At 58.0% G+C, this 115,343-nt stretch carries 106 protein-coding genes, 2 tRNA genes, 6 pseudogenes and 1 riboswitch (2 of these 115 only partly in view); of the genes and pseudogenes, 59 read left to right on the forward strand and 55 right to left on the reverse strand.

Annotated elements, in window-relative coordinates; translation table 11 throughout:
- The 3 genes from Pan189_RS13170 to Pan189_RS13180 form a co-directional block, all read left to right on the forward strand.
- Positions 1–7 carry the 3' end of a hypothetical protein gene (locus tag Pan189_RS13170; protein WP_145364446.1) on the forward strand. Its footprint begins 788 nt before the window's first position, so the window shows 7 of its 795 coding nt (coding positions 789–795); its start codon lies beyond the left edge, outside the window; the stop codon is at positions 5–7.
- Positions 8–854: 847 nt separating this feature from the next.
- Positions 855–1,646: a hypothetical protein gene (locus Pan189_RS21405; RefSeq protein WP_310820447.1), complete on the forward strand. Its 792-nt coding sequence runs from the start codon at positions 855–857 to the stop codon at positions 1,644–1,646.
- A 332-nt stretch (positions 1,647–1,978) separates the two neighbouring features.
- Complete coding sequence (locus Pan189_RS13180; RefSeq protein WP_145364448.1) at positions 1,979–2,326, forward strand: hypothetical protein; 348 nt, start codon at positions 1,979–1,981, stop codon at positions 2,324–2,326.
- 78 nt (positions 2,327–2,404) lie between these two features.
- Here the strand turns inward: Pan189_RS13180 and Pan189_RS13185 are convergent, their stop codons facing one another.
- Positions 2,405–3,262, reverse strand: coding sequence for a leucine-rich repeat domain-containing protein (locus Pan189_RS13185; protein ID WP_145364449.1), 858 nt, complete (start codon positions 3,260–3,262; stop codon positions 2,405–2,407).
- Positions 3,263–3,469: 207 nt separating this feature from the next.
- Between Pan189_RS13185 and Pan189_RS13190 the strand changes: the two genes are divergently transcribed.
- Positions 3,470–4,327, forward strand: a complete 858-nt coding sequence (locus tag Pan189_RS13190) for a hypothetical protein (RefSeq protein ID WP_145364450.1) — start codon at positions 3,470–3,472, stop codon at positions 4,325–4,327.
- A 193-nt stretch (positions 4,328–4,520) separates the two neighbouring features.
- Entirely contained in the window at positions 4,521–6,035 is a 1,515-nt protein-coding gene (locus Pan189_RS13195) for a hypothetical protein (RefSeq protein WP_145364451.1), read from the forward strand.
- Between the two features lie 116 nt (positions 6,036–6,151).
- On the opposite strand, the gene Pan189_RS13200 is transcribed toward Pan189_RS13195, so the two are convergent.
- Together Pan189_RS13200 and Pan189_RS13205 are read right to left on the reverse strand one after the other, a co-directional pair.
- Positions 6,152–7,834, reverse strand: coding sequence for a SpoIIE family protein phosphatase (locus tag Pan189_RS13200; RefSeq protein ID WP_145364452.1), 1,683 nt, complete (start codon positions 7,832–7,834; stop codon positions 6,152–6,154).
- A gap of 90 nt (positions 7,835–7,924) precedes the next feature.
- Positions 7,925–9,205, reverse strand: coding sequence for a glucuronate isomerase (locus Pan189_RS13205; protein WP_145364453.1), 1,281 nt, complete (start codon positions 9,203–9,205; stop codon positions 7,925–7,927).
- 218 nt (positions 9,206–9,423) lie between these two features.
- On the opposite strand from Pan189_RS13205, the gene ribA reads away from it, so the two are divergent.
- On the forward strand, positions 9,424–10,668 hold the full coding sequence (gene ribA, locus Pan189_RS13210; protein ID WP_310820448.1) for a GTP cyclohydrolase II: 1,245 nt from the start codon (positions 9,424–9,426) through the stop codon (positions 10,666–10,668).
- Positions 10,669–10,817: 149 nt separating this feature from the next.
- On the opposite strand, the gene Pan189_RS13215 is transcribed toward ribA, so the two are convergent.
- Complete coding sequence (locus tag Pan189_RS13215; RefSeq protein WP_145364455.1) at positions 10,818–11,747, reverse strand: LpxI family protein; 930 nt, start codon at positions 11,745–11,747, stop codon at positions 10,818–10,820.
- 102 nt (positions 11,748–11,849) lie between these two features.
- Positions 11,850–12,932, reverse strand: a complete 1,083-nt coding sequence (gene lpxD / locus Pan189_RS13220; protein ID WP_145364456.1) for a UDP-3-O-(3-hydroxymyristoyl)glucosamine N-acyltransferase — start codon at positions 12,930–12,932, stop codon at positions 11,850–11,852.
- A gap of 277 nt (positions 12,933–13,209) precedes the next feature.
- Between lpxD and aroH the strand changes: the two genes are divergently transcribed.
- Positions 13,210–13,584 carry a chorismate mutase gene (gene aroH, locus Pan189_RS13225; protein ID WP_145364457.1) on the forward strand — a complete coding sequence of 125 codons (375 nt, stop codon included), beginning with the start codon at positions 13,210–13,212 and terminating at the stop codon, positions 13,582–13,584.
- Positions 13,585–13,639: 55 nt separating this feature from the next.
- Here aroH and Pan189_RS13230 read toward each other — a convergent pair whose 3' ends face one another.
- The gene (locus tag Pan189_RS13230) at positions 13,640–14,569 is read right to left on the reverse strand and encodes a hypothetical protein (RefSeq protein ID WP_145364458.1); all 930 of its coding nucleotides are present in this window, start codon (positions 14,567–14,569) and stop codon (positions 13,640–13,642) included.
- A 310-nt stretch (positions 14,570–14,879) separates the two neighbouring features.
- Between Pan189_RS13230 and Pan189_RS13235 the strand changes: the two genes are divergently transcribed.
- Positions 14,880–15,218: a rhodanese-like domain-containing protein gene (locus tag Pan189_RS13235; RefSeq protein ID WP_145364459.1), complete on the forward strand. Its 339-nt coding sequence runs from the start codon at positions 14,880–14,882 to the stop codon at positions 15,216–15,218.
- A 100-nt stretch (positions 15,219–15,318) separates the two neighbouring features.
- Here the strand turns inward: Pan189_RS13235 and Pan189_RS13240 are convergent, their stop codons facing one another.
- Together Pan189_RS13240 and Pan189_RS21410 are read right to left on the reverse strand one after the other, a co-directional pair.
- Positions 15,319–15,621: a ferredoxin family protein gene (locus Pan189_RS13240; protein ID WP_145366189.1), complete on the reverse strand. Its 303-nt coding sequence runs from the start codon at positions 15,619–15,621 to the stop codon at positions 15,319–15,321.
- 246 nt (positions 15,622–15,867) lie between these two features.
- A complete protein-coding gene (locus tag Pan189_RS21410; RefSeq protein WP_310821350.1) occupies positions 15,868–16,110 on the reverse strand; it encodes a hypothetical protein in 243 nt (80 codons plus the stop codon).
- Here Pan189_RS21410 and Pan189_RS13245 point away from each other — a divergent pair.
- The 9 genes from Pan189_RS13245 (at position 16,093) to Pan189_RS13285 (ending at position 25,904) form a co-directional block, all read left to right on the forward strand.
- Positions 16,093–16,572 (forward strand): RNA polymerase sigma factor, encoded by a 480-nt coding sequence (locus Pan189_RS13245; protein ID WP_310821343.1) that lies wholly within the window; start codon positions 16,093–16,095, stop codon positions 16,570–16,572. The two genes, Pan189_RS21410 and Pan189_RS13245, sit on opposite strands and share 18 nt — an antisense overlap.
- Positions 16,573–16,771: 199 nt before the next feature.
- Positions 16,772–18,352 (forward strand): Hsp70 family protein, encoded by a 1,581-nt coding sequence (locus tag Pan189_RS13250; protein ID WP_145364461.1) that lies wholly within the window; start codon positions 16,772–16,774, stop codon positions 18,350–18,352.
- 132 nt (positions 18,353–18,484) lie between these two features.
- Positions 18,485–19,492 carry a GspE/PulE/PilB domain-containing protein gene (locus Pan189_RS13255; protein WP_145364462.1) on the forward strand — a complete coding sequence of 336 codons (1,008 nt, stop codon included), beginning with the start codon at positions 18,485–18,487 and terminating at the stop codon, positions 19,490–19,492.
- Between the two features lie 139 nt (positions 19,493–19,631).
- A complete protein-coding gene (locus Pan189_RS13260) occupies positions 19,632–21,134 on the forward strand; it encodes a P-loop NTPase family protein (protein WP_145364463.1) in 1,503 nt (500 codons plus the stop codon).
- A 51-nt stretch (positions 21,135–21,185) separates the two neighbouring features.
- Positions 21,186–22,115, forward strand: coding sequence for a sugar phosphate isomerase/epimerase family protein (locus Pan189_RS13265; RefSeq protein ID WP_145364464.1), 930 nt, complete (start codon positions 21,186–21,188; stop codon positions 22,113–22,115).
- 95 nt (positions 22,116–22,210) lie between these two features.
- Entirely contained in the window at positions 22,211–22,762 is a 552-nt protein-coding gene (locus tag Pan189_RS13270) for an REP-associated tyrosine transposase (RefSeq protein WP_145364465.1), read from the forward strand.
- Between the two features lie 967 nt (positions 22,763–23,729).
- Positions 23,730–24,239, forward strand: a complete 510-nt coding sequence (locus tag Pan189_RS13275) for a hypothetical protein (RefSeq protein ID WP_145364466.1) — start codon at positions 23,730–23,732, stop codon at positions 24,237–24,239.
- A gap of 62 nt (positions 24,240–24,301) precedes the next feature.
- Positions 24,302–24,520, forward strand: coding sequence for a bacteriocin immunity protein (locus tag Pan189_RS13280; RefSeq protein WP_145364467.1), 219 nt, complete (start codon positions 24,302–24,304; stop codon positions 24,518–24,520).
- A gap of 145 nt (positions 24,521–24,665) precedes the next feature.
- Positions 24,666–25,904, forward strand: a complete 1,239-nt coding sequence (locus tag Pan189_RS13285) for an FG-GAP repeat domain-containing protein (RefSeq protein WP_310820451.1) — start codon at positions 24,666–24,668, stop codon at positions 25,902–25,904.
- A 46-nt stretch (positions 25,905–25,950) separates the two neighbouring features.
- Here the strand turns inward: Pan189_RS13285 and Pan189_RS13290 are convergent, their stop codons facing one another.
- The 3 genes from Pan189_RS13290 to Pan189_RS13300 form a co-directional block, all read right to left on the reverse strand.
- Entirely contained in the window at positions 25,951–27,420 is a 1,470-nt protein-coding gene (locus tag Pan189_RS13290; protein ID WP_310820452.1) for an FG-GAP-like repeat-containing protein, read from the reverse strand.
- 259 nt (positions 27,421–27,679) lie between these two features.
- Positions 27,680–27,964, reverse strand: a complete 285-nt coding sequence (locus tag Pan189_RS13295; RefSeq protein WP_145364470.1) for a hypothetical protein — start codon at positions 27,962–27,964, stop codon at positions 27,680–27,682.
- Between the two features lie 152 nt (positions 27,965–28,116).
- On the reverse strand, positions 28,117–29,157 hold the full coding sequence (locus Pan189_RS13300) for an SMP-30/gluconolactonase/LRE family protein (RefSeq protein WP_310820453.1): 1,041 nt from the start codon (positions 29,155–29,157) through the stop codon (positions 28,117–28,119).
- Between the two features lie 246 nt (positions 29,158–29,403).
- On the opposite strand from Pan189_RS13300, the gene Pan189_RS13305 reads away from it, so the two are divergent.
- A complete protein-coding gene (locus Pan189_RS13305; RefSeq protein ID WP_145364471.1) occupies positions 29,404–33,303 on the forward strand; it encodes a mechanosensitive ion channel domain-containing protein in 3,900 nt (1,299 codons plus the stop codon).
- Here the strand turns inward: Pan189_RS13305 and Pan189_RS21685 are convergent.
- Positions 33,295–33,474 carry a carbon storage regulator gene (locus Pan189_RS21685; RefSeq protein ID WP_145364472.1) on the reverse strand — a complete coding sequence of 60 codons (180 nt, stop codon included), beginning with the start codon at positions 33,472–33,474 and terminating at the stop codon, positions 33,295–33,297. The genes Pan189_RS13305 and Pan189_RS21685 overlap by 9 nt on opposite strands.
- Before the next feature lie 361 nt (positions 33,475–33,835).
- On the opposite strand from Pan189_RS21685, the gene Pan189_RS13315 reads away from it, so the two are divergent.
- Positions 33,836–33,909: transfer RNA gene (locus Pan189_RS13315), tRNA-His, on the forward strand.
- A gap of 7 nt (positions 33,910–33,916) precedes the next feature.
- Here the strand turns inward: Pan189_RS13315 and Pan189_RS13320 are convergent.
- The 4 genes from Pan189_RS13320 to Pan189_RS13335 form a co-directional block, all read right to left on the reverse strand.
- On the reverse strand, positions 33,917–35,851 hold the full coding sequence (locus Pan189_RS13320) for a sulfatase family protein (RefSeq protein WP_310820454.1): 1,935 nt from the start codon (positions 35,849–35,851) through the stop codon (positions 33,917–33,919).
- A gap of 759 nt (positions 35,852–36,610) precedes the next feature.
- A complete protein-coding gene (locus Pan189_RS13325) occupies positions 36,611–38,416 on the reverse strand; it encodes an AAA family ATPase (protein WP_145364474.1) in 1,806 nt (601 codons plus the stop codon).
- A gap of 110 nt (positions 38,417–38,526) precedes the next feature.
- Complete coding sequence (locus Pan189_RS13330) at positions 38,527–39,006, reverse strand: hypothetical protein (RefSeq protein ID WP_145364475.1); 480 nt, start codon at positions 39,004–39,006, stop codon at positions 38,527–38,529.
- Entirely contained in the window at positions 39,003–39,251 is a 249-nt protein-coding gene (locus tag Pan189_RS13335; RefSeq protein ID WP_145364476.1) for a hypothetical protein, read from the reverse strand. Before Pan189_RS13335 ends, Pan189_RS13330 begins: the two co-directional genes overlap by 4 nt.
- 169 nt (positions 39,252–39,420) lie before the next feature.
- Here Pan189_RS13335 and Pan189_RS21690 point away from each other — a divergent pair, with 169 nt between their 5' ends.
- Both Pan189_RS21690 and Pan189_RS21695 read left to right on the forward strand, forming a co-directional pair.
- Complete coding sequence (locus tag Pan189_RS21690; RefSeq protein ID WP_145364477.1) at positions 39,421–39,636, forward strand: helix-turn-helix domain-containing protein; 216 nt, start codon at positions 39,421–39,423, stop codon at positions 39,634–39,636.
- A 52-nt stretch (positions 39,637–39,688) separates the two neighbouring features.
- A pseudogene (locus tag Pan189_RS21695) lies at positions 39,689–39,802 on the forward strand (type I restriction-modification system subunit M N-terminal domain-containing protein); the annotation flags it as partial.
- A 69-nt stretch (positions 39,803–39,871) separates the two neighbouring features.
- Here Pan189_RS21695 and Pan189_RS13350 read toward each other — a convergent pair.
- Positions 39,872–40,213: pseudogene (locus Pan189_RS13350) on the reverse strand (integrase core domain-containing protein); the annotation flags it as partial.
- 18 nt (positions 40,214–40,231) lie between these two features.
- The gene (locus Pan189_RS21700; protein WP_375154876.1) at positions 40,232–40,357 is read right to left on the reverse strand and encodes a hypothetical protein; all 126 of its coding nucleotides are present in this window, start codon (positions 40,355–40,357) and stop codon (positions 40,232–40,234) included.
- 937 nt (positions 40,358–41,294) lie between these two features.
- On the opposite strand from Pan189_RS21700, the gene Pan189_RS13355 reads away from it, so the two are divergent.
- Positions 41,295–42,584: an efflux RND transporter periplasmic adaptor subunit gene (locus tag Pan189_RS13355; protein ID WP_145364479.1), complete on the forward strand. Its 1,290-nt coding sequence runs from the start codon at positions 41,295–41,297 to the stop codon at positions 42,582–42,584.
- A 9-nt stretch (positions 42,585–42,593) separates the two neighbouring features.
- Here Pan189_RS13355 and Pan189_RS13360 read toward each other — a convergent pair.
- Positions 42,594–43,780, reverse strand: a protein-coding gene (locus Pan189_RS13360; RefSeq protein WP_145364480.1) for an IS3 family transposase whose coding sequence is annotated in 2 segments (ribosomal slippage) — positions 42,594–43,513 and positions 43,513–43,780 — 1,188 coding nt in all. Because the reading frame shifts where the segments join, the coding sequence is not laid out codon by codon here.
- A gap of 79 nt (positions 43,781–43,859) precedes the next feature.
- On the opposite strand from Pan189_RS13360, the pseudogene Pan189_RS13365 reads away from it, so the two are divergent.
- A pseudogene (locus tag Pan189_RS13365) lies at positions 43,860–44,603 on the forward strand (efflux RND transporter permease subunit); the annotation flags it as partial.
- Between the two features lie 52 nt (positions 44,604–44,655).
- Here the strand turns inward: Pan189_RS13365 and Pan189_RS13370 are convergent.
- From Pan189_RS13370 to Pan189_RS13400, 7 genes are read right to left on the reverse strand one after another with little or no spacing between them, the layout of a single operon-like run.
- A complete protein-coding gene (locus Pan189_RS13370) occupies positions 44,656–45,456 on the reverse strand; it encodes a leucine-rich repeat domain-containing protein (protein WP_145364482.1) in 801 nt (266 codons plus the stop codon).
- Positions 45,453–46,073: a carbonic anhydrase gene (locus Pan189_RS13375; protein WP_145364483.1), complete on the reverse strand. Its 621-nt coding sequence runs from the start codon at positions 46,071–46,073 to the stop codon at positions 45,453–45,455. Before Pan189_RS13375 ends, Pan189_RS13370 begins: the two co-directional genes overlap by 4 nt.
- 20 nt (positions 46,074–46,093) lie before the next feature.
- Complete coding sequence (locus tag Pan189_RS13380; RefSeq protein WP_145364484.1) at positions 46,094–46,723, reverse strand: carbonic anhydrase; 630 nt, start codon at positions 46,721–46,723, stop codon at positions 46,094–46,096.
- Positions 46,720–48,705 (reverse strand): SulP family inorganic anion transporter, encoded by a 1,986-nt coding sequence (locus tag Pan189_RS13385; RefSeq protein ID WP_145364485.1) that lies wholly within the window; start codon positions 48,703–48,705, stop codon positions 46,720–46,722. The genes Pan189_RS13380 and Pan189_RS13385 overlap by 4 nt, the downstream gene beginning before the upstream one ends.
- Positions 48,706–48,709: 4 nt before the next feature.
- Positions 48,710–50,176 (reverse strand): proton-conducting transporter transmembrane domain-containing protein, encoded by a 1,467-nt coding sequence (locus Pan189_RS13390; protein WP_310820457.1) that lies wholly within the window; start codon positions 50,174–50,176, stop codon positions 48,710–48,712.
- Positions 50,176–51,564 (reverse strand): proton-conducting transporter transmembrane domain-containing protein, encoded by a 1,389-nt coding sequence (locus Pan189_RS13395; RefSeq protein WP_145364487.1) that lies wholly within the window; start codon positions 51,562–51,564, stop codon positions 50,176–50,178. The genes Pan189_RS13390 and Pan189_RS13395 overlap by 1 nt, the downstream gene beginning before the upstream one ends.
- Positions 51,561–54,737 (reverse strand): DUF2309 domain-containing protein, encoded by a 3,177-nt coding sequence (locus Pan189_RS13400; protein ID WP_310820458.1) that lies wholly within the window; start codon positions 54,735–54,737, stop codon positions 51,561–51,563. The genes Pan189_RS13395 and Pan189_RS13400 overlap by 4 nt, the downstream gene beginning before the upstream one ends.
- Positions 54,738–54,979: 242 nt before the next feature.
- Here Pan189_RS13400 and Pan189_RS13405 point away from each other — a divergent pair, with 242 nt between their 5' ends.
- Both Pan189_RS13405 and Pan189_RS13410 read left to right on the forward strand, forming a co-directional pair.
- A complete protein-coding gene (locus Pan189_RS13405) occupies positions 54,980–55,642 on the forward strand; it encodes a carbonic anhydrase (RefSeq protein ID WP_145364488.1) in 663 nt (220 codons plus the stop codon).
- Positions 55,643–55,644: 2 nt separating this feature from the next.
- A pseudogene (locus Pan189_RS13410) lies at positions 55,645–55,917 on the forward strand (DUF167 domain-containing protein); the annotation flags it as partial.
- 111 nt (positions 55,918–56,028) lie between these two features.
- Here the strand turns inward: Pan189_RS13410 and Pan189_RS13415 are convergent.
- From Pan189_RS13415 to Pan189_RS21705, 3 genes are all read right to left on the reverse strand, one after another.
- Positions 56,029–56,412: a VOC family protein gene (locus Pan189_RS13415; protein ID WP_145364490.1), complete on the reverse strand. Its 384-nt coding sequence runs from the start codon at positions 56,410–56,412 to the stop codon at positions 56,029–56,031.
- Positions 56,413–56,584: 172 nt separating this feature from the next.
- The gene (locus Pan189_RS13420; RefSeq protein ID WP_310820459.1) at positions 56,585–57,982 is read right to left on the reverse strand and encodes an OprO/OprP family phosphate-selective porin; all 1,398 of its coding nucleotides are present in this window, start codon (positions 57,980–57,982) and stop codon (positions 56,585–56,587) included.
- Positions 57,983–58,218: 236 nt separating this feature from the next.
- A complete protein-coding gene (locus Pan189_RS21705) occupies positions 58,219–58,383 on the reverse strand; it encodes a CorA family divalent cation transporter (RefSeq protein WP_145366192.1) in 165 nt (54 codons plus the stop codon).
- Between the two features lie 186 nt (positions 58,384–58,569).
- Between Pan189_RS21705 and Pan189_RS13430 the strand changes: the two genes are divergently transcribed.
- The gene (locus Pan189_RS13430) at positions 58,570–59,940 is read left to right on the forward strand and encodes a two-component system sensor histidine kinase NtrB (RefSeq protein WP_145364492.1); all 1,371 of its coding nucleotides are present in this window, start codon (positions 58,570–58,572) and stop codon (positions 59,938–59,940) included.
- A gap of 5 nt (positions 59,941–59,945) precedes the next feature.
- The gene (locus Pan189_RS13435; RefSeq protein WP_145364493.1) at positions 59,946–61,304 is read left to right on the forward strand and encodes a sigma-54-dependent transcriptional regulator; all 1,359 of its coding nucleotides are present in this window, start codon (positions 59,946–59,948) and stop codon (positions 61,302–61,304) included.
- Between the two features lie 228 nt (positions 61,305–61,532).
- On the opposite strand, the pseudogene Pan189_RS13440 reads toward Pan189_RS13435, so the two are convergent.
- A pseudogene (locus Pan189_RS13440) lies at positions 61,533–62,669 on the reverse strand (IS3 family transposase).
- Between the two features lie 108 nt (positions 62,670–62,777).
- Here Pan189_RS13440 and Pan189_RS13445 point away from each other — a divergent pair.
- From Pan189_RS13445 to Pan189_RS13460, 3 genes and pseudogenes are all read left to right on the forward strand, one after another.
- Positions 62,778–63,093 (forward strand): annotated as a pseudogene (locus Pan189_RS13445) (transposase); the annotation flags it as partial.
- Between the two features lie 585 nt (positions 63,094–63,678).
- Positions 63,679–64,122 (forward strand): hypothetical protein, encoded by a 444-nt coding sequence (locus Pan189_RS13455; protein WP_145364495.1) that lies wholly within the window; start codon positions 63,679–63,681, stop codon positions 64,120–64,122.
- A gap of 17 nt (positions 64,123–64,139) precedes the next feature.
- On the forward strand, positions 64,140–65,582 hold the full coding sequence (locus Pan189_RS13460; protein ID WP_145364496.1) for a hypothetical protein: 1,443 nt from the start codon (positions 64,140–64,142) through the stop codon (positions 65,580–65,582).
- Between the two features lie 583 nt (positions 65,583–66,165).
- Here the strand turns inward: Pan189_RS13460 and Pan189_RS13465 are convergent.
- A complete protein-coding gene (locus Pan189_RS13465; RefSeq protein ID WP_310820461.1) occupies positions 66,166–67,386 on the reverse strand; it encodes a toprim domain-containing protein in 1,221 nt (406 codons plus the stop codon).
- A 45-nt stretch (positions 67,387–67,431) separates the two neighbouring features.
- Here Pan189_RS13465 and Pan189_RS13470 point away from each other — a divergent pair, with 45 nt between their 5' ends.
- From Pan189_RS13470 to Pan189_RS13480, 3 genes are all read left to right on the forward strand, one after another.
- The gene (locus Pan189_RS13470) at positions 67,432–68,310 is read left to right on the forward strand and encodes a replication-relaxation family protein (RefSeq protein WP_310820462.1); all 879 of its coding nucleotides are present in this window, start codon (positions 67,432–67,434) and stop codon (positions 68,308–68,310) included.
- A gap of 425 nt (positions 68,311–68,735) precedes the next feature.
- Positions 68,736–70,925, forward strand: coding sequence for a type IV secretory system conjugative DNA transfer family protein (locus Pan189_RS13475; protein ID WP_310820463.1), 2,190 nt, complete (start codon positions 68,736–68,738; stop codon positions 70,923–70,925).
- 484 nt (positions 70,926–71,409) lie between these two features.
- Positions 71,410–71,649: a helix-turn-helix domain-containing protein gene (locus Pan189_RS13480; RefSeq protein ID WP_145364498.1), complete on the forward strand. Its 240-nt coding sequence runs from the start codon at positions 71,410–71,412 to the stop codon at positions 71,647–71,649.
- Positions 71,650–71,658: 9 nt separating this feature from the next.
- Here Pan189_RS13480 and Pan189_RS13485 read toward each other — a convergent pair whose 3' ends face one another.
- Positions 71,659–72,189, reverse strand: coding sequence for a hypothetical protein (locus tag Pan189_RS13485; protein WP_145364499.1), 531 nt, complete (start codon positions 72,187–72,189; stop codon positions 71,659–71,661).
- A gap of 110 nt (positions 72,190–72,299) precedes the next feature.
- Between Pan189_RS13485 and Pan189_RS13490 the strand changes: the two genes are divergently transcribed.
- The 3 genes from Pan189_RS13490 (at position 72,300) to Pan189_RS13500 (ending at position 74,085) form a co-directional block, all read left to right on the forward strand.
- Positions 72,300–72,764 carry a hypothetical protein gene (locus tag Pan189_RS13490; protein ID WP_145364500.1) on the forward strand — a complete coding sequence of 155 codons (465 nt, stop codon included), beginning with the start codon at positions 72,300–72,302 and terminating at the stop codon, positions 72,762–72,764.
- 73 nt (positions 72,765–72,837) lie between these two features.
- Entirely contained in the window at positions 72,838–73,563 is a 726-nt protein-coding gene (locus Pan189_RS13495; RefSeq protein ID WP_310820464.1) for an N-6 DNA methylase, read from the forward strand.
- 141 nt (positions 73,564–73,704) lie between these two features.
- A complete protein-coding gene (locus Pan189_RS13500; RefSeq protein WP_145364502.1) occupies positions 73,705–74,085 on the forward strand; it encodes a hypothetical protein in 381 nt (126 codons plus the stop codon).
- 118 nt (positions 74,086–74,203) lie between these two features.
- On the opposite strand, the gene Pan189_RS13505 is transcribed toward Pan189_RS13500, so the two are convergent.
- The gene (locus Pan189_RS13505; RefSeq protein WP_145364503.1) at positions 74,204–74,605 is read right to left on the reverse strand and encodes a hypothetical protein; all 402 of its coding nucleotides are present in this window, start codon (positions 74,603–74,605) and stop codon (positions 74,204–74,206) included.
- 225 nt (positions 74,606–74,830) lie between these two features.
- Between Pan189_RS13505 and Pan189_RS13510 the strand changes: the two genes are divergently transcribed.
- From Pan189_RS13510 to Pan189_RS13535, 6 genes are all read left to right on the forward strand, one after another.
- Positions 74,831–75,247 carry a hypothetical protein gene (locus tag Pan189_RS13510; protein ID WP_310820465.1) on the forward strand — a complete coding sequence of 139 codons (417 nt, stop codon included), beginning with the start codon at positions 74,831–74,833 and terminating at the stop codon, positions 75,245–75,247.
- A gap of 27 nt (positions 75,248–75,274) precedes the next feature.
- A complete protein-coding gene (locus tag Pan189_RS13515) occupies positions 75,275–75,586 on the forward strand; it encodes a hypothetical protein (RefSeq protein ID WP_310820466.1) in 312 nt (103 codons plus the stop codon).
- 3 nt (positions 75,587–75,589) lie between these two features.
- Positions 75,590–76,000 (forward strand): type II toxin-antitoxin system VapC family toxin, encoded by a 411-nt coding sequence (locus tag Pan189_RS13520; RefSeq protein ID WP_145364506.1) that lies wholly within the window; start codon positions 75,590–75,592, stop codon positions 75,998–76,000.
- 163 nt (positions 76,001–76,163) lie between these two features.
- Positions 76,164–77,084, forward strand: a complete 921-nt coding sequence (locus Pan189_RS13525; protein WP_145364507.1) for a hypothetical protein — start codon at positions 76,164–76,166, stop codon at positions 77,082–77,084.
- A gap of 194 nt (positions 77,085–77,278) precedes the next feature.
- On the forward strand, positions 77,279–78,253 hold the full coding sequence (locus Pan189_RS13530; RefSeq protein ID WP_145364508.1) for a hypothetical protein: 975 nt from the start codon (positions 77,279–77,281) through the stop codon (positions 78,251–78,253).
- 156 nt (positions 78,254–78,409) lie between these two features.
- Positions 78,410–80,203: a type IV secretory system conjugative DNA transfer family protein gene (locus Pan189_RS13535; protein WP_145364509.1), complete on the forward strand. Its 1,794-nt coding sequence runs from the start codon at positions 78,410–78,412 to the stop codon at positions 80,201–80,203.
- Here the strand turns inward: Pan189_RS13535 and Pan189_RS13540 are convergent.
- Positions 80,131–80,562: a hypothetical protein gene (locus Pan189_RS13540; protein WP_145364510.1), complete on the reverse strand. Its 432-nt coding sequence runs from the start codon at positions 80,560–80,562 to the stop codon at positions 80,131–80,133. The genes Pan189_RS13535 and Pan189_RS13540 overlap by 73 nt on opposite strands.
- Positions 80,563–81,132: 570 nt before the next feature.
- On the opposite strand from Pan189_RS13540, the gene Pan189_RS21415 reads away from it, so the two are divergent.
- From Pan189_RS21415 to Pan189_RS13575, 8 genes are all read left to right on the forward strand, one after another.
- Entirely contained in the window at positions 81,133–81,297 is a 165-nt protein-coding gene (locus tag Pan189_RS21415; RefSeq protein ID WP_310820467.1) for a hypothetical protein, read from the forward strand.
- Positions 81,298–81,531: 234 nt separating this feature from the next.
- Positions 81,532–82,422, forward strand: coding sequence for a replication-relaxation family protein (locus Pan189_RS13545; protein WP_310820469.1), 891 nt, complete (start codon positions 81,532–81,534; stop codon positions 82,420–82,422).
- Positions 82,423–82,599: 177 nt separating this feature from the next.
- On the forward strand, positions 82,600–83,055 hold the full coding sequence (locus Pan189_RS13550) for a hypothetical protein (RefSeq protein ID WP_145364512.1): 456 nt from the start codon (positions 82,600–82,602) through the stop codon (positions 83,053–83,055).
- 133 nt (positions 83,056–83,188) lie between these two features.
- Entirely contained in the window at positions 83,189–83,464 is a 276-nt protein-coding gene (locus Pan189_RS13555) for a hypothetical protein (RefSeq protein ID WP_145364513.1), read from the forward strand.
- 225 nt (positions 83,465–83,689) lie between these two features.
- Positions 83,690–83,878 (forward strand): hypothetical protein, encoded by a 189-nt coding sequence (locus Pan189_RS13560; RefSeq protein ID WP_145364514.1) that lies wholly within the window; start codon positions 83,690–83,692, stop codon positions 83,876–83,878.
- Positions 83,879–83,981: 103 nt separating this feature from the next.
- Entirely contained in the window at positions 83,982–84,260 is a 279-nt protein-coding gene (locus tag Pan189_RS13565; RefSeq protein ID WP_145364515.1) for a hypothetical protein, read from the forward strand.
- 92 nt (positions 84,261–84,352) lie between these two features.
- A complete protein-coding gene (locus tag Pan189_RS13570; RefSeq protein ID WP_145364516.1) occupies positions 84,353–84,640 on the forward strand; it encodes a helix-turn-helix domain-containing protein in 288 nt (95 codons plus the stop codon).
- 122 nt (positions 84,641–84,762) lie between these two features.
- Entirely contained in the window at positions 84,763–86,016 is a 1,254-nt protein-coding gene (locus tag Pan189_RS13575) for a tyrosine-type recombinase/integrase (protein WP_145364517.1), read from the forward strand.
- Positions 86,017–86,030: 14 nt separating this feature from the next.
- Here Pan189_RS13575 and Pan189_RS13580 read toward each other — a convergent pair whose 3' ends face one another.
- The 8 genes from Pan189_RS13580 to Pan189_RS13610 all read right to left on the reverse strand — a co-directional run bounded on the left by Pan189_RS13580 (position 86,031) and on the right by Pan189_RS13610 (position 92,476).
- Entirely contained in the window at positions 86,031–86,405 is a 375-nt protein-coding gene (locus Pan189_RS13580; protein WP_145364518.1) for a hypothetical protein, read from the reverse strand.
- Entirely contained in the window at positions 86,406–86,558 is a 153-nt protein-coding gene (locus Pan189_RS21420) for a hypothetical protein (RefSeq protein WP_310820471.1), read from the reverse strand.
- Between the two features lie 248 nt (positions 86,559–86,806).
- A tRNA-Leu gene (locus Pan189_RS13585) sits at positions 86,807–86,892 on the reverse strand.
- A 61-nt stretch (positions 86,893–86,953) separates the two neighbouring features.
- Complete coding sequence (locus Pan189_RS13590; RefSeq protein WP_310820472.1) at positions 86,954–87,982, reverse strand: NHL domain-containing protein; 1,029 nt, start codon at positions 87,980–87,982, stop codon at positions 86,954–86,956.
- Between the two features lie 260 nt (positions 87,983–88,242).
- Positions 88,243–89,166 (reverse strand): ABC transporter substrate-binding protein, encoded by a 924-nt coding sequence (locus Pan189_RS13595; protein ID WP_145364520.1) that lies wholly within the window; start codon positions 89,164–89,166, stop codon positions 88,243–88,245.
- A complete protein-coding gene (locus tag Pan189_RS13600; protein WP_145364521.1) occupies positions 89,159–89,791 on the reverse strand; it encodes a DUF6580 family putative transport protein in 633 nt (210 codons plus the stop codon). Before Pan189_RS13600 ends, Pan189_RS13595 begins: the two co-directional genes overlap by 8 nt.
- A gap of 100 nt (positions 89,792–89,891) precedes the next feature.
- Positions 89,892–90,908: a DUF1559 family PulG-like putative transporter gene (locus Pan189_RS13605; RefSeq protein WP_145364522.1), complete on the reverse strand. Its 1,017-nt coding sequence runs from the start codon at positions 90,906–90,908 to the stop codon at positions 89,892–89,894.
- Positions 90,909–91,202: 294 nt separating this feature from the next.
- Positions 91,203–91,434, reverse strand: a riboswitch (cobalamin riboswitch).
- 64 nt (positions 91,435–91,498) lie between these two features.
- Complete coding sequence (locus tag Pan189_RS13610; RefSeq protein ID WP_145364523.1) at positions 91,499–92,476, reverse strand: L-threonylcarbamoyladenylate synthase; 978 nt, start codon at positions 92,474–92,476, stop codon at positions 91,499–91,501.
- A gap of 182 nt (positions 92,477–92,658) precedes the next feature.
- On the opposite strand from Pan189_RS13610, the gene Pan189_RS13615 reads away from it, so the two are divergent.
- Entirely contained in the window at positions 92,659–93,312 is a 654-nt protein-coding gene (locus Pan189_RS13615; protein ID WP_145364524.1) for a hypothetical protein, read from the forward strand.
- A 14-nt stretch (positions 93,313–93,326) separates the two neighbouring features.
- The gene (locus tag Pan189_RS13620) at positions 93,327–94,028 is read left to right on the forward strand and encodes a PIN domain-containing protein (protein ID WP_145364525.1); all 702 of its coding nucleotides are present in this window, start codon (positions 93,327–93,329) and stop codon (positions 94,026–94,028) included.
- Between the two features lie 44 nt (positions 94,029–94,072).
- On the opposite strand, the gene Pan189_RS13625 is transcribed toward Pan189_RS13620, so the two are convergent.
- The 4 genes from Pan189_RS13625 to Pan189_RS13640 form a co-directional block, all read right to left on the reverse strand.
- Complete coding sequence (locus Pan189_RS13625) at positions 94,073–95,083, reverse strand: tetratricopeptide repeat protein (RefSeq protein WP_310820473.1); 1,011 nt, start codon at positions 95,081–95,083, stop codon at positions 94,073–94,075.
- A 110-nt stretch (positions 95,084–95,193) separates the two neighbouring features.
- The gene (locus tag Pan189_RS13630) at positions 95,194–96,789 is read right to left on the reverse strand and encodes a DUF8689 domain-containing protein (protein WP_310820474.1); all 1,596 of its coding nucleotides are present in this window, start codon (positions 96,787–96,789) and stop codon (positions 95,194–95,196) included.
- 42 nt (positions 96,790–96,831) lie between these two features.
- Positions 96,832–97,614, reverse strand: a complete 783-nt coding sequence (locus tag Pan189_RS13635) for a hypothetical protein (protein WP_145364527.1) — start codon at positions 97,612–97,614, stop codon at positions 96,832–96,834.
- Positions 97,615–98,135: 521 nt separating this feature from the next.
- A complete protein-coding gene (locus tag Pan189_RS13640) occupies positions 98,136–98,444 on the reverse strand; it encodes a Rieske (2Fe-2S) protein (RefSeq protein WP_145364528.1) in 309 nt (102 codons plus the stop codon).
- 291 nt (positions 98,445–98,735) lie between these two features.
- Between Pan189_RS13640 and Pan189_RS13645 the strand changes: the two genes are divergently transcribed.
- Positions 98,736–99,383 (forward strand): ankyrin repeat domain-containing protein, encoded by a 648-nt coding sequence (locus tag Pan189_RS13645; RefSeq protein WP_145364529.1) that lies wholly within the window; start codon positions 98,736–98,738, stop codon positions 99,381–99,383.
- A 592-nt stretch (positions 99,384–99,975) separates the two neighbouring features.
- Here the strand turns inward: Pan189_RS13645 and Pan189_RS13650 are convergent.
- From Pan189_RS13650 to Pan189_RS13670, 5 genes are all read right to left on the reverse strand, one after another.
- Positions 99,976–100,950 (reverse strand): lysophospholipid acyltransferase family protein, encoded by a 975-nt coding sequence (locus Pan189_RS13650; RefSeq protein WP_145364530.1) that lies wholly within the window; start codon positions 100,948–100,950, stop codon positions 99,976–99,978.
- Between the two features lie 394 nt (positions 100,951–101,344).
- Positions 101,345–102,415: a Gfo/Idh/MocA family protein gene (locus tag Pan189_RS13655; RefSeq protein ID WP_145364531.1), complete on the reverse strand. Its 1,071-nt coding sequence runs from the start codon at positions 102,413–102,415 to the stop codon at positions 101,345–101,347.
- Positions 102,416–102,476: 61 nt separating this feature from the next.
- Positions 102,477–104,588, reverse strand: a complete 2,112-nt coding sequence (locus Pan189_RS13660) for a tetratricopeptide repeat protein (protein WP_145364532.1) — start codon at positions 104,586–104,588, stop codon at positions 102,477–102,479.
- Positions 104,585–105,805 carry a tyrosine--tRNA ligase gene (gene tyrS / locus Pan189_RS13665; protein ID WP_145364533.1) on the reverse strand — a complete coding sequence of 407 codons (1,221 nt, stop codon included), beginning with the start codon at positions 105,803–105,805 and terminating at the stop codon, positions 104,585–104,587. The genes Pan189_RS13660 and tyrS overlap by 4 nt, the downstream gene beginning before the upstream one ends.
- Positions 105,806–105,946: 141 nt before the next feature.
- On the reverse strand, positions 105,947–106,795 hold the full coding sequence (locus tag Pan189_RS13670; protein ID WP_145364534.1) for a CPBP family intramembrane glutamic endopeptidase: 849 nt from the start codon (positions 106,793–106,795) through the stop codon (positions 105,947–105,949).
- A 156-nt stretch (positions 106,796–106,951) separates the two neighbouring features.
- Here Pan189_RS13670 and trpC point away from each other — a divergent pair, with 156 nt between their 5' ends.
- The 3 genes from trpC to Pan189_RS13685 are packed head-to-tail and all read left to right on the forward strand — an operon-like array spanning position 106,952 to position 109,074.
- Entirely contained in the window at positions 106,952–107,737 is a 786-nt protein-coding gene (gene trpC / locus Pan189_RS13675) for an indole-3-glycerol phosphate synthase TrpC (protein WP_310820476.1), read from the forward strand.
- A 58-nt stretch (positions 107,738–107,795) separates the two neighbouring features.
- Entirely contained in the window at positions 107,796–108,410 is a 615-nt protein-coding gene (locus Pan189_RS13680; protein WP_145364536.1) for a phosphoesterase, read from the forward strand.
- Between the two features lie 55 nt (positions 108,411–108,465).
- The gene (locus tag Pan189_RS13685) at positions 108,466–109,074 is read left to right on the forward strand and encodes a hypothetical protein (protein ID WP_145364537.1); all 609 of its coding nucleotides are present in this window, start codon (positions 108,466–108,468) and stop codon (positions 109,072–109,074) included.
- Positions 109,075–109,281: 207 nt separating this feature from the next.
- Here the strand turns inward: Pan189_RS13685 and Pan189_RS13690 are convergent, their stop codons facing one another.
- Positions 109,282–109,467 (reverse strand): hypothetical protein, encoded by a 186-nt coding sequence (locus Pan189_RS13690; protein ID WP_145364538.1) that lies wholly within the window; start codon positions 109,465–109,467, stop codon positions 109,282–109,284.
- Between the two features lie 219 nt (positions 109,468–109,686).
- Here Pan189_RS13690 and Pan189_RS13695 point away from each other — a divergent pair, with 219 nt between their 5' ends.
- Entirely contained in the window at positions 109,687–110,145 is a 459-nt protein-coding gene (locus Pan189_RS13695; protein WP_145364539.1) for a hypothetical protein, read from the forward strand.
- Between the two features lie 55 nt (positions 110,146–110,200).
- On the opposite strand, the gene der is transcribed toward Pan189_RS13695, so the two are convergent.
- Together der and Pan189_RS13705 are read right to left on the reverse strand one after the other, a co-directional pair.
- A complete protein-coding gene (gene der, locus Pan189_RS13700) occupies positions 110,201–111,637 on the reverse strand; it encodes a ribosome biogenesis GTPase Der (RefSeq protein ID WP_145364540.1) in 1,437 nt (478 codons plus the stop codon).
- Positions 111,638–111,688: 51 nt separating this feature from the next.
- Positions 111,689–111,955 carry a hypothetical protein gene (locus Pan189_RS13705; RefSeq protein ID WP_145364541.1) on the reverse strand — a complete coding sequence of 89 codons (267 nt, stop codon included), beginning with the start codon at positions 111,953–111,955 and terminating at the stop codon, positions 111,689–111,691.
- A gap of 615 nt (positions 111,956–112,570) precedes the next feature.
- Between Pan189_RS13705 and hpnC the strand changes: the two genes are divergently transcribed.
- Together hpnC and Pan189_RS13715 are read left to right on the forward strand one after the other, a co-directional pair.
- Positions 112,571–113,557 (forward strand): squalene synthase HpnC, encoded by a 987-nt coding sequence (gene hpnC / locus Pan189_RS13710; RefSeq protein ID WP_145364542.1) that lies wholly within the window; start codon positions 112,571–112,573, stop codon positions 113,555–113,557.
- On the forward strand, positions 113,554–114,441 hold the full coding sequence (locus Pan189_RS13715) for a phytoene/squalene synthase family protein (RefSeq protein ID WP_310820477.1): 888 nt from the start codon (positions 113,554–113,556) through the stop codon (positions 114,439–114,441). Before hpnC ends, Pan189_RS13715 begins: the two co-directional genes overlap by 4 nt.
- A gap of 65 nt (positions 114,442–114,506) precedes the next feature.
- Here Pan189_RS13715 and Pan189_RS13720 read toward each other — a convergent pair whose 3' ends face one another.
- Positions 114,507–115,343: the 3' portion of a ribonuclease E domain-containing protein gene (locus Pan189_RS13720; protein ID WP_145364543.1), read on the reverse strand. 1,116 nt of this gene lie beyond the right edge of the window; 837 of the gene's 1,953 nt are visible here — the last part of the coding sequence; its start codon lies beyond the right edge, outside the window; the stop codon is at positions 114,507–114,509.

The raw sequence follows: 115,343 nt of genomic DNA on the forward strand, positions 1-115,343 counted from the left end.
TCTATAATGCAATGCGTACTCATTGCCTGATCCTCATCCCAGTCATTGCGCTCCTGCTGAGTTCTCCCGTCTTCAGCCGCGCAGACGACTCGTTGGCCAGCTACGTTCCAAGTGAGGCGACCTGCGTTATCGGGTGGCTTGAGCCGGGTGAGTCCGCACAAAAATTTCGCGCGACGATCTGGCCACGGCTTCGTAACTCGCCTGCACTGCGCGATTGGTGGACTTCAGATCGCTCGAGCGACTTGCGGGAGGCCATTCAATCGATCCGAAGTCTAAAGTCATCAATTCGGGGACCGGCATGGAATGCCATCTCTCGTAGCGAGGGAATTGTCGCCGTCGATCCGCAAGTCCCATCCGACTTCCTAGTGATTGTCCGATTTCCTGACGAGCAACTTTGTCGCAACGCGATGCTGGCTCTCGCCGCCCTCGATCCGCGACCCGTCGTCGATTCTTCGATCGCTTCGGTTTCAGCACGGCAGAAGGGGAGCGCAGAAGATGATGACCACTATTTCTTCGCAACTCGAGGACCGCTATTCGTCGCGGCACGTCGAAGCGAAACCATAGCGAAGTGCCTCGAACTGGTGAGTCAGTCACCAACGGAACCCGATCCGGCGATTAACTCGCTTGAAGCGAACCACAGCTTTCGCCGATCGCGAATGGAGCATTCGGAGGCGGATCTCTGGGTTTGGTTCGATACAACACGCGACGCTTCCAGCAACGATAGGAGTGATCGACTCTTTAGTTCCGTTAATGCCTCTATGTCGGTGACGAACAACGGCCTTTCCATTAGCGCGACTGCGTTTCCGAGTAACGATCGCGGTCGGCGTCTGATGAGGGTGTTTGAGTCCGGCGAAATGACCCGATCGAGCGTCGACACCGTCGAGCGAGTCACTGCGCACTTGCAGATTTACTGGAACCCGGAAGAGGCGGCTCGATTCATCATCGCCGGTGATTCGACGGAGCGTCGCACTGATGTCGAACTCGCCGTCCGTCTCATGCAGGGGGCGGTCGGCCCGTCCGCTGAGCTGTTCGATCTATTGAGAAGATTTACGAGCAAGTGGGATCTCTACGTCGTCCAGTCCGAACGCGACGAGAGCCATTCGACGGAGGTTGCCGTTTTGACCTCAACGATCCGATGTAACGAGGAACACTTGGCCGCGGCGGCCGACTCTTTATACCTGACAACGTGCGTACTGCTGTCGGAGTGGAACAAAACCCGACAGAGCAACCTGAAGTTTACGTCAATTGTCACTGAAAACGCCGGGGCAGCGGGTGTCTTGCACAATGGCGACGGCCGGCGCCCCGCTTACTTATTGAATTCGAGGCATTTGGTTCTCGTCTCAAATTTCACGCTGCTGCGCGACTTTGTCGAAACTATCCCCGCCGTCTCAGCATCTGCCGCATCTCAAGCAGAATCCGGATCGCTGCGATTAGATGTTGATATTTCGGCAATGCGGGCGGCGTTCGGAGTGGCCGATCTGAAGAACGGCCCGACATCGCCGCCACTAACCTCGTCAGCCCCAAGAGTCATCTTGGAAAATCTGACGTGGATCGACCGGATTCGCTGCGCAGCTCACGTCACCGACGATTCCGTTCAATTAAAACTCGACCTGTTGGTCGCCGATCCTCGCGCGAACCCGAAATGATGCCCTATTAATCATTTCAAGCGGACAACTTCTCAAGATTGATACGATCGTCACCACCGGCCCTTTCCGCGCTTCGGTTTTAATTCAATATCTTAACAGGGCTGTTCAGTCTTCCTAACTTCGCGTCGATGATAATAATCAGCGCACGAAGTATCTGCCGGCAGGAGCCGGCGAAGGCCGCGACGGAGTGTCTTCCCGAAACGATATTTGATTCCTCCGTTCGGCCCGCGACTGCAATCGCATTAACGTTCCTCCCCTTAGTATCGGGACGAATCGATGGTCGCCCGGTCGGAAACAGGTGTCGGATCGGACACCTCTTTCCCCGAGAGATCATGGTGAGTGATACACAGGCAGTGGCAGAACTCCGCGTCGACCGCAGATCGACGGCCCGACGAGCAATGTCGGAACGTCGAACTGAATCGAGCGAAGAACAGCAGAACGACGAAGGACGCCGCGATAGCGGACGGAGAACCAAAGTGGAACGCCGGCGACAAATTGACCCGACGACCTGCGAACGCGACTACGGTGGCGAAGAAATCGATTTCATGCGGGCCATGGATGAGTACAAGCGAAAGGCGGGACGACAATTCCCGACCTGGAGCGAAGTTCTCGAGGTCCTCAAGGGCATGGGCTACCGCAAGGTCGCCGAACCGACCGATATCTTCGCCGACATGAAGTAGTTTCGTCGCGGCACAAGAACAAAACGGGGGGCGAGAGCCCCTCGTTTTTTATTGCGCGATTGAAAATCTGAACTCCGCCTACAGCGGCTTGACAGGATAGCTCTTCGTGTGACCGCCGTCATCTTTCCGCATGTCGATTTCCAGTTTCGGCAGAGCTCGCTTCAACCTGGCATATTGGGCTTTCGTGAAGCCGACATTGACCGCGCGAATATGTTCCAGATTTGGCTTGGCTGCCAATGCGGCGACCAACCGGTCATCAATCGGTGCCATTTTATCGCGGAGTAGTTCAACCTTCTTCAAACTCGGCAGGGTCGCAACGAAGCGGACAATTCCGTCGAAATCTTTATTGGCATAGGTCACCTCTTCCAAAGTCGGATGACCTTCGAGCGGACCGAGATCATTTAAGTCGGTTCGAACAGCCGTTAAATGAAGTGATTTCAAATTCGGCAGCTTCGCCAGATGCGCGATCGCTTTGCCCTTGAACGGCTTGACGTTGTGAATCGTGATGTGCTCCAAATTTTTGCAGCCGCTCAATTGTCGAAAGCCGTCACCGCTTAATCCGCGATTGTGATGGATATGCAGCCGGTGGAGATTTTTGAGATTCGACCATGACTTGAGGTCACCATCGTCGTAATTCCCGCCGCCGAGTGTCAGACGCGTCAAAGACTTCAGACCGCCGATACGGCGGATGTCAGGACCTGAAAATCGCGTACCGGTGAACGCTGTCAATTTTGGCTCTTTCGCCAGCGCGTCCCAAACCTCGGCATCGATCGGCTTCGACGGCTTGAGGCTCACCGCCACGATCGCATCACCATCGGTCTTCACACGGGCATCAAGCGCGTCAAGCCGCTGCATTAACTGCGTGTGCGAAATCTCGCCGGCCGCTGCCATCGCTCCCACGCAGAGGGTTATGAAGCCGATAAAGAGGCGTGTCATCGTCTGTTCTCGCGACTATTCGTCCAAAAATTCGTCCACAAATGTGTTCCCGGACTATCTGCCGGTAAACCGACGGATTTGCCCGTAATTCTGAATTTTTGCAAGGAATTGCCCCCGGGGACATTCTCCAATCCTCAATAGGTCATTGAAAGAATGATCAGCAGTTGCCAGTGTAGACGAGCCAATCAGTGTATTTGGAGTACCCACATGCAACCTTTGCTGATCGCTGTCTTCACGGTTTCTGTCATCAGCCTCCCCCAGATCGGCTCTGCCGCGGAATCAGATGCGACCGCCGAACCTCACTCTGTCAGCGGCGCAACCGCAGGCACCACACAGGGGCGTGAGCGGACAATCGAGCGAATACGAGAACTGGAGCGGAAGCTCGACGAGACTATCGTTATCTCATTTAAAGAAGCCCCGCTCGCGAATGTGCTGGGGGAGATATCCAAGCGGACCGGCATTACTTTTCACATCAATGAGGCTGCCCTGATGGACGATGGGATGGATTCGTTGCAGGAGGTCTCTTTTTCGACGGGCGAAACTGCAATCAGTGTTCGCGACGTCGTTCGGCTGGCGTCACAAAACCTCCACCTCGCTCTCATTAATGACAGCGGAATTGCCGTACTTACGACGCAGACTGCCGCAGACGACGCGCTGGAAACCCGGGTGTATAACGTCAGGGACCTGCTCGAAGACGCCGCCGTTCACCGGGGCCCACTGGCACCGTTGTGGATTGGAGGAAGCGTCTCGGCCGCACCCGGGTCCGTTCCGAATAAGTCGATTGAAATGCCGCCAGCTAACGAACTCCTTATTGTGATCAAGAGCGCGACCGCAGGCCCGTGGATGAACATTGATGGCCTCGGCGGCAGTATCAAGCACTTCGATGGACTGCTGGTCGTCAGTCAAACTCAGGGCGTTCACCGAGAGCTCGCCGACCTGTTTCGGCAACTTCGAGAGGCCGACAAGTTGCAGAGCTGGAGCGAGGGCTTCCCCAAAAACACCACAGAAGCCGAGCGAGAAGCTCATCAGCAGCATAATGAAGATTTGTTCAATTCACCGGAGTAACGAAGTGTCGTCTGTCGCCAAGAAACCTCATGTCCCTGCACGTTCCTATTCTTCGGCCAACGCGATGATTGAATACGATAATAGAACACTCATGCTGTTAAGTCGATCGGCGAGACCAATGATTCGATTCCTCACTCGCTGCACGCCAGCCTATTGTCATGCAGGTCACCTACGGTTTTACGCTTGCTTGCGAATGACACTGCCGGCCGCTCTGGCGATGGTGCTCATCAGCACTACCGCACAGGCCCAGGACACCGAATCACCGCCCACCCATACTTACAGCGCACCACTCGCTGCCACCGTCGAGGGCCGACAGCGGACGATTGAACGCTTCAAGAAGCTCGAAGCCCAACTCGACGCTCCGCTCAGCAACATCATTTTTGAGAATTTGCCGCTCCAGGATGCCGTTGACGCGTTGGAGCGTCAGACCGACATCCGATTTGTAATCGATGAGAAAGCACTTGCAATAGCGGGAGTGAGTCCGCGAACCGACGTGTCTTTAATTACTGGAAAGACCGAAATCTCCGTCCGCGATGTTTTTCGCTTGATGACGCAGCATCTCGACGTGGCTCTGATCAATGACAACGGGTTCGCGGTGATTACTTCAGATGAGGCTGCCGCGAATACATTTGTGGTCAGAGTTTACAACGTGCGTGACTTCGTCGACGACGGTAGCCTGCAGCAGCGGCTCGGATTTCCGGACTATGTAGAATTCCCGTTCTACCGGGATATTGAGAATTCAATCCAGCAATTGACGCCGGGCCCATGGATGAATATTGACGGGCGTGGCGGATCGTTGGCTCATTTCGATGGATTGCTGATCATCAATCACAATATGGAAATTCATCGAGAAATCTCCTCGGTATTACATGATTTACGTGCTCTGCGTTCAACGTCCGATACGGCAGAGGAGGAGTCGCACCGCTCATCACCGGTATCTGAGTCACTACCGCGGCGCGAGCTGACAAATGTTGAACGAAAGTTGGATATGCCGGTAACGCCATTGGCGTTTGACGACGTAACTTTGAGCGAAATGCTCCAACTCATCGGCGGCAAAGTCGGTTTGACTTTCCGGATTGATCCGCTCGCGATCAAGAAGAACGAGATCGATCCCACGCAGCGATTCTCACTTCGCAATCGAACGGAAGCGATTTCAGCCAGAGACATTTTTAGGCTTGTCACCCGCGAATATGCTTTGGAATTAATCGACGATGGCGGGATTGTGACAGTGACGACTGAGGAACGGGCAAAGACTTACCTGAAAAACAGGGTTTACAATATCGACAAACTGGTCGCGGACGCGGCGACTTCGCGTGGCGTGCCCCCACGATTCGGCGGGATCGGCGGATTCATTGGGCCGTATTATTTCGCTTGGCGTGAAGTTTACCCCGATACCGAATTTAGGAACGCGCTCCAACTCTCGATCGATGCCCCATGGATGGCCGTAGTCGGTGTCGGAGGTGATGTGGTTCCGGTCGGCGACATGCTCGTGATTCGCCATACCGAGGCCGTTCATCGACGGGTCGAAGACCTCATCCGTCAAATTGACGAGGCAGACCGTGCTCGCGGTTGGAGCAAAGACTTCCCCAAAAAGCCGACCGCAGCAGAGCGTGCCGCGGCCGAAAAATATAATGCCGAGATTATCGCCAAAGCAAAGTGCAACGACCGCAAATCTGATGCTGACAATGGCGCGGCTACCAGCCGCTAACTTCTATTTCGCTGGGCGACCGAATCGGTGACGTCTTCCGGCTACGGAGTTTTTCCCCTTTCCGGCGAGAGCCCTACCACGCTATTTGGGCAAACCAATGCCAGCGTTGACAGCTCCTAACCATTCCGGCCGAACGCCATGATCGTGATGTCGTCGTTTTGGTCACGGCCGGCGGCGTGTTTGCGGACGTCGGCGAGCAGGGCGATGCCGAGTTGTTCGGCGTCCGGGAAGTCCTGCTTTAAGAATTCGACGACGCGCTCCTTGGTATAGAGGTCGCCCTGCGGGTTCATCGCCTCGTCGACGCCGTCGGTGATGATGACCACTGTTTCGCCCGGCTCGAGCGTGCGGCTGATCGCTTCGTACGGGTAGTCCTCCATCACGCCGATGGGCAAGCCGATTGCCTCTTCACCGAACTCTTCGATCGTGCCGTCGGCCTTGCGAATCAGCGGCGTCATGTGGCCGCCGTTGCACAGAGAGATTTGGTGCGTCTTCGGATCCAAGAAGGTCAGCACATAGGTCACGAAGCGACCTTCGACCATCTTCGCACACATGTGATTGTTGATTGCAACAAAGGCCGGTTCAACATCTTGCACGTATTGCGTCACGTTCTGCACGCAACTGGCGATCCGGGACATAATTAGCGCACCGGGCACACCTTTGCCGGCAACATCTCCGAATGAGAGGCAGACTTTACCGTCGGACATTTCGAAGGCGTCGTAGTAGTCGCCGCCGACCGCTTGGGCCGAATCGTAAGACGCATAAAATTCATAGCCGTCGACCTCCGGAAAACAGTCGGGCAGCAGGGCCCGCTGCACGGCCCGGGCGATCTCCATCTCGCTGTCCTGCTTCATCTTGTCGAGGTGCGACGTAAGATAGCGTGCCGACTCGTATGAGAGGGCCGCTTGCCCGGCGACCGCGGTCAGCAGGTCGAGGTCTTCCCCCCGAAACCGTGAGATCGGATTCTGCGTGTCGATGTGAATGACGCCCACGACTTCGCTATCGAGGTCGAGCATCGGGACCGCCATCATCGAGCGGATCGAGAGGCTTGAGATCGACTCGCTGGCGCTAAATTCGGCATCGCTGGCGGCATCGGCGGAGAGCTTACCGGTTTTCGTTTCCAAGACCTTATTGAGCACCGTGCGACTGAGTTTGACCGAATCGTCTTCCGTTTGATCGCGATGCTTCTGGGCAACGGGAACGAGCTTGCCGCGACGGTCATTGAGCAGAATGCAGCCGCGGTCGGCGCCGGGGAAGATGTCGAACAGCGTGTCGAGAATCGCAGGCAGCAGAGTATTTAATTCCTGCGCGCGAGCCAGACGCCGACTGATTTCGAGGACCGCCTGCAGCTTGGCCTCCGGCTGCACATCGAGTCGCCCGAATCCGGTCGAATCCTCGACCGATTCCATGATGGTCGCCTGATCGGTGCCGCCGGAGGTGACGTCGATGCCGTCTCCGCTGCCGAACGATAAGGTCGATCCGATCGCATCGAGTGGCGAGACCGATGCCAACGAGTCGTCTTCGAACCTCATCAGAATCGGGCCGAGCTTCACGCGGTCGCCATTACCGAGTTGCGTCGGTTCTTCAATGCGGCGCCCATTGACGTAGGTGCCGTTGCCGCTGCCGAGGTCTTCGATGACGACCGATTCGGTCCCCGGCAAGACGCGGGCGTGCTTGCGTGAGACCATATTCGAATTGAGATGAATCTCACATTCGGGATGCCGACCTATGTAGGTTTCAGTGGCGGTCAACTCGTAGGGGATGGCCGAGCCGCCCTGCTGGAGCAAAATCAGTTTCGCCATCGCATCGATCCTCATCGCTGCCACTTAACCAGCGGCAAAACGTGATCACTTCACACGTCTTCGATCACCCACGCCGATCACCCATCATGATCAATCGGCGAAGAAAATCGATTCCACATTGCTTCGTAGGACGGTTTGGCCCAAATCGACGGCACGCTCCTCGCTCCAGCCATGGCCGATCACGAAGTCTTCGAGCAGAACTTTCGCGAGCACGCGCCGATACATCGCGAACTTGGGCAGGCCGAATTCCAACTTGTACATGTCACTGTAATAACCGATTTGCTTCGTTCGCGGCACTGCCTGCAAGCGAGCCCGGCAATCGGGCTCGATATGGGCTGGAATATTGGAATACCACCAATGCCCGCTGGTCACCACATTGGGGAAAATCCATGCGTATGACACGAGTTCCTGGTTCATCGTCGGTGCGAGGACCGACACCGGGAACGTGACCTGCGGGAAGAAATTGAACAATTCGGCATACTGGCTCAGGGAGCACCGCGAATCGTACAGATCCCGCCCCTGATGGACCCCCGCCGGGTAGACGGAACGATTCACGCCGATCATCAAATCGAACGGCAAGCGGTGTTCGGCGCACATCTCCGCCAAAGACCAGAAGACGAACCGGCTGACCACCTGACGGTCCTCAATGGACGGACGCCCGTCGGTCAGTCGCATAAACGCTTCTTCGGCATCCTCATCGGTGACGTGCGTGGGGACGAAATCGGGCGGCAACGAAATCGCGCACGCCTTCGCATTCTTCGACTTAAAGTGAGAAAACAGCTTGCCCAGCGCTTCCCAAACCGACTTGGCATCGGTCACCTCGACGCCGGTCGCGTTGGCGACCCGCTCGCGGACCGACGGTTGATGCAAATGGAAGACGAGGTCATCGGTCCGCAGGCACGGGATGTAGCGGTCCGTGTCAAAGCCTTCGAGCGGATCGTCGAAATCGTTCGTGAGAAAAACCTGCTTTAGCTTGCTGCGTTTGAGAACCTCGGATTCCCAGTCGGGTGCGGACATTTTTTGCTCTGCGGCGTCGTAGAGCTGCTCCCAATTGTCGCTCGTCACCCGATCAATATCGACATCGAGCAATTCCCGCGCGATCTCGACCAGCCAACTGAGTTGGATCGTATTGTCGAGAGAGTCGAGCTTCGGAACGAGTCGAGAGACCAGTTCCTTCGGCGAGATATCGGACTCTTCGATGCGATCGGCCGGCAGCCCGGCCGAGTGGGCCAGTTCGGTGTAGTAGTGGTAACCGAGGATGTCGGCCAGATTGTGAGACGCCGGATCGTGCGGGTTGATATGCGAATGGGGATCGATCAGTTCGATGTCACTCAGGGCGGCGACGATTCGATCAAGCGCTTGTTGAGACATAAGTCGAGGTTGTGCGGGCTGGCGACGATGAATGTTCTCACGCGAGCGCGTGAGAGACTGAGATTGAAGTTCACAGTCTCGCGCTTCGGTCGCTTCGCTTCAAGCGGCGGGTGATCAGCGATTTTGCCCGAAGTCCGAAATCGCAGTCAGGCTACGATTTTTCCGTCGAGGCGCTAGAATCTGTTCAGACGATGTCCACACTCGAAGAGAACCGGCCAATGAGTCGCCCAGACCGCGAATCTGCCATTGAAGAAGCCATCGAAGCGATTCGAGCCGGAAGTCTCGTCATCGTTGTCGATTCGCACGAGCGTGAGAACGAAGGCGATTTCATCTGCGCGGCTGAGTCGATGACGCCCGAACTCGTCGATTTCATGCTGAAATTTGGTCGAGGACTGCTCTGCACCCCACTGACCGCCGAGACGGCTGATCGGCTGCATCTGGCACCGATGGTTCAGGAAGAGCAAAACACGGCTCCGCATCGAACGCCGTTTCTCGTGCCAGTCGATCACGAATCGGCGGGGACGGGCGTCAGCCCCGATGCTCGGGCGGCCACTGTGCGGGCACTGGCAGACCCGAAAAGTTCGCCGGGTGAATTTGTTCGCCCCGGGCACATCAGCCCTCTGCTGGCAAAAGACGGGGGCGTGTTGCGACGGGCCGGTCACACCGAAGCGACGGTCGATCTGTGCCGCCTCGCGGGGAAAAATCCGGTTGGCGTGCTGATCGAAATCTGCAGCCGCGACGGTCGCGGCATGGCCGGTTACGACGAGCTCTGCGAGATCGCGGATGAGTACAACATCCCGATCGTGTCGATCGAAAATCTGATTCGCTATCGACGACAGCGCGAGCAACTCGTGCATCGGGTCGCGGAGGTGGAAATCCCGACGAAGGACTACGGAACGCCGACTGTCGTCGGTTACAAGGTCGACCACGAGGTTCAAGAACCCTTAGCGCTGGTTTGGGGCAACCTGACTGGATCGGGAAAACCGCCGCTTGTGCGGATGCACTCATCTTGTTTTACCGGAGATTTACTCGCATCACTGCGTTGCGACTGCGGCGATCAACTTCACATGGCGATGCGGATGATTGCCGACGACGGCTGCGGCGCGGTCGTCTATCTGCCACAGGAGGGGCGGGGCATCGGACTGATGCCCAAACTGAAGGCCTACGTGCTGCAAGACCAGGGCATGGACACCGTCGAAGCCAATACGCACTTGGGCTTTAAGGCCGACCAGCGGGATTACATGGTCGGACTGCAAATTCTCAAAGACCTCGGCTTGAGGGAGATCCGCCTCTTAACGAACAACCCGAAGAAGACCGACTCGTTCGTGAAGTCAGCAATGGACCTCGACGTCGTTGAGCAAGTGCCGATCATCGCCCCGCCTGAGAAAACGCGGGAACGCTACATGCAGACAAAACGCGATCGCATGGGGCACTTGCTGCCGGGCGATGAAGCAACGTCTTGATGGCGCAAAAACAAGCCCGACGCGCGAGCGAGGGACCTGATCTTGTGGTAGCCCGTTGAGCGAAATCCCTCGCTGGCGCGTCGGGCTATTACCGTTCAAATCCCTCGCTGGCGCGTCGGGCTATCGGCGTCTTTTGCTGATCGGCGAGATCATGCCGCCGCGCTAAGTGACAATTCGTCCGCGTTGAGCGACACAATTGCGATGCCGAGTTTGTTGGCGAGCGAAATCACTTCCGGCTCGTCGAGCAGGATCGTCTTGTCGCACTCGATCGCGAGGACGCGACCGCCGACTTCGTGCATCGTGCGGAGCGTGTCGAGCCCGATTGTCGGGACGTCGAATCGCATATCCTGCTGGGGCTTGGCGACCTTAACGACGGTAAACCCTCCGCGTCGACACAGTTCGCCGGCGCGACGAATCGCTCGGTCGGTCCCTTCGATCGCTTCAACGGCGATCACCGCTTTATTGCGAACAATAATCGTTTGCCCGATATCAAGTCGGCCCATTTCCTTGGCGATATCCCAGCCGAAACGAATGTCTTCCCATTGGGAACAGCTCGGCCGACGTCGTGTGAGAAAGCCGTGTTTCACGAGTAACTCCGGTGCGTAGTCGAGAGCCGATTCGAATTTAAAGTTGTCCCGCTCGAATTCGCGGATGACCGCGGTGAGCAGTGTGTCGTCCTTCTTGTCTTTGCGGCAATACGTGTAGATCAGATGGAGCATTCGCAAATCGGGCATATTGCGGATGAGGGCCCCGGGTCGAAACAACTCTTTCTTTTCGACCTTCCCCGCCATCACGATCGATTGCACCTTATTGCGTTTAAACAGCCGGACGGCTCTTCCGACCTTTCCGATACTTTCTTCGCGAAAATGATCGCAGGCCGATTCCAATTCCGGCCAGACCATCCCGCGAATTCCCATGCCCACAACGACATGACCTTCCCGGCGCGCGGCCTCCGCGAAGACGATCGGGAAGCGACCGGCGCCGGCCAGCAGCCCGATCCGCCGAGAGGCGGGCTTGGGCGCAGCTTGCCCGTCGGCTTCGCTCGCGGTGTCGGCGGATTCGTCGGAGACGACTCTCACGGTCGCTGCTCCTAAGGTAACGGTGGGGTTGGGGAAGTAATCGGTTCAGACATCGGTGGGAAGCAGTGGCCGCACGCCAAGCGATATTTGGATTTACGCTGGCTACGCTGCGGCGCTGCCGTCGTCTTGTCGAAGGGCGGCTTGCAGTTGAGCCACTTGTGCTTGCAATTCTTTGATTTGATCCCGCATTTCGGGAACCCGCTTTTGCGCCATGACCTGTCGCTTGGCGTCGTCGACAGGTTGGGCCGGGTAGCCACCCCACGTTTCTCCAGCCGGAACATTCTTATGCACCGCAGATCGTGAGGCGATGATTGCTCTGTCGCCGACCGTCGTGTGATCTGAAATCCCGGCGCCGCCGGCACACACGACGTAGTCCCCTGTCGTGACGGTCCCGGCAATCCCGGTCTGCCCGGCGAGAAGGTTGTGTCGGCCGATTCGGCAGTTATGGGCCACTTGCACGAGATTGTCGATTTTGGTCCCGGCACCGATGATGGTTTCGCCGATCATGGCCCGGTCGATCGCGGTACAGGCACCGATTTCGACATCCTCTTCAACGCGAAGGGAGCCGCCGTGCGGCAATCGTTGATGGCCGCCGTTTTTGAATTCGTAGCCGAATCCGTCCGCCCCGAGAACGGCGTTGGCGTGGACAATCACGCGCTCACCCAGCGAAACATCGCCGTATAGGACCGCATTGGGATGCACGCAGGTGTTCGCCCCGATTCGGCAATTCGGGCCGATCCGGACGCCGGGGTGGATGTCGCATCCCGGGCCGATCACCACGTGTTCGGCAACGCTGGCTCCCGGATAGATATTCGTGCCCTCGCCGATTTCGACCGAGGGGTGAATCCAAGCGGCTTTCGAAATACCGATCTCGGCCCTCGGGCGAGGAGGGCACAGACGGCTGAGTATTTCGAAGAATTTCTCTCGCGGCTGATCCGCGATCAGGATGACGCCCGCGTATTCGGCTGTCTCAAGTTTATTCGCAATTTCACGTGTCGTCACGATCGCGCCCGCCTTGCTCGGCGAATCGGCGTCAATCAAACGATGGTTGGTCAGAAACGACAATGACTCGGGACCGGCCGATTCGAACGGAGCCGCATCGGACAGCGACCGTCCGACATCACCGAGAGGATCGACCTCGATATTTCGGATCAGGTCCTCGATCGGTTGTTCTGTTCCCTGCATGATTATTTTCGTCAACTTCCGTGACAACGGAGGACGGTGTGCGACTATTCGCCGAACCGCTTCCCGGGTCCTTCCGGGCGACCGCGGCTTGTAATTACTACGCGCTGTTGCGGCAAGACCGATCCGAGGCCGGTCCGCCCGGCTGAACAAATCGGTGTCGGGAAGTTCAACCGGAAGCGTCGCCCGGCTACACTCACATACGCAACGATCGCTCGGGCAGAACCGGCCGGAAACATCGATTCAAACAGCTCCGACCACCGGAAGTGAGTTTACGGCAATGTCAGCCATGCGAGGAATCCGAGGGGCCACGACCGTTGAGCGCGATGACGCCGGAGAAATTCTGGAAGCGACGACCGAATTGCTGACCGAGATTCTCGAAAAAAACGGAATCAGCCAGTTCGATGCGATCGTCTCGGCAATTTTTACAACGACGACCGACCTCACAGCGACTTTCCCGGCCGAAGCAGCACGAGCCATGGGCATGAATCAGGTGCCCCTGCTGTGTGCTGCCGAAATCGCCGTTCCGAACGCAATGCCCCGCTGCATTCGCGTTCTGTTGCACGTCGAGACTGACCGCCAACAGGCAGAGATTGTGCACGTCTACCTTGGCGAAGCGAAACGCCTTCGCCCCGACATGAACAGCGCTCAGTAAACGATCGGCCTTGGAAAACGGAGATCGAGCGTCAAACGAAGCTTGATCGCCGAATTCACCGTCGTCCGTTCTCGCGATTGGTGGCGATCGGTGCTGAGGAACTCGCTTCGATTTCGGCGTCATCGGAATTTTTCTCCGAAGCCGGAACCTCGGTCGCCGCGTTTGAGTTCAAACTTGCTGACTGAGCATTCGTGACGACATCGGACGAATTCCAAGTCAGGTCCGCGTCGGAGCGATCGGGGTCGTCTTCTTCGAACGGCACACCGTAAACCGCCAATCTCGGCAGTATGGGGGAGAGCGGATCGGCGAAGAAGCGGCCGGGCAAGACCTTTCGCAATTCGTCTTCGAACTCGGTCACAGTCTCCACGTTTTGTTCGGCGACCACCATCAACTGCTCAACCCGATCGGCAACCGAAATCCACCCGGCTCGTTCCAACACCCGGTACCGGGCCTCGGGAGAAAGCGAGGCGAAGGGTCGCTCATCATTGCGGAGCTCCCACATTTCGTCTTCGGCCCTTTGCATCAGTCTGTCGAGCGGCTTGACGGCTCCCCAATATTTTCGGCTAAGGGCGTAGCCGGCCGAAGCGTAGAGGGCCGCAACCTGTTCCCGGGTGCGGTGAGTGCGCTCGACCTGCCGTTCAAATGACGGCGACTTGGGAAACGCTTCCGCCAAACGTTCCAGTGAGTGAACCGCGACGAGTTCGGTCAATTCTTCCTCGTAGAGCTCTTTGACCGGCAATGTCCTGTCGGCTGACCAGTCCGCCCGTGGGGCAAGGATTTCGGGCAGAGCCGCCCGCTCCTCATCGGTGAGCCCCCCGAATACCGCCTGGAGGATTTTGATGTCCGTATTCGTCAAGCCTTCATCGAGGCGCTTCGTTTCCACAAATTCGATCTCGGCCGACCCGCCGCATCCGCTGACGAAGACCAACGTCGGCAGAACAAGAGCATAGAGCCAGAATCGAATAGCGCGCGAATCAAACGGCATGGCAGAACCGGCAGTCGGAATCGTGAAGAATCACTATTCTCATCGGCCAGATGCCAAGCGTCACTATGCTTTTCGTCGGGAGCCGAGTGAAAACGAGGCACGCGATGCGTCAAATGCAACGTTCAGCAAATGTGTTTCAGCGGAGTCACGGCGGTCGAGAAGGACCATTGACGTTACAATCGCTGCTATTATCGGCACACGACGGCGGAGGCTCATATCCGCGACATCGTCACGCCGAGCCTGAACCAAAAAGAAGCCGAAACTGTTTCGAGATTGAAATCGGGATTCGAAGACAAACCGGAGTTCTGCCATGCCGACGGAAATACCGCTCGAGATTGACTGCCAAACGCTCCACCAACGGCTCGAAGCCGGAGAGAAAGTGACATTGATCGACTGTCGGGAGCAGGAGGAATACGAGACAGTCTGCCTGAAACAGGCAACACTGATCCCGATGAGCGAGATGGAACAACGAGTTTCTGAATTGAACGGACAAGAGGATGACGAATTGATCATCCACTGCCATCACGGCGGTCGAAGCCTGCGTGTCGCGATGTGGCTGCGTTCTCAGGGTTTCTCTAAGGCGAAAAGCCTCTCCGGCGGGATCGATGAATGGGCGACGGCCATCGATCCGTCGTTGCCGCGGTACTGATCGAGCCAAATCGTTCGGGCGAGAAAAAAGCCCATTGGTCGCAGCCAATGGGCTTCAAAATATTCGCCGACTCACTCTTAAGAAAAAGTGAGCACCGCGGTCATTTTTGAGCACAGCCGTCGGAGTTGTCGTCGGCCATCGGAGCTTTCTGCTCCGTGATGTTCGGCGTTTGCTCCGACATGTCCGAGTTCAACTTTGTGAACTCGGTCCATTCTTTGGGAAGGTTGTCCTCGTGAAAGATCGCTTCGACCGGGCACTCCGGAACGCACGCCTCGCAGTCGATGCACTCTTCCGGATGGATGTACAGCATTGATTGCCCCTCGTAGAAACATTCGACGGGGCAGACGACGACGCAATCGGTGTATTTGCAGTTGAAGCAGGGCTCGGCAACGACGTGTGTCATGAACTCTTCCGCATTGGTAGGCAGCCGCATCCGGTGCGGCAGTAAGTCGGCGATCACCGCAGCGAGCCGCCGCAGTCTCGAATTTCCGCAAGTTTAGTCGGTTTCCGGTCGTCCGCCAACGGCGTTGGACCCGGCAGCAGCGAGAAATTTCTCCAATTTCTGCACAAATCTTGCCTCGATCGCGAAGGTGCCACGTCTTGCAACGCCGGCTTCCCACTTGTCGGCAACCCCTCGTCATGATTAGAGTTATTTTGATGGACCGCTCATAATTTGCATGGTGCCGGGCCGGAAACGTTCGGAACGCAAGGAGCTGTTGCGGTACCGAGACGATGCATCGGAGCGTTCGGCGAACGATGCAATTGAGGGGTTTTTGTGGCGCTCACCGAGATTGATCGAAATCTGCTGGACCGATGCCTCGCTGAAGAACCGGATGCGTGGCGAAGCTTTGTTGATCGGTTCATTGGCCTGTTCGTGCATGTTGTCGAGCACAACTCGCATTTGAGAAGCCAAGCAGTTCGCGCAGATCAATTGGACGATATCTGTGCCGAAGTCTTTCTCGAGATTTTGCGAGATGACTACGCCGTGCTGCGGCGATTTCGAAGGCAATCTTCGCTCGCCTCGTATCTCGCGGTCATTGCTCGTCGGGTCGCGATTCGAGAAATGTCGAACCGCCGCAAAGCTGAAGAACTGGGGCACGTCAAATCCTCGAAGGCGACCAGTGGTCGACGCCCCGAGCCGCCGGAATCTCGAATTGCAGATCGGGATGAAGTCGAAAATCTGCTGTCCGGGCTGTCGGGCGAAGAAGCCGAAATCATTCGGCGATACCACCTCGGTGGTCAGTCCTACCGCGAAATCAGCCGCGAACTGGGCGTCCCGGAAAATTCCATCGGACCGCTGCTCAGTCGGGCCCGAGATCAATTGCGCCGCAAACGGGGCGTCGTCGGCACTTAGCGTTCCTACGGGACGCTGCGGCTCGCACTTGCCGAACGAGCGATCCTGCAACCGACGCCCGGCTTCCGGACCATAGCAAGCCGGTTGCAACCGTCGAAGTTGACGGACAGAATAGTTCGGACGGATGGCTCGCACATCCGATCTGACATTTCTCGGCATTTTGCCACCTGCTCTCCATCGATGATGCCGGTTCAGTCGCATGAAATTTCTCGAAGGTAACACGGTCGGAATCGACCTCGGCACGACTTATTCAGCCGTGTCCCAGCTCTCCAGCGACGGCGACCCTCAAGTCCTGCCGAACGCGGATGACCGCACGATTACGCCCTCCGTCATTTTACTCGGCGATGAAGGTCGAGTGCTCGTCGGCCCTTCACGCGAACGGATTTCGATCGAGGATCCGAAGAACGTTGTCGAAGCCGTCAAACGGCAGATGGGCAACAAAAACTATTTCGTCGTCTACCAAGGCAAAAAGCTGACGCCTGAGTTTCTGGCGGCGCTCATTTTGAAGAAGCTGAAACAGGATGCCGAGCAGCAAATCGGTCCGATCGCCAACGCCGTCGTCACCGTGCCCTATTACTTCAACGACGTTCGCCGCAAAGCGACGCAGGACGCCGGTCGTGTCGCGGGGATGAATGTCATCGACATCATCAACGAACCGACTGCCGCCACCCTCGCCTACGCGTGGAGCAAAGGCGAATTGGGGCGCATCGAAGCCGCTGACGCGAAACCGAAAACGATCCTCGTCTACGACCTCGGGGGAGGAACGTTTGACGTGACGGTCGTTTCCTACACGTCGACGCACTTCCGGGTCCTCGCGACCGACGGCGACGTCATGTTGGGCGGGCTCGACTGGAGTAACCGACTCGTCGATCACCTCGCCGAACAATTCACGAGAAAGCACGGCGAAGACCCGCGATCCAGCCCCGAAAGTATTCGGTCATTTTTCCAAGAATGCGAAGACGCCAAACGTGAACTCAGTAACAAAGCGCAGACACCCGTCACCGTTTACCACAAAGGAAAAACATTGACGGTCGCGCTGACCCGCAACGATTTCGAGCGGATGACCGGCGACCTGTTGCAACGCACCAAGGATACGACCGAGCTTGTTTTGCAGCAGTCCGAGGTCGACCCTCGCACGCTCGACGAGGTCGTGCTCATCGGCGGCTCGACCTACATGCCGATCGTCGAGAACATGCTCCGAGAGATCTGCGGTCGGGTGCCATCGCGGGCCCTCATGCCGGAGGAAGCCGTTGCACAGGGGGCCGCCATTCACGCGGCGATTCTCGAGGCACGCCACCGCGGCGAGGCCAGCGGCATGTCAGACGCGATTCTCAAGCGTTTGCGATCGGTCAATACCGCCGACGTCAACTCGCATTCGCTCGGGGTGAAGGCGAGCCCGCCGAAAGATCCGTCGCGGAAAATTAACCACATCATGATCCCGCGCAACACGACGATCCCTTTTAGCAAGCGTCAGAAGTTCGTCACGAATTCAGACAATCAGCGGTCCGTTCATATTTACGTGCTCGAGGGCGAAGCTGAAGATCCGGACGCCTGCACGATGGTGGGAGACTTCCAACTCGTCGATCTTCCGGAAGGATTGCCGAAAGGCACTCCGGTCGAAGTCACCTACCGCTATGACAATAACGGCCGAATTCATGCCGAGGCAAAGGAACTTAAAGGTAACCGAGAGGCGAAAACGGTCATTACACGTGATTCCGGATTGGACGATGACGGCGTAGCCGCCTTCACCAAGCTCGCTTCCGAATACAAGGTCGATTAAGCACGGTTTTGACTGGTCGTTTTTAGCGGACGAGCATCACCACGATTCTTCAGCGGCTTGCGGTGCAAAATTCTGTCGCGGCATTTTTAGAACTGAGCGCCATCCCGGGTTGCCCGTTTCGGATTTCAGGTCATGAGCACCACATCCAGTGAGCCGAATGTTTATCGCGATTGGCTGGGAATTCCCGAAGCCGATCTTCCGCCCAATTACTATGCGTTGCTCCGCCTCGTTAAGTTCGAAGATGACGAGCAGAAGATCCGCGGGAACTACCGCAAGCTAAACGAACACGTGCGGGGCTACGCCACGGGGAAATACGCGCAAAAGTCTCAAGACCTGCTCAATGAGCTCGCCAAGGCAATGCTCTGCCTGACCGACGAAGCCCGAAAACGTGAGTACGACGAAAGCCTCGGTCGCGAGTTCGATGATGCCGACATCCTCGGACGCAAGCCGATGGGGCGCTGGCTCGTCGAACGAAAGGTCATCACTAAAGAAAAATTAAAGGAAGCCGAACACTACGCCGAGCAGCGGGGACTGACGCTGCGAGACGCGATGGTTCAGATGAAACTCGTTAAGCCGGCGATCGCGACGCGAGCCCTCGCCCAGGAGTTGGGCATGTCGTTCGTTGATCTTGCTGAGGCTTTGCCCGAAGCGGACATCCTCGACAAATTGCCGCGTAAGACCGTTCGTCGGCACTCGACGATGCCTCTCTTCGAAGACGAAGGCGTGCTCCTCGTCGCCTGCCTCGATCAATTGCCCACGCAGCTCGAAGAAGAGTTGCAACTGATTTACGGCCTGCCGATTCGTCCCGTGCTGACGACGCCTTCGGCCATGAATAAGGCCATCAGCAAGTATTACCCCCCGGGGACCCGCGAAGGGGAGGGCGGCGACGGTCAGTCTGGTTCCAACCGCAATCAAGCGGGCGTTCGTTGGAAAGACCTCACTGATGAAGAACGCGGTGAGCGGCGGATGACCGGGATCATCGCGCTTTGTTGGGGAATCGTGGGGTCGGTGCTGCTCGACACGTTTGTTGTCGCCAAATTTTTTCCCGAGTGGGACGCCAGCTCGATTCCCGTATTTTTACTGACCTTCCTCGTTCCGCCCGGCATCTTCCTTTGGCTGCGAACCTCCTACTGGAAGTAACCCGTTATTGGACAGACGGGGTATTTCCCCTGTTTTACGCGCGCCCCTTGGCTTCCGGCAGCCCCGTCGACAGAATGCGTCGACCCTTCGACGGTATCGCCGCCGTGCCGTCGCAGCTCCCTGATCGAGAATCGCTTGCATGAAGGTTCAGAAATTCCTCGAACATCACGGCATCGCCGAGAATCCATTCGGTGAAGAGGACGCCCAAGCCGACCACGTGTTTCGCGATCACTGCATCGCGGGCACTCACCATCCCGCGTGGGATAAAATCGTCGGCAGGCCGGGCACGCCCTCCACGTCGGTCGTCTTCGGCGAGAAAGGATCGGGAAAGACGGCGCTCAGGCTGCAACTCGTCGATAGTGTCGAGCGATATAACGCTGAGAACCCTGACAAGCGGGTCTATGTCGTTGAATACGATGATTTTAATACATTTCTCGACAGCTTCCGCGAACGCCTCTCTGGCCGCCGGAAACGTCCCGACCGGGCTCTGCGCTATTGGCGGATGTGGGATCACATGGATGCCATTCTTAATCTCGGCGTGCGTAAGCTCGTCCGCGGCATCCTCGACATCGGCAAGCCGGAGGACGACCACCGCGCGGTCGTGCGGCCCGAAGATCTCAGCCTGCTCGAGCACTCTCAAAAGCGCGATCTGCTCATGCTCGCGGCTCTGTACGATCACTCGTACGAAAACACCCCGCTGACCCGCTGGGGCCGACTCCGCAAGCAGCTCGGCTATAACGTCGCACTCAATAGCTGGGACTTCTGGCTCGCCATCGCCGTCACGGTTGTGACGACCGCCATCGTCCTCTGGATGGGCGTGGGGAATATCCGCTGGTGGGGCTGGATGATTGTCGGCATCGTACTGCTCGCCGGGTGGTTTCAATGGGGCATTCGGCAACTGCAACTTTCCTGGAAGGCTTGGCGAGTCAAACGTCAGATCCGAGTGTTCGACGTCCTCGCAGGCACATTGCGGCGCATCCTCGGCAAATTCTCTCGACAGGATTTAGCGGGGCAGCCGTTCCCGACAAAAGATCGTAGCGACGACCGCTATGAGCTGCTCCAAAAATTTCAATCCGTCCTGTCCAAACTAGGATTTAATTCGATTCTCGTTCTCGTCGACCGCGTTGACGAGCCGCATCTGATTAACGGCTCCCCCGAGCGAATGCGCGATCTGCTCTGGCCGATCTTCGACAATAAGTTCTTAAAGCATCCGGGAATTGCATTCAAACTGCTTCTTCCCGCAGAGGTCACCTACTACTTGAACCGCGAAGAGAAGGAATTCTACGAACGAAGTCGGCTCGACAAGCAAAACTTAATCCCGTCGCTCGAATGGACGGGGGAGTCTCTTTACGATGTCGCCGCCGACCGCCTTAAGGCCTGCAGTTCCAACGAAGGTCAGGCCCCATCCATTAATAAGCTTTTTGACGACCAAGTGACCCGTGACGATTTAATTCGCAGCTTCTCCAAGCTCCGAGTTCCGCGGCACCTGTTTAAGTTTCTTTACCGGCTGCTTGTCGAGCACTGCAATCGTTACACCGAAGATGAGCCCAAGTGGGAGATCAGCCGCGAGACGTTCGAGTCACAGCTCTCCCTCTACCTTCGCGACCTTGACGCATATGATCGCGGCATGGGCACAGGTTAACCACCACACAAACCCGCAGCGCAAGCAAGGGATCCGATCATCGACCCGCCCATGAAAACGAACCGCCGCGACTTCTTAACCACCGCCACCGCGATCGGCCTCGGCTCCGGGCTCTCATTAAACGCCGCCGACCCGCCGCCACGGACGAACATCCGGTATTGCCTTAACACCAGCACTATCCGCGGCCAGAAGCTCGGAATCGAGAAGGAAGTCCAAGTCGCCGCCGCGGCTGGCTACAACGGCATCGAACCGTGGATTCGCGACATAGAAGTCTACCGTGACGCGGGTGGCTCCCTCACGGACCTCAAACAGAAGATCGCCGATGCCGGTCTTAAGGTCGAAAGCGCCATCGGATTCGCCAATTGGATCGTCGACGATCCGAAAGCCCGGGCCGCGGGGCTGGAACAGGCCAAACGTGAAATGGACCTGCTCAAACAGATCGGCGGAACCCGCATCGCGGCCCCACCCGCGGGAGCACACCGCTCACCGATCCAGGCCGATTTGGACGGCACGGCCGAACGCTTTGCCGCCCTGTGCCAAGCCGGTGAATCGATCGACATCACCCCGCAGCTCGAAGTCTGGGGGTTCTCGCAGACGCTTTCCAAATTAAGCGAAGTCCTCTACGTCGCCGCGGCCTGCGGCCATTCCAATTCGCTCGTCCTGCCCGATGTTTACCACCTCTATAAAGGCGGCTCCCCCTTCGAAGGCTTAAGGTTCCTCTCCCCGGAAACCTGCCGCGTCTTCCACCTCAACGACTACCCCGACATCCCCCGCGACAAAATTAACGACGGCGACCGCGTCTTCCCCACCGACGGCATCGCCCCGTTCAATGAAGTCCTTAAACACTCCGGCATCCTCAAAATCGAAAACCCACCCACCCTCTCACTCGAAGTCTTCAACAAGAGCTACTGGAGGCGCGACCCGTTAGAAGTCGCGAGGGAAGGGCTAAGAAAGATGAAACAGACGATTGCTTCAAGTTAGCTTAAAAGAGTGTGCCGGGGGCGGCTCGCCCCCGCAGTGAGCGGCCTGTCCCCTTCTTGCATAGTGTCCACTCCCGACAACTAAGTGGAACCCCGATGCCCCGCCGCCGCACATTTAACGAGCCTGGGCACGCTCACGAACTCACGTTCTCCTGCTTCCGCCGGCTCCCCCTACTGAGTCGAGACCGAACCCGCCTGTGGCTGGCTGAATCCATCGACGCCGCCCGCAACCGACTCAAGTTTCATTTGTGGGCCTACGTGTTTATGCCTGAACACGTCCACCTGATCGTGAAGCCGTTGGAACTCGATTACGACATGGGTTCAATCCGAACCGCCATCAAATCACCGATCTCGAAGAGAGCCATTGACTGGCTCGAAGAGCACCGGCCGGACTGGCTGTCAAAACTGACAGTAACCAAGGGCGGCCGGATCGAGCGTCGTTTCTGGCAGAAAGGTCCGGGCTACGACCGCAACATCACGGAGTCGACGACGTTGCTGAAGATGATCGAATACATTCACGCCAATCCAGTTCGCCGCGGGCTCGTGGAACGGCCTGCCGATTGGAAGTGGTCGAGTGCTTCTGAGCTGATCGAGGACCAATCGGGACCACTCCGGGTGGATCGGGTACCGCCGGACTGGCTCGATTAACGCCGGGGGCGAGTGGATATTATGCAAGAAGAGAGTCAGCAACCAGATGCGGGGGCGGCTCGCCCCCGGCACCCAGCGCAGCCACCTCGCTGTCGTATAGCAATACTGTCGATATCGGTCTTGGTATCATGCTACTGTTTTCGCCAGCATTCCAAGCTCTTGTGATGACAGTGGTATTTTTTGCCTTTACAGTGAACAACGCTTACGTCTAGACAGTCCTAATCGACAATTCGGTCGCCGTTGGCACGGTTGAGATGAAGTTCTGCTACCGCAACGCTCAAGACTTAAACGTCGTCCTCAGTGATACATCCGGCAGCCGTGCTGAAACGGGCTTGATTCGCCCGCACCAACAAAGTTCCCGCTTTGGAAGTGGCAAGTAACTTCCGCTTCTGCATCACGATCTCTGCCTAGATACTCTATACATTGGTCTTACACGATGCCAGAAAAGCCGGATGAATCGCTAACCCTTGACGCGGTCGGAATGTGCTTTACATTAATAAATGCCACTTCGGCAGTTCTATTATGGTTTGCCGGGGTTGGAGGGCTTCTGCCGTTTGCATCGCTGGGAAGTTTCTATCTTATCTTAGCAATGTGCGTAGCTTGCACTATAATATTGATCTCTGGCGTCATCATCAGAAGAATTAAACCAGCTCGAGCATTTGTTCTAATTCTGGAAAATACGGCAGCTGGATTTGGAATGGTATTTGCGGCTCACTCTGCGTCGGCTGCTGTTTAGGATGCATCTCGACGAAAACCCAGGCGGCACGTTAAGGGTGACGGTCTTTGACCGTAACAACCGGCTGATCGACAAGAGCGGCACCGGCGGCAACAGTCAAGACTAGAACATTACTCTCGTCGGCGATTGTGACATCACGACTATCAAGGGCGTTCGGAAGGAACTGCCTGAACAACATCGTTTCGCTATGAGGTCCGGCCGGAACGCCTTTTAATTATATACAGTCAAGCAATGAACGAACGCCAAGAGAATGAGCAATACTTTTTCGATGCCGCGACGCTTGATCGGCTTGGGGCCTTCGTAGCATCGTTTCCAAACCCATGTTGCGTGTGCTGTCCGCTCCTCGGAAAATGGCTCGTCGAGCATGGCCATGATGTCACGACTCTCGATGTCGACGACCTTTTCAGCGAATTGCCGGGCTTTCGGCATTTCGATTTGAATCGTCCCGACTGGCAAGGAGACGACTTCGGGATCATCATCTGTGACCCTCCATTCTATAACGTTTCTCTTCGGCAACTATTCGCCGCGCTGCGATTGCTCAGCCGGAATAACTTCGGCCAGCCCCTCATGATTTCGTATTTGAAGCGTCGCGATCAGGCGATTTTGAATTCTCTTGCTGAGTTCACGCTCTCCCCGTCTGGCTTCCGGCCCGGTTACCAAACCGTGCAGAAGATCAAACGGAATGAGATCGAGTTCTTTTCCAACTTGGATTCCGAATCGTTGGCACCATTACAAAGCTAAACAGGCGAAACAAGGATACGCTGCGTGCCACGGGCGGCGTACAAACCTGGAGTTTTAGTCACATGTCGCGAAAACTCGACCGTCGACAGCTTATCGAACTTGTAACTCGACTCATGAGATCTTATGGCACGGAAGACGATATTGATGTAATGATCGATCAATTTGAGCAAAACGTCCCTCATCCTGAACCATCGGACCTGATTTTTTATCCCCAAAGGGAAATGAGTGCTGAGGAAATCGTTGACATGGCAATAAATTATAAGCCGATTGTCCTCGATTGAACACATGCGGAGCCGAAGAAGGTGCATTATTGATCTATGGCATCATGGCTGAGAGCATTTAACGACGTTTGCCTGACTTGCGTCCTGGTTCCTTCCTGAGTCTCATCAACGCTTCGTCGACTTCCCCCCAATCAGGATTCGAATGATGACGCACCGCATATATCTCAGGTCCGCAGCAGCACTCCTCATTGCTTTTTCGTTAGGACGTTTCGCCGGGGCGGTTGAGTTTAAAGACGCGGGGGACATTTCGGCGGGAAGCGTCCGCGGCCTGACCAGCATGGACGTTGGCGACTTCAATGGCGACGGACGCGCTGATGTATTTGCGGCCGAAGGCGGGAAACATGCGAGTGGCCGTCGCACGCTGGCATGGTTTGAGTCGCCTGCGAACAGTTCAAAATCAACGTGGCAGCGTCATGACATCAACGTCGACGCCGACCTCGCGGAATTTCTCGGGGCGGCAAAGCTCGCCGATATCGACAGTGACGGCGACATCGATGTCGTAATTTCGTCGGACAAGCATTCGGGTAATAAGAAGAGTGCGAATGTGTTCGTCCTCCTAAATCCCGGATCATCCTCCGCGGACGATTCCGTGTGGGGCGTTCAAAGAGTCACTCCGGTCGCAATGCCATGGCATCATATTAATGACATGGAGTTGGCGGATATCGACTCCAATGGTCGGATTGACATCGTCGTCCGCAGCCTCGACCCGAACGAGATTCATATCTTATTTCAAGCGGAGAGTGGCCAATATGCTCTTCGGTCATTGCCAACTGGAATCGAAAAGTCAGAGGGCCTTGCCGTTGGCGATTTGAACAATGATGGCCGCCCCGACGTCACCTTTACCGGTTACTGGTTGGAGACGCCTGTCGATCCGCAGGAGGGACATTTTTTATTAAGAGCGATAGATGCCGACTTTAAAGCCGTCAACCAGAATACGAAGGAAGCAATTGGAGACATTGACGGAGACGGGCACCCGGATGTGTTAATCGGACCGGCCGAACGGTATCGGGGAGGCGGCAATCATCATCTGGTCTGGTACCAGAATCCCGGAAACGAAACTGCAGAAACTTGGAAGAAGACGGTTGTGATTAAGAAAATCAATAACTGCCACACGATCAAATTAGTCGACGTCGATCGCGATTCCGATCTCGATATTATACTCGGAATTCCGTGGGGAAAGAGCCGGGTTGACCTGTTGCTCAACGACGGGCGGGGAAATTTCAGCAAGCCGCAAACGCTGGTCGAGGGCAAGGGGCTTTATTCCGGTGCAATCGGCGATGTCGATGGCGACGGTGATCTCGACATCGTCGGACAGGACACCTATTCGCGTAACTCCCGACCCTTTCTCTATCGCAATATGCTGCCTTCAGCCGGTTCAGACTAATTATCTCCGGCCAACGAACTCGATGATTCGTTCTTCACATTTTTTTTTAATTCGTGTTCATTTCTGCAGATTTTAGCTGATTCCACCAGACCGTGAGCATCCCTCTGTTGAGGACTCGCTCCGGCAGCGCGGATGGTTCCTTTGGTTCGAACAGCGTCTGGCCGGTCGCTATGTCGAGATCGCCATCCAGATCAAAATCGCCGAGTTCAATGTCGGCAGAACCGAGATCGTGAGATTGATATACCGAGTGTCGCGTGAACGTCCCGTCGGCCTGTCGCTCGAACCATACTAGTAAATCAAAAAGTGTTGGGGCTTCCGACACGAAGTTCTTCATTCCCAATGGAATATAGGCGGAGGCCGCGACATCAAGATCTCCGTCGCCGTCCAAGTCGCCTACCACCGCGCGATATGCCCCCGGTAGTTTCCCAATCAACTGAGTCGAAAATTGGAACTCGCCGTCGTTTCTCAACCAACGGACGCCGTGATGCACACTTGGAACGCCGCTGTCCAGCATATCACCATTCGTAAAAACGATATCGAGATCTCCGTCGACGTCGAAGTCAGTGACAACGAGACCACTTAAGCCGAATGCCGGGTTGTCTGCTGAAAATAATTGATGACGCTGAAACGTTAGATGACCTAAATTGCGATAACATTCAATGACTTCATGTTCCTGACTAATTAAGACGATCAGATCGAGCCGCCCGTCGTCGTCTAGATCGTGCAGCCGAACGTCGCTGGCGCCGTAGCGGTCGTCGATCGTGGTGTTCTTCCACTGCTCTCCTACAGAGTCGCAGGTGAGCAGCGTGACTCGCCCTTCGGTTCGCCATCCGAATTCCGCGACGGCAATTTCTACATTTCCGTCGGCATTCAGGTCGCCGACGGCTGCGTCGGCGACACGATTGTGCGTTGCCCAAATATTAGTTCGGGTTAACGTGGAATCCGAACCGATTCGGCTTAATTTATAGAGTTTGGCGTCCGCTCGATTTGCTGGCAGAAAGCTGCCGAGCTCCGCAACCAAATATTCCTCCGATCCTTCCGCTCCGATCGGGCGGAGACGAGCGGGATGCTTTGCGAGATGGATTATTTCGCTATGAAATTTGCGATCTTTGACATCTACGCGAAGGATGCGACCGTGCCACATATCGCAGACAGTGAAGTAGCCGGATTGCTTGCCGGACGGAGGATACCAGTTGACATCGGACACGCTGCCGACGATCGGCCCGGGCGAAGGGTATGGCACTACCTCCGGAAGAAAATGCTGAGCCGCGGCGGAGTCGATCGGGGTGGCGTTTTCGATGTCGTGCCACCCGCCAGATTTAACGACGTAGTAGCCGACCGTGTCTGCAAAGGGTGGTGCGATTAATTTTTTAATGTCGGGATCGGAGGATTCGTCGAAGAACTCATAACCGATCGCAACCTCGAATTCCCATTTATCTCGGTGAAAGAGCGAAGCGTCCGGGTAAGCATGACAGGCGCCGCACATCGCTCGCACCGGTTTTTCAAGCGCCTTCACCCGTACAAGATCGGCACTGGGATCTTGCCCAATCGGAGCAAAATCGGACCATTGCTCGCCGGGTAACGGCGATTTCGGCGGGACATGAACAGGCGAGATTCCGAGGCCGGAAGTAATCCGGTTGATTTCGTCTGAAAAGTATATTTCGAGCAAGACACTCGTCACGACGGCAATTCCGACGCAACACAAGCCAGTAAGCAGTCGTCTCCCGCGAATGACCGACATGCCCGCGGTACCCCTCATCGCTCTGTGAATAGAGCTAAAGTATTTTGACTGCTGCGACCTTGTATTCGGTCACCCATTCTAAAAACCGTTCCTGATCCTCGCTAATTTCAATTTCGGCGAGGCCCTCGCTGTCGAGCGGGGAAACGAGGCGAAACACCCCGTCGTCGAGAATTTCCCGGCACTTCGGAGTGTCGATCGTATACGAACCTCGCTCGCCGGGGAGCGGATCAGCGAAGTAGACGATTTCGGTGCGGAAACGGTCCGGCATCGCACAGGGCGGAGCGTCGGCAGGATCGAGCGAAGTGATACGGGCGGACACGGATGGTGCTTTCGGTGTTCTAGTCTTGAAATAGCTTAATTCAGCCGCTATTGCAGATGAATAAATTAATCTGAAGTGACTCTGGTAACGAACGGACGCGCTGCGGCTATAAGCGAATCCCTTGCTTGCGGTGCGGGCTTGTTTCAGTGATTTTATTCTTCGCCGCGAAAGACGAGGCCCTTTGCTTTCGTACGAACTCGGCACAGATACATGTCCGATGTCATATAGAGCGTCGAGCCGTCGTCGCCCCAGCCGACGTTCGAGATTCGTTCTCCGGTATCGATCCGGCCGAGGAGTTTCCCGTCCGGATTCATCACCCACACTCCGCCCGGACCACTCGCCCAGATGTTGCCGGCTGTGTCGACCTTCAAACCGTCGGGCAGGCCGGGCCAGTCGGGAACCTTTTCTGTCGCGTTGCGGAGGATACGTCCCTCACCGAGAGTGCCGTCTTCGGCGAGCGGAAAGGCTTTCCACAAAGCCGCCTTGGGGTCAGATTGGGCGATATACAGCGTCCGCTCATCGGGCGACAGGGCGATACCGTTCGGGCGAGTAAACTCATTCGTCAAGAGTTGAAGCCCCGCATCCTTATCGAGTCGGTATACGCCACAGAAATCAAGTTCCCGTTTCTCTTGGGCCACGCCGTACGGTGGGTCTGTAAAAAAGATCGCACCATCCGAGTGAATCACGAGGTCGTTAGGACTATTAAAACGCTTGCCCTCGAAGTTGTCGGTAAGGGTCATCTTACCACCACCTTTTGTGAGAACCGAGACGCGGCGGTCGCCGTGTTCACACAATACGAGGCGACCCTGGGCATCGAAGGCGAGGCCGTTAGAGCCCGATTCGCGACTTTTTCCAGACACTCCGGTGAAGCCGGAAGGCTGCATGTAAATGTCCACCCCGATACGGTTTTGCCAACGGAAGATCGTATTGGCGGGGACATCGGAAAACAGGAGGCCGCCACCATCTCCGGGCGACCAGACCGGACCTTCCGACCAATCAAAGCCCGACGCGACGACTTCAATTTTGGCCTCCGGATCGATTAGAGCGTCTAGCTGCGGAGTATTGCGGTGAACGTTTCCGATCACGGGGTAGTTAGCCGTCCCCTGCGCCGCGGCCACGGCAGCGGTCGTCGCGACGATTCCGAATGAGGCGATCATGCTCAGGATTCGCTTGGTCAGATTTCGCTGATTCATGTGTGGCTTTGCCGAATGAGAGCGTCGAGGTGAACGTTCCGACGGGCCAGACCATCCAGACCGATCAGAGTTTTCGAATGTAAGCGACGAAACGATTCCCGGCAATCACGCCCGATCTGATTTGACGTTGGAGTCGGTTTGATAATAGGTTTTGCGGGCGCAAAAGAGTTGCGCAAGATTCGCGGTGCGTCCAGAATGTTACGCCTGCCGATATCTTTTTCTGAATCAAGACGGATCGGCCGGATCATGTTCCGCCCCCAAGTGCTGGCGCTTTGCGTCGCTTTTTGCGTTTTTCCGTTGGTTGCGGGAGCGCAGGCGACGAATCCGAATGGCGAGAATGCGGAGCCCGATCCGAATGCGGGCGAGTCGAAACCTCGTGTCACGGTGCAGTCGGGTCCGGGATCGTCTTCTCAGCCGACCGAACAGACCGCGCCGCCACCAACGGAGGATGAGCCGCTGTTCGAGCCGGCCGCCCTGCCGGCTGACGGTCTGGGTATTTCCGGACCTCAGAAGCCCGCGACGGCCGAGACCCCCGCCGCGGCCGAATCGCCAACGGACGCGCCGCCGAAAACGGACGAGAACCTGCCGTCGGTGGAGGACCTGCAGGCGGCTGTTGATCAGATGGCCGAGAGCGGTCTGCCAGCCGAGCAAAAGGATGCCGTATTAGTGGCGCTCAAGGAAGCACTCGAATCGTTGAAGCGGCTCAAGGCGTTGGCGGCCGACCGAATTCGATTTGAGCAGGATACCAAGTTAGCCGTCGAACGGGCGACCGCGTTGCAGACGCAACTCGACGAACTGAGGAAACGGCCCGAGCCGAGTTTGCCGAATACGCTGGCAGAAATGGAGGCCGAAGCCGCACGACGTACCGCGGCGTTGGCGACACTGAAAACGGAATTGGCCGAGCTTCAATCGACACGGTCTCGGGTTTCGGAACAGAAGGCCGAAATTCAAAAGGTGAAAGCCGAGGCGGATCGACGTCGGGCCGACCTCAAAAAAAAGATCGACCTTCCTGGTTCGCCGGACGACACGGAAGAACTAACAAAGGCTGTCCGGCTGCGTGCCCGGATTCAACTGGCTCGGCTGGAGCAACAACTTCAAACCGCCGAATACGAACTGGCGAAGTTTGCGGCTGAGGATTCTGCGCACCTGCTCGATATTCAGGAGACTCTCAAACGGGCGACGCTGGATCGCGAAACGGCCTTTCTGAAAAAATTAAATGATGCCATCTCGGCCGAGGAGCAACGACAAGCCAATTTGCGCATTCAGGAAGCCCGGCGGGCTGCCCTCTTCGCCGACGATCGATTCCAGGGAATTGCGAAGGTCAACGAGCTTCTTGCGCGGCGGAATCAGCAAACGAATCTGGAATTGAACGAACTCGAAGCAGAGCTTGCCGACCGCAAAGCGCAATTGAGTGAGGTCGAAGATAGCTTCGACGATGCGGTCAATCGTGTCGAAACGGTCGGGGACCTGACCCAGCCGATTGGTTTGTTGCTACGTCGCAATCGAGCCGAGTTGCCGTCCGTTGCTCGATTACGCGATTCACTCGGCAGCCGCGAAGAGCCGATGGCCCAGGCCCGGCTGGAAGAGCTCGACATTGCCGACGAATCGGAGAATACCCCCTCGGTCGACGATCTACTCGGGCCGGTCCCCGAAGATGAGCCTCTCAGTGAGGAACAAGCCGCGCTACGGGCCGATGCAGACCGCCTGCTGCAGATGCGCAGTGAGTTTCTAAGGGATGCCAAAAACAACCAGGCAAAAAAGTTTCAATTGCTCAGCGATTTGTACACGCAAGAGTCGAGTCTGATTCAGAAGACCAACGAATACCTCGAGTATATTGACACTCGCGTCCTGTGGATTCGCAGCAGTGATCCGCTTTCGATCAGCGCCCTGAAAGATGATCGCAGCAGCGTCGAAATGCTGACCGACTCCGGAAATTGGGGCGATGCCTTTCGAACTGTTTTTAATGCCTTTCGCTTCAACGTGATCTGGGCATTGATCGCCGTTGCGACGGTGGTCGCTCTGATCGGACTCCGCATGCATGCCCGCGCGACGATCCGAGCGTGTGGCAAGCTGGCAAGCAAGCCCGGTAACCGGGACTTTACGCCAACCCTGCGAGCGGGCATTTACACTGCACTCTCTGCGGTACCCGGGCCGCTCATTCTCATCTCGGTGGCAGTATTCTTGCAGCAATCGAACAGTCCCTTCAACGACGCTCTCGCATCGGCGCTGCGATCGACAGCCCGGTTATGGTTTCCGATTGAATTAATCTATCTGGTCTGCCGAACCGGCGGACTGGCCGAGGCTCACTTCAAATGGCCGCTCGACCTCGTCCGGTCACTGCGTCGCACTTTGACGACCGCCCGATTGGTTCTTCTACCTCTCAATTTTGTTTGGGCTGTCCTAGCCGCCTTCGATCCGCTCGGAACCGGATTAGAAGCCGGCCCTGACGCTTTGTTCTTACCCGATCCGGGCACTACCGCGGCAGCGATCGCGTCCGATAACCCGCAGACGAGCGGTGTCATTGATCAATCGGACGAACTGAATTCCGAGTCAATTCTAATGTTCGGGCGATCGCAGGTGAGCACCCACGGCTGGGAACGAGTGGTGTTTATCGCGCTGCTGACAGCATTCGCGATCTTCGCTCATCGCATCTTTCGGCTCTCCGGCCGAACGCACACGTCGATGGCGAAAGAGGGGACCGTCCCCTCGTCAATCGTGGTCTGGTGGACCTCGCGGGCCGCGGCCGTTCTGTTGCCGGTGGTTCTCATCGTTTTGACTGCAAGCGGATACCACTTCACCGCGACTCAAATCTATAGCGCGTTTCTCTGGTCGGTCTGGCTGCTGGCGGGGCTGTTTACACTCACGGCGTTTCTTTTTCGCGGCGTCACGTTGCTGCGTCGCCGCGCGAAATTTGAACGCTGGCAACAGCAGCGTGAGCTCCGTGAGCACGAAACCGCGTCGGTTCCTCACCCGGCCGGTGAAGCCGCATCGCTACCCCAACCTCCCGATGATGAAAGCGTCGACTTCGATAAGACATCCGACCAGACGCGAAAGCTGATCGTCGCGATCGTTTGCGGAGTCGGGCTGTTCGGGTTCTGGTCGATCTGGAACGAGATTCTGCCGGCAGTGCGAATCGTGGAGAATTGGCCGCTTTATTCGGTATCCCGCATGGTCACGGTCGAGGCCCTCGACCCTGGTGCCGACACTGCGATGACAACGACCGAAGAGCAGCAGGTTCCGATCACGATCCTTCACTGGGCGGCTGGGCTCTTAATCGCCGTATTTGCCTTTATGGCCTCGCGCAATCTGCCGGGGTTCTTGGAAATTGCGGTCCTCGGCAACCTCCCGATCGACGCCGCCAGCCGATATGCGATTACACGGATCGTCGCGTATCTGTCGCTCATTCTCGGCATACTCGCCTTCACGTCGACCATCGGCTTGGCGTGGAGTCAGGTGCAATGGCTCGCCGCCGGATTAACGGTCGGCCTTGGGTTCGGACTACAGGAAGTCTTTGCGAACTTCGTTTCGGGATTAATCATCCTGTTCGAACGCCCGGTCCGCGTCGGCGACATCGTGACTGTCGAAGGGGTGACCGGAATCGTTACTCGAATCCGAATCCGCGCTACAACAATCGTGAACTGGGATCGTCAGGAGTTCATTGTCCCGAACAAGGAATTCATCACCGGTCGACTGCTCAACTGGACCCTCAACGACACGACGAACCGCATCCTGATCAATGTCGGCATCGCCTACGGCAGCGACACCGAATTGGCACGCTCAATTCTAAAACAAACCTGCGCAGAGCATCCCGACGTCCTCGAAGATCCGAAGCCGCTCGTCACGATGGAGGGGTTCGGCGCCAGCTCTCTCGATTTCGTCGTTCGGGCGTATCTCGCCAATATGGACAATCGACTCGAGACGATTCATCAGATGCACGTCAACATCGACATGGCTTTCCGCAAAGCCGGTATCGAGATCGCCTTCCCGCAGCAGGACATCCACCTCAGAGACGTGCCGTCGGATTGGCTTGGCGGTCCACGAGCAAACGGCTCGTCGGAAACCAAGATGAACGTCGCAGACTCAAATAGTGGTAATTCAAACGGCAGCGAAACGGATCGCGATCCCAAAATTTCACAATCAGTGTGACGCAGCCACAGCCCGCGGCGGCGGAGCACATTCGGAGTCGCGTCGGATCGGAACATGCGGCGGTGCCTGGATCGCCAATTTAACACGGTTCGAACCGGTCCGCTCGACCCGAATGACAATCGAATCGCCGATGACCAACTCTTCGCCCGATTTTCTGGAAATGACAAGCATCGTTTACGTCCCTGTTTCGAAGCCTGGTCTGATAAGAGATGAAAAGACAGGAGCGCTCGACCCGAAATGCTGCCTAGCTGCCTCTATTGGATCAAAAGCGTGCTGGCGGGCTGACTGATTGGCAAATCATGGACCGCAACGGAAACGCGTCCATAAGTCCTTGAGCGCAATAGGGTTCCAGCCGCATCGCCAAAAAACGTTCACCGCGGCTGTGTTGAGGATCGCCACAACTTCCGCAGCAAATTGCTACATCTGGGAGCGAAAGCGGAGAATTCTATCCCCGTCGCGAACTCGGTAAGTCGAACGCTTGTCGAATTGCGGACGGGCGTGATATTCTCGCCGTCCTGTCGATGACCTCATGGTGGCATTAGCTCAGTTGGTTAGAGCGCCGGATTGTGATTCCGGAGGTCGCCGGTTCAAATCCGGTATGCCACCCTTTGCTCTACTCGTTTGCGTCGCAGTTCTTTAAGGCGTATCGCAGCGAGCCAACGATCGGCGGGCCATAGGGTCGTGAACCACGCCCCGTTTTGCCTTTGCCGCGATATTCTTCGAGGAGCGCGGGGAAGTCGTCCGGTAGCGGACAGACTGCCTCGCCCGCGAGCATCACCTGCCGGGCCGCAAGCAGCGCGATCAACGGGCTCTTGCTTCGAACCCCTTCGAACAGGACTCCCTTTGCCGCCGCGTGACCGGGCGCGATCTGCAGAAGGGCCTGCGCGGACATGATCGCGACCGAGTCCGAATCGTCGTCGAGTCGAGCCGCTAAATAGGTCTTCAACGCCTCAGCCATCTTGGGATCGGCCACCATCGCCATGGCCGACCAATAGCGAGTGCCACTGTCCAATGAGCGAAGCCAGTACCGCAATCGCCCGACCGAAACATCGCGATCACCGACGCGCTCAGCCGCGTCGAGAATTAATTCCAGCTCATAACGCGGTCGCGATACTCGATTGACCACCCGCGCCACTTCATAGCGCGTCTCTCCGGGCTGCAGGCGTCGCTCCCACTCTGCCTCAGTGAGAAATCCGGTGTCGCGGGTCTCGAGGATGTGCTCACGGTTCCGCTTCCGCATCGATTTGAGAATCGATGCGAACTCCGCTTTCGAAGCGAGATTCTCAATCTCATGCGGGTCCGTGTGCAGATCATACAACTCTTCGAGCGGCTTCTCGTCAGCCATCAGCAAAGCTGAATCCGCGGGCATCCGCCCCGCATCCTCGGCGCGATACAGTTCCAGAAAGCTGCGTTTTTCCTCGCCGTAAATCCACCCGGGCTGAATATACGGCAGGTGCGGCATGTAGTTCCGAACATAGAAGTAGCGGCCGTCAAAGACCGACCGTGACAACTCCTGCATGTCATCTGCCCGGCTGCGGGCGCCGTAGATAAGCTTGCGAGGGGAAGCGACATCAGGTCCGAGAAATTGCTGCCCCTGCATGTAGTCGGGTACAGGTTCGCCCATTAACGAAAGCGTCGTCGGAGCGAGGTCTACGAAACTGACGAGCCGCTCTTCCCGCGATCCCGGGCCAGATGTCGCCATCTCCCGATACGCCTCCGGCACCCGCACGATGAAGGGCACGTGCAACCCGCTCCAATTGAGCCAGCGCTTATGCCGCGGCAGACCGAAGCCGTGATCACTGAAGAAAACGACAATCGTCTCTTCCGCCAAACCGTCCTTTTCGAGGGCCGTCAGGATCTCGCCGACTTGTCCGTCGAGCACCGTCGCCAGATCGTGATAGCCCGCCCAGATCGACCGCATCTCCGGCGTGTCGGGAAAATACGGCGGCACTTGCGCTTCGGCGGGATCGTGGAAAGACTTCTCCGGCAGCGACGCCGTCAATTGATCGTACTTCGCCTGCTTGTTGGCCGGCCCTTCGTGCGTGGTACCTAAAACGAACGTGCAAAAGAACGGCTGCCCCTCCTTCCGCTTCCGCCAGGGAGCATAATCCTGCGTATTCCAATAGCTGAAGGCATTGTCTTGCGAGGTATTCCAACCGGTCTTGCCCCAGTTGCTGGTGAAGTAGCCCTTTTGCATCAGCATGCGCGGCAGCGGCTCGATCGGCTGCGGAAGTTCCACGTGCGAATGCAGGTGCTGCGTCCCCAGCGACGACGCGTAAACACCGGTCACGAAGGTCGACCGGGCTGGCCCGCAGATCGGAGCCCACGACGACGCGTTCTCATAGACGATTCCCTCAGCGGCGAGCCGATCGATGTTGGGAGTCGTCGCATACTCGCTACCGTAACACCCGATCGCCGCCGGACTGAGATCCTCGCAGTTGATCCACAGGACATTGGGAGCCGCCGAGGCGAGCGAAGCACCGAAAAAGCAGCTCACAACGGCAACGCCGCCGTATGCAGCACGCAAAATATGACCAGCAACAGACATCGGAACCCTCGAACAAGCTGAACACGAGAAAGCAGCGAGACCGCCGCCGGTTCCAATGTCGACGGGATCACGCCCCATCGCAAGTGACCCAGTGGCTAGCGCAAAAACAAACCCGCGCTGGAAACGCGGGTGCAGTGCAGCGATGTTGTTTCGAATGCCCAGGAGAGGACTCGAACCTCCACGTCCGTTTAAGGACACTAGGACCTGAACCTGAAATCAAACATTGTGCTCACATTTAATTCTTGCTCTAATCCCATTGTTAGAAAAGACTTTTTGAATTCGAAGTCTCATCCAGGCTACGGCGATATTGCTCTGAAATCGCCAATTCTGTCCGCGATTTGTCCGCGGTGATCCACTATGATCGTCTCGCTGTAGAGAGTCGTTGCTAACCCGCCGCTCTGCTGGGTTCCGTTACACTTGCTCGAGTTCCCGGTCGATAGCTTCCCATGGCGGACTCTTTCAGGATTGGTTTGTCTAGTTCGGCTTCGGCTGACAACCACTTCAGGCGTGCAATCGTACGTCTTAGGGGCTTCAGACGCTTGGCTTGAACGCTACGGTCCCGCGAAATCGCGGACACTCCGCGAGCAGGGCGAAACTGCTCTTCTGCGAAAAGTATCAGGCCTGATCGGTGATTCCGATCTTATTGCAGACCTGTCCGACGGTACTCACCTGCGAGAGCAGCACCTCAGCCGTTCGCAGATGCCGCTCTGTGCTTAAGGCTCAGCCCACGCCTTGCTTTCTCATGAACGCAGGGCGTTTTCACGATACAGCTTTCTGCTTATCCTTCAGATCATCAACAATCGCGCGAAGTTCTCGCAAATCGTCTAATGCATCGTCTGGACTTGGCACTCCGAAACCACGCAAAGAGGACCGATCGTGCGCTGATGTAATGTCACAGCACCGCTGAAAAAGCTTCTGCAAACGCTCACAATGGTCAGTGGTTATCGCCGTGACCTTCTTGAGATATTTGAGGCTGATGTAGTCCTGATGCCGCATCACGATCCCGAGAAACAGCTTTTCTTCGACGGCTCGCTCAACCGTGGCTCGCAGTTCATTGTATACCGCACCAATCGACCGCTCGTACTCATCATCGTTGTGAGCATCGAAATCACTGCGAGTTGCTCGTGCACGCTTTTCCAACTCATCAATCCTGGGCAGTGTCTTCTGAGCAATCCATGGCAAACCGTCATTGACAAAGCCACAGCTATCCCGATTTGACTGAACACGCCGCAACTCGATCGGGACATCGTTTTGTTCCGCTCCGCTCGCCAAATCATGGAGAAACACGATGTCGTGAGTAAACACGATAACTTGCCGATCCGCAGCTTCCTCGACTAGGCGTTGTGCGAAACACCCCCGCCAATGATGATCCAGAGAGGTGACGGGGTCATCGAAAATGACCGTCGACTTGCATGGCTCTGTGGCCAGTTCAGACAAAAATCCAGCCAAGGCGATGCATCGGTGCTCACCCTCCGAGACGATAGTTCCAATGTCGGCCTTACTGGCTCCTACAAGCTGAACGCGATAATAGGACGATCCGAATTCGCCAGCCGTAGGAACCAACTCGACATTCAGGCGACGAACGCCCTGCTGCATCTTCTTGATCTCCGTCGCAAACGCGTCGCGTAGCTGATCGGTCACATACGCCTTGGCCAACTCTTTACTCTTGATCGTGGTGCGATTCGTGCGGGTCTCTTTCAAAGCTTTCTTGAGCTTGTCAATCTGCGCCAATCGGTCCAGATGCTCTTTGACGTCACCGAGTACGGTCGCGAGCCACTCACGTGCCTTCAACTCCGCGAGTTCGGTTTCAAGACGTTGACGTTCCTCCTGGTCTGCCGATTTCTCAACATCGACCGCTTTTGCATTGGTTGATGACACGAGCGTTGAGAGCTTTGTGTCGATGTTCTCAAGTGTGCCCGGAAGGGGAAAGTCCCATTGCCCCGATTGGTATCCCTGCTTGATCGCACGAAGCCTTCGGATCAGGGTGGCAAGTTGCCCTCGAACTGACGGGAGCAGTTGTTTGTCACCCGATTCCACATCCTTTAATTGCTCCCGCAACGCGTCCCCGAGCAAACCGAGACCTTCGACCTTCCCGACGGCATTTCGGAGGGCTTCCTTCGCCTTTGCCGCCTGTTGGGCACTGTCATCGCGGACGAATTGCTCGAAGCGATTCAGGCGATCTTTTGCATCCTCTCCAAGTGGCTGCTGGCACAATACGCAAACTGCATCGTCCCCGTCGGTCACCGGAAAGTCGCGATCCGGGTATGATACTTCTGAGTATTTGCGGGCCGCTTCCCAAAGCTGACGCCAAACCTGCTCCCCAATGTTCTGCAGCGGATCATCCGCGAAGTTAGTTTTAGCGGCCACCTGTGCCGCTTTCATCTTCGTTGCCGAATCTTCCGCAAGGGCCTTGGTTGCCTCAATTGCTTCATCTGATAGGGCGCTGGAGGCTTTCAGTAGTGTCGAACGAAGGGCGTCGATGCGTCCGGCCCGGGTTCTCAACTCCTTGGCCAGCTTTAGTGGATCAGACGCGAGCTGGGCGGGAATTTCCTTGAGCCGCTGCAATTCCGCATCAGTTAGCGACGCTAGGCGATCAAGTTCATCGACGGATGTCGAAGACTTTAATCCGCGCAGTGTGACCGCAACCTTCGTGGAGCCGGTCGCATACGTCGACTTCAGGAACTGCGGACTATCAAATTCAAGGCGCTTTCTCTCTGAGTCAAGTTTCTGCTGAACCGCTTTGCACGCAGATGCCAGTGACGGAAGGACATCGAGGCCGAACGGAGTGAACGCAATGTCATTCTTCCCGCGAACATGGACGGAGGCGCAATCAGAATCGAAAAAGCTGATTGATCCCAACGATCAATAGCACGCTGTCCATCGATCCATTGCTCCGGTGGCTGTTCGACATCGTCAACGGCGTAGGTAATCACTGCGCTCGCCGGGCCGTTGGAAGAATCCTGCAGTACGTTTGGCAGGATCGCGTCGCCCTTGTTTCGGGCTCTGCAAGCCCGTCGAAGTACTCGCCCATAGCCGCTCTTTCCCGAGCCATTGTAGCCGAAAACGACGGTCAGGCCGGTGCCCGCAAACGGCAGCGACTGCTTGGAGTCGATCGCGTTAACGTTTTCCGCCTCGGATACGGAACGCAGCGTCACCGTGGTGGAGGTATCGGCTCCGCTCGGAAGATGTGGGCAACCAGTGGACGCAGTTCCGGCCCATTCTCTTCGGCTAGGCCGTTGGACGCTCGGCAGGCTGTCGTCAATTCCTCGATATCGGCATCGCATAGCGTTCCGTTCTCAATAATTCGCCGAAGCGCGTCGCGTTGCCACCCCGGCAGGTCATTTGACCAGTCGAGAATCGCACGATGAATGCCGCTGCCGAGTGTGACATCCTGTTTCATATCGATCGTTTCAACGAATGCAGTCTACCCCTGCGCGGAAAGGACACCAGCAAAGGCCCTCGGTTCGCAATGATACAGCGCCGACGGGCAGATTGTAACCTCTCGGCAGGCTTGGTAACGTCTTGGCATGGCTGGAACAAAAATCCTACGCAACTTCGAGGCGTGCATAATGCCAGCGACAAACGAATTCCTTTTAGTAAAGCAAGCAGCAGAACTGCTCGGTGTATCCGCGAACACGGTACGAGCGTGGGCTTCAACGGGGAAGCTTCAGGAATATCGTCACCCTGTTAACAACTATCGGTTGTTCAAACGCAGTGAGGTCGAACGGCTCTCATTAAACATCGAGAACCCGAATCCCGTCAGGCCGGCGCCGAAGCCAAAGTGAAATGTGACACGGCGACCAAACACGCGTAATCTACAACACGAATTGACACTGAATGGACCACTCGCAACACAACAACATCGTCAATTTCATCTGGGGCATCGCTGACGATGTGCTCCGGGACGTGTACGTCCGAGGGAAATACCGCGACGTTGACCTGCCCCCGGTTACGGAACCAGCCAGTATGTTGAGTGCTGTTTGTTTTGACCTTGCCCCCGAGTCTGTACCACCGCGTGTGTCAGGATTCGGCTTCAGCGAGTGCCGGCGCGCCGGCACTCGCTGAAGCCGCGAACTCCGCGGGCGTCCGGTCGCCCAGGCTGCTGTGCGGCCGGACTTCGTTGTAGTCAGCCCTCCACGCCTCGACTTTCTCGACCGCGTCGGCCAGGTCGGGGAACCAGTGCTGATTCAGGCACTCCTGCCGGAACCGGCCATTGAATGACTCGATGAACGCGTTATCCGTCGGCTTTCCAGGACTACTGAAGTCGAGGGTCACTTTATTAACGTACGCCCACCAGTCCAGAGACTTCGAGATGAACTCGGGACCATTGTCGACACGGATCGAAGCGGGCACGGCCCCACGTTCCGTCCGGACCGCTTCTTAGACCGAGACGACGTCGTCGCCGGTCAGCCGTTGCCCGACCCGGATCGCCAGGCTCTCGCGGATAAAGTAATCGACTAACGTCAACAGCCGGAATCGGCGGCCGTCGAACAGCTGATCGGACATGAAGTCCATGCTCCAGCTCTCATCCGCCCGACCGGCCCGAGGACGCTCCCTACGCTCCCGTCCGGCGTCAAATGCTGATGATGCTACGAGAGGTCAATCGAGTTCGCAAAGTGGCGGGACGCGAGCAATTGCCTCATGAAATCCTGCCGCTACGAAGGCGAGTCATCCGGCCATTCGAGGAACGCTCCCATCCAACTGCGACAGTTCACAGCATCGCCTTTGGCAACCGTGAGGCGAGAGATCAGCCAAAAAACTGAATCAGTCGTCATGAATCGAAATGAGATCGACGCTGGGGAGTTGTCCAATTACTGTTCTGCGGCATCGACATTGACTCAGCCGACAAATCGACGAATACTATAATGATCTAACCAGTCGTCCTTTCCGACGTGAATCACTCTTTCCGACCCAATGTTGGCCCGCCTCATTCACCTGCTGATGTGCATAACCGTGCTGGTTTGTCCGGCGATGGGTGGGGTGTGTTGTGGAGTGTCGGAAAGTTCGGCTGCTGTGGTTGGCGGTTGTGAAGATCATTGCTGCTGCGATGCTGAGCATGATGAAGTTCCGGTGGCTCCTGAATGCCCGGAGCCTTGCCATGATTGTTTCTGTGCTGGTGCGTTGCCACCGGGATTTGGCGCTTCGGTGGAATTGGCTGGGGTGGTTGATGTCTCGGCTGTCGCTCCTATCGAAGTCTGTGCTGCCGCAACTAGCACTCAGCGTCTCGAAATTGCTTCGCGAGACGAATCGCCGCCGCATGGGCGTGCCCTGCTGACGTCTTACTGCCGGTTTTTGCTGTAAGACACTCTGCTTGCCGTTTCTCCGGCTGCACTTCGATGTGACTGTTTGTTGCTTCGTGCTGCGCTGCTGTGAAGCGGCCCTTTTCGTTTGCTCGGCGACAAGCATCGACTGAGTGTCTTTCCTTTTCAGCAGAAGCAGTGCCATGTCGGATGTCATTTCCTCGCCGAAGGTCTCGGCAGAATCGCCGCCATCAACGCCGGTTGTCGAAACGCAACCCGTCACCAGCGAGAATCGCGACGAAACACACACACAACGTAAACAGTCGCCCGTCCGGCGGTTGGCTGCCGTCGTGGTTTCATGGATACCATCGGTTGCCGTCGTTGGCGGATTGGCCGCGTTGGCGTGGTATGGCCATCACAACGATTGGAAGCTGCCGAGCTTGGCGGCAACGACATCACCGGAAGCCAATGCTCCGGCGTGGTGCGACAGTCATGGTGTGCCGGAAGAAGAGTGCATCAACTGTGTGCCGGGACTGATCGAAGACCCGCCAAAGCTGACGTTCTGCGAATTCCACGGCGTCCACCGGTGTGTGCTTCATGACCCTTCGCTGGCGGAAACCAAATCGCCAGTCGAAGTAACGGCTGCTGATCTGGAACGCGCAGAGCGTGCGTTGGCCGTTCGACCTCGGCGAGAGAACCTCTCGCTAAGCCAGTTACCCGGTTCGCGAATCCAATTTGCATCTGTCGACGCCATGCAGAGTGCTGGTGTTGACGTGGAACCGGTGCAGCGGCAGCCAATCGTCGAAAGTGTCGCGACGGCTGGCGAGATTCGCTACGACGCCACGAAGACGGCTCAAGTTTCACCGCCTGCGGACGGCATCGTCAAGCAGGTGCTGGTGAATGTCGGTGATTGGGTGGAAGCAGATCAAGTCTTGGCAATCGTCGATTCCGAGAAAGTGGGACGGCTAAAATCCGAACTCCTTTCAGCGTTATCCGATGAACGCCTGAAACAAGACGCCGTTCGTCGCATTGAACCGCTTGCCAACCGCAACGTCATCCCCGGAAAGCGTTTGCTAGAGAGTCAGACTGAACTCCAGCAGGCAACTTCGCTGGTTGAGAAGACAGTTCGTTCTCTCGACAACCTTGGCTTGCCAGTTGATCTGAAACAACTGCGTTCGCTCCAACCGGATGAAGCCAAAGCGGCGGTTCGTAAATTGGGCACGGAACGAATCAAGGATCGCGGCAGCAGCGATAACCTGATTGCCGTGGTTGCTCCTTTGGCTGGTCGGGTCGTTGATCGGGAAACGGTGGTCGGCGAGGTTGTCGATCGTGGGTCGCAAATGTTCCGGCTTTCAGACACACGAACTGTATGGCTCGATCTTCGCGTCGCGGCAGAAGAAGCATCACTGGCAAACATCGGACAGGAAGTTCGGTACCTGCCGGATGGTCAGACTGCTGAGCATCGCGGCACGGTCATGACCTGCCCCCGGTAACGGAACCAGTCAGTATTTTGAGTGTTCTTTGTTCATTGATCCAGCCCGTTCGGGCTGTGGAGGCGTAGCCGGAACAGGCCGAACGGGCTGGATCGCCTCCGGAGCCGGCGGCCGGTAGCCCAGTGAGCTGTGCGGCCGGACGGTGTTGTACGCCCGCCGCCACCGTTCGATCAGCACCTTCGCCTCCAGCAGCGTGTCGAGACGCTCGCGGGCCAGGAACTCGTCCCGGAACTTCCCGTTGAACGACTCGATGAAGCCGTTCTCCCACGGGCTGCCTGGTTCGATGAACAGCGTCTTCACGCCGACGCGGGCGAGCCACTCGCGGACCGCCTTGGCGGTGAACTCCGGCCCATTGTCGCTGCGGATGTAGGCCGGGACGCCACGCCGGACGAACAGATCGCTCAGGCGTTCGAGGACGTGCTCGCTTTTGAGACTTCGGGCCACATCGATCGCCAGGCACTCGCGGGTGTGTTCGTCGATCAGCGTCAACATGCGGAGCGGCTTCCCGTCGGCCGTGCGGTCGGCCACGAAGTCATAACTCCACACGTGGTCTTTGTGTGTCGGCCGTAGCCGCACGCACGAACCGTCGTGGAGCCACAGACGCCCGCGTTTCGGCTGCTTTTGTGGCACTTTCAGGCCCTCCCGACGCCAGATCCGCTCGACCCGCTTGTGGTTCACCGCCCAGCCCTCGGCTCTTAATAACGCGGTCACTCGGCGATACCCGTAGCGGCCATACTTCGTCGCCAACGCGACGATCCGTCGTACCAGTCGCGGCTCATCCGGCGGTACGTGACGCTCCCGACGTTGCGTGCTCCGGGGCTGGCCGAGGACGTGACAGGCCCTCCGTTCCGAGACCTTCTCTCGGCCGAGAGAGTCGCGGGCGTACTCGACCGCCGCCGATCGCTTCGCCGGGCTCAGAAGTTTCCCGACGCCGCCTCACGCAAGATGGCTTTGTCGAGTTCGGCTTCGGCCAAGAGCTTCTTGAGGCGGGCGTTCTCCCGCTCCATCTCTTTGAGTCGTTTCGCTTGGTCGAGCCGCAGGCCGCCGTACTCCTTCTTCCACCGGTAGTAGGTCTGCTCGGTCACACCGATCTGGCGGCAAGCCTCCGGAACGGTCTGTCCCTGGGCCAAGGCGACTTCGGCCTCACGCAGCTTGGAGATGATCTGCTCTGGAGTGTGCTTCTTCCCTCGCGGCATTGTGCTTTCCCCTTCGGATGCGTCCGTGATCCGTCAAAACTCCGACAGACCATGGACTCGTTCAAGGGGGGCAGGTCAGTTTGGTGAGGTGGTTGACGCCCTACAGGAGAACAATCGCAACGTAGGTGGCGGCAATGTAGATCGCATGGGCGAAATGCTGTTGGTGCAGGGGTTGGGCCGCACGACCAACATTCCGCAAATTGAAAATATCGTCATCAAAGCGGTGGGTGGAGTGCCCGTGCGTATACGTTATTTCGCAACTGTGGAAGTCGGCCACGAAATACGATGCGGTGCCGTCACGGCGGACGGCAACGGCGAAGCGGTCATGGGACTCGGCTTCATGCTGATGGGCGAGAATACGCATCAATACACCGACGCATTGAAGGAATGTGTCGAAAAAAGCAAAGCGAATCTCCCGCCGGGTATGACGTTGGTCACTATGTACGACCGCACGGAACTGGTCGATTCGGTCATCAACATGGTTCGTAAGAATCTCTTTGAAGGCGGATTGCTCGTCATCGCCGTGCTGTTTCTCTCTCTTGGCAACCTGCGAGCCGGATTGATTGTCGCACTGGCATTTCCACTCTCGATGTTGTTCGCATTCAGCGGGATGTGGCGATTCGCAATTTCGGCCAGTCTGCTGAGCTTGGGAGCGATCGACTTTGGACTCGTTGTCGATAGCTCGGTTGTGATGGTTGAGAACTGCGTGCGGCATCTGTCGCAGGCCAATCCTCTGAATCGAAGTCGGCTGGAACGGATTCGTGACGCGACGGTCGAAGTTCGCGGTCCGACCATGTTCGGTGAACTCATCATCATGATCGTCCGGGATGGCGATACTGGCAGCATTCTGCTGGTACTATTGTCAAAGTGGTTCGTTACTGAAGATTTCTGGGTTTCTGTGGCAGAGTGCGTGTTACGTTGTCGTCCTTTGCTTTCGGTCCGTGAATCAGGCAATTGGGTCGCTTTGCGTTGAACGCGGCGATAGCGGCAATGGTGACTTCGGTTCCTGCGACTTCCAACTCGCGAAGTTCGGACAGAACCATGAGTTTTGCGAATCCTGCATCTGTGATTTTTGTATCCGACAGGTCGAGGTGCGTGAGGCTCTTTATCGCGATCAGGCTGTCGATGCAATCATCCGTGATGGATGTGCCGCTCAAATCTAAATGATGAAGAGTCGTGAGCTTGCTGAGCGACTTGACCGTTGCATCGGTGATCTCGGTGTCCGACACGACCAGCGTGTGAATGGTTTTCCAAGAGCATTTTGCGAACGTCTTATCGGTGACCGCAGTTCCGGAGACTGAAAGTGTGCGGAGGTTCTTCAAGTCTTGCAGTTTGACAGCTGCCTCGTCGGTGATTTTGGTGCCGTCGAGGAATAGCCATTTCAATATGTTCAGCCCGCAGATTGTTGAGAGCGTCTTGTCAGTGCTAGACGTTCGCGCGACGGAGAGGAAAACAATCGATTGCTGATCCTCGATCAAGAAGGCTGAATCGTCAGAGAACCGTGAATCCTTCAGGTTCACATACGATAGTTCGCCATCGATTTCGCGAATATTCTCAGCACCAAGCGATCGAAGTTGCTCGGCCCGCGACGGGTTCGCATTCTGGGCGTATGCGTGTTGTGCAACAGTAAGGACCATACCGAGCCACAGCAGGCTGACATGTAGTTGTTTCGTCATCGCATCTCCTCGATGGGGACAAGGTTTCCCACGCGGGGATCGAATGCCAACACCCGCGCAGTTTCGTCGTTGACGATCCACAAATGCAACTTGAGTCCGTTGGCATCGAGTCTTTCGCGAATGGACGGGTTCGCCTGCAAGTTCTCAAGCTGGAAAATTGCATGTTCGCAGATAACACGTTCGACATAGGCTTCACCAGTCAAATCGGGATATGTCGTGTCGACGGCTTTGACCGCTGCAGCGTAGAAGTGTGCTCGAAGATTTCCGGTGTCTGGACCGCTGTTGTCCTTCAGCCAGTTTGGGATCACGCCGCAACCGAGATGTCCGCAAACGACGGCATGACGGAGATCGTAGTCGTAAAAGCCGACCTCGATTGCCCCGAACAAATCGTTGGGTTGGCGACGGTCTGGTGGCGGAACGGATTCACCGATGTGTTGGAGAATGAAAAATCGTTCCGTACCAGCAAATGAAACATTATCCGGGGCACAGCCATGATCCGCACATGCGATCATCAGCGTATCGCGTTCGTTGCTGTCGGCAGTCGAGAGAAAATCATTGACGCCGCCGAAGTGATCCGGGTTGAAGTTGTGCAGTGACTTTTCGAGTTCAATTGTCATCGTTCGCTAGTATTCGTTTCTCAGGTAGTAACTGAGGCACATGCATCGGATTCGACTGAAACAAAGTCGCCGACCAAGGCATCGTACGCCCTGATTCGCCTTGTTCCCTCATCGAAAACCCAACCGTGGAGCTTCAATCGACCGTCATTCAGTCGGCTTCTTACGAAATGATACTCGATTAGACTCTCAAGTTGCAGGAGGACGTGCTCGCTAAGAAGCAGACCGAATCGTTCCATGTCGAACACATCGTCATAGTGCTTGTCGATGAATTCGAGCGTGGGCGTCATCGTCTCACTGCCAATTGCCTTCTTGGAATTTGATGGTACCGCCAACCAATTTTGACAGATTCCGCAAGTCGTGTGCGAGCATACGATGAAGTCCGTTACTTCATGTCCAAGCACTGCTTCCTCCAGTGCCTCAACTGTTTCAGAACACCTCTTCGTGAAAGGAGGAATGGCGAACCCCAACCACTGAGCGACAAGAAACGACATCGGGTTCTGAACGGGCAGACCATGCGGCAACATGCCGTGGTCAGGACAGCCAATTAGGATGATCGATGGCGTTGGTGTCTCTTCGCGTCGGCAAAGTTCAGACGCCGAACCAAACCAATGTCGGTCAAAATAGTGAATTCGCCTGGTCAGTGGTTTCATTCGTTCGCCTCCGCTGCAACTGAAACGAAATGATCTCGTCTGACGACATCGACCGTCTCAACGCAAGCCGTCACTTGATGCTTGGGAAGAACATCGCTGCGAAGGTATGACAATATCGCTTCGCACGTTTGATGGGACAAGACAATCTCGATCCGAACTTTGGAATTCGCTGATGTAACGCCGCCTTCCAGTTCACGACGCCCGGCTCCGCTGCATGGTTGCGATGTGAAACCTGTTGCCCCCAGTGCCACAAATTGTTCTTCCAGCGATTGCTCGATCGCCTCGTCAGCAATGACCGTCAGCCGTCGCATGGTTGCCAATCCGCCCTTTCTAGCCGCATGGGGATTGTCGGCCAGCGGTTGCATGGCATCGAGACCGCGAACTTCAAAAGTCAGTCCTTTCTGCTCGAAGACGCGTTCCATTTCTTCCAGCTTCTCCATCACACTGTGATCAACAAGCTTCGTACTGGATACGTCGACGATCAGGTTGCGCTTTTGAACCAATCCGATGTCTTCGATTTGGCGTTTGAATGGAATCCAGTTGCTAAACACTGCGGATTCACGCGCCAAGATGAGGCTGGTGTTGTCGTTCACTTTCTGAACCTCGATGTAAGGTTTGAACAACGACTTGATGGGCACGCCGTTCGCGACGTGGATCACCATCTTCAGAATGATGCCAGCAGCGACACCGATTAGCAGGTCGGTCGCTAGGACAACGACCAACGTCGTGACGAAGATCGCCAGTTGTTCCTTCCCGATTCGCCATACGTGAATGAACTCGGTCGGATGTGCGAGTCGGTATCCGGTGTAGACCAGCATCCCCGCCAATGCCGCGAGTGGGATCTCATGGAGAATCGTGGGAATCAACGCTACGCAGGCGAGCAGGAAGATGCCGTGCCACAAATCAGCGAACCGCGTTCGGGCTCCGTTGTCGATATTCGCCTTGGAACGCACGATCTCTGAGATCATGGGAAGCCCGCCCACCATCGACGCACAAAGATTGCCAACACCGACCGCAACCACGTCGCGATTCATGTTTGTCTTGCGCTTCCAAGGGTCGAGCAGGTCAACTGCCTTGGCACTAAGCAGTGATTCAAGGCTGCCGATAATGAAGAACATCATCACCCACTTCCAAGCCTTCATCTGAGCCAACGCGGAAAAATCAGGAGACGTGATGTCATCAAACATGCCAAAGACTCGGTCGGGCATCTTCACCAGATACTGTTCACCGAGTTGATAATGATGTTCCTGCAATGTGTAAGAGTGTTCGTGAAGCAAGTCGAAGCCGAAGCCCATCGGCACGGTTACCAGTAGCACAACCATGGGCGATGGAATTTTCTTCAGGATGCCAACACGTTTCGCGGCAAGCGGCCAGTAGAACATGATCAGAATGCTCACGATGCCGATTGCTGCGATCGCCGGATTGGCTTCCATAATGTAGTGCGGCATTTCTTTGAGCATTTCCAGCGGTTCACCCCCGGCTGATACGCCAAGAGCCACTGGGAACTGCTTGATGATGATGATGACACCAATCGCTGCCAGCATTCCATGGACGGCTGAGATCGGGAAGAACTCGCCGAGGATTCCGCCGCGAAACAGGCCGAACAGAATTTGAATGACCGCCGCTGCGACACCGACCGCCAACGCAGCTTTGTAGGCCATCAAATCGGCGTCGGTCCATCCGCCGGTCATTCCGTCGCCGCCGAAGTCTTCGATGCAGCCAATGGCAATGACGATCAATCCTGCGGCCGGACCTTTGATGGTCAGCTCGCTGTTACTGATGAACGTTGTCAGGACCGAACCGATGATTGCGGTGAAGATGCCTGCAATCGGCGGATAACCGCAGGCCAGCGAGATACCGAGACACAGCGGCAATGCGATCAGGAAGACCAGCAATCCGGAAATGATATCTTGCTTAAAGTATTTGGCGAAGCCGGAGGCGTTGCCGCGTGGTGTCTCTTCGTTTTCCATTTTGTCGGTCATTTTTCTATTCGCTATCTGTATTGTCGGTGAGTGTTTCAGAGTGAGCCGAGTGTGATCCATCGCTCCCGTCGGAGTCGTCTGCTTGTTCGACACTGCGATGGTCGAGCAAGGCTTGGGCGGCGTGGTAGCGTGATTGCACACCGGGTTGAGGAATCAGCCCGCCGCCAATGATCAGAACGACCATCACGAGAATCGTGATGCGTTCCGATGGGCGGCAGTCCATCTTGACGGTCGAAGTGTGCCGTATTCCGGTGAAGACGTGGAAGTAGGCTTTGACAATCGCCACTCCGTTCATCGCTGCTGCGACGACCACAGCCAATCCAACGAACGGGTAAACTTCGACCGCTCCTTCGACGAGAAGTTCTGTCCCAATGAATCCGACCGTACCGGGAAAGCCGATAGAAGCTAATCCGGTCAGCAGGAACATCGCCGCAAGAAACGGCGTGTGTTCGTAGAGCCCGTGAAAGTTGTCGAGCGTCAGGCGTCCCGTGCGAGCTTCGACGCAACGCAGGGCGAGTCCGAAGCCGAGCAGAGAGATTCCAACGCTCAGCCAAACGCAGAGTGCTCCAGCGAGTCCAATCGGTGTGGCCATTTCCAGACCGACGAGCACTAATGATGAATGGCTGAGAAATAGGTAGCAGAAGAATCGCCGCGAGTCCCGTTGCACCAATGCCATGCCAGCGGCGTAGATCGCAGTCACCAGCGACAGGATCGCGATGCTCTGCAATGCCCAAGATGGTGCGATCGGAAATACCAGTCGCATCACCGCGTAAGCTCCGGTCATCGGAGTCACAAAGAGTAATGCGGTCCCAAACGTCGCCTTCTCAAACAAGTCGGTCATCCAGCAATGCAGCGGACAGACTCCACTGCGAAGTAATGCTCCGGCAGTCAAAAGGCACCCGGCAAGGATCGGCGGATTAGCCGACGTAGCTGTCGCCCCGGCAAGGGCCTGTCCTGCGACCAACAGCGTCACAAACAATGCCATGTGGATCACAAAGACCCGCGTGCATTGGCCTCGCTTCCGTAGTTCCAGCCACGGCGGAATCGTGGCGATGGCAAGCAAGGTAATGATCAACCACGGACTACGGCACGCAAGCGTTGCCAGCAGGATCGATTCCGACACGAGCGTCCAATGAAACGAAAAGCGATTGCTCTTGGTTCGCAGCGTCGTCATCTCGGTGGTCAAGTACAGAAGTGCCCCAAGTGGTAACAGCGGGGCACTCAACTCATCGATGACGAACACATCACGATGAAAGATCGACTGAAACAAGTCCCAATGATCGTGAGCCTCAAACGTTCCGAGCATTGCAAAGTCGAGCCATTCGCCGATTGCACAGACGAGCGTAACAGCACACACGATGGTGCAAACTGTCCTCGCCCGGTCGCGGTTCTTCAGCAACGAAACCCAGATTCCTCCGACCAGCGGCAACAGCACAGAGAGTTCAAGCCAAGGGAGATGAAGTTCTGACATCAGGCCACGTCCTCCAGTGAATCGCTGTAGGGCGAAACTTGATCGGATTCACGAGACGGGCCGCCGGACAGCAGGTTCGTCCAGCGTCGCTCCATACCATCGCACCATCGAAACACCGCAGTGAATTGTCGCACAACGTAGTTATCAATCATTGCGTCGAGGTATCCGCGATGCAGTGCGAACCGATAAAGCCAGAGCTGAAAGCCAGTGGTGGTTTTCGCGGAATTGACTTCGTCACCAGTGAGATGCTCGCCCACCGCATCTTCGAGCATTTGATGATCCTTCAGTACGGAAGGGGCTCGCAGCAGTTGAAGCGTTCGCAGGCAGGCGTGACCAATCATGTGAATCAGAGCGATGTACCGCAGGCCGAGACCAATCTCGATGGTGATGATTCCGACTTGAGTCAACGAAGCGAAAGCCAATGCGTTTTTCACGTCGCTTTGCACCCGCGATGCGAGTGTTCCAAAGATGGCGGAAATCAATCCCAAAGTGATGACGAGGATTCGCAGCGGTAGTGAAATGTCCAGCAACGGGCTGACTCGCAACAACAGGTACGTTCCCAAGTGAACGGACAAAGCACCGTAGAAGACGGCACTCGAAGGAGTTGGCCCTTCCATTGCTCGCGGTAACCAGCCAGAGAACGGCACCATGCCAGACTTTCCAGCCGCCGCCAGCAGTAATAGCGACCCAACGGCCAGAGCCGACCACGAGCTAATTGCGGCAACACCTTCCGGCCACGGTCCGGAACCCATCAGCCCATCGAAGTCACCAGCTCCCGTCAGATGGTGCATCGTCAAAGCCGCCACGAGAAACGCGGCATCGGCTAAGCGATAGGTTGTCCACACACGATGTCCGTTGCGGACGGGCCCCGGTCGCTCGTGGAAATACGCGACAAGTAATGCTGAAGACAGCCCGACCAATTCCCAGCCGAAGAAAAGTGTTTCGATGGTGCCCGCCAGTGACGAAACGATCATTCCCAACAAGAACAAGGCATACTGCAGGAAGAATCTCGCGTAGCCCTTCTCGCGATGCAGATAGACCGAAGCGAAGGCTCCCACCGTGCCGCACAGCACAAAAGACAGCATCGCAAACGGAACGGACAGGCGATCGAACACAAACTTCAAGTGAAAATGAAAGTGTTCCTGCTCGATCGACACCCAATTACCGAGTTCGATCGGAACGTGACGGAGACCGGTCGCAAGCATCAGCACTAGAATCGCGACTGATGCCAAGAGGCCAATCACTACGCCTGCTCTTGTCAGCCCGGCTTGAACGCTTTCGCTCAATTTGAAGCCACAAAGCAGAGGCAACCCGAGAGCGGCCAGCAACACGGCGGGACTGGCAACGACAACAAGCCCGAGGAATTGCAGTACGGATTCAAGCGTCATGACGACACCTCCGTTTCTTCAATCGAAAAGAACGGTCGGTGATCACGTTCGCCTTCGTAGCACTCCAGCGAAGAAGAGACTTGCCTCAGCTCGCCGTCACTCTTATCGAACGGTTCAAACTTGCCGTTGCGAAACACTTGAACCTGTGATGTTTCTGCGTCGATGACAGCCAGATGTGACCAGCCGCCTTGGCATAGCCTCGCGATCCCTTCGTTACGCTCCATGATCGACAGCATCGCTTCTGGCGTCGTTTCAATCAGGAACAGAATCCGAATCGGTTCATGAATCTCGACCATCTGCTGATACAGCCCGGTCCGCAGGTCGCTGGATGTTCCTTCCATCACGCCAAGCAGCGACACGATGTTGTGCGGAAGCTTGGAGCCCGATCCGTAGTTCTTGTAGTCAACGCAGGAAAAGTAGTATTCGAGATTGATTCCGGCACACACGGGTATTGCGGCTGAAAGAATGCGAAGCAGGATCGAATGTTCTTCATCGTCCTGAGTCGGATCGTAGGACGTGAGGAACGCTCGACGATCGAGAAACAGCCCACGTGACCAGTCTCGGCGTCCAACGACGCACAACGCGTTGGTCGCGTGGTTGTATTCCGGTCGAGCCTGCGAAATATCCTGTGCTCTCCCTTCGACGTGACGGAGGGCGTCCTTGGGTGTGATGTTCAGCGGTGCGGAAACAAACCGTCGGCAACGTTCGTGTGCGTTCCTGCGACGGGCTTCTTCGATCGCATCGCGAGCGGACTCGAAGTCTTCGCGGTGTGACGACGGAAGCTGGTCCAGATCGTAGAACACGACCGAGTCATCACACGTGTTGTGATAGGCTCCTACGAAAGTTGTGTCATTTGGAATGGTGATGCCTTGTTGAGCGACAAGTGCTCGAACTCGCCAATCGTTTGCCATCTCGGCAAACGCACGAGCATTCGGTCCACCGCGTTTTCCCGCACAAGCACCGCAGCAATAAGCGGACTCATGAGGGTTGTTTAGGCTGGATGAACCATGACCGCAAACGATAAACAATCGTGAAAAGTCTTCCGACTTCGTTAGGCCAATATCTTGCAACAGGCGAATGACAACATCGGCCATTTCGTCGATGGAGTAACCAATGTGCCCATTCGTTGGTCCAGGTGGTTCGGCATGACGTTCCAATTGCAGTTGCGTGACTGGAGGAGGCTGCAGCAACGAACCAAAACGTCGCCGGATTCGAGCTGTTAGGTGAGGGAAGAGAACACGAGCAACGAGTGGGACAGTCGCCAGCGACCCCACGATGCCCGCAAAGATGCCACCAAGAAACGTACGGCTGCGAGTGTGAAACAAGTGGCCCGCAAGTCCCAGACGACGACGCAACTCTGCCCGCCCCTGATGGACGCCTTCAAACGTGTATCCAACATCTTCCTGCACGTAATGATCCGGTGTGATGACTCCCGGACAAAGCGGCTTATAGAATCCATCCGCTGCTCCGCGATAGTAGATCGCCACGGCAAAGAAACCGGCGGCTCCGAAGGTTTCACAGCGTGGTTGCACTTCCTCCAGATGTCGACGAAACGATTCTTCTCGATCGTCTATGCACGTCACGATTTGAAAGTCCGGACGGTCGCCCCACGGTAATTCAATCTCACGTCTTCGTGCTGCATGCTTTGAGAATGCGTTGATCGCGGCGTGGTGATACTTGCGTTCGTATGCTTCGTGAAAGATGCGATGGCGTTCGATGCCGTCGAAGACTTCGACTTCCTCAGAAAGCTGCTTCCACTCAGCTTCGCTAAGTTGCTGCAGCTCCAATGGCGTCCAGCCAAGCATCTGTGCGACCTGAAACAGCAGGAACGCTCCCCGTTCACGGTTCAACGGAGCGGGATCGCTCAACCGTTTCTGTGCTGATTCGACAATCGTTGCGAGGGATTCGTACTCACCAAACTCGCCCGCCCCAATTTTTCGGATGGCATGCTTCTCCAGAATCAACTGAACGGCAAGCATTCCAACCAGCGACCCCTTTGGAATCGAATGCACCACCCAGTCCACACCGGACTCCAGTTGCCAGATCATTCCGGCCCAGCCCCCAAGGGCGAGCAGCGACTGTGCGATGAATTCCTCTCGACCGGACTCAGCAATTCCGAGCTCGCGCAGAGAGACTTCGATGGACGCCTCTGCTGTCGCGTTGCTGTTTCGCAGAAACGACAGTTCGTCGGGCAATCGTTTGAGCCAACGATCAAGCCCGCGAGAGCTTTCCGAATACAGCGATCCGAAGGACTCAAAGAACCCCTGATCGCGATTCGGCAGCAACCAATCGGAGTAACCCTGATCGACGTAGGCTGCACAGAATCGGATCAGAACTTCGTGAACGTGTCGGTCGATGTCTTCGCCGGTTGCATGAAGCAGCAAGTCACGCGGACGATCGTAGGTTGGTGGCAAACTCGCTGGTGTGATTGAACTCACGCCATTCAGGCAGGTCCGCCACAGTAGATGTAGTGAGAATGCTTCCCACGCAGAGTCAGACCAGTTGTCGATGTTGGGGCCGAACTTTTTCAAGAGGCCATTTTGGTCGTCGGTTGCTTCCGGCCTGCCGGCCGAATCCTGAAGCCACTTCTTAGCGGCGGACACGATGCGAGACCGATTGATCTGTGTAGTGCGTTCGCGAAATCTCTGCAGGGCATCGGTTTCCGCGACGACCCAACGAAGCTCTGCGTCTGGCCCGATATGCAGTGGGTGCCGCAGCATCGCATAACGAATCTCGCATCGCGTTCCAAGTCCGTTGATCTGCTCGCCTGCTCGTTCCCCGAGATCGTCCTTGATGACTGCTTCCAAATCCGAGTCGGTGATCCGACCCTCGGCGTAGAGCTGGCGATACTCTTGCTCCGTGAAATAGGGTGCAGCACCGTATCGGGCGAGCCCTGATTTGACTGCCTCATGAAACGACTGTTCCTCGAATGCGTGTAGCGTGTTGTGATGAACGAAGACCTCAATCGGCCCTTGGGCAGGCAGCAGATGAGCCGCATGCTCGACCATGTGCCGCAGCGATTCTGCGGCGTGGTCGTTCAGCGAGGTCGGATCGTCTTCGAGTTCTGCGGTCGGCACGGCGTGCCCCAGTCGTTGGTTGAAGGTCAGCAAATTGGCGTTCCATGCCGGGCCTCGGGCGTGCCGCAGGACTGTTCGGATGGGCTTACCGTTCACAAACGCAAGCCGTGTGCCATTCGCGTTCGAGCGGCAACGTCCTCGATGGCGTCAGAGTGCGGTTTCAGACGAAATCCGCGAGCCATCCGTGATATTGCGGCGAATGGACAAGGTAAGAGCCGTGGGGCAGCAAAAATAAGCCCCAAGCGTTACAATCGAAGCCAAACGGACGTGCAAATGTTTGCAGGCCAAGTGCAATACGCTGCACTCGCTGGGTGCAGTGAAAATAGGAATCGAATCCAATGCAGAAACTCGTCGACGGAATCCACAAATTCCAATCGGAATCATTCAGTCAGGATCAGAAGCTGTTCGAGACGCTGGCCGATGGCCAGAATCTACTGGCTCTGTTCATCACTTGCTCGGATTCGCGTATCGACCCGAACCGGCTGACGCAAACGAAGCCCGGCGAATTATTCATTCAGCGAACCGCCGGAAACATCGTTCCTCCGTACGGCAGCGTCTTCGCGGGGGAGGCATGCACGATTGAGTACGCGGTGATGGCTCTTGGAATCAAAGACATCATCATCTGTGGCCACTCGCACTGTGGAGCGATGGGGGGGCTACTTGATCCGGATTCCATCGAACAAATGCCGGCGGTCAAGGAATATCTGAAGCACGCGGAAGCAACACGTCGGATCGTCAACGAAAATTACAAGCACCTGACCGACCCAGCCAAACGTCTGACGCTGACGGTTGAAGAAAATGTCTTGGTGCAACTCGAAAGCCTGAAGACTCACCCGTCAGTTGCCGCCGCAGTCGGACGGGGCGACCTGAAGCTTCACGGTTGGGTTTACAAGTTCGAGACCGGCGAAGTCTTCGGTTACACTCCGGAGAAGAATGCATTCCTGCCGGTCGAAGATGTCGAACCAGCCACGCCGGGTGACCGAACACTGCCTCCGATTTAGGCATGTCGCATTTTGACTGGAAAGACGGCGACCTTCATCTGCGACTGAAGGTCGTTCCACGATCATCGAAAGACTCCATCGCCGGATTGCTTGGCGATCGTTTGAAGGTGACAATCACGGCACCGCCGGTCGACGGCAAAGCGAACGCTCACCTGATTCGCTGGTTCGCCAAACTGTGCGGCGTTCCGAAGTCCAGCGTCGAGGTCATCGCGGGTGAGACGAGTCGCAATAAGACCATTGCCATAATCGGCCCGCAGAATCTTCCATCTGTATTGCATTTGGACGACTCTGCTCCAGCTCGAAAGCACCCCACTTCGCACGCGAGTCGCCGTTGGTCTCCCTCACTTGCGTACTCGGCAAGAGCCTCATGAATGCTATGGTTGCCATCACTTGTCAGCTTGTCCGATGCAGTAGCACAGTCCATCAGGCGCAACAACGAAGAACAATCGATAGTCCGTTCCACCGTGCGTCTGGTGTTGAATATCCGGCTTGAGTTCCAAGCCGTACCGTTGTAGTTCCGCAAGAGCAGCTTCCACATCGTCAACTTCAAAGAAGCAGCCTTCCTGCGAAGGATCGCCACCGTTTTCCGCGAGGCCAATCTGAATCGTGTCGCGTCCGAGTGTCACGCGACGGCAATCATCCTCCGATCGAGACACCACTCGGAATCCCATCTTCGATTCATAAAACGGTATGGCCTGCTCGACATCACGAACAGGAAGGTTCATCGCATCGTCGGCGTAGGGGGCAGTCCGGAAGAATTTGGCAGACATGGGGCTCACTCGGTGATTCGGGGATGGGTGCTTTGCTTCGCTGATAGTCAGTGAGTCGATGTCTTTGACCGAATTCCCGCCACGACTTGACAGCACTCGGATTTCTTCTGCTGATGACATTGTTCTAATGCCGACTTCAGCACTGCGGGCTCAGGTCGGCTGCTCTTTTCAATCAGAAGTCCACTTGAGCCCGCATGGCAAAGATGTCGGCGTCGCTGTCGCCGTTGACGGGGTTGTCTAGGAAGGCGTGGATGTAATTGAACTGGAACTTGGTGAACTTGTTGAGATACCAGTTCAGACCAAGCGTCGACGTGTTGAGCCGTCCGCCGCGAATATCTGCGTTGTTCAAATCGAGCATAGACCAGCGAGCGGCGATCTCCCATGCACCGCAGCCGCATTCGCCGAAGTCGTTGGTTGGCACCACCCGTCCCAGCACTCCTGCCTTACGGTTATAGGGACGATGCTCGCCCGTCAGGATGTAACCGGCCTGAACCGACACCCCTGAAAAGCTAACAGTTGGCCCTGCGTTGCGATTGACGATCGCGTGGATGAATTCCGACTGTGCATGAAACGAGCCGCTGGTCGTAGCCAACTCCGCCCCGAACAGATGCGACTTTTTCGTCGCGATGACACCCGTATCAACAAACGGCGGAACGGCTGATGGGACTCCGGCGGGGACGAATGCAGCTCCACCGGTTTCTGCGATGAAGAACTCCGGCTGACTGCGATACCGCACTGCATCGTTTGCCGGGTCGATCAGGCTGTACGCTCCGCCGATGTGGACGACTCTACCATTGGCATCCTCGAAAACTACCTGAGTCAACCGCGTGGCCAATCCGTACCCTCCGTCGTCACCGATTTGACCACCGAACACATCGGTTGGGAAACGAAAGCCTGACAAGGCCCACGTTCGACCAGCGTCTTCGTCTGCACCAGACGTCATCGCTCCAATCTGTCGAAACGGTAGGAAAGCGAACGGCAATCCGCGTTCAATGAAAGTCAACTCCTTCACACTTGTTAGTCCACCAAGACCAATCGGATGTCGAAACTGACCAACCTTCACGTCGCCAAGACGCGTATCACGAACTTCCAGCCAGACGTCCATGAAGCTGGGGCGACCGGGAAAACCAAAGTCGAACTCAACCATGTAGCCCACGTTTTCGGCCACATCGCCGGTTGCCGCAAGCCTTGCTCGACGAAAGTCCGCACCGTCCTGAATGTCGCCCACAGCGATTCGATTGGCCGCGTTCTGATGAATCCAACCGGCGTCGGCCTGAAAGAATCCGGTCATCTTGACCGCTGGGTACTTCGACGCATCCACGATGGGATTGTCCAACGTGCTGGAGTCATAATCGCTCGTCCATAGCGACGCATGCCTAGACGGAAGATCCGTCGGTGTCGCTGATGTCATAGATGCTGGCGTCGCTTGTCGCAGTGTAGCGACTTCCTCTTCGAGTGCCTGAATCCGAGCTTCGCAAGGTGTAATTCCGGCGGTCACCTGAGCCTGCACCGTTGCGGATGCCCCAGCGTAAAGGGTGATAAAAAGCATTAAAGTGATCTGTCGAAACATCGGGTCATCCATGAATAGCCGGTGAATCTAGCAAAATCGGTAAGACCGGTTGTACCCATAAGATCGGCACGACCAGCATAACGAGTTCACCCATTCACTCTGTTCTGGCCCACAACCTTCCTCGAACCATGTCGAAGCATCCAGGATTCAGTACCCGGCGTGCAGGTATTTGCGGTTCGCCTGCAAGATGTCGCACAGATTCTGTCTTCAATTAGGTCAACCAGCCATGTCTCCAATCAAAGGAGATCAGCACGCAGGCTATCGAAGTCACGAGATAGAGGGCGAACGGTTATCCCCATCGCCCAGTTCAGTTCGAGTATGTTCCACTTCGATGCCTGCGTGTTGAAATTCATTCCGTACAGTCCAGCGATGAAGCTCAACGGGATGAAAAGCGTGGCGATGGCTGCACCCGGATCGGTCCTCCGCTATGCTCGTCTTCTGGTTTGTTGAGGAAGTTGTATTGCGTGTCGCATAGGACAATTATCTCTTTTCGTGTTTGGACAGTAATTTGCGAAAGTTCGTATTATTGCCAACGGTATTCCAATTTCTGCGACATCACGCCACGTCTTGCCAGAGACATTCCATTTATGTTTCGAGTTCATACCGAAGAGACGGGAAAATTTTATTGGCTTGCGGTTATTGGCCTGTTGCTAATGAGTGCCGCTGCGCTGGGGGTAACGATTTGGGTGATGGTCGACTTTCTCCGTGAACAGGAAATCGTCGATGAGCTGATTCGCAAACTGCCGGACGATGCCACGAAGTCGGCGGAAGTACTGGCTGGCGAACTTCGCTGGCAGTTTCGGCTCAGCATGCTGGTCGTACTGAATCTGGTCGTCACGGGATTTGCCGTCGTTCTGTTGTGGCGTGCGTACCGCTCGTCACAGGAATCGCTACGTGACATCAAAGCGCTTGCAGGTGACATCCTCAGCAGCATGGATCAGGCAGTCATCACAACCGACGCCGATGGCAACGTCACCAGCATCAACCGTCGCGGGTTGGAGTTGGTCGGTCCACAAGAGGAGTGCGTTGGGCACCCGTTATCGATGTTGTCGGACAAGCTTCCACTTGACGATTTTCGCACCCAGTGGCAAGTTGAAAAAAACGTCGCGATGACGCGAGACTTCACTATTGACGGGAACGGCTCTGAACGGACGCTTCGTGCATTCTGCCAAACGCTCAGCGACCATGAAGACAACGAGATCGGCAATGTTTTGCAGCTTCGTGACATCACGGAGCGCCTGCTGATCGAAGATCGAATGCGGAGAATGGAAAGATACATGGGGCTGGGAACGCTGGCGGTGGGCCTTCACCATGAGATCAAGAACCCGCTCGCAGCGCTTTCACTGCACGTCCAGTTACTCGAAGAAGAAATCGACGGCGGCAACACGTCAAATGAAACGTGGCATATGCTTGGCGTCATTAAGACTGAGGTTTCTCGCATTGGCGGCGTTCTGGAAGGCTTCCGCGACTTCGCATCGATCGACCGGTTAAACCTCGGACCGGTCGATTTGCAGGAACTCATCAAGCGGCAGGTCGAGTTGGTTCGCCCGACTGCGCTACAGCATCAGGTCACGCTCGACACGCAGATTCCAGTAGACGATTTGCCTACCATCTTCGCCGACCAAGTCCGATTGGAACAGGTTTTGCTCAACTTGCTGCTCAATGCGCTGGATGCGATGCCCGATGGTGGGTCTGTCATGATCAAGCCATTCCATTCAGGCGAAATCGCGGGAATCGAAGTGACTGATTCTGGTTCTGGAATTCCCACTTCACTGCACGACAAGGTTTTCGACGCATACTTTACGACCAAGGGTTCCGGTACCGGTCTGGGACTTGCAATGTGCGACAAGATCATGCGGCAACACGATGGCAGTCTTGCGTTTCGATCCTCCAGCAAGGGAACGACTTTTGAAATGACTCTGCCAATCCGTCCAACGAACACCGATCAATCTGAGTAGCGTGCATGGATGAAGAATTTCACATTCTGATCGTTGATGACGAACCCAATATTCGTTCGGGGCTGGCTAAAGGCTTGGCAAAAGAAGCGAGCCGAATTGAAACCGCTGGAACTGTCAACGAAGCGTTAGACAAGTTCGATGCCGGTCGTTTTCAACTTGTCATCGCCGATGTGAGGCTCCCCGGAGACCGAGATGGGTTAGAGCTGGTGTTACTCGTCCAGCAACGCAAACCCGGCACAACAGCCATTGTCATTACGGCTCACGGGACAGTTGAAACAGCCGTCGATGCAATGCGACGCGGTGCGTTCGACTTCATTACCAAGCCCGTCGACCTGAATCTGATCCGTCAGCAAGTCGCTAAAGCACGGGAACACTATCAACTGCAAACAGAGAATCGGCAACTCAAGGAAAAACTTGCCGAAGTCGGCGAAGTCTCCGGAATTGTTGGCAACTGCCGAGCCCTCAAGGAAGTGCTGACTCAGGTTCGGCAGGTTGCAGACACGGACGCGACCGTCCTGATTCAGGGCGAGAGCGGAACTGGAAAGGAACTCATCGCCCGAGCGATTCACGACCTGAGTACGCGTTCGACAGGCACGTTTGTCGCAGTGAATCTCGGGGCACTCCCTGAATCACTTCTTGAAAGCGAACTGTTCGGTCACGAGAAGGGTTCGTTCACTGGTGCATCACGACGAAAGCCGGGTTGTTTTGCACTCGCGAAATCCGGCACACTGTTCCTCGACGAGATCACTGAGATTCCCGCCAAGAGTCAGGTCGATCTATTACGAGTCTTGGAGACCGGCCAGTTCGCCCTTGTCGGTGGCGAGGAAACTCTTGAATCCGATGCTCGTATCGTGTCCGCAACCAATCGTGACGTCCAGCAACTCGTTGAGGACGGCGCTTTCCGCGAAGACCTTTTCTATCGGCTAAACATCGTCCCAATCGAAGTACCGCCACTGCGACAACGTCGCGACGATATCCCACTTCTCGCCAGTCACTTCCTGAGCCACTTTTGTTCCCGCCATCGCCGCGAGGAAAAGAAGATTGATTCCGATGCCATGAACGTCCTTATTGCAGCAAGCTGGCCCGGCAACATCCGTCAGCTCCGCAACGTCATCGAACGACTGGTCGTCACCGTGGCGGGCGACGCAATCACACCCACTGATCTTCCCAGCGACCTCAAGTCAGCCACCGCATCCGAGTCGACCGAATTCCTCTCTCTCGCTGAAGTCACAGAAGCCGCCGAGAAAACCGCCATCCAATCCGCACTCGCCGCCAACGACTGCCACCGAGAACAGACCGCAAAAGCCCTCGGCGTCAGTGTAAGAACTCTTCACTACAAGATGAATCGGTACGGACTGCACTAACTGGCTTCTTTGATCGTTCTGATCGCATCGCAGGCACGCGAAAACGTCGAAGCCCGCGTTGGTCACGAAAGATCGTCTGTGAGAAGGGATCATTCTGCTGCAAGTCCGGAAGACTGCAGCGGCCCTGCTCCCCAATTTCCGGTCCAGTTGGTATGAGAGTCTAACCGGTGTTGACCTTGCCCCCAACTTTGATCCAGTTGGGGTGTTAGTAAACAGGGTGCTCAGGCATCATCCGGAGGCGTAGCCGGAGGATGATACCTGAGCGGCGAATTCGGCCGGGGGGACCTGCCCCAGACTGCTGTGGGGTCGGATGTGGTTGTAGTCGTGACGCCACTGGTCGACCTTCTCTTGAGCATCCTGCAACGACAGTAACCAGTGCTCGTTGAGACATTCCGCCCGCAACCTGCCGTTGAACGATTCCGCGAATGGATTGTCCGTCGGTTTCCCCGGACGACTGAAGTCCAGTTTCACCTTGTTCCAATAGGCCCAGCAGTCGAGTGACTTCGATATAAACTCCGGCCGGGCAACGCCCGGTTTCAAACCGCCAGCGGCGGCATTATCGACCTAGATCTGCTTCGGCATCCCATGCTCTTTAGTGGCCCTCTCCAGAATTGCCACAACATGGTCGCCGGTGACTTGGTGCCCAACCTCGATCGCCGGGCTCATCCGGCTAAAGTTATCGACTAACGTCAATAGCCGAAATCGCTGCCCCGAAAAGAGCTGGTCGGCGATGAAGTCCATGCTCCATGTGTCATTGCGGGCCACGGCAACTTCCCTGGTAACGCGAATCAGACAGCTGCGATTCCGCCGCGGCCGTTTCCTTCGCATTTGCAGACTTTCATCGACGTACAGCCGATAGACCAGCTTGTGATTCACGTTCCAGCCCTCTCGGCGAAGCAAGATATAAGCCGTCGATAACCGTAATGCGGCCGACTGCTTGCCAGATCATTGATCCGAACCCTCAACTCAGCCCGCTCATCGCGCACACTCCGGTAGCGATGGCTCGTTCGCGGAAACCCCAATGCCCCGCAGGCGGCCGTTCGCTGACCGCATAGCAGACCTGCATCTCGTTGACGAGAATGCGGCGACGGACAGGCTTTACAGCTTTTTTGACAGCACATCCTGAAGCATCTTCTTATCAAGACTGAGGTCGGCAACGAGCTGCTTCAACTTACCGTTCTCCTCTTCAAGCTGCTTGAGCTTGCGGACCTCAGCGACACCCATCCCGGCGAATTTCTTCTTCCAGCGATAAAAGGTCTGCTCGCTCACGCCGAGCTTCCGGACGATCTCGGCCACCGTCGTCCCCGACTCGTGCTGCCGCAGCGCGAAGGCAATCTGCTCCTCGGTAAATCGCTTCTGCTTCATCCTTCCCGTCTCCTTTTCCAAAAGTGCAAAGTAACGAAAAAACTCGCACTCCGCATGGATCAAAAATCGGGGGGAAGGTCAGTCCATCCTGGGCCAAGGAGACTCATCATGACGAAGAAGCGAAAACGACACACGCCGGAGCAGATCGTCGCCAAGCTGCGTGATGCGGATGCGATGCTGAATGCCGGCCAAGACCTGGCGGCGGTGCTTCAGACGCTGGAGGTCAGCGAGAAGAGCTACTACCGCTGGCGCAATCAGTACGGCGGGAAGCAACAGAGCACGGCTGACTTAATGTCAGCCGAGCGCAGGGCGGTAGTACGTAATTCAAGCCAAGCGGCTGAAGTCCCTCGAAGGCGAGAACAAGCGACCCAAGGAGATTGTCGCCGAGCAACAGTTGGACATTAAGATGCTCAAGCACGTCGCATCAAAAAACTACCCACTGTTAATTCCGGACGTTTGTCCGAGGGCCCTCTCGGAAGCGCGTTGCCGCCGAAGATTTAAAGAAGTCGTTTAACGTCTCCGAACCTAGGGCCTGTCGAGTCATCGGCCAGCCCCGTTCGGTCCAGCGAAGCGTTCCGAAGCCGCGTTCTGATGAAGCCCGATTAGCGAAGGCGATGCGAGCGATCGTGCGGCCATCGAAACGCATCTGGCCGCTACCGTCTCAACAGACTTGGCAATACCATTTTGTTTAGCTTCTGACACTTCTCTCATTCGGCGGCTTCATCGTTGTCGGTTTGCTCGACTGGAACGGCCTTGGCTGGCCTGTCGTAATTCGCTGGCCAGTCGGACTGGTATTGATCATCGGTGGCAACGTTCTCGCGTGGGTCGGAGTCCGGCAACTGGGTAGCGAAGCGGAGTTTTCGTCTGAACGCGAAGTCGGAAATCTTGATACGCGGGCGACTCTGCGCTAGGATCGCGCTACCTTTCCTTTCTTATTCCGATTTCGCCTTTCCTCACCGTCCGTCAGGCCACTGAACTCACCGGTCGTTCCGAAACGACGATCAAGCGTGTGCTGCGTGAGATTGCCGACGACCCCGGTCACCCCGACCGCTCCTCCGTCCTGCCCGAGCCCGACGAACTGGAGCGGAAGCAGACTTCGGGCGAGCAGTATGCATGGAAGGTGCATCGAGACTTGCTTTTGAAGCGGTTTCCAGTGGAGGACACGACGCGGAGGCGTCGGCCGGGAGACTCCTCAAAGAAGGGAAGTCGGGATGAGGCGGACGTGTTGCGGTCGCAGCTGCAGGGGAAGGACCAGTACGTTTCGTTTCTGGAAGAGCAGGTGCGGACCAAGGACGGGCAGCTGGCTGAGATGAACGAGCGGCTGCGGGAAAGCCATGTTCTGATTAAGGACCTGCAGCAGAAATCTGCGGGGGCGTTGCCGTCGCCCAGTGAAAACAACTCGCGGCACAAGCCGTTCTGGCGGCGGCCGATCCGGCTGTTCGGCCGCGGTTAATCTCTTTCAATCTCTGATTGCCTGCAAACTCCACCCGTGATCGGCCCGACGAGAAGAAGCGTGCGTTGCACGCCGGCTCCGGCCTGGCGCCGCTGACGTTCGTCGAGCACGCACTCTGTCCGCTCGACATGACTGCGGGCATGGCCGAGGGATTGAGCCATGAGGTCAGTTTCGAGTACACCGATCGCAACCGAAACCGAAAAACCGCGTATGCGACCGTCGCCGCCCCGTTCGGCCTCTCGCCGCATGACGAACTCTATCTCTACGGCCTGCTCGCCCTCACGCTGGCCCAGCCGGAGCCGACCGAGGAGTTTTCAGCCACGCCGCACTGGTGCTTGCGGCAACTTGGAATCGTCGACACCGGGCGTCAGCAGCAGGGCACGAGGTACCGGCAGTTCCGCGACGCGATCCGGCGGCTGTCGGGTGTGATCTATCAGAGCAACGGATTCTATGACCCACACCGCGGCGAGCATCGCGACGTGGCGTTCGGACTCCTCGGCTACAGCCTGCCGGCCGATCCGGCCTCCTCGCGGGCCTGGCAGTTCGTCTGGAACAGGCAGTTCTTCCAAATCGCCGAGTCGATCCGGGGAAGTTTCATCTTCGACCTGCTGACTTATCGCCGCTTGAGTCCGGCCGCACGGCGGCTGTTCCTGCTGCTGCAGAAGATTTTTCATCGAATGGACGAATCACCGGCGTTCGACCTGAAGCACCTCGCGGTGAACACGCTCGGCTTCTCCGACTCGCTGGCGACGAAATCGCTTCGGCAGAAGCTACTGCGAGTGGCGACTGAACTCCTCAAGGAAGAAATCATTGCTCTGCCTGAAGGAGCGGAGTCCGTGGTCGAATTGATTACGAAGCGGAGCAAGGGCGTCTACGCTGTTCGCTTCAGGCGAGGTGCGTATTTCGATCGAGAACCTCGCTCAGCGGCTTGCGTGGAGTCGCCGCTACGAGACCCGCTCGGCCAGATCGGCCTCGAGGCACAAACGATCGACCGGGTGCTCCGGCAATTTAAGCCGCAATTGCTCCAGCAATGGTCCGACATCACTCTCGCCGCGGTCGAGCAGAAGAGAATTCGAACCTCGCCGCAGGCCTTCTTTATGCACCACGTCCGGGAAGCCGCCGAGAAACGCACCACGCCGCCCGACTGGTGGCGGGAACTCCGTAAGAAAGAATTCGAACAGAACCCTGACGAGAGGCGCACGGATCGTCCCACGGTTCAGGACGACGGCTTCGAGCAGTACATCCGCAAGGAAGGCCGGGAGGCCTTCCAGAACGTGATGACGCGGATTTTTGAGGGACTGTGCGAATCGGGGCAGTCCGAACCCGAGGCCCGCCGTAACGCCGCATACACCGCCCGGATGAACCTCCGCCGGCAGTATCGCAAAGACCATCCGGAGCGGGCCGGGGACGGCCCAGTCTCACTCGGCCGGATGATGGAGCAGCGATGGGGAAATCAGTAGTACTAAGGCCCGCAGTTCGCGTTACCGTTCTCGGGCCGAATGCCCGCAGTCAGCGTTACCATTTTGACGAAGAGGCCCGCAACTTGCGTTACCTTTTTCGATGATTAAATAGTCGCCGATTCGGCCATCGTCCAAAGCCTACGGCTGGTATCGTGAATTGACCGAATCGCTTCGCCAACGCCAAAGACTATTGATACAAAGTAAATGATAACAAAGAGCGACCGGAGGTCGCCGTTTGATTGAGAATTTCGGCTGCGATATTTAATCGAGAATTCAGTTTCCCGGAAGCTGATCGAAAGCCTGTTCCCATAGAGGGTCAGCCTCGGGAACATTCATCGGGTCAGGGGAACTGAACCCGATCGCCGCTCCGACTGGCGACGGAAGGACTCCACGAGGAGGGCTCCGCGTCGACGGGCTATCGCCCGCGACCCGCGGAGCTACCGACGACGCCGGGGACGGCTGCTCAATCTCCGCGGGTCGCGGCCTCCGGCTCGTCCCTCGCCTGTGCCCCCGACGCGTCGCCGCACTTCGCTCCCGTTTCCGGAGGAAGCTCCGCCAATCGGACACAGTCCGATCGCTCCTCTCACGGCGTCCGGTTTGCAGTGAATCGGATCGCCTGGCGCTGCTCGATCGCGGTCCACTCGTCGCTGCTGAAGTTCTCCGGCTGTCGCCCGTCAAACTTTCCGCCATACATCGTACGGCTACACCCCAGCCGCACCTCGACCTGATTCTCGGCCAACTTCCACAGTAGGTCCCGAAAACTGTCCTCACCTTCCTCGTCACAGTCTGGAAGTAGCAGCACCCGATTGTCGGCCAGACTTCGGGCATAACGCACGATTTTCGCAATCTGTTCCTCGGTCGCTCGATTGCTGCCGAGGCCGATGGCGGCCACTTCGAGGTCGTGCATCCGCAGGACTTCGTTCATGCCCTCGACCACGACCAGCCCGCGGTTCGCAAGAGATTCCTTCACGTAGCTGTCGCCGAGGCGCGTCGCGTGACCGCCGTAGAGTTCGAGGCCGCGGCGGTAGCCGCTGACGTAGCGGTGTTTGAAGGGTTTTCGAGCGTCATCGGGTTTGCCGCGGCGGAGCCACTGTTGCCATTTCTCCTCAAAGAACAGATCGCGGCCGGAGTAGCTGACGACCTCGCCCCGTTCGTTGCGGTGCGTGTAGACGAAGTAGTTCCTGCGGAATAGCGATCGACCGTTACCGGGAATCCAGCCGACACCCCACTTCCGCATCAGTTCCGGCGTCATCCAGGGCCGCTGGCGGACGTAGGCGGCCGCCTCGGGACTCATTTCGGCCACATCGGTGACGAGTTCGTCACACAGGTCGGCCAGCTCGCGGGCGGCCCCTTTATCATGGCGGACTAGGGGAACGTTGAAGGCCGGTTCAACTGAGGAAGTCTGCTTGCCAAGCTTGGCGGATGTCGAAGGCTTCTCGTCCGATTCCCCATTCAGAAGTCCTCGGATCTCCCGGAGGGTGCTCACGGCCGCTTTGAATTCGTCGCCGCGGAGTTTCCCGCCGGCTGGCGGCTCGTGCTTCTCCAAGCCGTGAATGAGCGTCAGCAAGTTCCCACGGACGCCGCAGGAGTGGCAGTAGATGCGGTGAGCCACATCGTCGAGCTTAATCGTTAACTGGCCGTACTGGCTCTTCTGGCAGGACTCGCTGAACACGCAGGGGATGCGGTGCTCGCCGCTCGATTTCTCCGGCGGCTGGAGGCCGTAGTGAGACAGGACGCTGGCCACGCTCGTCTCTTCGACGAGCCGGTCGACGTCACGGATGTAGGCGGACTTTCGGGGAGGCATGCAAGCGGACTTTAATGGTGCCTATGCTACGCTGCTCAGACTGCCTTGCCAAAGAAATTCCGCACGAAGATCGGCCCCCGCGATATTGAAATACTGGAAGCGATCGACCGCTGCCCGTTAACCGCCGCTCAACTAAAATGGCTCAGCAATACGTTCGAAATGCCGTTTCGCGATGAGCATAATCTGCGTCGGCGTTTAAGACTTCTGGGCGCTTCCGGCTTAATCCGCTGTTGGCCTTACGCTTTGGTCGGTGACGGCCGCGCCCCGCGCTACTGGAAGCTCACCCGCGACGGCTATCGGTTGCTCTACGGCGAGGATGCCCCGCTTCCTCGACGAAGGCACTTCGAAGAGATCGGCCACGGCCGGCATCATCACACGCACGCACTCACCCAGCTCGTCGTGCGATTGATCACGGCCGGACAGGACCACGGAATTCGAATGACACACTTCGCCCGTGAGAACAGTGTCCGGCTGGAGACCGGGTCCTTTACCGTCTATCCCGACTGCGGATTCCGATTGGAGACACGAGAGGGCAAGTCCTATTGCTTTCACGTCGAACTCGATAACGGCTCCGAGCGGGTCCGCACCCGACAGGATGTCGAGTCGATCGAGCGGAAACTCCGAGCCTACGACGCCCATCAGTCGCAGTTCTCGGCGGACGATCCCGATCGCTACATGGTCCTGTTCGTGACGACGCGGAGTGAAGCCCGACTCGATCATGTGTTCGCACTGGCGAACGACGTGATGCGGAACCGCCAGCGGACCGTGTTTTTGGGATGCGGATTGGAAACGCTGATGCGGCATGATCCATACCGAGAAGCAATCTTCCGCGATCACCGCGGGCTAAAGCGAACGATCCTTCCGTTAAACCAAGTCGCTTCGGAAAAGCCGACGGAACGCATGACGGCTCCGGCTTCGGCGTGATACCGTAGGCGTCCCTTCGGAAGCCCTTCCCCCATGCCGGCACGGATCGCGATCGGGCGGTCGTCCGCCCTCCCACGCCGAACGTCCCTCGAATCTGTCGATAGCGGTGGCGTCGCCTCGGCAGCCTCGACGGAAGCGACTCGAACCCGGTCGCCCGTTTCGGGACGGCGGAATCGCCGCGCTCAGGCAGTTCGGGCACGACGGGCCCCGCTCCCGCCGGCACACACCCCGAACGGAGCGGGGAGCACTTCGTGCTCTGTTCGGCCGCGACGGATTTTATAGGGACTGCGGACCGCCATTGCCGCGAACAGATGCATTTCAATGAGGAGTTCTTGTGGAGGCGGACCTGCTGCTCGATGTTGTAGTTTAAGATTGGAGAAACTGTCGGCCTGTGGGAGAATTCGTCGTGCCACGACATGAGGGTCTTGCTGACTTCACCCACCGGCAACACGCGAGGCCCGCTGCACGCGGAGCCGCTGCTAAGGACTTTGCATCAGCAGTGCCGTGCTGGCGAACCCGCGGAACTTGTGTTGTTGAGCCGAGAAGGGACAGCGAACTTGGCGGCCGATCTCCCGAGGCATTCCTACCGGCTCATCGCCGACGAATTCCGCGACGCCTATCCCGGCATGGCCGTGAAGCCGGATCAACGCGAACCAACCGGCGACGGGATCGCCTGGTCGACTGAGCTGCACCTCAGGCCGGACATCATGTCGCTTCGGCTCCCGTCGGAGTTCACCGACATCGGTCGCGAGAGGTCTTGGACGGATCCATTGGCCGGAGTGTTCGCGTCTCTGCGAAGTGGTCGTTCGGGACGGATGGAGTGTGAGTCCCGGCTCTTAATCCGTCCGGCGAGAAAATCCCGCGTAAGAGAAGCCGAGCGAATCGCGATTCGAGCCGACCGGATGAAGTCCCTTCCTTTGAGGAGATTTTTCCTCCAAGCCTCCACGATTCGGATTGGAGCGGTTCGCTTGCTCGTCCGACTCCTGCATTGGCCGCAAGCTTTCGGCCCGTCCCGGGCCGACGATCTACCGGCGAAGTTCCGCGAGCCGCTGTTCGAATGCCGGTTGCGAATCACCGTCACCGCACCGCCCGATGCCGAGAAGGTCACCCGCCGCAAGCTGGCCGACATAACCGCGGCCTACGGCCGGTTCACCGACGCGGAGACCGCGTTCGTCTCGTCGCGGGTGAGGCAAGGCAATCAGCCGCAACGGGGGCGGGGATTTCTGCTGGGAGTGAGCGAGGTGGCCATACTGTGGCATCCGCTGACCGAATCGGCAGACGGAGTCTCCCGCGTCGAGCGGCCGGACTTTCGTGAGGTCGAGCCGGCGGTCAGTCTCGGCCAAAGCCGACCCTCGACCGACACGACCGTCCTCGGACGCGTCTTGTTCCGCGAACAGCGAAACCAATTCGGGATTAACATCGACGACTTCCGTCGTCACCTCATCGCGGTCGGTAAGACCGGTTGCGGCAAATCCACGTTTCTCCTCTCGGTCGTCCGGCAGCAGATGGAAGCCGGCCGCGGAGTCGTGCTGATCGACCCGCACGGTCAACTGGCCGAGGCCGTGCTCGATGTCGTCCCGCGAAGCCGGACGAACGATGTGGTCTATTTCGACGCATCGGATCGAAAGTACCCGGTGGGCTTCAACCCGCTGCTCGGTCCGAGCGGCACCGATCCGACTCTGGTCGCAGACGGCGTCCTGACCGCATTTAAGCAAGTCTTCGGCCTCAGGGAAGAGACCGCTCCGCGACTCCTGCACATCTTCCGCAATTGCCTGCTCGCGTTGGTCGGGACACCGGAGGCCTCACTCGATGCGGTCGGCCGTCTGCTGGTCGACAGCAACTTCCGCCGGTCGGTCACCGGTCGGGTCACCAACGAGGCCGTCCGGCAGTTCTGGTCGGGCGAGTTCGGCCGCTGGTCGGAACGTGACCGCACGCAGTACATCGCCAGCTTGCAGAATAAGTTGGGAGCCTTCACGACCAACGAACGGCTTCGGGCGATCCTGAACCCGGCGGGCGAGGGCATTAAACTCCGCGAGGTGATCGACGACTCGAAAATTCTGATCTGCAACCTGTCGAAGGGCACGGTCGGGCATGATGCTTCGACGCTGCTCGGCTCTCTGCTGCTGTCATCGCTGCAGGTCGCGGCCATGAGCCGGGCCAACATTCCCGAGTCGGATCGGACCGATTGCGTGGCCGTGGTCGACGAGTTCCACACGTATCTGTCGGAAGGCAACCCGACGATGGCTGATGCCCTGGCCGAATCCCGGAAGTACCGCGTCAGCTATGTGCTGGCGACGCAATTGCTCGAACAACTCGACTCCCACACGCTCGCCGCCGTGTTGGGCAATTGTGGATCGACGCTGGCGATGACGGTCGGACCGCGAGACGCCGTGATTCTGTCGGAACTTCTCGGCAGCGGACTGACGCCCGACGACCTGATGCGGATTCCAAAGTATCACGGATACATGCGGCTGTTGGTTAAGGGTGTCCCACGGACGTTCTCGATGACGACGCTACCGCCACAGCCGGGACGGGGTCGTCGACGTGAGGTTATTCGGCGGGTGTCGCGGCAGCGGTATGGTCAGCACCCGACGACAGTCGACGGAGATTGTTGAGGATTTGCGAGCGCACTTCTTCGGACATCGGCGGGAGGCCTTCGATTACGCTGTTTCGCTCGACAACCTCCAGGATCAACTGATGCCGCCGTTCATCATCGATAAGCGCCGGCAGCACTTCTTTGAGCGGACGACCATTCCCGAAAGCGATCATACCGCCAGTTTATCAGACAAGCTATGAAGTCGTGAGCGATCACCAAACTGGAATAGAAACGTCCGGTACGGAGCTTCGTGAGGGCTCCGTACCGGACGCCCGACAGTCGACCAGCTCAGTTCTTCTTGCCGTCCTTCGGCGTTTGCGTCGAACCTCCTGATGAAGAGGAAGTCGTCTGCGGTTCGTGTCCGTGGTCGCCTCCGTTGGTCATCACACTTCTCCGTATCGAGGGTCCAGTTGCGGGTTTCCCAGATCAGGAATTTCCCATTTTGGGAAATTCTAGCGGCCGCCCTACGCTCCCGCAATGAAATTCCGGGGTAGCTGGGCTCAATGACGAAGAAGTCGCGGTACACTCAGAACTATGAGCGATTACTCGCCGCACTTCGGGCCGCCCGCCACGAAGCTGGACTCACGCAAGCGGAAGTCGGGAAGAAGTTCGGCTCACACGCGTCGTTCGTTTCCAAAATCGAGTCGGGGGAACGACGTATCGATGTCGTTGAATTGGCCGAATTCTGCCGCTGCTACGGCGTCACGCTGGTCGAGTTCTTGGAGTCAGCGGGTATCAAGTAGCTGCAGTTGTCACGACGCAGCCGTGCGGTCCAGAAGAGCGTCGGCTCTGCGATAGTACTTCGACAGTGTGTCTCTCGATCCGGCGAACAGGATCGGCACAACAAGCAAGCAGGCGACCTCCGCCATCCCGAACGGCGTGCTCCAGAATCCGAGTCCGATCCGCCGTCCGAAGTAGGCGATGACGACTGCCACCAGTCCGTTGGCGTGAAATTGGTAGTAGCGGTAGTGAATCTCGATCAGGCGATCGAATGCGTCGATGTTCTCCTGCAGTCTTGAGAAATCCCAGCTGGGTCGCCGGATTCCTGTCAGGTGATGCAGCGTATCGATCACGAGCCAGCGGACCGTGCTGACGGTGAGACCGGCCGCCAGGGACGCAATCGTCACATACAGAAACCCGCCCAGAGTCGGAGCATCGGCCGTCGAACCTCCGAGCCAGGCGTTGACCGTCGGTGACGAAAAGCTCACTCCCCAGAGCGTCACGAAACCCGGGACGAGGTAAGCGATCAAGAGGCCGAAATTATTGAGGGAAATTTCCTTCACGCAGATGCGGTCAACTCATCGAGAGTAGACCGACGAGGCGACCGGCGCAAGTGAATAAACCGCCGAGTTCATTGCGCAAGCATCACGCTTGTGGCACGCTGACAACTCTCTTGCCGCCTGAAAATGCACCAGAATCGGCTCCTCCCGAGCGGCATCCGCTCGTTCCACTGCTCAACCAACTTTGCGAAGAGCTGCAGCTGTTTCGAGAGCTGATCGAGGACCTGCGGGTCGATATTCGGTACGTCCTCGACAACGACCTCGGCCAGCCGGAGCCGGTAAGGAAGTCGTCCGTGCCCGCGCGACCTGCGTTGACGCTGTTCGACCCCGGGGACGCCGTGGAATTTCGACACGAAGGCCGCGATGTCTTCGGCGAGATCGTCTCGGTCGACGACGCGAACAACCGGGCCATGGTGCAACTGATTCCGTCGATGGAGCAGGTGACCGTCTGCCAGGACGATCTACGTCACGCCGAGCGAGTCGGTCTGAAACGCAGGGCCGCGGCGAAGTGCGAGAACACGTCGGTAGGCAGCGCGGACGAAGTGCTGGCCGAGTCGCCGCAAGGCAGCCTGTTCTGATCCCCCACGCATCTTGGCCAAGGAGTCCTTTCAGTACCGGGAGACCGAATCACTCTTTCAACAGCTGGAAGACGTGTCGCAGCGCTCCAGCGTCAGCCGCGGCCAGGCTTTCGAAGACTTCCTGCACGCGGTCGTGTGTTCCCTCGGGCATCCACGAATGGAGGAGGAGTACCTCGACATGATCGCCCGACACACGGACGGCCCCAAAGGAGAACGCGGCTGCGACAAGCTTGCCGAAATGTTCGGCCAACTCGTCGCCATCATGGACCGTACACGTCAGGACGTGCTGGGCGATCTGTTTCAGGGAGCGATCACCTATGGGGAACGTGGCCAGTTCATGACACCCGAGCCGGTCTGCCAGATGATGGCTCGGTTAAACCTGCCAGTCGAGGACACGGGGCTGGAGGGCCGGCGAACGGTCAACGATCCCTGTTGCGGTTCCGGCCGCATGCTGACGGCCTCGGCCGAGTTGCAGCCGCACTGGCACTTCATCGGGCAGGACATCGACCTCCGCTGCGTCCGCATGACCGCGATCAACCTCGCGCTGCGGAACCACTACGGACACGTCGTGTGGGGCAATACTCTCGCCGTCGAAGCCAAGCTAATCTACGAGACCGGTCGGCTGCAATTGTGGGGTAACGCCATCCGCAAAGTCGGACGTCTGCCCGTTCCCGATCGAGAAGCGCAGTTGGTCGATGTCACTCCTCCGTCGAATGCCGATCGGCCCGAGGCGGCCGAGTCCGTTGATGGTCCTCAAGCCAATTCCGAACCGCCGAGTCGCCAACTTCGCCTGTTCTAGCTGAAACACTCACTTCGAATCGACGGCGAACCGGATGCAGCATTCCGCGAGCGTACCAAAAGGGCCGGTCGCTTCGCCCAAATTCTCACTGAGGCATGTTTGGCCAACAAGTGGGCCAATCGATTTCTCGCGGACGATTGAATGCATTTCATCACTGAGAAATCGCTACGATCAAATCCCGTCGTTCGCGTCGAGTCTGACCAGGCGATCGCGTTTGGCGGCCTCGGCGAGACGCTCAGCGCGACCCGATTGAAACACTGGGACGAAGGACCGCAGATTCTTCCGCTGGAGCCGGACGACTGGTTCGACCCGAACCGGATCACTTACGTCTATCGCGAGAACAGTCTTTACAACCGCCGCTTTCTTCGAAGACGACGCCTGAAGGAACTGCCGGGCCAAGAACTGACAAGAATGGTCGAGGCCGCCAAGTACCGCGGCCATGACTGGGAAACCTCCCGCCGACACATTCTGACGCGTGCGATCGAACGACAGATCGAAGCCAGGCTCGCCCTCACCGCCTGAGAATTCTGGAGGGCGGCTCACGGAAAGGTGCTATATGCTCAACTTCCGCTTCCGTTCCGACAGCGACGGCTTTTTGACAAGGAGACCTGGCACGACGGGAATAACGGTTCTGTCCTCATCAGTGCAGCCGGCAATCAGGAGAGCCTTCGAGGTCATCCATCATCGTTTGCGCTCCGTCGACATCGTCCCCGAGGAGTTCGGTGACCTGTTTTGCGAATTCATCACGTAGCGTTCGCTCGCGGTTTGCATTCTTCGCTCGGATATCTTCGAGGCAGCCTTCGCAGAGCATCGAGTAGTAGACACCATCCCCGTCACAAAGGCCGGCCTGATAGACGTACCACGGATCGGCTCGCCACCCGGGATTCTCATTCGGGCCGCTGCCGCAGCAGTGGCACATGCCTCCGGGGCGTTCGACGCCTTCGTCCAGAAACGTGACGACGCGTGAGTCGAAGCGAGTTTCGAGTTCGAGACGCGACGGCACTGTTTCAGCGGCTGCCTTCGATTTCCGTTCAGCTGGCATCGGTGAGAGTGTGGCACGGCTTCCAGCCCCGCGCAATCGACTCGCTTAAAAAGTCTTGCGTCCCAGTCCGGGTGCGCTAATCTGTCCGCAGTTACTTATGCAGGCACAACTCGACACCATCGCCGACCTTCTCGCCCGACTGCAACGGCTCACCGACCTCGTCGGAGCAACCTCAGCCGCACCGAAATGCATCGATGAGATTTGCCTCGCCCTGTCAACAGACGATTGTCGGCGACTTCGCAGCCGCGTCGCTATTCGCTTGCGCGAGTTGCCTGTTTCCCCCTCGACCCGATGAACGGCTACATCAGCTTCGGCGGCCGCGACAAACGAGAGTACTGTTTCTTCCCCCGGCCCTTCGGCGAAACACTGCCCAGCGAGCCGGGCGTTTACGCCATCACCCGAGCCTCGCGGGAGGACGGGGCGTGGCATCACGAGGTGCTCAGCGTCGGTTGCACCGAGAACATCGCCGAGGTTCTGAAGAACCACCCTTGCATCGAATGCCTTGACGCCCACGGGGCGAATACGATCTGTATCCGCATCGAGCAGAGTGCCCCGCATTGCTCCAGTCTGGCCTGCGAATTGATCGAGAGCCTATCACCGCCTTGTCAGCCGACAGAGGATGAAGTCATCGAACGTTGGTGACTCCGCCAGGGAAAGTCAACGAAAAATTTGCCGCAGTTTCAAGACTTCATGTATGATGCCGATATGGAAAAGCGAATCACCCGCAACGTCAGCGAACTCCAGCCGCCGGAGAAGGCACTGTACGAGTCCGTGCTCGGCGAGCAGCTGCGTGAGAACCAGCAGGTGATCATCCAGGTGATGACCGTCGGCGAGCCGCAAGTCGATCACTTCGCCGCCACCCTGCCCAGGACCGATCTGCCGGCCTGGTGCGATGTCTACGATGGCCTGACGGACGAGGACGTGGCCGAGGTCGAGGCGATCGCACTCGATCGGTCTGATTTGTCCCGCCGCCCTGCGTAGCCGATGTCGGAAGCCCTGCTCGACACCGACATCCTTTCGGAAGTCCTGAAGCAGAAGGACGACTCCGTCGTAGCCATGGCCTCGCTCTACCTGCAGGAGCATGGCCGCTTTTCAATTTCGTCGATTACCCGCTACGAGATTCTTCGCGGCCTGAAACACAAGGGTGCAACCCGCCAAGTACGGAAGTTCGAGGAGTTCTGTCGTCACTCCGTCGTGCATGCCGTGACCGACGAAATTCTCGACCGCACGGCGGACTTGTGGGTCCTCGGGGAGCGAGGCGGTCGTCCGCATCGGGACGCGGACCTGATCATCGCGGCCACGGCCTTGGAGCACGATCGGGTGCTGGTTACGGGAAACACTCCGCACTTCGAGTGGATTCCAAACTTGTCACTTGAGAATTGGCGGGCTGTTTGAGCCGCTTTAAAAATTCAGCCGTTATTGTGACAATCGAACAGCTTGTTGGTCATCGTTCCGTCACGACTTGAACTGTCGAGCGTCAAGAAAACTGGCCCCTGACGGCCAATACGATATCGTCAGCGCTTGTTGGTCGCGAAATCCGCTTCAGTGAGGGATACCAATGAACCCGTTTCATCGCCTTGTCGATGTTCTGGATCATGGCAATTTCGTGCCCCTGACGTTGGCCGCCGGGGTGTTCCTCTATGTCGGTCAACTCTCGACTTCCGGCTCACCTGATGTTCGACGCTACGGGGGACACGTGGCGCTATGTGGCTTTGTTGCCTATCTGACGTATCGTTTCGGCTTCGTTGGTTTTTCAACAGAAGTTGAACTCGTCGATGCGGTCTTCCGTACCGTGATCGTAGCAGCCATTGTCCTTGGCGGTTCCTGGATACTTCTCTCGATTGCGCTCCCGGTTTACCGGGTCGTGGATAGATATGCACGGAGAATTATGCAGACGACCAGATTCTCTCGGCCTACCTGGATTTCGCGTCCGCTGGCCGACGAACCGTATGAATCCCGATCACATGAAGAGGAAGGGCTGAGGGCTCACCGCGAAACTCATCGACGAAGTGACGCAGAGCAGCAGACTTTGCATGAGGAAAAAAGGATTTCCGAGCAGCGACGCCGCGAGGACGCTCGGTTCCGAACAAAGCTGGTCTACGACCGACATGCCGCTGAAATCAAAGCTGCAATGCCGAGGAAGCTGTTCGACGAATACTTCGGCACGTTCCTCGGAGATGACCTCCCGCCGGAGGAGGTGGAACGCCGGGCCACGTTACTTCGAGAATTAGTTCTTGACTTCAGCAAACCGGACGATGCCCGAGAGGGCTCGTTCAATCTGCCTGACCAACTTGCGACACTCGCAGAACGTCAACAGGCAATTCTCAACAGCGCTTTCGATTCCCAGACGAAAGAAGCTCTGTTAGCGAACGTTCAATTCGAGCTTGAGCGAACACTGACCTCTCACGGTCATACCTCGTCGGATCGGACAGGAGATGCCTCGGTGAACGCCCCCGTCAATCTCGGTACTACCCCTTAGGCATCTGGGGATTGCACGCGTCGTCGTCATTGAAGACGGGTGGTGTACAGGATTGTGCGGGATAGGCTGGACGGTATTGTGTGCGGGTCGATTTTGGCGTTGCCGCTACGCAGATCAGCCGGCTTCGGCTCATTAATCATCGACAGGACTTCTGCCTTCGTGTCAGTTCCCGCGTTTCAATTTGGAGCCACATCATGAGGACCATTTCTACACTCTTGGCCGTTCTATTGCTTGTGTCCAGTTCCGATGTGCTTTTTGCGCAGTCGCGTCGATCGAATAGTTCCAACTCGCGGCCGACGTATCGGATGGACAAAGAGGCGAAGGATCGGCTCTTCGACGTTGTCAAGCAGAGTCGCGGAAAGCGAGCGAGTCTCAGATTAAAGCATGGTCTGGCGTGGCTGGTGACACTGCACGGTGTGGTTGATGGCAAGATCGACGCCACCAATCACAGTTTCGGCGACCGCAACCAGTACCAGGCTGAGCCGATCGACTCAATTGTGGTCGGAAACAGAGTCGTGTTCGAAGATTCTGTAGATCGCCACAGACGACTCCGGTCTGCATTAGGGATTTACCGTGATGTACCGATCATGCCTCCGGAATTCATGACGACTGAGCGTCTCCGCGCTCTTGAGGGTGAGCGGATCACCGTGCTCAGCAAGGGCGACAAATCGTTCAAGGTCAAGGCCATCAATATTGCCTATCAGCATTGGGCTCAGTGGCGATCGGAAGGCGGGAAACCCGCTTCCAAGTATTGCATATTTACGAGCAACGACGAAATCCTGCCGAGCATTGATGTCGGACGTGTCCGCGCGATCTATCACAAAGGTGCGATCTATGACATTGAGTGGCTTTATGCGGCCGAGGTAATGCAGGGGCAGCATAAGAGCATCGTCGACGCAATCCTCCGGGCAGCCGTGGAGCAGTCATTCGAATATCTGGCGGAAAAAGCCGTTCGAAAGGCGTTCCCCGGCATGTCCGACGCCGAGGCGAAAATCGCGGTCAAGATTGGGCGAGAGATGCTGGAAGAGAAAGAAAACGGTAGAACGGGAGATGCGATAATCGTTGACACGGCAGCGGAAGAAATGCTTGCAGAAAACCCGGGAATGGAGAATGCGACCGGAGTGGCCACATTCATGCTTCGCGTAGTAAAGGCCTACGAGGATCAATAGCCACCTTCTTATAGATCGGTGATCAAGGTGGCGGGGATTCGCTCCAATTGTGTACCTGCATTCTTCGCTAAGAGAAGCAAGGTCATTCTTTGTCCGAATCCGCTTCGACACAATCTCGATCGTGCCGTGTGATGCGGCTGGATCAGGTGTGCTGACATGCTATCCGCTCACATACCGCTCCGCTTGGGGGTTGACGCCGAATCCGCTAGCGAACGAACGGTCAAGCCGGAAACGCTGCGTACGCACCTGCACATGATCGGGGCGACCGGGGCCGGTAAGACCTCGGCGATCATGACGTTACTCCGGCCGCTGATGCTGAATCCGAAGCCGAATCAGTCCTGCATCTTCGTCATCGACCCGATGGGGAATCTGTCACGCGACCTATTGAAGCTGATCGCCCACCCGCGATTCAGCACGGAGGACCTTCGACGTCGACTCGTCTATATCGAACCGGCCCGCGAAGATGTCGTCCTCCCGTTTAATCCGCTGCTGCATACCTCCGAGGCCAACCGCTACTACCAGACCATGCGGGCGGTCGATATCGTGCTGCGGGCGTGGGAGGCGCAGAGTCTTGCCGAACAGCCGCGATTGTTTCAGTGGCTGTATAAGTCGTTCTGTGCCGCGGCCATGATGGGCCTGCCGATCGCGACGTGCCGCTATCTGCTTCATCCGGGACCGCCGGAGCACGAGGCCATTCTCTCCCACATTCCCGGCGACATCCGCTACCACTGGCAGGAGATTCTGAAAGCCCGCGGTGGTGAAGCCACCCGGATTCTTGAATCGACCCGCAACCGGCTCGACCCGTTCTTCGAGTCGGTCAATCTGCGGCGGATGTTCGGCGTCATGAAGAGCCGCTTCGACTGTGAACGATTTATCCGCGAACGGCGAATCGTGCTGTTGAATCTCGCCACGCTGGGTCGGATTCCCGCCTTCATCGCCCACACCATCGGAGCGCTCGCGCTCAACGAGTTATTCGAGACCGCGGCCAGGCTGACGACGACCGAGGGCCGCCACGTCGTCGAACCGACCTACGTGGTGATGGATGAGTTCCAGAACTACGTGACGCCCGATATTCAGGAGGCGATTCCGACCGTGCGTCAGATGGGGCTGCGGATGGTGCTCGCGCACCAATCGTTTTCTCAATTGGAACGAAACGATATCGACCTGGTCCAGATGATCTGGCAGGCACAGAGCCGCTTGATGTTCAAGAACAGTGCGGTCGATGCGGATATCGTCGCTGAGGAACTGGCGAAGTGGACGTTCGATCCGATGACGATCAAGGATCGCCGCACCAGCGTGAAGCAGATCATTACGGGCTATCGGCGCGAGTGGTTCCGAAACGTGTCGTCGACGGAGACGACGTCCGATGCTGACATGACTCAGGACTCGACCTCACGGGGCGATTCACAAAGCCGCACGCTGAATCCGAACGTGATCGGCTATTCCAACAACACCACCGGCATCACGAGCGGCACCAGCGGCCAGTCCGGGCAATCGCAGGGCCGAACCTCCGCGAGAAGTTCGGGCACAAGCGAGGGCCAAAGCGAAACCAACGTCCCCATCCACAAGACCTTCCGCGAGACGAGCAGCCTCACCTTCGAAGGATTCGATGAGTTCGTCGTTAAATGGGGCCAGCAAATCCGCAAGCTGAAAGTCGGTGAAGCCTACTACCAGGAAGCGGACACCGATGAGATTCGGAAGATAAAGCTCGATCACATCGACATCCCCGACTCGCCCGAGATCGCCGCCGCCGTCGAACGATTGAAGGAGAGGAACTTCGATTCCGACTTTTTCATCTCGGCCGGCGAAGCCGATCGAGAGGCCGAAGAATTGCGCGCGAAACTACTGGCCGGTCCGCAACAGAATTTCCGTCCCGATCAGGCCACGGCGGCCGACAGTGAGGGGGAGTCCGGATCGAGCGACAATTCGTCGATGCCGTTCGAGCTTTGATTGATGGCCGTCATGCGGGCATGAGCCAGGCCCGCCGCCTCGCGGAGTGTCAACCCGCCGTGCTCGGCAACTTCGCTCAGGAGCACCTGGAACGCCTGCCGTTCACTGGCCCGCACACCGAACTCGATCAGGTACTGCAGTTCGAGCCGCTTCTCGGCCACCGACAGTTCGATGCGATCGGTAACTTCGCGATTGATTCGCTCCTGTTCGGCGATCGTCTCTTCGGCCTCGGCCATCCGTTTCAGCATCAGCTTCGCATCCCCCTGCCGCAGTAATCGCCCGGTCGTCGTATCGACGCCGTAGTTCTCTAGCACGGAGGGGATTTCGCCGGCGAGTGGGTCCTGGGAAGGGGAGTTCACGCAGCCAGACTACGCCTGAATTTCGGGTGGCGCAAGTGAAAAAGTCTGGTGAAATCAACTCTCCGACAGCCGCCAGTTCGGACCCGATCTGCGTGTCCGCCCCCTGTCCGGGAGGGGTGTCCGGAGGGTGTCCGTTGCCTGTCCAACCCCGGACACCCGAGGTGTTGACCGAAGTTGATGCCCCGCCCAGCTTTGGGGTGCAAGGGGCTCGCTCCGCGACCCCTTGCCCCACCCGCATCCCGGCATCCTCGCTCGCTGCTCTCGCGAATGCCGGACGCTCCGCTGTCGCTACGCTATGCGGCTGGGGCAAGGGCTACGCCCCTGCACCCCATGCCGGAGTGAGCCGCCCACGGGGAGGCCTTCCGCTCACTCCGGCACCGCTGCATGCGCAGCGGTAAAGCTGCCCCCTCCAAAAAATGATTGCAATTCTGAGCATGGATGTTCTAATTGCATTCTGTCGAGGTGAATGGTCTTAAGAGACGCTGGGGCCTGACACGGAGGCTTTGGCCGACCGAGTCCAAGAACCTCGACTCCCGTTTCGGCGGGTTTAATTGATTACCCATCACCTTTATGTGGAAACTCCTGAAGCGGTATCATCGACTCGTGCGATGGGCCGCCCGACCGCTTTCGAAATTCCGGCCGCAGATTCTGCCCGGATCGGAACTGGAACTCGTGGTGTTCGGACTGCACATGGTGATCGGAGTGGGGCACTTGGTGCTTCTATTTCGAGGGTGAAGGAAACACCGTGCGTGTGTTCGCCGTGTCGAACGCACTGCTCGGAGGCTGGGCGGATTCGCCGGAGATGCCGAACGGCATTGTAGGCGACTTCACCGGCTGAACTTTGCGGTCTCTTTGCGAGACCGGCTCTCCTTGAAGAGCGGCGCTCCGTCGCTCTTCACTCTTTCGATGCCGCCGACCGATGGTCGTGTGGGTGAGAGCGTGGAAAAGTTTGGCCGAGGGAATCCGTCGATGGTGTTACAGGAACGTGACATCGAAGTGCTCGCCGCGTTAGCGCGGTACTTCCTCCTCAATTCGCGGCAGATTCGCGAACACTGTTTCCCGGACGACAGCAGCGGTCGGATCACGCGCCGTCGACTATCGAAGATGACGCGCGACGGCTATGTCCGTAAACGCGCCCTGCAGGTCGTCGGCCCGGCGGACGGTGCGGCCAGCCCGGTCTATCACCTGACGTCGACCGGCCGCGAGTTTCTGGCCGGCCACTTCGACGATGAAATGCTCCTGGCGAAACCGGTCGAGCCATCGCAGCCGCAGCACCTGTTTCACTACGTTGCCGTCGCCGAGACGCACCGCCTTTTCGATCGCGCTACCAAATCCCAGGAGGGTGAAGTGCAGCTCACGCGATGGGTTCACGAAGACGAATATCTGAATCCCGAGGAGACGGACCGTAAGAAGCGCCGGATGCTGCGGACCGACTTCGACGGACCGCGGAAGGTTTTCTGCATTCCCGATGCGGCCTTCGTGATCTCCTATCATGACCAGCACGCGGTCATCTATCTGGAGCAGGATCGTGACACGTTCTTTCACGATCGCGTCGCCGCCCGCAAGAGCCCCGGCTATCGACTGCTGTCGGAGCGGGAAGGGCACCGGAGGCACTTTCCGGAGACGACGCTGGCATTCTTCTTCGTGTTGTTCGTCGCGCCCTCACGAAAGAGAGCCGATCAACTCCGTCGAGCCTTCGCCAAAAAGAATGCCGAACACGATGTCCGCCGCGTCTATCGATTCGCGGCCTTCGACGAACTGAATGAAACGAATCTGTTCTTCGAGCCGCTGCTCGGCTGCTGCCACCACGACGACCGGGTTCCGCTGATTAAGCGGGTCGGTGAGGAGGCGGCACCGTGAACGATTCCGTCCGACTTCCCACGTTTAATTTCCGGCCGGCCGTTGGTCGGCCGCCACGCGATCACCGCACGGTCATCGTCGCTCACTCCGGTTACGGACGGAGCGAACGGCCAGGCCGCGCGGTGCCTGTCCTCCGGCAGTCGTTGCCGGAGAGTCATTCCTTTCCCCTTTTCTCTCATGGGACAGTATTTCAAAGCGGTCAACCTCGACAAGAAAGAGGTTGTCTGCCCGTGGTGCCTCGGAGGAGGTGCCAAACTCTGGGAATGGGCGGCCAATCCCCAGGGAGCCGTCCTGACCCTGCTATTGCGGAAGAGTTCCGAAGGCGGAGGCGGCGACTACAACAGTCCGCCGCCGCAGATCGTGTCGATCGAAGATCGTGCGGCCGATATTGCCGCCGTCGTGGCTGCGGGGATTACCCGCGAGGGTGCTCCGATGGTCCTGCCCGAAGACTCGGTCGTCGGCCGTTGGGCCGGCGACCGGATCGTCCTGATCGGCGACTACGACGAGTCGAAGCTGTGGGAAGAACTGCCTTCCTATCGCAACATCTCGAACGAAGTCGCCGAAGCATGGAACGACTTCATCGAGATCGAGGACATGAAGCTGGCGACCCGCCACGATTGCGGCTGCCAGTAAGCGTCGGACACCGGGGCGGCCGTAACCGCTCCCATCGAGCCACACGCCTTGCGTCGCGTCCGGTCATCCCGATCAGGGTCGGGTCTGGCCGGGCGGACGCGTGTGGATGTTTCGTTTCTTACCCAATTTCATCATGCCTGAATCACGAAAGGAGAATTCCAAGAATAAGCCCGTGAAGAAATTCCAGCTTCGCGGCATTTCGGCCAGCATCTTCGAGAATCGGTCCGAGAAAGGTTCACCGTTTCATAAGGTGTCGATCACTCGCACCTATAAGGACGGCGACGAATTCAAGACCACCGGCTCGTTTGGGCGGGATGACCTTCCGCTCGTGGAAGCCCTCGCCCGGCAGAGCTGGTTCGAAATTCTGAAACGAGAAGCGAAAGCCAGATCGTCTTCAGACGAGGAATAACGACTGACGTTGAGGGTCGCCCTGACGGCCCTCGCCATCCTCTCGTCGAGAGGAGCACCGGGAGTGTTCGCCAGCGACGCCCTTCGGGCGATCCCCGTGAACGCACCGGTCACACCACGGCCATTCATGGGCCGACTCTCCGAAGCATCCGCTCCGGGTGCTTCCCTCTTTCGCGTAGCCCCACGTTGCCGCTGCGCGCATCCATTCCCCGCGAGGAGAGTCCCGATGCAGGTCGTACTGAGCGAGTTTCACGAGGACGAAGAGTGCGTCTGGTGCCAAAAGGAGCGTGAGTGCGTTGTCGCCACGTTCTCAGATGAATTCCTTAAGGACGCACCGCTGTGCTGGAAGTGTTTGCAGACCGCCTTCCGCGTCCGCAGCAGCCAGGCCGAATCGGCCGACCCAGAAAGTCGCTGATCTGATTGCGCCCGAACCGAACTCGGGGCATCGTTCCACCGCTTTCAGCCGCGTCGGCCGGAAGCGCTGCGCGTCAATCGCTCCTTACACAGAGAGGTAAGTCATGGCTGGAAAACGTTCTCAGAAGTCGAAGACGAATCCGCCGGAGAAGGTGTTTCGGGTCGGTGCCGTCAGTGCCTCGGTCTTCGCCCACGAGGTGGAGTTCGAAGGGACCAAGCGAACCATTCGGTCCGTGTCGGTTCAGAAGCGCTACCGCGACGGCGACGGCGTGAAGTACACGCAGAGCTTTAACCTGGGGGAACTGCCCTTGGTCGTCCGGGCCTTCCAGCTGGCCCAGCGCTACGTCGAAGACCTGGAGGCCGAAATCCAGCTCGGCGACTGACTGCACTTGCCGATGAGCCGCCCCGAGGCGGTTCATCGGCTTTTTCATTCCTTTTAACGATCCATCTTAATTGCGAACTGAAGGAGCCTCTCATGCTCGATGAAGTTTTAATCCGTCTCGATCGCATTGAGACGGCACTGGCCGCGATCGCCGAACAGAAGGCGACCAAGGAGTTCTATACGACCGCCGAGGTGGCCGAGATCGTCGGCCGCGCCGAATTTACCGTCCGCGAGTGGTGCCGGCTGGGGCGGATCGACGCCGTCAAGCAGACCTCCGGCATCGGCCGGCAGCGTGAGTGGCGGATCAGCCACGAGGAACTGGATCGCATCCGCAACCACGGGCCGCGGCCGCTCGTCGCCCGTCACACCAAGTGTGGATGACCTGTTGCGACCGACACCGAGTTTGGAACCGTCAATGATCGATCCACGTCGCCGCCGTTAAGAGGCACGCACGATCGATTTGGAGGTTCGGACACCTTGGGGCAGACTGTCAGGCGACTCGCATGGCATCGCTGGAGAACCGCACCGGCTACTACAACGTCGTCTTCCGCTTCGGCGGCCGCAAATTCACGCGGTCGCTCGGCACCGACGACGAACGTGAGGCGGACCGGATGCGGGCTAATCTGGAGCAGACGATCCGTGACGTGAAGAGCGGTCGCCTGACAGTTCCCGAAGACGCCGAGATCGCGACGTTTCTGCTATCTGATGGGAAGCTGACGCAGGCTCCGAAAGTCATCGACGAGGAAGAGCCGGATGTCCCTGCCGCACCAGCCTTGGTCGAGGTCTTCGGCCAGTTCTTCGACTCGTTGCCGGACGGGGCGCTGGAAGACTCCACGATCGCCACCATGAAAACCCACCGGCAGAATCTACTGCGGATTCTCGGCCCTGATGAGATCATCGCTGAGCACATCGACCTCAACACACTCGACCGCTACGTCCGCAGTCGGAGTCGGGAGAAAGGGCAGCGTGGCCGGAATATCGGGACCGTCACGATTCAGAAGGAGATCGCGACCCTGCGTCGCGTATGGCGGTGGGCGCGGAAACGAGGAATCCTGCCAAATGATTTCCCGGACGTGGGCGACATCCAGATGCCCAAGTCATCGGAGAAACCGGCGTTTCAGACGTATGACGAAATCACGCGGCAGATTAAGACCGGTGGGCTGTCCGAGGCCGAGCAGCGGGAATTGTGGGATTCGCTCTATCTGCGAACGACAGAGATCGACAAATTGCTCGACCACGTTCGCGCGAATGCACGTCAGGCTTTCCTCTACCCGATGGTCGTGGCCGCGGCCCACACCGGGGCGAGGCGGAGCGAACTGATGCGGTCGCAGGTTTCGGACATCCGCGAGGATTCTCTGATCATCCGCGAGAAGAAACGCAGAAAGGGCCGACAGTCGACTCGGCGAGTCCCGCACTCAAGCCGATTGCGTAAGGCACTGGATGAATGGTTGGAGCAACATCCGGGCGGTTCACATACTTTTGGGATCACGAGTGAAAGCGAGGCCGAGCCGATTCGACCGCTCACTCCGGAGCAGGCGCACGATGCATTTCAACTTGTCCTGAAGCAAAGCCGCTGGAAGGTGATCCGGGGCTGGCACTGCCTCCGGCACTCGTTTATCAGCAACCTCGCGTCGCAGGGCGTCGACCAACGCTTGATCGACGAATTCGTTGGCCACACGAGCGAAGAGATGCGGAGACGTTACCGGCACCTACTGCCCGAGGTGAAGGAGGCCGCGATTCGCGGTGTGTTCGATTGAGTCGAGACCGCCGATCAAGATTGCCCAAGATGTCTCCTTTCTTCGGTGGCTTCCAGAAGCTCACGGATCGAAGGCGGCATCGGCAATTCAACGTCGATGCTTGACCCTAATGCCCGTTTCGGGGCCGCCGTGCCTGCCTCAAGACCCGCTCGGTATGACTCGGCCAGTTGCAGGGCCGTCTCAGTTAACGCCCTCATGGTGGCGGAACCCGCGAGTTGATTGAAGAAGACGCTCACGCCGGTGGTGACGACGAGGTCCTCGACCGGTTCGGTGGTCCACATCACGATCGGGATGTCGCTTCGAAAGCCTTGCCGCAGCATCGCCGTAAACCAGATGCCACTCTCGCGGTCGAAGGCTTGCGAACGAGGCTTGAATCGCTCGCCGATCACCTAGTAGTCGGCATCCCACGCATCGGCCTCGAACCAGTCAGAGGGCCGGTTGAAGCACCGCACCTCGACCGGGCCGTAGCACGCGCACATCGCGGCGAAGCTGTCGAGTGCCGTCGTATCTTTGACGAAGTCGAGTCGGTAAGGCTTCACCATTCAGTCTCCCGACACTCTGACGGCTGCGAACACCTCAGTTGCGACCGCGTCGGAACCAGCAGGCGGCGGAAGGCGGCCCCAGGGACGGATGGGCTCCGGTCAGCTACCCAGTACGACGACTTGCAGGGAATCTGAAGGTCGCAATTGACTCGCGATGTGACCTCAATTTTGTCCGCGATTTGTCCGCGGTCCGTCTCGGCCAAAAGAGAAAGGACTCACGGCAATCGCCGTAAGTCCTTTGGTGGCAGTGCCCAAGAGAGGACTCGAACCTCCACGTCCGTTTAAGGACACTAGGACCTGAACCTAGCGCGTCTGCCAATTCCGCCACCTGGGCTTGGTGTGGAGCGATAATCTACGTCTCCGACGCCGTCGCGACAAGCGAGGTTCGCCCTCCGCTAAAATGCTGGAAAATACTGTCGCACTTTGTGGTTCTCGCTGTCGCCGACGTACACGAAGTCTTTTTTATCAACGCAAATACCATGGGGCCGAGCGAGTCGGCAATTTCGCGAGTGGCGTTCGAGTCCGTCGGGTCCGTCGCCGCGTTTCCCGTCTCCAATAATCGTGTGAATGAGGCCACTGGTTAGGTTGATCAGTCGGACCGTATGGCTTTCGGTATCGGCGAAGTAGATTACGCCATTGTTGCCAAAGGCAACGCCTTTCGGGCCGGCGAGTTTGGCCTCCTTCGCCGGGCCGCCGTCGCCGGTGTAGCCCTTCTCACCGGTGCCCGCAACGTGCCGCAGCGTCTTTTCGCGGAGGTCGATGGTGTAGATCGTGTTGCCCTCGCGCAGCGCCAGAACCAGCGTGTGATCGCCATCGAAGTCCAAGGCGCGAGGTCCGTTGAGCGGAGTACCAGTGAGCGGAGCGCCATCGGGCGTAGACCCTCGTTCTCCGGTGCCCGCGAATGTCGAAATTCGCCCGGTTTTCAGATCGACGCGCCGGATGCGGTGATTGCCGATATCGCAGACCAACAGTCCGTCGTTGCCGTCAAAACAGATGGAATGGGGTTTATTGAACTTCGCTTTGTCAGCCGGTCCGCCGTCGCCGGCGAAGCCTTTCTCGCCGAGAGTGCCAGCCACGACTGACACCTTTCGCGTTTGGCGATCAAATCGACAGACGACGTGATTGGGCATATCGACATAAAACAGATGCCCCTCGGGATCAAAGCGGACTTCGTAGGGCTGCTTGATTGAGAAGCCCGCGTCCTTATCGTCAGCCGGTTCACCCGGCGGACTCGCGCTCAAGACGGTTTCGATGACGCGGGTACGACGGTCGAGTCGGCGTATTCGGCTCGAGGCAATCTCGCAGATATAGAGCGCCCCATCGGGCCCAATCTCGACACCGTAGGGCTCCGCCACCGCGGCAGTTCGGCCGGGCCCGCCATCGCCGGTGGCGGCTTGCTCGCCCGTCCCGGCAATTGTCAGCACGCTAGATTTGAGCTCCGCGGAAGCCGGAACCAGCGTCACGAATGACACAAGAATGCCGAGCATTGAACGGAAGAAACGACGCCCGGCGACATGAGTATTGAACTCAGGCCTCGAAAAGGTGTCGCACCTGAATTGTCGTGCGAGGCCGTTCGCTGAATGCTCTTGCGGCTTCGCCGCCCGGACGCTGTCCGGGCCACTCCGTGATGGGTCACTCGCAAGAACTCGGCTTGCGCTGCGGGCTCGTGTCGTGTGATGACTCATCAACTGAACTCCTCGAACAGGACGGACGCGTCGAGGCGGACCCAGGATTCGGCGACCGACTCGTCTCCTATGAGCATCGCACTGAGCATTTCGACCGAATCGGCGAGGCTCGGGGCGGGGCGATTAAAAAACTTTTGACCGTCGGCGACGAAAACCTGATTGTCGCTGACCGCTCGCAGCTTCGACCATTCCGGTTTCTCCGCCAGGACGCCGAGTTCCCCCATCGCACGCTGTCGCGAAAAGCCGCAGGGAGCGATCAGAATCACATCCGGATCGGCGGCGAGCAGCTCGCTCCATTCGAAGGAGCGAGATTCGCTGCCGGCTTTCGAGAGCACATCCTCCGCGCCGGCGGCAGCGACGATATCGGGAATCCAATGCCCGGCGGTCATCAGCGGATCGATCCAGTCGAGAAACACGAGCCGCTGCCGCGGACGATCGGCCGCGTCGTCGAAACAGGTGGCGACGCGCGATCGCAGATCGGCCGCCAACTCACGGCCCCGCTCCGCGACGCCGAGATGCTCGGCGACCTCTTCGATTTCCTCCCACACCCCGGCCAGTCGCGATGCGCAAAACGCAAAGACGTCGGGCTGCGGATCGAACTGCCGAATCGCCGCCTCAACCAGTGACGGACCCGCTGCGCACAGGTCACATACCCCCTGCGTGAGAATGACGTCGGGCCGCAGCGAGGCGAGCGTGGCCTCATTGATTCGATACACCGACGTCTCACCGGCGGCCCGCACCTGCTCATCAATCGCTCTGCTGCTCGCCTCGACGTCAATCGAGACGCTGGTGCATTCGGGAAGGTGCATCACCTCCGGCTGGTCACAGGAGTGCGAACGACCGACGAGTTGGTGACCCAGACCGAGGTCACACACGATCTCCGTCGCCGAGGGGATAAGCGAAACGATCCGCGGCTCAGGCATGAACGCGTCTCAAGGAGGGCAGGGCAAAGTTCGGGCGTTGCTCCGGTGCGACGGCGAACCAGAACAGCACCGGCAGATAGACCGCCATCGCGACGAGGCTGTTGCGGAAAAACGGAATCGCCGCGACATAGCACTTAACGAGGCCGGCGAGCGTCATCGGATAGGTCGACCACTCTGCCAAGACCCACGTCGCGAAGTTCGTGAGCATGAAAAATGCGACAGCCCCCGCAAGGCCGCGGCCGAACACGCCGACCCACGTGCATTGGCCCGGTTTGAGCGTCCAGCCGAGCATCACGACCAGCAGCATCGAGGCGTAGACGAAAATCTGCGACGAGTAGAATCCCATTTCGGGGCCGTAAATCAGTGCGATCAGGCAATCACCGACAAACCACAGGGCGAAGGTCAGTCCGATTCCGAGTCCGCGGTGCGAGAGCATTGCGCCGCCGAACAGAGCCAGCGGTAAGATCGGTGAGAAGTTCCACGGATACGTGGTCGTTTCGGGATCGATGCTGAGCCCGCCGAATTTGCCGAGCAGGTAGGGCAGGATGCGTAACAGGACCGCCATGGCAGCAATCGCCGCGACGACGGGCCAGCGAACGGTTTGGGAAGGTTGATCGAAATTCATCTTGGTTTGCGAAGTCCTTTCGGGAATGAATCCGCACCCGTTGGACTCTGCCAACGGGCGCGGGAGGTGTCAATCGGACGGCGACAATCAGTTTCGCCCGTCAGTCACGGTCGTAGAGTTCGTCCTGCAAGGCAGGATCATCGAGATTGCCGAGCGAGGCGAAGCCGAGGTTCTCCTTGTCCATTCGCTGCGCTTGGCCGTCGGAAACTCCGTTCAAGTTGCCAGGATCGCCACCGGACATGATTGCGAACGCTCGCCCTATCGTCTCGACATGTCCGTCGAGAAAGGCAATATTCGCAGTCCGATTATGGCGGAAGTGGATATTCGGAAAGTTGTTGCTTGGCGGTTCAAGGATCCACGTTTCCTCAAAACTGTACGGCGGTCCGGCAGAGTATGTCGGCGGAGCATATGTTGCCGTGACCTGACCAGAATCGGCGAAGGCGATGGTCTGGGTCAATTGCCGCACGTCTCTGAGTTTTCTGCAAAGCGGCTTAATCGGCCCGGTCGGGTCGTACGAGCCGAGCGGAATCTCAGGGCGAATGCCGCCGGTATCATGCTCTCGCTCCGCGTACCAGCTTCGCGAAAGAAAGTAGCCGTTGTAGGCATATCCGCTCGCGGGGCGTTGGGCTTCGATGATCGTTCCGTCAGCCCCTATGTATCGCTGGAATCGCACTTTTTCGATTTGACCGGGGCCGAGATCGGGACATTGGAAAGCGGTATAGTTCGTTTCCATGAACGGGGCGAGCGGTCCCTTGGCGAAGTCGAGTACATCGTCCGACGCGTCAAACGCTGCGTTGTAATCGACGAGCCCGAACCAAAATTGAACTGTCCCGTCGGAGGACGCCTGATGACGCTCGTCTTCTACAACATAGGGTAACAGCGTTTCCAATTGAGTCTCAGCATAATTGTGTAGCGCCAGCGTTAATTGCTTCAATCGATTCTTGCACTGTGCGCTTCTTGCCGCGGACCGAGCCTGCTGCACCGCGGGCAGCAGCAGCGCGATCAGGATCGCGATGATCGCGATCACAACCAGTAGCTCAATCAGCGTGAAGCCGCGCACGCGGCGCGGACTTCGATCTCGCGGTGCGTTTGCGGCACCGCTTCGTGTCTTATTCATCTCAGCGTCTCTCCGAAAGAGACGGCAGCATTCTCAAATTGTCGAGCTTCTCTTCACAGGGTGCCGGGGGCGTGTCGCCCCCGCAGTGTTGAACTCGCTCGCGTATTGCATCGCCTCCAACTCGCGAAGCTGTCGCACTTGGTACCGGCGCAAAAGTTGAGCGAGCCTCTCGATGCGGGGGCGACACGCCCCCGGCACCCAAGTCGATTCAACACATGCCCGGCGGCTTACGCCCGGGCTGGCGTGAGAATTTATCTGCCGTCACGTGGCTTCGTCCGATCCCCGACGGACGTTGCTCAATCCGGCTCACAGGCAGGTCTTCCGACTTCCGGACAGTCACACCCGCGGCCTTCCCACACGATCGACGACATCGTCGATATTCCGGCACAAGAGGCGGCCGGCGCGCAGTGGCGTGTTCGCGAATGTATCTCCGATTACGGCGGCGGGTCCGCGACGGATTCTCACCGTCTTCCCTATTCTCTCCAACCGCAACAAGCGATGGAGCACCTGGGCCGAGAGTTACGGTAACGCTTTCGAGGACATGATCAAGCGTCGGTGCGAGTGGGCGTGAATTTACGCCCACTCGCCTCTCACGCCTCCCTGTCCCCCGACCCGGCTGCGGCGCGGTTCAAGCGGTCATTCAAGGCGATGCCGAGGCCGACGTCGGGGAACGGGAAGGCATAGATTCGCTCGGCGCTCGAAGCGTCCAGTCGTCGCAGAGCGCCATAAAAACTGGCCGCTGCGACGGTGAGATCGCCCTCGGAAGAGAGTTGCTCCAGCGCAGCCGGCTCGATATCTCTCTCGACCGGTCCGAGCAGCAGCAGCCCGCTTCGCGTCGGCTCGTCGATCTGTGAGAACGACGTCACGATCGAGAGCGGTTTGCGCGGTGCGTAGTGCTTCGACAGCATGCCGGGGCTTGGGGCGGGGCCTCGTCGTGTTCCGTCTCCATTCGATCCGAAGGGACCAATGACCGACTCGATCTCCTCCCGCGTGATGCCCCCCGGGCGAAGCAGTTGCGGCGTTGATACGGCGAGCGACAGGACGGTCGACTCGATGCCGACGGTGCAGGGGCCCCCGTCCAGAATGTAATCGATCTTACCGCCCAACGACTCAGCCACGTGCGCTGCGGTCGTTGGGCTGATGCGGCCGAATGGATTTGCGCTCGGCGCGGCGACAGGAACACCGGCTGCCTTCAAGAGTTCTCGTGCGAGATCAGGCGCTGGGACACGTACGCCGACGGTGGAGAGACCCGACGAGACGAGGTCAGGCACGCATTCCCGTTTCGGAAGCACGATCGTGAGTGGTCCCGGCCAAAATTTCTCGCTGAGTCGTGTAGCGCGATCGGGCCAATCGCTGACCAATTCTCGAGCGGTCGCGGCATTGGACACATGGACGATGAGCGGATCGAACTTTGGTCGCTGTTTGGCTGCGAAGATCTTCGCGACCGCCAACGGATCGAGCGCGTTCGCCCCGAGTCCGTAAACGGTTTCCGTACCGAACGCGACCAGTCCGCCCTCGCGGAGCAAAGCAGCCGCTCGGATAACGTCAGTGCCAATTGGGCAGGGCATATCTGATTGCGATCTTCTCGAAAAAGACGATAGTGCAAATAGAGGCGTTCGGCGCTTAGTACATGAACAGCCAGTCGAGCGGAGGATTGCTGCGTCGAATGGGTCCTCAAGTATTTCCACTCGCAACAGAACTTGCCTAAAATAATCTCGTCGAGAATTACCTCGCAACATGGGAATAACAAATGAAAGTGTTTCGAGAACTTTTCGTCGAAGCCACGAGAGAGCAGATGGACGAGGCTGTTTCTCAAATGACTCAAAGCAGTGCAGCCCATTGGTCGCGTGACAAAGAAGCTGAGACACGCGTTAGTACAATGTCGGCCGGATCGACGCGTCGGAAATATTGTTTCCGGTGCAATACTGGCACTTCACTACCCGGCGCGCTTCTGTTCTTAACGGAGAAGGGGGAGCAGTTGTTTTATGTTTCGAACGTCATACCTACCGAGAGCGGAGGCTTTGATGTAGCGGAATACAATAATCTGTTGCTCGATTTTTATAACCAAGTGTTTCGTCCAGCCGCTCATAATCTGCAGCACCGTCTTACAGAGGCAGATGTCGATTTGAATGAGTGGATGTCCGAGTCAACACAGAGTCTCTTGGCTGCATTCTCCGATTGTGCAAACAAGAGTACTGGAGCGGCTCATCCGAATGATCGCGCGAGATGGCTCGCATTTGTCGTTAAAGCACACGAGGAGAATTGCACACTGGAAGCAGCCGACTTGAAACGCTGGTTAATCGAAGAAGGTGGATGGGGCGAAGAGATCGCCGCTGAGCTTGCGATGGAATATTCGATAGCAAGAGAAGTCCTTGGTTTCGCGCAGACTGCCGATGTCGCCTGAGAAAGAAACCTCGGATGCCTTCCGTTCAAGAAGTTGCCAACGAATTCGCAAATTCCGAACTTCCAATAATGCTGCTGGATACCTGCATTCTTTTAGACGTGGTCCGTTCAGTACATCGAGAGATTCCGAGAGCTGCGTCAGCGGCGGTGCGATTGAGAGAGAGCCTCGACCAACAAGAGTGCCGGCTGGCTGTTTCGGAAGTTGTTCGGCGTGAGTGGAATGATAACGTGCCTCAAGTGCAGGAAGAGACCATCCGACATTTCTCCAAGATGGACGAAGCCGCGAAGATTTTTCATGACATTTGCGAAGATATCAACGTTGAATTAAAATTTGAGCGACCGCTTTACACAGAATGCACGCTAGATCAGTCGCTTCGCCAGCTTTCAGAGGATTTACTCGATCTGGCATTCACAATCGACATCGACACTGAAAGTAACAATCGGGCAACTCGACGCATAATGACAAAAACACCGCCGGCAGGTCGAGGCAGCGAAATCAAGGATTGCATTATTTTAGAACAATACTTGGCTCTTGGACGCCAGTTAATTGAAGTCGGCAGTGAGACCTGTATAGTCTTCTGCTCATCAAATACGAGAGATTTTTGCGGTGCTGACAGACGCCCACATGCGGAGATTGTTGCCGACCTATCGCAAGTCGGAATCGATTTTGCGACAAAACTCGACTGGGCAAATCACCTCTTGTTTAAGGAAGTCTGATCGAGGTCTTCTTCCACCGTGAAGTCTCACGCCCGCGAATTGCATCAATCCCCGAAACCACCAAGCCGCTGGTTGCGGAGTTGCTCCAGTTGAGCAGGCGTCATGGTCGGATGACCGGACGACGGTGCGGCCGCATCAAACGAGCCGGACGGCCATGAGGTCGTATTTCTTCCGCCCTCAGAGCTCGGTTGAGGGTTGGACGCGCCGGCGTTACGTACGTTGCGGGTCTCGCCCCGTTGACCGCTGACCTGTTGACCGCTGACCTGCTGCAAAGGCTGAGCAGGTTGCGGCTGCGGTGCCGGTGTCAGTGTGCCGTTCGCCAGCAGCGCCCGGTCTTCGTTTTCGCGGCGGATCTCGTCGATCATCGCCACCGCCTGTTCCAGATCGGGCTTCAATGTCGCAGCGGTCAGGAACTGACGCTCGGCCTCGGCGATCTTGCCCTTCTCATAAAGCAGATAGCCGACGTTGTAATGGGCTTCCGCTTGTCCGACAGACGCTACAAAATGCGGAAAGGCATCGGCTGTTCGTTCGGCGTGAACGAGTGCGACTCCGAGAGGGAAGCGATAGCGCGGATCCATGGGCGCGGCGGCGACCGCGCGGCCATGGTATTCGATCGCTTTTTCCCATTGCTTTCGGCCGGCGTAAAACTGACCGGCAGCCTGCTGAACTTCGGCGTTATCGGGATTCGCACGGGCAAGCGAGAGGTAGCCTTCTTCGGCGACCTGATAGCGACCGGCCAGTTCGTCGATTCGGGCAATGCCGAGCTTCGCCGCGACCGACTTCGGGTCTTTACGCAACACGCGTTCGAAGGCGCTGCGTGCCGCGGCATGATTGCCGACTTCTGACTGTAAGGCCGCGTAGCTCAAGTGCAGCCGCTCGGGATTTCTTAGATCGTCGGCCGTGGCAGGCGCTAACGGAGTCCCATCGGGCGGCACCATGTTTTTGCGGGTGAACGTTGTAAACGTGCTGCTTCCGGACGACGTACATCCGACCGTGAGCGCGCAGAGCATTGCCGGGATCAAGACGACGGCAGCATGACGTGGAGTGGCAGCCAACTCGCACCTCCTTGTGCGGCCGGCGTAGCCCATCCGTGGTATCGCCGACCGAATTTCATGGAGCGGCGGCACAGCCCGTGCCGCTGGAGCCGCCGAACGGCAGCATTGAGTTACAGCTGGCAGAAGAACCGCTTCGTCGCTTCGGCCATTAGTTCCGGTGTTAACCGAACCGGCCGATTCTCGTATCGGCAGATCGAGATGATCGTCTCCAGTAAATCTCGGGCATCGCTCGAACGCGGCGTCTTTCCGCGGTCGTAATAGTTCGAATAGAGAAAGTCCACAGCTTCGGGGACATAGCGAATCTCTCGAGACTTGCAGTGAAACTTAAAGATGTCGCCGAAGTGATCGCGGTCGGGCGGACCGATTTTGATCTTGTTGCGAATTCGTCGCAGGAACGCTTCGTCGACCAACTCACGCGGATCGAGGTTCGTCGAGAAGACAATCATCTGCTCAAACGGAACCGCAAACTTCTTGCCGGTCGCCAGCGTGAGATAGTCGATGCGTTCTTCGAGCGGCAAAATCCAGCGGTTCAGCAGGTCGCGCGGCGAGACGATCTGCCGCCCGAAGTCGTCAATCAGAAAGACCCCGCCATTGGCCTTCACGTGCATCGGCGCTGTGTGAATATTGCTTTCGGCGTTGTAGCGAAGATCGAGCATATCGAGCGTCAGCTCGCCGCCGGTAATGATGACCGGGCGACGTATCCGTCGCCAACGTGTGTCGATGTTGCCTTCGTTGCCCATTCCCAGCGTCTCGGCCGACCCGGCTGGTTGAGAGGCGACATCGCCATCGACGGCCTTGTGCAGCGTCGGGTCGAACATCGTCACGATCGCGCCTTCAGCCTCGATCGCGTACGGGATGAAGATTTCGCCCCCGTAATGGTTCAGGTACCGCCCGAGGCCGCGGGCGACCATCGATTTCCCGTTTCCGGGTGGACCATAAAGAAATACGGAGCGTCCACTGCAAACCGCGGGGCCGAGTTCGGCGAGCAGATCGCGCCGCATAATCAAATCGCTGAAGGCCTTACCCAACGAATTCGGTGTGCATCGCAGCCCCGCGACCGATTGTCGGCGACACTGCTCTTCGTAATCAGAAAGCGGGACCGGGGCGGGGCCGACATAGCGACATCGCGTGAACGCCTCGTGCGATCGAGTCCGCCCCATCTGAGTCAGTTGGAATTGGTAAGACGCCGGCCCGATCGGATGCCCGCTGGGAACTTCGAGCAGCTTCTCGTCTTTGAGAACTCTCAGCGGCGCCTCGATCACCTGAAACGGCAGCCGCAGTTCGCGGGCGATCTCTACGCCATACTGCCGGTCGGACAGATAGAGCGTCTTCAGGATCAGCTCTTGAACGGTCGCGGACGTCAGCCCCGACCTCTCAATGTTTGTCGGCGTATGCGGCGGCTCGATCGCGCGCATCTGCAGCTTGTGGTCCTCAGACGAATCGGGCTGGCGGTCCGCAATGGCCGAGGAAATGGTGCGGGCCGTGTCGCCGCCCGCTGCAAATTCGCCCGCTTCGGCTCCCCGGTACGGCGTGCCCATCGGCAGGGCACTCCGCTCCGCGGGAAACAGCGACGAGAATAGTTCCTGAGTCGAAGCGTGTCGCGAAGGGCTTCCGGCGGAACCACCCGGACGATTGGCCTCGTCCGCGATTTCGGTCGTTGATGGCGAAACCGATCCGTGACGGTCTCCGGAGGCACCTGCGCTCATAGAACTTCAAACTTCAACGAAGACGAGTGGGACGCGTATCGTTTAGCTACCGCTTCCGCCGCCGGAAATGGCTGCGGCATCGTAGTTGATCTGCGGCGGGAGCTGCGTCGCGAGGGCGGCCCGATGGATCGCGTCGACCTCGTTGGCCGGACGTCCCTGCGGCATGGCCGTTCGCAGGATGATCGGCGGGAGGTTCGCCCCGGCCATCAGCTCGGTCGAAGCGGCTTCGACGTTGGCAAGGCGGGCGTTGCTGATCATCGAGTCGCCGTCCGACTGGATGAAGACGGTTCGCTGAGTCTGCGGAGCGTGCCGCAGAATCCAATCCAGATGGACCTGTCCCGGTGCCGTCAGTTCATGAGTGGCCGGGTCGAAGTGGTAGCTGTAAAGCGTGAGGGCCTGCATCCAGCCGTTTTGCTGCTGAATGGCGATCAAGTTGCGTACTTGCTCCCGATCTTGGCAGACATAAGGGTACGGCCAGTATTTGGCGGCGTGGTATTGATCGACCAGTCGGGTCGTCCCTTTGGCCGGTCGCGGGAAGGGCGGCCAGGCGAGGCCCTTTTTGCATTTTTGTTCTTCGCCGATCGGGCCGGGCCGATCAGCCGAGCATCCGCAGCGGTCGCCGCACTTGCTACACGCACTGCCTGAGGACGATCCGGGACTGCATCCGTCCCCGACCGACGTCTCCGAGACGCACTCGGCGGTCGTGCAGGCGCTCTCGCCGCAATCGTCCGACGTGCAGGAGAGGGAACTCGACAACGACGCGCAGCCCGATAAGAGCATGGCGACGGCGCCGAACAGGATCAGTCCGCAACAAGTCGACCGCATGACGATTCCCTCCGTGGGTCAGGCCCGCAGGTTTCCGTCGTGCGCGAACGGTCCGCGCTCCAATGACGGTCCTGCGCCGCATGAAACGACGATGGCCCCGCCTTCCTATCGGCAGTCAATCGAAGCGGTCATAACAAGAAACACGATTCGCACAGATGACGGGGCGAAAGCACGCCGATCCACCACGAACTGGTCCGCCAGCGAAGCGATTTCATTCGCGCCGCAAGGTCGGAACGTCGAGCGCGAAGGGTCGCGATTTCGTCGGGCGGGCTATGCCCGCCAGCGATCGCGAGAAGCGAGAAGCGAGAAGCGAGAAGCGGGAAGCAGGAAGCGGGAAGCGAGAAGCGGGAAGTCAGAAGACAGGAGACAGGAGCGTCCCTCCGTCATCTATCTAACTTTCAACTCTAGACCCTGCGGACACAGCCCGCCCTACTGTTTCGCTTCTCGTTTTTCGCTTCTCGCTTCTCGTTTTTCGCTTCTCGCTTCTCGCTTCTCGGTCCTCGCTCCTCGCTCCTCGCTCCTCAAGAGAGCTCGACAAATACGTCATCGCCTTCAACCGTCACTTCGAATCGTTGCTGTTCGATGTTCGGCGTCAAACAGTGTCGGCCGGTCGTCACGTCGAATTGCCACCCGTGCCAGGGACACGTGATCCGCGTCCCCATCAGATGCCCCTTGCCGAGCGGACCGCCGGCGTGGGGGCAAACTCCGTCGAGCGCGAAGAATTTTCCGTCGACGTTATAGATCGCCACGATCCGGTCATCGACAACAAACTCCCCCGCCTTCCCCGGCGGCACATCTTCAATGGCACACACCCGCTGTCGCTCGCTCATGGTACTCCCTGCGCTCTCGTTGGACGCCCATCTTATCAAAAGACAGACTGGCAGGGGACGACCCTCTCGTCGCCCCCAGCGAGCGCGGGGTAGTGATTGCAAGCCGTCGAGTTTGATCGCGCTGCGACACATGGTCATCATCAACCCACCGTCTGGGGGCGGGCGGCTTGAGATTGGCGGGGGCACCTATGCAAAACGAGCATTGTCGTTAATCGTGCCCGTCCCCAGCCACCCAGCGTCTCATAGATGTTGTGCAACCCAGCTTCTGACCCAAGCTAAGTTAGCCGACACATGGCCAAGATCGCTCAAGTACTTATTCAGATCGCGCAGTCCGTTGAGCCGAATGGTGGCTTCTTCGGCTACTTCGACCTCGTCGATGCTCTGGAAGCGAGCCCGGCAGCCTTGGAGCGTTTCAAGTCGGCTCTCTCATCCGCCAGTGCCGATGAACTGGACGGTATCTATGAAGTCGACGAGCAGTATGGCTGGATCGTGATGGGGGCGGCCGACGCGATGGACCTGTTGCCTGACGATCCGCGGCTGTTCCTTTCGAAAGCAGACGCGGCCGCATTGCCCGACGACAAGATCATTGGAGCGCTCGTTTCCGCGTGCATCGTCAATGATGTCGAAACGGTCTCACGCCTGGCGACGCGCGTTGACGTGAACTCGCTCGATCACCATAAACAGACCGCTCTGGGTTACGCGGTCGGGAACAATCACGCGGAGTGCGTGCGCATATTGCTGTCGAACGGGGCAAATCCCAACCGTGTTCAGAACTGGGGAAACACCGCCATGCACGACTGCGCGATGTCGGTGAGTTCGAAAGAGATCTTTCAAATGCTTCAAACGGCTGGCGGCGACGTGAGCATTAAGAACGACGAAGGTCAGAGTGTGCTCGATCTACTGAAGCAGAATCGACGGCAGCACTGGATTGCACATTAACGGCGGGTGGCTGGGGTGGTGGATCGCAGTTCTTCCTTGAATTGATCGGGTAGCACGGCCCAAACGGGCCGTGTCGCGCAAGCGACAAGAGGCGATCAATCACATAGCCTGAATTCAGTGATCATTGCCGAATGACAAGCCAATCACCGACTACGTAATCTCGATTGCGATCGAAACTCAACTCTGCATCGCCTCGTGTGCCTGATGGCACCCGGCCCGATGGGCCGGGCTACCCGAAATTTCCTTGATTTGGATGTAAGGCGCGACGATAGGACAGGATGGCTGAGGACGGCCCTTTAGTCGCCCCCAGCGAGCGCGGGGTGGTGATCGCAATCTGTCGAAAAGTTGAAACGCTCGCGCGACAGGATGTTTTTCTTTGGCACCTCTCAGGTCTTAAAGCCGCGCCCGGCAGGAAGCGGATCAGGGACGAGCCGCCATCGGTGCAATGGAGAGAGCAGCCGCCAGATGATCCGCTCCTTACCAGTCGCGGCTGCTTCGCGGCGCCGCCCGGTTCTATGGGAACCGGGCCACCCGAGAATACAGGTCTCGACTCACCTCCAGCGAATCGCCCGGCGGGTGTCATAGAACTGCTCTACGCCGCGGCTTTTTGCGATCGTTCTTTTCGTCGCCGGCGGCGCTCGCCGGGTCGTGTCTTCCAGCGACGATGCAGCCAGAAGTATTGTTCGGGGGACTTCCGCACGGCGAATTCGAGGGAGCTAGTGAACCGGGCGGTGATTTTCTCGATCGCGTCGGCACCATCGAAATTGTCAGGATCGATGATATCCGCGCTGCCGATTTCGTAGCGCACCCAGTGATTGCTTTCGAAGTCGTCTTCGAGCCGAATCGCGTAACCGACGCAGATGAGGGCGCGATATTCGATCGCCAACAGGGCGATCGATTTGAAGGTCGATGCCTCGCGACCGAAAAAGGGCACGAACACGCCGCGTTTTCCGGCATCCTGATCACACAGCAGAGCGACGAGTCCTTTGGATTCCATCAGGGCGGCCATGTCGCCGCCGCCCCCTTTTTTCGAAATCAGCATTCCGCCGGTTCGCTGACGGGCGGCCGCGAACCAGTCGTGAAGCAGCGGGTTATCGAAATCGCGCGCGACAATGCCGGCGGGGAAGCCGAACTCGCCGAACGCCGTCACCGCGGCTTCCCAATTCCCGTAATGTCCGCCGAGCAGAATCACCGGTCGACCGCTCGACATCGCGCGCACCGTTTCGTCGCGATTGGTGAACCCGAACACGTCGGCCATGTTTGTCCGCCGAAACTTCCGCGGCATCAGCACGATTTCGGTCACCAACCGAAACAGATGCACCCACATTTGCTCGATGGTGCGGTGAATCTCCCGCTGGGTCATTTCGTCGCCGAACGATTCCCGCAAATTCTCCGCCGCGATGTGATAGCGGGATAGCTTCCGCGGAAGCCAATTCACGATGAAATCGGCCAGCAATTCTGAGCCGCGCTTCGACCATGTGGTCGGCAGCGAAGCGATCAATGCAATGGTCACTTGAAAGGCAAAGAACTCGGCCCGGTGCCGCAGGGTGATTGTCGTCGGCCGCATTGATCCCGTCCGTGGGTGTACAGAGCGGTCGGCAGTGTCGTAGGCCACGCAATACGGGTCAAGACGAATGCGCGCCGCATGCCCTCAGCGATCGTTGCGAATTCAAAATAAAGAGAATGCAGCCCCGACCGGCAGGAAGGGGATCACGACCGCGGCATCGCTTCCACACCGGCTGCATCAAACCGGGACGGTAAAAGCGATTTCAATGCCAGCCAGCGGCGCAAGCCGATGGTCGATCAACCAATGATTTCCCCGACGGCTGGCGCCTCGGGCTTGTATGACCGACGAATTGAGACCGCTTCGAGTGTTCACCGGCCAAGATGAAGCCGCACACTGATCCGCTCCTTACCAGTCGCGGCTTTATGGGATGACGACGCTCGGCTTTATCGAGAGGCTACGCAGGTCGCTTGGGATCTCGCTTGAGTGGCAACGAGACGCGTTTACCCGTCCACGACGACTGGTAGATCGCGAGGATGATCTCGACGCTCTTGCGGCCTTCGCGACCGTCGACGACCGGTTCGCTGCCGGTTTCGATCGACTTAACGAAGTCCTTCAGTTGGAGCATGTGCCCCTGATGCGAGATCGCTTTGGGATCCGCGGCACCGCCCGACGTTTCGCCGGCGCCGCCGAACTTCTTTTTGATCGAGGCATCGCGGCGATCCTTCTTAGCGAAGTCCCACATCAGGATTTCGTCCTGCTCGACGATCGCGGAGCCCTCGGTGCCGTGAATCTCGGTCTTCTTGAGCAGCCCGGGAAAGGCACTGGTCGTGGCGGTGATCGTGCCGACCGCGCCATTGGCGAACTTCAAAGCGGCGACACCGACGTCTTCGACCTCGATCCGCTCGTGGGCGAGTGTCGCCGTCACGGCACTGACCTCGGCGACGTCCCCCATCATCCAATAGATCAGGTCGACGTTGTGGATCGCCTGATTCATATAGGCCCCGCCGCCATCGAGTTCCCACGTGCCGCGCCAGCCGCCGCTGTCGTAATACTCCTGACTCCGCCACCACTTCACGAAGGTGTCGCCGAGCGTCAGTCGCCCGAAGCGGCCCGATTCGACGGCTTTCTTCAGCTCCTGATTCGCGCCGCCGAACCGGCTGGGGAAGATCGTGCAGAGCCGCACGCCCGCGGCTTCGCAGGCATCGATAATCTTGTCGCAGCGTTTGAGCGTGATCTCCAGCGGCTTCTCGACCACAACGTGCTTGCCCGCCTTGGCGGCCGCAAGGGCCGGCTCCATGTGAGCACCGCTCGGCGTGCAGATGTTGACGATCGTCACTTCGGGATCGTCGAGCATCTCGCTGAGCGACGTATAGCTCTTGCAGCCGTGCTTCTCGGCGAACTTATCGGCCGATGCCTTGCGGCTGCTCATGCAGGCGACGAGCTTCGCGCCGCGAAGTTCGGCGATCGCTGCGGCGTGAAACTCCGCGATCATCCCGCAGCCGACAATGGCAAATCCCTGAGGCATCGTGCTTTTCTCGTTGAAGGTTCTCTGGTGACGCAAAGGGTCGGGCGAAGCGACGGAATTTTCAACGCATCCTCAAGGACAGTTCCTGGAGCTTCGCGGCGGCCCTTCGGCCGATGTCGGAGTTGCCGGCTGTTTCGATCGTCTTTTGTAGCTGGTTAACAGCGGCTCTCAGCTGTCCCGTGTCGATCAGGACCAGCGCGAGAATGAAGCGGGCCGGGGCGTCGGACGGATCGAGTTCGACCGCGCGGGTCAGGAACGGCAGGGCGTCGCGGCTTCTTTTCGCGGCGTACAGCACCCGCCCCAGCTGCGTCAGTGCCGTGGTCGATTTCGGGTCGAGTTCTAGTGCCTGTCGGAACGTCGCGATCGCCGCGTCGAACCGGCCGAGCGAGGTCAGCGCCTCGCCGCGGAAGAGGTAGAAGTCCTCGCCGGTGCCGCCGAGTTGCTCCGCTTTCTTGAACGTCGCCAGTGCCTCTTCGAATTTGCCGACGCGGACCTGTTCTACGCCCAGCGCAGTCCGCATCTGCCCGTTCTCCGGCATCCGGCGGACCGCGTTCTCCACGTGCTCCAGAACCGAAATGTTCTGCCGCCGCACTAATGCGACAAGATCGAGGACCGGCTCGGGGTCATTCGGATTCTCTTCGATGGACTTGAGCGAAGCGGCGAGGCGGGCTTCGGCCGCCCGCTTGCTTTGGTACGCGGTAATCTCACGAATTTCATCTGCCGAAAGCTGCTCAAACTGCTCGAAGTTCCCCGCTTTCGCCGATTCGAGGGCGACACGCAGGTACTCGACCGCGTCGTCAAGCTGCCGGCGTTTGGAGTACTCCACGCCGAGTGCGAAATTGGCGAAAGTGTTTTTCGGCTCGACGGCGACGGCTCGCGACCAGAGCGTGATCTCGTTTTCCCAAATCGGGATCTGATTAAGCGTGAGTGTGATGTAGGCCGCACCGATCGCGACCGCCCCGACTGACGCAACAACGCGGGTCGGCACCGAACGTTGCAACAGCCACGCGAGGCAACCCGCTGCGATCACCACAAAGGGAATGATCGCCAGGTACGTGTAGCGATCGGCTGCAAGCTGAAAGCCCGATTGTGACAGCCCCAATACCGGCGAGAGCAGGACGAGCGTTGCCAGAGCTGTGACCGAGACGGCCGGGCGACGCTTCCTGAGCCAGACCGCAAGAACACCCATCGAAGCGACCGCACCGCCGCATGCCCAATAAGGCCATTGGAGGAAGCTCGCGCCGGTCGGCTGCATCACGGCCGCGTGCAGGCCCGTCGGTACGAGCGTCTTCAAAACATACCAGCACAACGCCAAGGACGCGTTGGCCAGTCGCTCGGTCAGCGGATAGTTGTCGAATGAGATCCAGGCCCCTTCGACCTCTTGAGCGTCGGCGGCAAACGCCGCGAAGACAAGCGACGCGACGCCGAACGGAATCTTCTCAACGACCGACCGTTGCCAATCGTTCCAACGGAAGTCGCGGCCGAAACCGATGCGTCGGAGGGGCCAGACGTCGAGGATCAGCAGGATCGCCGGAAAGGTGATGCCCCATGCCTTCGACAGTAGCGATAGGAGCGTCAGTGCGAGCGTTGCCGCGTACCACAGCCATCGGCGGGACGTCCGATCGCAATAGCGAAGGTACGTGATCACTGCGGGGATGAGGAACGCCGCCGAAAGCACATCACGCCGTTCGGTCGCCCACGCGACCGACTCGACCCGCTGCGGGTGGACGCCATACAGCACAGCTGCCAACGCCGCGCCGAGCCAGAGACAGCGGCCGTCGATCTCCGCGATTTTTTCCGGCGTGCGGCGGATTAGGGCCACGGCCAGCAGGCAGACCGCTGCGGCATTCCACGCGTGCAGGAGGTTGTTGGTGAAGTGAAAAGCGTCGGGATTGGGACGTTGCGCTTCGCCCTCTTCGGGACCCCAGATTGCGTCGTCGAGCGCCAACGACATCCACGTCAGTGGGTGGTAATGCCCCAAGTGCGGCTGGCTCCACATCCACCCGAGGCTCTCGGCGGTGAAGCCCCGCCAGCGCGAGTTCGTGAGAAAGTTTTTCTCGTCGTCAAAGCGGACGAAATCGTTTTCGAGCGTCGGTAGAAACACCACGAAGACCGTCGCCGCTACAAGGAGCGGGCAGATCACCGACAGTGTCCGCGAGCCGGGAACGCTCATGTCAGCCGGACCCGTTTGACTTTTTTCTTACCGGCCCAGATCAGTTCGCCGTCCGTGAGCGGGACGATCTCGTCGTGCGAGCCGATCACGCGTTTGTCTTCGCCGACCTTCGCCCCGCCCTGCGCGATCAGCCTACGGGCCTCACCGCCGCTCGCGACGAGCGACAACTCGGTCAATAGCTTCGCCGCAGGTAGGCCCCCGTCCTGAAGCTGATCCGAAGAGAGCTCCGACTCGGGGATGTCTTCGGGAAGAGCCCCTTTGGAGATTTCACGAGTCCAACGTTCGGCGGCTTCCTCGGCGGCATCGGCTCCGTGGTATTCGCCTATGACGGTCTTCGCGAGTGTCAGCTTGGCCTCCTTCGGATGCCCGGCCAACAACTGTTCAACCTCGGCGAGCGGGACCTGCGTCAACAGTTCGAAGTAGGGCTTCATGCACTCATCGGGGACTTGCATGAACTTCTTCATCTGCTCGTACGGCGGCTCGGCGAATCCGATGTAGTTGCCGAGGCTCTTGCCCATCCGCCGGACGCCGTCGATCCCGACGAGAATCGGCGACATCACCCCGATCTGCTCCGGCTTGCCCGCATCCTTTTGCAGGTCACGGGCGAGCATGAAGCTGTAGAGCTGCTCCGTCCCGCCGAGTTCGATGTCGGCGTGAATCATCACGGAGTCCCATGCCTGCATGATCGGGTAGAGGCACTCGTGCAAAAAGATCGGCGACTCGGCCTTCATCCGCTTGGCGAAGTCGTCCCGCGTGAGTAACTGCGCGACGGTGACCTTGCTGGTGAGATTGAGGATGTCCGCGAAACTCATCTCGCCGAACCAGTCGCCGTTGCGATGGACCTCGGCTTTGTCGATATCGATGACCTTGGCGACCTGCTCCAGGTAGTCTTGGGCGTTGCGTTCGACATCGTCGGCAGTAAGCCGCTTCGCGCGGGCCTCGTCACGCCCGCTGGGATCGCCCACGAGGGCGGTGTAGTTCCCGATGATAATGACCGCCTGATGCCCCAATTCCTGAAACTGACTCATCTTCCGCATCGGCACGGTATGGCCGAGGTGCAGGTCGACGCCGGTGGGATCGATGCCGTATTTAATGCGCAGCGGTGTTCCCGTCTTGCGACTCTCTTCGAGCTTTTTGGCCAGCTCCTGCTCGGGGACGATCTTCTCGATCCCCCGGCGGATGACGGCGAGCTGTTCTTCGACGGGCGGGAAATCCATGGCGGCTTCGACAACGTAAGGCAGGGGATCGACCGCGGAGATTACCAATCGTCGCCGATGCCTTCCACCACGGCATCGCGTTTAGCCGCGACCGCGAGGAAGCGCGCTCCCTCGCGGTCGCGGCTAAACGGTGAGAGCGAATCACGCACCGAGCAGTGCCAGCGCCAGGAATGTCGCGTTGAAAACGGAATGCACAAGCATGATAGAGATCACGCTGTTGCGCTGTTCGTAAAGCCAACCAAGGGCAAGTGCCAGCGGCATCAGGGGTATGGCATCGTGCATGCCATGCACGGCCGCGAACAGAGCGGCGGTCAGCACGATGGACCACGTCGCCGGGGCCGCGGTGATATCGAATAGCGACAGAAGCCTGCCGATCCACCGCTGCATTGTGACACGAAAGATCAGTTCCTCGAGCAACGGTGCGCCGATCAAGACGGAAAACGCCACGTAGAAACGCAGCTCAGGTGACCCATTGGTCAAAATTTCGAAGTACGGGTGTTGAGTTTCTGTCGTGCGCCAAGGCGACATCACGATCAGCAGGATCGCCGTCGGCAGAACGGTGGCCGCAAACGTCTTTAATGCGTAATTGAATTCAACGCCGATGCGGCGGGCGTCGAGCGGGCCGAATCGAAGTCCGACTCCGCGAAGGTCACTGGTCGAAACAATTGCCCCCAGCAGCAACCCACCGACGCCCAGACTCAGTATCGTGGTCGCTCGGGGATCGATGACCGCTTCGGGATCGGGCGGCGATGTCAGTTCGAGTCCACCGGCAATGAGGGCCGCGACCGTGAACAGCCACCACAGGGAAACGAGCACCAGCGGAAACGGATGGACTGCCCCCCGCGGACCACCCCGCCGGGGCAGGGCGGGTTTGCCACGGCCCAATCTAAGCCCGAAGCCCCACCAGACGTAACCGCTCCAGCCGACCAGCGCGACGACGCCCAGCAACGCGATTGTTTCGGCCGAATTGATCGTCTCGAGGTCGGGCATTCAAATGCAAGTTCTGGCGGCCAAGTGAGATTGAGAAGCGGGATCAAGCTTAGGTCGAACTTGGCCCCTGCGGAAACCGATCCGACTGCTTTGGCCCTGTCCCCGGTTCGCGATATCGTACGCGGGCACCGCAACCCTGCAGATCGACCTCAGCCCGTGAACACCATCCTCGACGACATCGTCCGGAAAAAGCGGGAGGAAATTGCCTCCGCCCGAGCAGCGCGGCCAATAGCGGAGCTGGAAGCCGTGCTGCGAGACGCACCCGCTCCCCGAGATTTTCTCGCATCCCTGCAATCGGCTCCCACGATCGGCCTGATCGCTGAAGTGAAGAAGGCGTCGCCATCGGCCGGGTTGATTCGCGAAGACTTTGACCCGGTGGCCATCGCTTCGACATACGCCGAGCACGGGGCCTCGTGCATCAGCGTGCTGACCGATGAGACCTTCTTTCAGGGACATCTCGATTTTCTGAAGGCGGTGCGGAAAGCGGTCGAGGTCCCCGTGCTGCGAAAAGACTTTGTGCTCGACCGGTATCAGGTCGTCGAAGCGCGGGCGGCCGGAGCCGATGCCGTGCTGCTGATCGCCGAGTGTCTCACTGACGACGCGTTGCGATCGCTCTATGAGACGATTTGCGAACTCGGGATGCACGCATTGGTCGAACTGTATGATCTCGAGAACCTCGACCGAGTACTGGCTCTCGATGCACCGCTGGTCGGCATCAACAACCGCGACCTGCGAACGTTCGTGACCGACTTGGAGCATTCGATCGCGCTGGCATCGAAACTCCCCGAGGGAACACTGCTCGTGAGCGAAAGCGGAATTCGCACGCACAATGAAGTTCGGCGACTGCAAGAGGCCGGTTGCGGGGCGATCCTCGTGGGCGAAACGCTGATGCGGGCCGACGACATCGGCGCCGCCGTCGACGAGCTACTTGGAAAATCGTGATATTGAAAAGCCCACGCGTTGCAACGCGTGGGCTTTGAAAAATAGAAAGAGTGCGGGGATGAGTGCGAGTGAAGAAGAGCACGTTCTGGTCGTGCCGACGTTGCTATTCCACGAAGTGGGATACTTTCAGGGCTTCAATCCCGAGATGCGTCCTTACCTGAAGACGCTGCTCGATCCGGCGATGATGCGGTTCCTGCCGCGATCGGAAGCGGAAGAGGATCCCAGCTACAAGCAGCTCATCCCCTATTGCATCTTCATGTGTGGCGACACGGTCTTTCAATATACGCGCGGTTCGGGGGTCGGAGAGGCCCGGCTCAAAGCGAAGCGGTCAATCGGGGTCGGCGGACACATCTCAAAAGAGGACGCCGCCGGGGGACAGGACCCGTACAAAACAGGCTTAGCGCGCGAACTGACTGAGGAAGTGGAATACCCCGCCGACCATTCAGAGCAGATCGTCGGACTGATCAACGACGACGAGACGCCGGTCGGAAAGGTCCATTTGGGCGTTGTTCACCTTTTTCAGGTGAAAGAGCCAAAAGTTCGACCACTCGAGTCGACGATGACAGATGTAGGGTTTGTATCGCCCGCGATGCTCGCGCGGGAATTTGACCGCCTTGAAACGTGGTCGCAAATCTGTCTGAAACACCTATTCCCAGAGGCCGGACCGGCCTGATCGTTCGGAAAAGGATTTTCCGAGCCGGCCCGGATTGGACGAAGGAGCGTCGATGATGTCCCTAACTGATTGCACGACCCGATACTCGGTCATTCTGACGGCCTTGGTCGCGGCTTGGCTGGGCGTCTCGAACATGGCCGCCGCCCAGGATGTCGCCGGCCCACTGACCGAAGACTCGCTGGGCCAGGCGCTCACGAGCCTCGGCCTGCAGCCGGAAAAGGCGGAGTCCCGCTATGACTTTCGCTTCAAGACGAAATACGAAGAGCAAGAATGGGATCTGACGATGTCGGCCGTTCTGAGCAAGAACGGCGAGAGCCTGTGGGTCATGGCGTGGCTCGATGAATTGCCGAAGTCCTCGACCGACGTGCCGAATACCGCCTTGCTGCGGCTGCTCGCTCGCAACGACGAAATCGGCAACGGCAAATTCTTCGCCTACATCCCGTCGAATCGCCGATTCGTGCTGCAACGTGTCGTCCCGAACCGCGGCATTTCGCCCCGAATTCTCGGCGGCGTGCTGAAGGATCTCGGCGGCAGCGTCCGCACTGAATACCCCTACTGGCTGACCCAAAACTGGACCGCCAAGCCGACAACCTCGGCCGGGGCCACGCGACCGACGCAGTCGGCCGTGAACGATTCGAAGTTCGACGCCGCACGTCGCAACTAAGAGCAGTTTCCTGCTATCTGTGGCGGCTATCAGACGCACAACGCCTGCGTATTCGCAAGGATCGCCGCCTGTACCCGTTACACTTATGGGTATTCGCTCTATGAGCGTCGACCACAGAGCCGAATTCGAAGACTCAACAGCCCGTGCCAAAGCACGGGCTGTTCTTCGTTTGAGGCGTCGCAAAGGTTTGAAGGGTCGCAAAGATCGTCAGACGCCCTGCAGCTCGCGATCCATTTGCGCCATCTCGTCGAGGATGACCGGGTGCCACTCCGTGTCGCGCTCCGCGGACTCGACGAAGTTCTTCCGCGCCCAAGTTCGCAGGCGCATTTCTTCGATCGCATCGATTTCAGTGTCGACCCGCTGTTCTGTTTCAACAAATAATGCGGCACTCATCCTCGGGACTCCCGACACGACCTTTTCGAACTGACAAAGAACAAAGGCAAATCACTCACACATCCGGAAATTCCGGCGGGATGAAATCCACCCATCAACATGTCAATATGATATCGCGTCCGAATCAGATTTCCCAGTAACTTCGGGATCGGTTCGGAAACGAATCTTGACCGGGGCCTCGCCACCTCAATCAAACCCAACAGCGGGCATTGATCCGAAATGGACGCTCATCACGGCGGAGTAACCTCGCCGGACGGCAACAATCTCGACAGCAGCAAAGCGGAGCTTCCGGCGTCATTCCTCGAACTGGCCGCGTCGCGACGGCAGTGGATCGATGAAACACTCGCCCCCTGGTGCCGATCGGCATCGCGAACCGAGTTGGTCAAGGCGGAGGCGGAATGGACCAATCTTGCCGGTCGCGTCGACCCTCGGGGCACCTTGTGGAAGTGGGCGTGGGGCCGATTCCCGGCATTGGTGGAAGAGCAACTCGGCGAAATCGATGAAACTCACGAGGTTCGCGTGACTCGTTGCGATGGCTCCTACGTGACCGGATACCCCGACGCCCGCCGTAGCGAACACGGGCGTTTGGCGATCATCTCCACCGCAGAGGATGACGCCGACCCGATTTCGATCGATGAAATCGCAAGCGTCGAACGCGCGTTGTCGCCGCACGTTTAGCCGCGACCGACAGGAAGCGCGCTCCCAATCGGTCGCGGCTAAACGGGGATGAAATTTATCTTCGCTTCGGCGAGGGTCGCGTCGTGGGGGAGCGACGACTCTTGACCGGGCGGGCGGCGTTGCCGCGATCCGTGGAGTACTTCTCCTCCGATTGCTCGGCGTCACGGGCTCGGAGAATCAGCTTGACCGGCACCTCATCGAACGGGAATGCATCGCGAAGTTTCCCCATCAAGTAACGCGTCCAACTGTCGGTGAACAATTTCGGATCATTGCACTTGAGCACGATAGTGGGCGGCTCGGTCGAAACCTGCGTCGCGAAGAAAATTTTGGGGCGCCGATTCTTTTTCATCGGCGGAGGCTGGCGGTCGATCGCATCGCGGACGATCGAATTGAGTTTTCCCGTCGAGACCCGCACCCGCGCCTGCTTGAAGATCGACTGGGCGAGATTAATCACCGGCCGAACATTGCGGCCCTCCTGAGCCGTCACAAACGCAACCGGCATGAACGACAGGGTCGGGAAGGTGCGACCGATGTAAGCCGTCCACTTCTCGGTCGTCATTTCCTCGCCGGTTCCCAAGTCCCACTTATTGATCACGAAGATGCAAGGCTTGTAGTACCGGCCGATCTCTTCGATCAGATTCTTGTCGACCTTTGAAATGGTCTCGGTCGCGCTGAGAAACATCAGCACGACGTCGGCCCGGCGAATGCTCTTTTGGGCGCGGACGAGGCTGTAGAACTCGATGTCGCCCTCGAGGCTCTTTTTGCGCCGCACGCCGGGGGTATCGATCGCAATGAACGACCGGCCGTCGCCTTCGAACCGCACATCAATGCTGTCGCGGGTGGTGCCGGCGACCTCGCTCACGATGACGCGTTCTTCTTCGGCGATCGCGTTGATGAACGTGCTCTTACCAACGTTGCGGCGTCCCACGATCGCGAGCTTCATCTCCGGCTCGGTAATCTGGGCTTCGCCGAAAGTCGCTTCATCCTCGGCCGCCGGGGGCAACGCCTTGACGATCGCCGCGAACAGGCCACTGCGATTCTCGTTACCTTTGACGCTCGTCAGCACGACCGGTGCATCGGCCAAACCGAGGAACTCGGCCTGTTCCATCGCGTATTTCGCCGAATCGCATTTATTGATCACGAGAATTTTCGGGATGTCGCGACCGCGCAGCAGCTTCGCGACTTCATCGTCGTGCGGCAATTTTCCCGTCCGCGCATCGACCACGAACAGGATCACATCGGCCTGTTCGATGCCGTAGCGAATCTGCTTTTCGATATCGGCTTCTAGTTCGTCACTGTCGATAATCCCGATACCGCCGGTGTCGACGATCTCAAAGTAGCGGCCCTTCTCCCGACAGATGTAAGTCAAGCGATCGCGCGTGACTCCCGCGGTCGGATCAACGATCGAAATCAACCGGCCGGCCAGCCAGTTAAAGATCGAACTCTTGCCGACATTCGGACGGCCGACGATCGCAACACGGGGGAGAGGCATTGGGGAGGCGGGTGATTGAACGAGAGGGCGAGCGGGTGTCAGTTATTTCAGTCAAGCGACGGCTGTCACGTCGTCGCTTTGGATCAAGTCGTGAAGCCGGATATCGACTCCGATATCGTCCGCACTGGCGCCGTCGGGGAGGCTCTCCGACAACGAATGCATTCGACCGTCAACCTCCATGTGAACTTCACCGCGTCCAGGTTCGATCACGGTCGCCTCACGCAGTACGATCCGATCAGGCGCGATCTGGGCAAGCAAAATTTCCCGGTCCTCGATTGTCAGTGAAAGCCGGACGTCGGCGGAGTAGCCGCTACTCATGGCAGAACCTCCTCTGATCGATCGCCTTTACGCGGAGCCGTTAGCAAGGATGGAATCCTATTCCGCCAGCAGGAAAATAACACGCCTCTCTCGGCTTGGTTATGGTCAGGACGGGATCGAGAACTCGAAAAACATGGGTGGCCCGGACCCTACAGGTCCGGGTCGCGAAGCGACAAGAGGTCTTGGGGCGGTGTTGACAATCCAGCGCCGACAACGACTTTGGAGTCGGTTCCCAGACCTCTTGCGGCTGCGCCGCCCGGTTCTGTAGGAACCGGGCCACCCGCAAATGTCCAATTCGCGCGCGAGTTCGAGTCGCGATTCGGTATCTTTCTCTCCGACCTCAAGCCGGGCAATATCGAATTCGCGAGTGACCCGTCATAATAGCGATATGGCGAGTAAGTAATGTGTGTGGCCCGGACATCGTCCGGGCGGCGCAGCCGCAAGAGCATTCAGCTACTGACCTCAGAAAACGATTCCGGCCACGTTCCTCTGCGAATTTGCAGCTGAATACTCTTGTCGCGATGCGACCCGGACGGTGTCCGGGCCACTCCTATTCTGAAATTGCGATTGAAAAATTGATCCGGCAAAACCAAGTCGGGGATACTCGATTGTGGAATGTTTCCCGAGTCGAATACGGTGGAATTTGTGACCACTTCCCCGACCCTCGTCGCCAATTCGACCTTCACCCCTCACCTCGCCGCTTGGGGTCCGGAGTCGGATCAGGTCAAGCCGTCGCGGGAAGAAGCCGAAGCCTATACGCGAACGTTGGCGCGATCGCATTACGAAAATTTCCCGATGGCGTCGCTGCTTTTGCCCAAGAAGCTCCGGCAGCACTTCTTCAACGTTTACGCCTATTGTCGGTGGGCGGACGATCTCGGTGATGAGGTCGAAGGGACCGAAGAGTCGCTCCGGCTGCTCGACTGGTGGGAAGGCGAACTCGACGCGATGTACGATAGCGAAACCCGGCATCCGGTGTTCGTCGCCCTGCAGCGAACGGTTCAAGAATTCGGCATCCCGCGGGAACCATTTGCCGAGTTGATCTCCGCCTTCCGACAGGATCAGACGACCGCCACCTATCAAACGTTCGACGAATTGCACGACTATTGCCGCCGCAGTGCCGATCCGGTCGGGCGACTCGTGCTGTATTTGATCGACTCGTATGACGAAGCAAACGCCGAACTTTCCGACTCGATCTGCACGGGACTGCAACTCGTCAATTTCTGGCAGGACGTCGCGCGGGACGCGGATATCGGTCGGTGCTATCTGCCCGCCGAAGACCGCCGGCGATTCGGTTATTCCGATGAGGATTTCGCCGAGCGGCGGACGAATGAGCCGTTCATCGAACTGATGCGATTCGAAGTTGATCGGGCTCACCGCTTCCTTGTCGCCGGCTTGCCGCTCGTCGATCGGTTGCGAGGTCGGTTTCGCGTCGATATCGAACTGTTCGCCCGGGGCGGACTGGCGATGTGCGATCGGATCGAGGCGATCGACTACCGCGTGTGGGACGTGCGACCCAAAATCTCGAAGTGGGAAGCGGCCCGGTTGGCGATGTCGGTGATCTCGCGCCGCGTGCTGTGGTCGCGGAGACGACCCTCGAAATGAGTATCGACCGAGCGCTCGCCGAGTCTTATCGCTATTGCAGTCGATTGACGCGCAGTCGGGCCGGCAATTTCTACTACTCGTTTCTCCCGCTACCGGCCGTCAGTCGTCGCGAGATGTGTGCGCTGTATGCCTATATGCGGGTGTGCGATGACATTGCGGATGACGAGGCGAAGTCGGTCGCGATTCGACGCATTGAACTTTACAGTTGGCGAAGTGACGTCGAAGCCGCACTCGCCGGCGAAGCAGCTCGGCATCCGGTATTGCCGGCGTTGGCCGACGTCGTGCGGCTGCGCGATATTCCGACGGAACTGCTGTTCGACGTTTTGACCGGCGTGGCCTCCGATCTCGATCCGACGCCCATCGACACGTTCGCCGATCTCGAACGTTACTGTTATCACGTGGCCGGGGCGGTCGGCTTGTGCTGCATTCATATCTGGGGCTTCGATCACACGGACGACGCAAAGGCACGGGCGATTGACTGCGGCCTCGCCTTTCAACTCACCAATATCTTGCGCGATTTACGAGAAGATGCGTTGTCGGGTCGCGCGTACATTCCCCGCGAAGATTTCAAGCGGTTCGGCGTAACGGTCGAATCAATCGCCGACGGCACGTCGAGTGACGACTTCAATCGATTGATGAAATTTGAAACCGATCGAGCGGCCGAGTATTACAGCCGGGCGGGCGACCTGTTCGCTCATCTCGACCCGGCCGGGCGACCGGTCCTCAAGGCAATGATGCGAATCTACGGCGGGCTGCTCAGCCGCATCCGCCGCGCCCCGGAGGGTGTGCTCGTCGGTCGCGTTAGTCTCCCCCGGTGGAAGAAACTCTTAATCGCGGCCGATGCCGTCGTGCGTCCTGCTGCGACCCCAACCTCATGGTGTTGAGAAAATACAAAAAGCCCACGGGTCGCAACCCGTGGGCTTTCCGATTCACCAATTCACGTTTCGAATTAGTAAGGCATCTGGAACTTCGTAGGGTCGCTGTTAAATTCGCCCAGCGATGAAGTCGAGCGGAACAGATAGAGCCGGTCCTTAAACCAGACCGCGTTCCGCAACGTGCCTTCGGTCTCGATTTCACCGGCGGCGGTCAGGACGACATCGTGACCACCGTTGACGGGAGCGTAGCGTGACGGATCGGCATCGAACTTGGCTTTCGCCTCGGCCGATGAGAACTCGTAGGTCCTCGATTCGAAGATCGAGACATACGTCGGGTCGGCGTCGGTCAGGTCTCGCGAGTCACGAAGGGTGACCGGGCAGAAGCCCTGGAAGCCGCCGAGGTCGCTGCGTTGCTCCAACTTTGCCAGCATCGCCCGGCGTCGTCGCTCCTCCGGAGTTTCCTTGGCGACTTTCTGCTCCGGTGACAGCTCTTGAGGAGCGGAGACTTGAACCTTCTGTTGAGGTGACATCTCTTGAGTTGATGTCACAGTCGCGAGTTCGCCGGTTGTTTCGATTCGACGTTCCGGGGTCAGTCCGTCCGACTCGAACGACGGGATTTCTGTCGGTGTCTCCACGATCAGGTTCGCTTCAACGGTCGCCGCTTCAGGCTCCACCGGGGCAAAAGCGGAAGTCTCCTTCGGTTCGGCAGTCGCTACGGTCGAATTCTCCAGCAATTCAAACGGGTTCGCTTCCGCAGCCTCGTCGCTCTTCGCAGCCGGAGTCTTTGGTCCGATGACGGCGACTTCAAGAGGTTCAAACATCACCGCATCGTCATTCGATTCAGCAGTCGGTGCCGGTGGGACTTGCGCGATCGCCGGCAAGTCGAGCGACGGGACGTCATTTTGCGACTT

It is taken from the genome of Stratiformator vulcanicus, assembly GCF_007744515.1.
In the GTDB taxonomy this organism is placed as follows: Bacteria; Planctomycetota; Planctomycetia; order Planctomycetales; family Planctomycetaceae; genus Stratiformator; species Stratiformator vulcanicus.

Coding starts and splice junctions, on each gene's coding strand:
- Pan189_RS13235 (WP_145364459.1), top strand. CDS start 14,880: ATGCCGACGGAAATACCGCTCGAGATTGACTGCCAAACGCTCCACCAA.
- Pan189_RS13565 (WP_145364515.1), top strand. CDS start 83,982: ATGGCTGGAAAACGTTCTCAGAAGTCGAAGACGAATCCGCCGGAGAAG.
- Pan189_RS13505 (WP_145364503.1), bottom strand. CDS start 74,605: ATGCCAGCTGAACGGAAATCGAAGGCAGCCGCTGAAACAGTGCCGTCG.
- Pan189_RS13595 (WP_145364520.1), bottom strand. CDS start 89,166: ATGCCTGAGCCGCGGATCGTTTCGCTTATCCCCTCGGCGACGGAGATC.
- Pan189_RS13715 (WP_310820477.1), top strand. CDS start 113,554: ATGAGTATCGACCGAGCGCTCGCCGAGTCTTATCGCTATTGCAGTCGA.
- Pan189_RS13655 (WP_145364531.1), bottom strand. CDS start 102,415: ATGCCTCAGGGATTTGCCATTGTCGGCTGCGGGATGATCGCGGAGTTT.
- Pan189_RS13420 (WP_310820459.1), bottom strand. CDS start 57,982: ATGTTTCGACAGATCACTTTAATGCTTTTTATCACCCTTTACGCTGGG.
- lpxD (WP_145364456.1), bottom strand. CDS start 12,932: ATGCAGGGAACAGAACAACCGATCGAGGACCTGATCCGAAATATCGAG.
- Pan189_RS13375 (WP_145364483.1), bottom strand. CDS start 46,073: ATGACAATTGAACTCGAAAAGTCACTGCACAACTTCAACCCGGATCAC.
- Pan189_RS13695 (WP_145364539.1), top strand. CDS start 109,687: ATGGACGCTCATCACGGCGGAGTAACCTCGCCGGACGGCAACAATCTC.
- Pan189_RS13240 (WP_145366189.1), bottom strand. CDS start 15,621: ATGACACACGTCGTTGCCGAGCCCTGCTTCAACTGCAAATACACCGAT.
- Pan189_RS13205 (WP_145364453.1), bottom strand. CDS start 9,205: ATGTCTCAACAAGCGCTTGATCGAATCGTCGCCGCCCTGAGTGACATC.
- Pan189_RS13190 (WP_145364450.1), top strand. CDS start 3,470: ATGCAACCTTTGCTGATCGCTGTCTTCACGGTTTCTGTCATCAGCCTC.
- Pan189_RS21690 (WP_145364477.1), top strand. CDS start 39,421: ATGCCAGCGACAAACGAATTCCTTTTAGTAAAGCAAGCAGCAGAACTG.
- Pan189_RS13570 (WP_145364516.1), top strand. CDS start 84,353: ATGCTCGATGAAGTTTTAATCCGTCTCGATCGCATTGAGACGGCACTG.
- Pan189_RS13335 (WP_145364476.1), bottom strand. CDS start 39,251: ATGAAACAGGATGTCACACTCGGCAGCGGCATTCATCGTGCGATTCTC.
- Pan189_RS13705 (WP_145364541.1), bottom strand. CDS start 111,955: ATGAGTAGCGGCTACTCCGCCGACGTCCGGCTTTCACTGACAATCGAG.
- Pan189_RS13180 (WP_145364448.1), top strand. CDS start 1,979: ATGGTGAGTGATACACAGGCAGTGGCAGAACTCCGCGTCGACCGCAGA.
- Pan189_RS13525 (WP_145364507.1), top strand. CDS start 76,164: ATGAACCCGTTTCATCGCCTTGTCGATGTTCTGGATCATGGCAATTTC.
- Pan189_RS13435 (WP_145364493.1), top strand. CDS start 59,946: ATGGATGAAGAATTTCACATTCTGATCGTTGATGACGAACCCAATATT.
- Pan189_RS13355 (WP_145364479.1), top strand. CDS start 41,295: ATGTCGGATGTCATTTCCTCGCCGAAGGTCTCGGCAGAATCGCCGCCA.
- Pan189_RS13670 (WP_145364534.1), bottom strand. CDS start 106,795: ATGCCCGACCTCGAGACGATCAATTCGGCCGAAACAATCGCGTTGCTG.
- Pan189_RS21700 (WP_375154876.1), bottom strand. CDS start 40,357: ATGTCCGATCAGCTGTTCGACGGCCGCCGATTCCGGCTGTTGACGTTA.
- Pan189_RS13575 (WP_145364517.1), top strand. CDS start 84,763: ATGGCATCGCTGGAGAACCGCACCGGCTACTACAACGTCGTCTTCCGC.
- Pan189_RS13645 (WP_145364529.1), top strand. CDS start 98,736: ATGGCCAAGATCGCTCAAGTACTTATTCAGATCGCGCAGTCCGTTGAG.
- Pan189_RS13415 (WP_145364490.1), bottom strand. CDS start 56,412: ATGTCTGCCAAATTCTTCCGGACTGCCCCCTACGCCGACGATGCGATG.
- Pan189_RS13535 (WP_145364509.1), top strand. CDS start 78,410: ATGCTATCCGCTCACATACCGCTCCGCTTGGGGGTTGACGCCGAATCC.
- Pan189_RS13385 (WP_145364485.1), bottom strand. CDS start 48,705: ATGACCGACAAAATGGAAAACGAAGAGACACCACGCGGCAACGCCTCC.
- Pan189_RS13195 (WP_145364451.1), top strand. CDS start 4,521: ATGACACTGCCGGCCGCTCTGGCGATGGTGCTCATCAGCACTACCGCA.
- Pan189_RS13185 (WP_145364449.1), bottom strand. CDS start 3,262: ATGACACGCCTCTTTATCGGCTTCATAACCCTCTGCGTGGGAGCGATG.
- Pan189_RS13230 (WP_145364458.1), bottom strand. CDS start 14,569: ATGCCGTTTGATTCGCGCGCTATTCGATTCTGGCTCTATGCTCTTGTT.
- Pan189_RS13550 (WP_145364512.1), top strand. CDS start 82,600: ATGGGACAGTATTTCAAAGCGGTCAACCTCGACAAGAAAGAGGTTGTC.
- der (WP_145364540.1), bottom strand. CDS start 111,637: ATGCCTCTCCCCCGTGTTGCGATCGTCGGCCGTCCGAATGTCGGCAAG.
- Pan189_RS13650 (WP_145364530.1), bottom strand. CDS start 100,950: ATGCGGCCGACGACAATCACCCTGCGGCACCGGGCCGAGTTCTTTGCC.
- Pan189_RS13600 (WP_145364521.1), bottom strand. CDS start 89,791: ATGAATTTCGATCAACCTTCCCAAACCGTTCGCTGGCCCGTCGTCGCG.
- Pan189_RS21415 (WP_310820467.1), top strand. CDS start 81,133: ATGTGGAAACTCCTGAAGCGGTATCATCGACTCGTGCGATGGGCCGCC.
- Pan189_RS21420 (WP_310820471.1), bottom strand. CDS start 86,558: ATGGTGAAGCCTTACCGACTCGACTTCGTCAAAGATACGACGGCACTC.
- tyrS (WP_145364533.1), bottom strand. CDS start 105,805: ATGGATTTCCCGCCCGTCGAAGAACAGCTCGCCGTCATCCGCCGGGGG.
- Pan189_RS13250 (WP_145364461.1), top strand. CDS start 16,772: ATGAAATTTCTCGAAGGTAACACGGTCGGAATCGACCTCGGCACGACT.
- ribA (WP_310820448.1), top strand. CDS start 9,424: ATGAGTCGCCCAGACCGCGAATCTGCCATTGAAGAAGCCATCGAAGCG.
- aroH (WP_145364457.1), top strand. CDS start 13,210: ATGTCAGCCATGCGAGGAATCCGAGGGGCCACGACCGTTGAGCGCGAT.
- hpnC (WP_145364542.1), top strand. CDS start 112,571: ATGTTTCCCGAGTCGAATACGGTGGAATTTGTGACCACTTCCCCGACC.
- Pan189_RS21685 (WP_145364472.1), bottom strand. CDS start 33,474: ATGCTTGTCATTTCCAGAAAATCGGGCGAAGAGTTGGTCATCGGCGAT.
- Pan189_RS13380 (WP_145364484.1), bottom strand. CDS start 46,723: ATGAAACCACTGACCAGGCGAATTCACTATTTTGACCGACATTGGTTT.
- Pan189_RS13545 (WP_310820469.1), top strand. CDS start 81,532: ATGGTGTTACAGGAACGTGACATCGAAGTGCTCGCCGCGTTAGCGCGG.
- Pan189_RS13615 (WP_145364524.1), top strand. CDS start 92,659: ATGAAAGTGTTTCGAGAACTTTTCGTCGAAGCCACGAGAGAGCAGATG.
- Pan189_RS13635 (WP_145364527.1), bottom strand. CDS start 97,614: ATGCGGTCGACTTGTTGCGGACTGATCCTGTTCGGCGCCGTCGCCATG.
- Pan189_RS13620 (WP_145364525.1), top strand. CDS start 93,327: ATGCCTTCCGTTCAAGAAGTTGCCAACGAATTCGCAAATTCCGAACTT.
- Pan189_RS13630 (WP_310820474.1), bottom strand. CDS start 96,789: ATGAGCGCAGGTGCCTCCGGAGACCGTCACGGATCGGTTTCGCCATCA.
- Pan189_RS13640 (WP_145364528.1), bottom strand. CDS start 98,444: ATGAGCGAGCGACAGCGGGTGTGTGCCATTGAAGATGTGCCGCCGGGG.
- Pan189_RS13255 (WP_145364462.1), top strand. CDS start 18,485: ATGAGCACCACATCCAGTGAGCCGAATGTTTATCGCGATTGGCTGGGA.
- Pan189_RS13480 (WP_145364498.1), top strand. CDS start 71,410: ATGACGAAGAAGTCGCGGTACACTCAGAACTATGAGCGATTACTCGCC.
- Pan189_RS13690 (WP_145364538.1), bottom strand. CDS start 109,467: ATGAGTGCCGCATTATTTGTTGAAACAGAACAGCGGGTCGACACTGAA.
- Pan189_RS13660 (WP_145364532.1), bottom strand. CDS start 104,588: ATGAGCGTTCCCGGCTCGCGGACACTGTCGGTGATCTGCCCGCTCCTT.
- Pan189_RS13370 (WP_145364482.1), bottom strand. CDS start 45,456: ATGACGAAACAACTACATGTCAGCCTGCTGTGGCTCGGTATGGTCCTT.
- Pan189_RS13405 (WP_145364488.1), top strand. CDS start 54,980: ATGCAGAAACTCGTCGACGGAATCCACAAATTCCAATCGGAATCATTC.
- Pan189_RS13265 (WP_145364464.1), top strand. CDS start 21,186: ATGAAAACGAACCGCCGCGACTTCTTAACCACCGCCACCGCGATCGGC.
- Pan189_RS13555 (WP_145364513.1), top strand. CDS start 83,189: ATGCCTGAATCACGAAAGGAGAATTCCAAGAATAAGCCCGTGAAGAAA.
- Pan189_RS13530 (WP_145364508.1), top strand. CDS start 77,279: ATGAGGACCATTTCTACACTCTTGGCCGTTCTATTGCTTGTGTCCAGT.
- Pan189_RS13395 (WP_145364487.1), bottom strand. CDS start 51,564: ATGACGCTTGAATCCGTACTGCAATTCCTCGGGCTTGTTGTCGTTGCC.
- Pan189_RS13305 (WP_145364471.1), top strand. CDS start 29,404: ATGTTCCGCCCCCAAGTGCTGGCGCTTTGCGTCGCTTTTTGCGTTTTT.
- Pan189_RS13520 (WP_145364506.1), top strand. CDS start 75,590: ATGTCGGAAGCCCTGCTCGACACCGACATCCTTTCGGAAGTCCTGAAG.
- Pan189_RS13280 (WP_145364467.1), top strand. CDS start 24,302: ATGTCGCGAAAACTCGACCGTCGACAGCTTATCGAACTTGTAACTCGA.
- Pan189_RS21405 (WP_310820447.1), top strand. CDS start 855: ATGACCCGATCGAGCGTCGACACCGTCGAGCGAGTCACTGCGCACTTG.
- Pan189_RS13390 (WP_310820457.1), bottom strand. CDS start 50,176: ATGTCAGAACTTCATCTCCCTTGGCTTGAACTCTCTGTGCTGTTGCCG.
- Pan189_RS13560 (WP_145364514.1), top strand. CDS start 83,690: ATGCAGGTCGTACTGAGCGAGTTTCACGAGGACGAAGAGTGCGTCTGG.
- Pan189_RS13200 (WP_145364452.1), bottom strand. CDS start 7,834: ATGGCGAAACTGATTTTGCTCCAGCAGGGCGGCTCGGCCATCCCCTAC.
- Pan189_RS13285 (WP_310820451.1), top strand. CDS start 24,666: ATGACGCACCGCATATATCTCAGGTCCGCAGCAGCACTCCTCATTGCT.
- Pan189_RS13320 (WP_310820454.1), bottom strand. CDS start 35,851: ATGTCTGTTGCTGGTCATATTTTGCGTGCTGCATACGGCGGCGTTGCC.
- Pan189_RS13685 (WP_145364537.1), top strand. CDS start 108,466: ATGTCCCTAACTGATTGCACGACCCGATACTCGGTCATTCTGACGGCC.
- Pan189_RS13605 (WP_145364522.1), bottom strand. CDS start 90,908: ATGAATAAGACACGAAGCGGTGCCGCAAACGCACCGCGAGATCGAAGT.
- Pan189_RS13610 (WP_145364523.1), bottom strand. CDS start 92,476: ATGCCCTGCCCAATTGGCACTGACGTTATCCGAGCGGCTGCTTTGCTC.
- Pan189_RS13270 (WP_145364465.1), top strand. CDS start 22,211: ATGCCCCGCCGCCGCACATTTAACGAGCCTGGGCACGCTCACGAACTC.
- Pan189_RS13680 (WP_145364536.1), top strand. CDS start 107,796: ATGAGTGCGAGTGAAGAAGAGCACGTTCTGGTCGTGCCGACGTTGCTA.
- Pan189_RS13275 (WP_145364466.1), top strand. CDS start 23,730: ATGAACGAACGCCAAGAGAATGAGCAATACTTTTTCGATGCCGCGACG.
- Pan189_RS13260 (WP_145364463.1), top strand. CDS start 19,632: ATGAAGGTTCAGAAATTCCTCGAACATCACGGCATCGCCGAGAATCCA.
- Pan189_RS13500 (WP_145364502.1), top strand. CDS start 73,705: ATGCATTTCATCACTGAGAAATCGCTACGATCAAATCCCGTCGTTCGC.
- Pan189_RS13465 (WP_310820461.1), bottom strand. CDS start 67,386: ATGCCTCCCCGAAAGTCCGCCTACATCCGTGACGTCGACCGGCTCGTC.
- Pan189_RS13430 (WP_145364492.1), top strand. CDS start 58,570: ATGTTTCGAGTTCATACCGAAGAGACGGGAAAATTTTATTGGCTTGCG.
- Pan189_RS13300 (WP_310820453.1), bottom strand. CDS start 29,157: ATGAATCAGCGAAATCTGACCAAGCGAATCCTGAGCATGATCGCCTCA.